Below are 115,343 nucleotides of genomic sequence, written 5' to 3' on the forward strand. Positions count from 1 at the left end.
ATACGCTTCCGGGCGGCACCGTCAAGCCCGACGGCGGGGAGACGCCGCGCCAGGGCGCTCGCCACGAGGCGGCCGAAGAGATCGGTCTCGACCGCGAGCCCGGGCGGCTGCTCGCGGTGGACCAGGTGCACGGCGTTGGGCGGCCGCCGCTGGTGGCGTACCTGTACGACGGTGGCGTCCTCGGCGACAGCGACTTCGCGGTGATCCACCTGTTGGAGAACGGCCACAGGGCAGGCTGACTTGCCGGGCGAGCACGCTCTCTTCGCGAAGTCAGTGTCAGACAGTCACCCTTCGCTGGATCCGGAAATCGCTCACACGAGTGAGATTTCCACGTCTGGGCGATCACAGCTCAGCTCGGCTGTCGATCAGGACCGGATGAGTATTTCTGCGTAAATCATGAAGCCACACGATATGCACGGCATATCGGCGTAGTTGATCTTTATTTACGCATATCCGACCTTACGCTGCCTCTGTCAATCAGCAACGTCGAAAGGAATACCGTGCCTCTCCAGCCCACTCATGGCCGTCGGTCGGCCGCGAAGTGCGTGCTCCCACGCTTGAAGCCCCGTGCCAGCAGACGCCTGGGACGGCTACGGGCCGCCGTCGTGGCCGGTGCCCTGCTCGCCGGACTGAGTCCGGTGGCGGCCGGTGCGCCACAGGCCGCCGCCGCGGCAGCGCACAAAAGCGATCCGACGCAGTACTGGAACAAGGTCCTGCTCCAGACGTTCCGCAATGCGCGGGGCTGGGACGCCTCGCCCGGCAAACTCTCCAGGTCCGGGGCGATGGTCTTCGCGGCGATCTACAACGCGGAGAGCGCTTATCAGAACACGTACGGAACCCTGAAGTACGAGCCATACCTCAACCGGCCGCTGAAGTATGCCGACAAACACTCGCGGCCGCGTTCGGACGAGGAGGAGCGGCTGATCGACCGCACGGCGTACCGGATGATCTCGCAGCTGTACCCGGGCGATCAGGCGTACATCGACGCCCAGTACAGGGCCCGGACCGGCCGCTCCCCCCACTCCTACGACCCCCTCGACCGCCGGGTGGTCGACCCCGTGGTGAGGCAAATCAACAAAGCCCGGGCGGGCGACGGTTCGAACAACACGGACGTCTACAGCGGTGACACCACCACACCTGGAGCCTGGCGGCCGACGGGTGAAGAGGACTGCAAGCAGCCGAGCGACGCGGTGACCCCGAACTGGGGCAAAGTCAGGCCGTTCGTGCTCCGTTCCGGCTCGCAGTTCCGGCCTCCCACCCTGCGAGGCTTCACTTCCTACGCCCATCTGGTGGCCAGCCCGGAGTACGCGATGCAGCTCGACGAGGTGCGACGGCTCGGTGCCGTCGACTCCACCGAGCGAACCTACGATCAGACCGTCGTCGGCTGGTTCTGGGACCATGACCTGGACGACACCTACCACCCCCGGGGCAACTGCTCGAACTGACCGGGATCGTCGCCAAGAGGTTCAAGCTCAACACGTACGAGACCACCCACTTGTTCGCGCTGTCGGCACTGTCGTTGGCGGATGCCGGGATCGCGGCCTGGGACAGCAAGTTTGATACTTCGATCAAGCTGTGGCGCCCGGTGTCCGCGATCCAGGCGACGGGCGGCGCGAACGCGACCTGGGAGCCTCTCAGCGCGGACCGCGCAGGGGCACCGTTCACCCCGTGCTTCTCCGCCTGGACCTCCGGGCACGCCAACTTCACGGCTGCGTGGGCAAGCGCGATGAAGCACTTCTTCGGTCGTGACGACGTCTCGTTCATCGCACACTCCGAGGACCCGCACACCATCGAGGCATACCGCAAGATGGCCAACTTCAGCCAGGTCGCCGAGGAGGGCAAGCTGAGCCGACTCTGGCTGGGCGTGCACTTCCGCTGGGACGCCGAGGACGGGAACGCGATCGGTACCAACGTTGGCGACTACGTGTCCGCCAACGCGCTGCTGCCGACACGACCGGGCCGTCCGCATCACCGGTGAAACGACACCGTGGCCCATGCCTGCGGAGGGGCTACTAGCTTGACTCTGTCCGGGATCTTGGAGTTTCCCGGTGCGGCAGCATGATCAACGGGCATGCTCGGGGCTGTTTCGAAGACCGAAGTGGTCACTGAGGTGTCCGTTGTCCATGCTTTCCCGTTCCGGTGAGCAAGTCCCGTCCCTGACCGCGCAGATCGCACGGGCGAGCAACCCGGACGGCCCGCCTCGCCCCACCCGCGTCACGGCCCGCCGACCCGCGTCCCGCCCGGTTCCGGACCGAGGATCAGCCGGTCGTCCCTCGTCCGGGGGCTGCCGATCACGACCAGGGACTTCGCGCTCGGCGCCGGTTCCTTCATGGCCTGGTCCGCCACCGACATCGTCTCGCCCTGGGCGCGGCTGAGCAGGATGACCCCGCGTACGGCTGCCGCCGACCCCAGCAGCGCCGGTACCAGGGCGATCGTCCCGCCCTGGAGGCGTTCGCCGAGGAGCGCCAGCCCTATGACCGCGGCGGCGACCGGGTTGGCGAGCGTCACGACGGCGAGCGGGGCGCCGAGGCCGTCCTGGTACGCGGTCTGGGAGAGGAGCAGGCCCCCCATCGCGAAGGCCGAGACGAGCAGGGCCACCGTCACCAGGCGCCAGTCGAGGATCGGTCCCGTGTGGTCGGTGACCGCCACCGTCAGTGTCTGGGTGAGCGCCGAGGCCACGCCGGAGGTGATGCCGGACGCCGCCGCGTGCCGCAGTCCGGGGCGGGCCCCGGGACGGCTGAGTCCGGCGACGACCGCCATGGTCGCCGCGCCGACGGCCAGCGCCTCGACCAGGCTCAGCGTCTCGTGCGGGGCCGTGCCGCCCGCCGTCAGGAGCAGGGCGGCCAGGCCGAGCAGGGTGAGGATCGTGCCGCGCCATTCGTTGCCGGTGACCCGGCGTCCGGCGGCGCGCGCGCCGAGCGGAACGGCGGCGACCAGGGTGAGCGCACCCAGCGGCTGGACGAGGGTGAGCGGGCCGTACTTCAGCGCGGCGACGTGCAGCAGCGCACCGCCGGCGTTCAGGCCGACCGCCGACCACCAGGCCGCGCGCCCGAGCAGCCGGATCACTCCGGAACCCGCCTCGGTGCGCCCGGCGAGCCGGGACTGCGCCACGGCGGCCGAGGCATAGGCGACGGCTGAGACCAGGGACAGCGCGACGGCTGTCAGCGTGGCGTTCACGGCCGTCCTCCGGACGACGACGAGGCGTATGCCTCGGAGTCAGCCGGATCGGGGATGCGCGACACCGGCAACGCGGCCCCTGCGACGGCGGGCGCGGCGACCCCGGCGCCGGACGGCCAGTGCGTGTGCAGGCGGACCGGCACCGGCCGCTCCAGCCGCAGCGCCGCGAACGCGACGGCGAGCAGGGCGCTGACCACGATCGAGTCGAGCCAGTAGTGGTTGGCGGTGCCGACTATGACCAGCAGCGTGACCAGAGGGTGCAGCAGCCACAGCCACCGCCACCGCGAGCGCGTGGCGACGATCAGCCCGACGGCGACCATCAGGGCCCAGCCGAAGTGCAGCGAGGGCATCGCGGCGAACTGGTTCGCCATCGAGTCCGTCGCCGGGGTGTCTCCGTACACCGTCGGCCCGTACACCTGCCCCGTGTCGACGAGCCCGGCGGCCGCCAGCATCCGCGGCGGGGCCAGCGGGAAGAGGAGGTGCAGGGCAAGTGCGGCACCGGTGAGCGCCGCGAGGATCCGGCGCGACCAGACGTAGTGGAGGGGCCGGCGCCAGTACAGGTAGGCGAGGAAGAGCACGGTGGCCGGAAAGTGCACGGTCGCGTAGTAGGTGTTCGCGATGTGGATCAGTGTCTCGCTGTGGAGCAGCACGCCCTGTACGGCGCCCTCGCCCGGCAGGAGCACGGACCGTTCGAAGTCCCAGACACGGTCGGCGTTGCGGTACGCCTCCTCGACGTGACCGTTTGCGGCCTGCCGGCCGAGCTTGTAGATCACGAAGAGTCCTACGACGAGAAGGAGCTCGCGGACGAGGGGCGGTCGGGCAGAAGTGTCCGGCTCCCGATCTGCAGGCTCACTACGGGCGTACATCACCCGGTGCCCCTTTGCTGACGAAGCGGTGTTACGACGGCATGGTCCAGTCCATGCCCCATCGATACGCCAGTGTACCGATACGCGAACGTATCGGAACACTCGCGTTTCGGTACACTGGCGTATCGATGGACCTCGTCGCTACGCCGCAGAGAGGGAAAGCAGATGTCGTCGCACGATCTCGTGCAGGAACCGGCCCAATCGCCACGCCGCTCGAAGATCACCCCGGAGCGGGCGCAAGAGTTCTACACGGCCGTGCTCGACCTGCTCAGAGAGAGCGGCTACGAGTCGCTCACCATGGAAGGAGTCGCTTCGCGCACCCGGTGCGGGAAGTCGACCCTCTACCGGCAGTGGGGCTCCAAGCCGGAACTGGTCGTCGCGGCACTGCACAGCACCCGGCAGATACTGCTGTCGCACATCGACACGGGCACGCTGGCCGGAGACCTGCTCGAGGCGGCGCGGGCCCTCGCCACGGACTCCGGTCGTGACACGCCCCTGATGCACGCCCTCAGCCATGCCGCGCTGCAGAGCCCCGAGCTGCTCTGCGCGCTGCGCGAGTCACTGATCGTGCCCTATCTCGCGGCGATCGACGCCATCGTCAAGCGCGCCGTGGAGCGGGGCGAGATCGCGGAGCAGAACCCGGCCGCGGAGTTCGTCTCCGCGCAACTGCTGGGCGCGATGCGCACCAGGCCCCTGCTGGAGGCGAAGACCGCGGATGAGGCATATCTCACCCGCTTCGTGAAGAGTGCCGTCCTTCCGGCCCTCCGACCGGGTCCGGCCACGACCGGGTCCGATTGACAGGGACTGGATCCGGCCACGGCCGGGTTACCGAGAACGTGGGCCGTCGTCCGAGCGGATGACGAGGGTCCGCCTGCGCCGCACCGTGGGGACGGGGGCGGCGCACCGTCCGGTCGGCCGGTGACTCCTTCGGGAGTCACCGGCCGCCCGCGTTTCCGCCCGCTGCCCGTGAACGTCCCGCCCTGGCAGCCATACCAAACAAACGCTTGGTGGATTACTCTCGGGCTCGGCGACCAGCACATACACGGGCGACATCGGGGGCGGACGATGGACATCGGCAATCCGATCGACTTCACGGGGCGCGCGGTCATCGTCACCGGCGGCACGAAGGGCATCGGCGCCGTGATCGCCGAGACGTTCCTCGCCGTCGGCGCGCGGGTGCTCGTCTGCGGGCGCAACGACCCGCCGGCACTACCGAGCGCGGGTGGACGCACCGCCCACTTCCGCGCCGCCGACGTCCGCGACCCGGCGGCTGCCGCCGGCCTCGTCGATGCCGCGGTGGCACGGTTCGGTCGGCTGGACGTACTGGTCAACAACGCAGGCGGCTCCCCCGACGCCGATGCCGCCACCGTGTCGCCGCGGTTCGTCGAGAAGGTCGTCGCCCTGAATCTGCTGGCCCCGTTCTATGCGGCGCAAGCGGCGAACCGGGTCATGCAGAGCCAGAACGACGGCGGCTCGGTCATCAACATCGGCAGCGTCTCCGCCCACACCCCGCAGCCGGGCACGGCCGCCTACACGGCGGCGAAGGCGGGGCTGCTGGGCCTGACCCGGGCGCTGGCCCTGGAGTGGGCGCCGAAGGTGCGCGTCAACCACATCACCGCGGGGCTGATCCGCACCGAGAGCGCAGCGTCGGCGTACGGAGAGGACGGCGGTGCGGCGATGGCGGACGTCATCCCGATGGGGCGCATGGCCGTACCGGACGACGTCGCGCGCGCCTGTCTGTTCCTGGCATGCGGTCTCGCTCCGTACGTCAGCGGCACCGATCTGGCGGTGCACGGCGGCGGCGAAGTCCCTGCCCGCTTCCTGGCGGCGAAGGGCGGCACGGGTCCCGCAGGCCGGTAGCCGCGCCGATCCGCGGCCGGGTCCGCACCGAGCATTCTCGTCCTCTTGACGATATCCGCCCCTCCTCTTATCGTCTTCATGACGAGAATCGAGGGGGATCCGATATGGCCGACATCACCAAGCGGTTCGGCTGGCGCCATCTGCGCTCCGCACCCACCGCCCACATCCGCCACCACAAGCGCGGCCGACTCGCCCACGACGGTCCGGGGCTGAGCTTCTGGTACCGGTCGCTGAGCGCCGCACTCTCCGAGGTCCCGGTCGACGACCGTGAGCTGGCGATGGCCTTCCATGCCCGTACGGCCGACTTCCAGGACGTCACCGTGCAGGCCACCGTGACGTACCGGATCAGTGACCCGGCCGAGGCAGCCGCCCGGCTCGACTTCTCCGTCGACCCGGACACCGGGGTCTGGCGCGCCGCGCCGCTGGAGCAGATCGCCACGCTCCTCACCGAGACCGCCCAGCAGCACACCCTCGATGTGCTGGCCCGCACCCCGTTGGCCGGGGCGCTCGTCGACGGAGTCGCATCGGTACGGAACCGGGTGGCCGAGGGTCTCGCCGCCGAGCCCCGGCTGCCCGCCACCGGCATCGACGTGGTCGCCGTACGGGTCGTCGCGATCCGCCCCGAGGCCGAGGTCGAGCGCGCACTGCGCACCCCCGCCCGTGAGCTGATCCAGCAGGAGGCCGACCGGGCCACGTACGAACGCCGGGCCGTGGCCGTCGAGCGTGAGCGGACCATCGCCGAGAACGAGCTCGCCAGCCAGATCGAACTCGCCCGCCGCGAGGAGCAGTTGGTCGAGCAGCGCGGCACCAACTCCCGGCGCGAGGCCGAGGAGAGTGCGGCGGCCGACGGGGTACGCGCCGAGGCCGAAGCGGCCCGCAAGGTGCGTCTCGCCCACGCGGAGGCCGAGGCGGCCCGCGAGGTCGGCGCGGCGCGGGCCGCGTCGCAGGCGGCCTGGCTGCGGGCGCACGCAGACGTGGACGCCGGGACGCTGCACGCCCTGGCCGCCACGCGGCTCGCGGAGAACCTGCCGCGCATCGACAGCCTCACCCTCTCCCCCGACGTCCTCACCGGCCTGCTGGCCAGGCTCGGCCGGCCCGGCCCGGAGGCGGGCGCGTGAGCCTCGCACCGCGCGCGGTGCTCGTGCACCGGACCACGGAGTACGAGGAACTGCTCGCCCGGCACGGCACACACGGCCAGGCGGCGTTCTTCCTGTCGTCCCGCGGCCGGTCCATCGAGGAGGTGGCGCGGCGGCACGGGCGGACCCGGCAGGCGCTCGCCGATGTGGCGGCGGCCGTACCGCTGCAGTGGCGCCGGTCCCGGGTGGAGCGCGCGGATCTCGACCGCTTCCTCTTCGGGCCCGAGGACGTGGTGGTGGTCGTCGGGCAGGACGGGCTGGTCGCCAACGTCGCCAAATACCTGTCCGGCCAGCCCGTCGTGGGCATCGACGCCGACCCCGGCCGCAACCCGGGCGTGCTGGTGCGCCACCGTCCTGCCGATGCGGCCGCCCTGTTCCGGGCGGCCGTGTCCCCCGGCGGTACGACGGACGACCTCACCATGGTGGAGGCCGTCGCCGACGACACCCAGCGCCTCCTCGCGCTCAACGAGGTCTATCTGGGCCCGCCCGGTCACCAGACGGCCCGCTACCGTCTCGGCCCGGACGGCGAGGGTTCCGCAGCCGAACCGCAGGCGTCCTCCGGTGTCCTGGTCGGCACCGGGACCGGCTCGACAGGCTGGCTGCGTTCGCTGTGGCAGGAGCGCGGCAGCACACTGACGCTGCCCGGTCCGACCGATCCCCGGCTGGTCTGGTTCGTACGCGAGGCCTGGCCGTCACCCACGACCGGCACCACACGCGTGGCCGGCGAGCTGGGGCGTGGACAGCGGCTGCGGCTGACGGTCGAATCCGACCGGGTGGTGGTCTTCGGTGACGGCATGGAGGGGGATGCACTGGAGTTGACGTGGGGTCAGACGGTACGGATCGGTGTCTCGTCGACCTCGTTGCGGCTGGCTGTCTGAGCGGTCGCCCGAAGGCGGTCCTCCGCGAGGAACGTCCGGACAGCCCGTGCACCTGCGGAGCGGCGGCACGTGCGCTGGCGCCGGCGGCGTTGCCGAGCGGCGGCGGTACGTGTGACTGCGCGCGCCGTCGTACCGTTCCTAACCAGTGTGCATAAGTGAGTCTTGGACCCACTGCTGTGTACTGGGCGCATCCCGAACGGTGTTGGATGCGCTGGGTTCCCGCTTTCGCGTCCCGCTCGGCGACGGCTCTCCGGGGGGTCGGTCCGTGGTGGGTGGGCGGGTTCCCTCACGCCCCCGGTCACCTGGTCCGGCCTGGGCGGTCCGATGCCCCGCACGATCACTCCGGTCGTGTGGAGGCGGTGCCGTCCGACGCCGGACCGGGTGTCCGAGGGCGCGTCTCCCGATCGCGATACCGGCGGCATCGTGGCGGGACATGGTGCGGTGCGGGGTGGTCAGTGGTTTCTGCCAGTGCTGGGCACCCCACAGGCTGGTGTAGGCCGGGTCGACCGCAACGATCGCGAGGCCATGTTCGGCGGCCATGGAGACCAGCCGGGCCTTCAGCTTCCCGGTGGGCATGCCGGAGATGAGCTGCCTGAACCGCTTGCGGCGGCCGTGCTTCTCGCGGGTCTTCTCAGCCGTGAAGTCCAGGTCTTCGATACCGATCGCCGCGACACCGACCCGCACCGCCCAGTTGATCAACCGGGTCAGCGCGTGGCGGATCTGCGCGTCCCGGTGGCCGGCGGTGCCGGACAGGTCGTAGCCGAAGCGGTGCGGGTCACCGACGGGGTTGCCGTGCCGGTCGAGCCGGTAGGCGGCGAAGTGGTTGGCGTTGGTGTCGACGCCGATCATGCCCCGGGCGCGGGCGGTCTCCAACGGGATGGTCTGGATGACGGGGCGTTGCCAGGATGCGGTGAGGTACCAGCGGCCGCGGTCCGTATCGAGGTGGATGCGGTAGGCGACGGCCCGGTCGGCTTCGATGCGGTCGGCCCACTCGGCACCCCGGTGCGCAAACGTGATAAGGGCGGTGAGGATGTACCGGCCGTGCCGGGCATTGGCCAGGTGCGCGAGCGGGGCAGGCAGTTTGATGGACACCTCGCCGTCCGGGGTGACGCGGATCGTCTCGTTTCCGAACCGCTTCCCCGACTCACCGTCGGCAGCGATGAACCAGCGTTCCGCCTCCCACCGTTGTCGCCACTCGTCCTCGGTGAGACGGGCCTCGGTGAGGTGGTGGCGGGTGTTCAGCAGACGCTTGCCACCCCGTACCACCCGCACCCGTCCGGCCTGCCAGTCGGCAACAGCAGCAGCATGCCGACCTTCCAGTGCCGCAAGCCGGCGGGACTTGCGGAACCACTCGTTCTTCGACCGGTAGCCACCCGCCGCGCGCTTCGTGCCCTTCTCCCCGATCGGGAGGGACAGCCGGTGCCGCAGCGTCTTGATCCCGGCAACCAGGTTCTGGATGTGCGCCGCCTGGCAACGGCGCGCCAGCGCCCACTGATCGTGCGTGGCCTTGGTGATCGCACCCGCGATCCGCGACGACGACACCCCGGTCAGCTCCCGCTTACGCGCCGCCCACCTGTCCGCACCGTGCTCCAGACCATCCGCACACCGGGCCTTGAGATCACCGGACGCCAGCGCACCCTGATGCACACCGACCGCACGCAACACCCTCTCGTCCCGGGCGCTCAGGTGCTTGAGGCGATCCCGGACCGCCACCCCGCAAGGCCCAGGCGCCACGAAGGACACGGCCAACTCCCGCACACCACCCACCACATCACCCCCACCCAGGCCGCACCCCTGCCACCCAGCCCAACGAGCCACAACCGCCAAGGTCACCCATTCGGCCCCAGAACCCCCGTTCCCACCCCCGCAAACCCACCCACAGGACTCACTCCCGCTCACCACCACTCACTTCAGCTCAGCAAACCGACAGCAGCTCGCAACCCCTCGGCGGCCGGTCCGGTGACATCGAAGAGCCGGTGGTCGAATCGGCCGGCGTCCGGCAGGCCGAAGGGCTCCGGTCCTCGGCCGAGGGCAGGGCGTGCACGCCCCCTCGGCACGGACTCCGGGCAGTCGACGCATGACTCCTCGATCACACGGCGATCGTTTTGAACATAGACGATCGATACGCTATTGGGCGTACAGTGACCTGCGAGGAGTCACTCTCCGCGTCCGTCCGTCCGGCCATCGCCCCAAGGGGAGCCCATGCGACTGCATGTCGACCAGCGCCATGACCGCGTGCTCGCACTCGTCAGGGAGCGCGGCAGTATCCGGGTCGCCGAGCTGGCGTCCGAACTCGGTGTTTCCGCAGTGACGTTGAGGCGTGACGTGGAGGCGCTGGCCGCCCAGGGAAGGGTGCAGCGGCTGCACGGGGCCGTGGTGTGGCCGGGGGGGCAGGCCGCGGAGGCACCGGCGCAGCCGACGGCCGCCGAGGGCGTCGTGATCGGGATGATCGTGCCGACCACCAACTTCATCTTCGCCGACATAGTGCGCGGGGCGCGCGAGGCCGTGGAGGCCCAGGGCGGCCGTCTGGTGCTCGGAATGTCCGGCTACGTCGACTCGGAGGACCCCGTCCAGGCGGAGCATCTGCTGGCGGGAGGGGCCGAGGGGCTGTTGATCGCGCCCAGCTGGTTCGGCGGGGTGCCCGCCGACGGTCAGGAGAAATGGCTCCTGGAATGCCCGGTTCCGGCCGTGCTCGTCGAGCGCTCGGCCCCGGCCGGCAACCCGGCCGCGGGGCTCGACCGGGTGCGCACGGACCGCGCGCACGGCGCCGCGGTGGCAGTCGGTCACTTCGCGAAGCTGGGGCATCGGGCAGTCGCGGCCGTGCTCCAGGAGGGGCCGCACGCCGCGCAGATCTCCGCGGGATATCTGGCAGCGGTGGAGTCGCTCGGACTGACGCCCGTGCCCGCATCGCCGGTGATCAGGGCGCACGGCGAGTACGACGAGACGGTGCAGTACCTGGTCGACGCGGTCGAGAAGCGGGGTGTCACGGCGGCACTCGTGCACAGCGACGAGGACGCGATCGTGCTGGTGCCCAGGCTGCAGGAGCGTGGCATCAACGTGCCCGCCGACCTGGCCCTCATCGCGTACGACGACGAGGTGGCGGGCCTGTCCGACGTGCCGCTCACGGCCGTCGCACCGCCGAAACGGGCGGTGGGCGAGCTGGCCGCGAAGCTGATGCTGCAGCGGCTGGCCGAGCGCGCCTCGGGCCGGACTCCGACGCCACGGCAGCACCTCGAGCTGCTGCCCGAGCTGCGGGTCCGGGCGTCGTGCGGGGCAGGCGAATTGAGCAACAACTGATCGCGTGTCGATCGTTTTGATTGTTGTGTGCGTTCGCTCTTGACTGTGATCGGCATCGCGCAAATGATGTCCCTCGTTCGCCTCTTTCCCGTACGAGGTCCCGTAGGAGCCGTGCAATGCCGCGCACTTCACGTTCGTTCCGTATAGCCGCCGTCGCTTCCGTCGCCGCTCTGGGGCTGCTCGCCACTGCCTGTGGCGGCGACGGCGGCTCGACCGACACCAAGTCGAACGGCAAGCCGGTCACCATCAACTACTGGACCTGGACGCTGGGCGCCAAGGCGACGGCCGACGAGTTCAACCGGACCCACAAGGACATCCAGGTCAAGTTCACCGAGATCCCGAGCTCGACCGAGGGGTACAGCAAGCTGGCCAACGCGGTGAAGGCGGGCAACGCCCCCGACGTCGCCACCATCGAGTACCAGATGGTCCCCGAGTTCGCGAGCCAGGGAAATCTGGTCGACCTCACCGACCTCGCCGGCGACACGGTCAAGGAGAAGTTCCCCGCACCCATCCAGAACCTGGTGACCTTCGGCGGCAAGACCTGGACGGTCCCGTTCGACGCCGCGCCGCAGCTGTACTACTACCGAACGGACCTGTTCAAGAAGTACGGCATCGAAGTCCCCAAGACCTGGGACGAGTTCAGGACCGCTGCCGCGAAGGTCAAGAAGAAGGACAAGAGCGTCCGCCTGGCCTCGATGCCCAAGTCGGACCCGGCACTGCTCGCCGCGCTGTCCTGGCAGGCCGGCGGCAAGTGGTTCTCCACCCAGGGTGACGCCTGGAAGCCCGCCGTCAACGACGCCGGCTCCAAGAAGGTCGCCGGCTACTGGGACGGCCTGATCAAGGACGACCTGGTGCAGACCTTCACCGGCTGGAGCCCGGAGGAGACCAAGGCCCGGGTCGAGGGCAAGACGCTCAGCTTCCTCGGCGCCTCCTGGTCCGCAGGTGGCATGAAGACCTCGCTGCCCGACCTCGCGGGCAAGTGGGCCGCCGCGCCCATGCCGAACTGGGGCACCGCCGCCATCGGCAACTACGGTGGCACTTCCTACGGCGTACTCAAGGGCAGCAAGCACACCGAGGCCGCTGCCGAGTTCATCAAGTGGGTCACCACCAACGGCGACGCCGTCAAGGCCCGCCTCGGCGACAAGAAGTCCCCCAGCAGCGCACTGCCGGCCAACCCGGAGATGCGTCAGGTCGCGGCCTCCCAGTTCGACACCGCGTACTTCAACGACCAGGACATCTACAAGCTCGCCTCCGAGCAGGTCGACACGATCGTGCCCGGATGGACCTGGGGTCCGAACCAGATGGACGTCTACACGGCGGTGCAGGACGCATCGGCCAAGGGCGGCTTCGCCGCCGGCGTCGAGGCCGGCCAGCAGAAGGCCGAGTCCGGCATCAAGGACCGCGGGCTCAAGCTCGCCGAGTGACCCGTCGGGGTCCGGCTGCGCCCGACCGCGGCCGGACCCCGACGCCCCTCCTCCCCGCAGCGTCCATCCGCCAAGGAGCCCACCGTGGCAGCACCACTCGCCAAGGCCGTGCGCCCATCACGAGCCGGCACCCCCCGCGCGAGCGCGTCCCGGCTGAAGCGCCATCAGCGCGGTGCCGCGGCCCTGTTCATCATTCCGTTCTTCGTGCTGTTCGCCGCCGTGATGGCGGCCCCGATCATCTATGCCGTGTGGATGAGCCTGTTCCAGGAACGCGCCTCCTCCGGGCTCGGATTCGGCGGCACCGAGCGGGCGTTCGCCGGCCTCGCCAACTTCACCAACGCCCTGTCCGACCAGGGCTTCCGCCAGTCCTTCCTGCACATCGCGGTCTACTGCGCGCTGTACATCCCGGTCATGATCGGCGCCGCGCTCGGACTGGCCCTGCTGGTCGACTCCGCGGTCGCCAGGGCCAGGAAGTTCTTCCAGCTGGCGCTCTTCCTGCCGCACGCCGTGCCGGGTCTGATCGCCTCGATCCTGTGGATCTACCTCTATACGCCCGGTCTCAGCCCGGTGCTCGACTGGATCGGTGCCCTCGGCGGTTCATGGAGCTTCTTCAGCGACGACCATGTGCTCTCCTCCATGGTGAACCTCACCGCGTGGCAGTGGATCGGCTACAACATGGTGATCTTCTACGCGGCGCTGCAGGCCGTACCGCGTGAACTCATCGAGGCCGCCGTCGTCGACGGCGCCGGAGCCGTGCGAACCGCCCTGCAGATCAAGGTGCCGATGATCGCTTCCGCGGTCGTCATGACCGTGCTGTTCACCTGCGTCGGCGCGATCCAGCTCTTCACCGAGCCCAAGCTCTTCAACCAGCGGGGCACCTCCTCGGTGGACACCGAGTGGTCGCCGACCCTCTTCATCTGGAAGGCCGGCTTCGTCCAGCACGACTACGGACTCGCCGCCGCCGCATCCCTCATGCTCGCCGCACTCGGCGTGCTGCTCTCGTACGTCGTCACCAAGCTCGGAAACCGGTGGAAGTCCGCATGAGCACTCACACGGTCACCAAGGAATCCGTCCCCGCCCGGGCGCCGGCCGCTCCGTCGGCGAACAGGCCAGCCGCCACCGGCCGGCGGCGCGGTCCGGGGCATGGGCTGCTCTCCAAGGGCGTCGTCAACGGAGTACTGCTCGTCGCCGCGTTCTACATGCTGATGCCGGTCAGCTGGCTGCTCTTCGCGGCCACCAAGAACCACCGTGATCTGTTCGCCACCGGTGGCTTCTCCTTCGGGGACTTCAACCTCTTCGCGAACATCCATGACGTCCTCACCTTCAACGACGGCATCTACCTTCGCTGGTTCGGCAACAGCCTGCTGTACTCGGTGGTCGGCTCGGCCGCCTCCGCGCTGCTGTGCACCGCCACCGGCTACGCCTTCGACAAGTACGACTTCCGGGGCAAGGGGAAGCTGTTCGGGCTGTTGCTCGGCGGCGTCCTGGTGCCCGCCACGGTGATCCAGCTGCCGATGTACCTGCTGGCCTCCAAGGTCGGCGTCGTCAACACCTACTGGGCGATCCTGCTGCCCGCCCTGGTCAACCCGTTCGGCGTGTATCTCGCCCGGGTCTTCTCCGAGGGGTATGTCCCCAACGAGGTCCTCGAGGCGGCGCGGGTCGACGGTGCCGGCGAGCTCCGCACGTTCAGCCGGATCTCGCTGCCCATGCTCGCCCCCGGCTTCATGACGATCTTCCTGTTCTCCTTCACCGGGAGCTGGAACAACTTCTTCGGTGCGCTGGTCATGCTCAACGACGACTCCCTCTACCCGGTCAACCTCGGCCTGTTCATGTGGAACACCAACACGGCCCAGCAGCCCGAGTTCTACTCCCTGGTCATCACGGGCTCACTCATCGCCGTCATCCCGCTGATCATCGCGTTCATCTGCCTGCAGCGCTTCTGGCGCTCCGGTCTGACCGCGGGCGCGGTGAAGTGACCATGCTCGTACCGGAAGGCACCGTCCTGAACGGCTCGCACCGCACCCCGGCCGGCCGGCGCCCGGTCACCCTGCTCTCCATGGGCGGCGACATCCACCGCACCCTGCTCGCCGACGGCACCCTCGACCGGCTCGGGCACATCGCGGACGTGGACACGTCGCTCCTGGTCACCGACTACGCCGCCGCCGATCCGGCCGTGCTCGCCTGCACCGAGGTCCTCTTCACCCACTGGGGCTCCCCGCAGCTCACCGGCGAGGCACTGCGGCTCATGCCGCGGCTGCGGGCGGTCGTCCATGCGGCGGGCTCCGTCAAGCACCACGTCACCGAGGCGGTGTGGGAGCGGAACATCGCCGTCTCGTCCGCGGCCGCCGCCAACGCGCTGCCCGTCGCCGAATTCACCCTGGCCTCCATTCTGTTCGCCAACAAGCGGGTCCTCGGCGCCGCGCGACGCTATCGCGAGGCACGGGGCGCCTTCGACCTCCTCCCGCACTTCGCCGGGCAGGGCAACTATCTGCGCACCATCGGCATCGTGGGCGCCTCACGGATCGGCCGCCGGGTGATCGAACTGCTGCGGCCGTTCGACCTGGAGGTCCTCCTGCACGATCCGTATGTGGACAAGGAGGACGCGGCCGCTCTCGGTGTGGAGTGCGTCGGGCTCGACGAGCTCGTACGGCGCAGCCACGTGGTCTCCATCCACGCGCCCCAACTCCCGGAGACCCGGCACATGTTCGACGCCCGGCTGCTCGCCCTGATGGCGGACGGGGCCACGCTCATCAACACCGCGCGCGGTTCGCTCGTCGACACCCGGGCCCTCACCGCGGAGCTCGTGTCGGGCCGGATCCACGGCGTCATCGATGTGACGGACCCGGACCACCTGCCCTCCGACTCCCCTCTCTACGACCTGCCCAACGTGCTGCTGACCCCGCACATCGCCGGCTCCCTCGGCAATGAACTCGGCCGCATGGCGCACTGGGCGATCGATGAAGTGGAGCGGTATGCGCAGGGTGCGCCCTTCGCGTACGGAGTCGGCCCCGACGAGCTGAACCGCTCGGCCTGAGGAGCATCCCGCATGACGAACATCCCCGCACCGGACACCGCCTACGTCGAGGACCGTTCGCCGGGCAGCGGTCGGCTCGATCCCCGGGCGGTGCCCCGCGGGCCGCGCCGTGCTGCGCTTCGAGGGCGTCGACTCCTGCTCCGCCGTGTGGCTCGACGGCGAACGGCTGGGTGACGGCGAAGGCAGGTGCGCCCCGCCGATTTCGATGCCCCACAGGCGCTGCACATCGTTCTTCGCAGCAACTGAACGCCGGGGGCGACCTGCCGTCAGCGGCGGCCGACCGACTGCAGCACCCCGTCGGCAAGAGGCCCGGCCGCATCCTGGACGGGCCACTGCCGACCGAACCTGGGAAGGACCCTCTTATGCCTGGTGATGCCCACCGCGTCCTCGTCGTCGGCATCGACGGCGTACGGCTCGACACCCTGCGCCGGCTGCCGACGCCGCATCTGGACGCCCTCGCACGGCAGGGCTTCCTCGCACCGGTCGAGGTCGACGACGGCACACCGACGATGTCGGGACCGTGCTGGGCCACTATCGTGACCGGTGTCACCGTCGCCAAACACGGCGTGTGGAGCAACGACTTCACCGGCCACCGCCTGTCCGTCTTCCCGGACTTCGCGACCCGGCTCGCGGAAGGGGACGGACGGCGCACCTTCGTCGCGGCAGGCTGGGAGCCCCTGATGCTCGCCCGCGGCGGGGGCCCGCTCTTCCAGGCCCCGGCGAGGACCGCGTACGTCTCGCCCGTCGCGGACACCCCCGAGGGCTGGGACGCGTGCGACGAGCAGATCACCGAGGAGGCCGTACGGGTCCTGGCCGGCGACGACCCGCAGGCCTCGTTCGTCTATCTCGGCGCACCCGACGAGACGGCGCACTTCCTGGGCTGCGGCAGCGAGTACGAGCGTGCCGTCCTGGCGGCGGACGAGCGGCTCGGACGGCTGCTCGACGCGGTGCGGTCCCGGCCCTCGTTCATGAGCGAGGAGTGGACGTATCTCGTCGTCACCGACCACGGCCATGCGGACGCGGGCGGGCACGGCGGCCGCACCGAGGAGGAGCGCACCGCCTGGCTCATCGCCGCGGGCCCCGGCATCACGGCAGGGGCTGCGCCCCGCGCCGTCCGCCATGTCGATGTCACCGCCCAGGTGTTCGCCTCGCTCGGCCGGCATGCGGACCGGCACTGGACGCTGGACGGCCGGCCCTTCGCCGCCGCCCCGCACGCCGTCCTGCTCGACATGGACGGCACGCTCGTCGACACCGAGACGCTGTGGCTGCGTACCGCGCGGGAGACCGCCGCGGGGCTCGGCCACGAGCTGGTCGATGGCGACCTGCCCTTCGTCCTGGGCCGCGCCGTCACCGACACGGCCGCCCATCTCCAGCAGGTCTCCGGCACCCGCCGCAGCGTGCGGTCCGTGGCCGGGGAACTCGACGCAGCCTTCCTGACCGCCGTGGAGGCCGAAACCACCGCGCTGCCCGGCGCGTCGGAATTCCTCGATCTGCTCGGGGACATGGGCATCCCCGTTGCGCTGGTCTCCGCGTCCCCGCGCCCCGTGGTGGACGCGGTGCTCAAGGTCCTCGGCGCGGACCGGTTCCGTACGACGGTCGCCGAAGGCGAGACGCCTCGTACCAAGCCCGCCTCCGATCCCTATCTCGCGGCGGCGCGGACGCTCGGCGTCGACCCTGCCGCATGCCTCGCGGTGGAGGACAGCCCGGCGGGTGTCGCGTCGGCCGAGGCCGCGGGGTGCAGGGTGCTCGCGGTGCCCTCCTTCGCGGAGATTCCACCCGCGCCGCGAAGGACGGTTCTGCGCAATCTGAGGGCGGTGGAGCCACAGACCGTGTGGACCGCGGGACTTCAGGCCTGACAGCCGCCCACTGCGGACGGCGTGGCGCGTGTCGGGTGCACCACGCCGTCCCCTGCTGCGACGGCCACGAGAGGCGAAAGCCCCTGCGGCCGCCGCGAGCAGGCATGACGGCACGGCTCAGCCTCCGGCAGCCATGGTGACTTCGCCATTGCTGAGGCCGTAGCGCGCGTTCGCTGTGCAGGGGCGACTCGGCTCACCGGTCAGCCGAGCTTGACGCCGATCTTCTGCGTGGCACCCGTGGTGCCGCTGAGGTCGCCGAAGGTGAGCTGCAGCGAAGCCCCGGTGGTGGCCGCGGTGACCGTGGCCGGCTTGGAGGTCACCGCAGCCACGGCCCTGTTCCAGGTGAGCGTCAGGGACGTCTGCATCCGCATCGGGTCGCTGACGCAGATCACCGCGGTGCCGTCGCTCTTCTCGCTGATCATCACCGCGCAGGGCGCGCTCGCGGTGAGGGTCCCGACGGTGCCGCCGAACCAGAAGTTGACCCCGGTGAAGCCGAGGGACGGGACTCTGATGCCCTGCTGGTCGTCGGTGTTGGCGAGGATCTGGAGCCAGCCCGTGTCGGCCGCTCTGGCGGACGTCTGGGCCGCCGTCGCGCCCGGCAGGAGTGTGTAGGCGTACGAGGCGTTGACCGGGTTCGTGCCGTGGTCGACCCACAGGGTCAGGTACTTGCGGTTCAGGGTGGTGGTGGAACTGCCCTTGTTGATGGTGCTCCACTTGCCGTCGCGGGCCTCGCGCAGCGCCTTGACGGTCGCGCCGCCCGGGAAGACATAGCCGCCGTGGCCCCCGATGTGTGCCCAGGTGGCCCCGGTGAGGGTCTCCGACCACGGGTAGGTCAGTGGCTTGGTGGTGCCGTCGACGGTGAAGGACGTACTGCCGGTGGGACCGAGATTGCGGTTTTCGACGGTGGACTCCACGGCCGTGCCGTCGCTGCACTTGATGCCCGCGCCCAGACAGACGATCGCGTCGTCGAGACAGAACCACGCCTTCTTCGCCAGCAGCGTGCTCTGCAGTCCCTTCAGGTACTGCCCGATGGCCGCCCGCTGTCCGTCGGTGGCGCCGCCCACCCAGTTGACGTCCGGAAGGAGGGGCTCAGGGGGCGACCTCGCGTAGTCGATCTCCGAGTTCGCGGGGCCGGCACGGTCGCGGGCGCCACTCCGCCGGTGGCCGGCGGGGTGGGGCCGGTTCGAGCGAGAGCGCGAGGGGCAGGACGTTCGCCGGGTGGGTGCCAAGGCGTTTGAGCGTGGGGGGAGTTGTTTCTGCCGCGACCTGTTCAGTCGGGTGGGGGCCGGGCCGGGCTCCTGCCCGCGGAGGTGGGCGGGAACCCGGCCCGCCGGGGTGGTGCCGTGCGTCAGGCCGTCCGGACCTTGACCTGGTGGGTCGTGCCGAAGCTGCCGCTGAGGTCGCCGAACGTGAGGGTGAGGGAGGAGCCCGTCCGCACGTCGGTGACCGAAGTCGCCTTGGAGAGCACCGACGTGACCGGTCGCTTCCAGGTGAGAGTCAGGCCCGTCACGGTGCGGGACGGGTCGGCGACCGAGATCGTCGCCGTGCCGTCCCGCTTCTCACGGATCTGCACGCTCACCGGTGCGCTCGCCGTGACCTTGCCGACCGTGCCCGCCTCCCAGAAGTTGATCCCGGTGAAGCCGAGGGAGGGGACGCGGATGCCGTGCTGCCGCGCCGTGTGGGCGAGGATCTGCAGCCAGAGCGGGTCGATGGCGCGGGCGGCGGTGCGGAGCTCGCTCGCACCGGGCATGAGGATGTAGGCGTACGAGGCGTCCAGCGGGTCGGTGCCGTGATCCTGCCACAGCGTCAGATAGCGCCCGGTGAACGGGGTGGGAGAGCTTCCGGTGTTGATGTCCTTCCAGGCGCCTGTGCGCTCCCCGCGCAACACACCGACCCGGCTGCCGCCCGCCTCGGGGAAGACGTAGCCCGCGTGCCCCGCGATGTGCGCCCACTTGGTGTGTGCCCTGGTGGTCTGCCATCCCTGGGTACCGGGCTGCGGGATTCCGTCGAGGCTGAGCCGGGCGGTGCCCGACGCACCGAGGTTGCGGTTGTCGATCACCGTCTCGACCGCGGTGCCGTCGGCCGAGGTGATGCCCGCGCCGAGGCAGACGATCGAGTCGTCGAGCCAGAACCAGGACTTCTTGGCGGTCATCGTGCTGTCGATGCCCCGCAGATGCTGCCCGGTGGTGCCGAACTCGCCGTCGGTGGTTCCGCCGACCCAGGCCGTGTCGGGTTTCGGGTTGCCCCAGTTGCCGCCGAAGCCGTCCGGCAGCAGCTTCTTCGACACGGTGATGCCGGGCAGCCGGTACGGGTCGACGGTCGGCCAGAAGGTGTCCGAGTACTGCTCCAGACCGTGGTCGTCGCCCCACCAGGACAGCCAGCCCGAGCCGGTGTGATAGCCGCGGGCGTGCTCGCCGTTGCCGAACTCGTAGTGCGCGATGCGCCGGGAGGCCATGCTGACCGAGGCGCACCAGGCGCGCCGGCGGTGGGTGGCGCGGTCCATGTTGGAGAAGACCCGGTGTTCGCTCGGTTCGGGCGACGCCTTGACCGTGTCGTCGTCGAACAGCGTCTGCAGCCGGGCCGTGTTGACCAGGCTCAGCTTCGGGTTCTTCAGGGCGGGAGCGTAGTAGTCGCGCTGCAGCCAGCCTTTGACCATGGACTTCCAGCGTGCCTGCTCCTCGGGGCTCGCGCCCTGGCCGACCAGAAGGACGGAGGCCATCACGCTGTGTGCGCGGGTGTGGTCGTCCTGGGGGAGCTGGAAGGGGTCGGACACCGTCAGGCCGCGGCTGATGCCGCGGCTGGAGACGTTGTCCATCATCAGGCCGTTGTGGATGAAGGGGGCGATGGCCTTCTCGACGGTGTCGAGGAAGAGTTGGCTGCCCGGGTCGTTCACCTGCCACGTCGAGTCCCGCAGCAGCGCGAACAGCCGGCCGAGACCGTCGTGGAGCACCGCGCCGTAGCCGCCGATGTAGGGCACGTCGGTGTGCTGGATGAACGAGCCGTCGGCGTAGAACCCGTCGCCTGTGGTCACGTACGGGAAGACGGGGGACAACGCGTCACGGCCGAGCTGGATCTTCGCCGCACTGCCGCCGACGACGCCGCGCAGGATGATCCCGCGGCACAGGTCGACACGGTTGGCGCCGGTGCTGGTGCCGGTGTACCGCGCCACGGCCGAGTCCGGCAGGAACGTGTCCACGGCCCGGCAGTAGGCGGCTATCTGCTCGGCCGACAGGTGGTCGTAGAGCAGCACGGCGGTGTCCATCAGGGCCTGCGGCGAGCCGATCTGGAAGTTCCACCAGTTGCCGAACCTGGCCTTGTTCTCGTTGTAGACGTCCGAGTAGAGGTGGTCCAGGCCTGCGATCACGGCATCCCTGAGGGCGGCGTCTCCGGTGAGCCCCGTTCCGGGCTGGGCATACGCCTGGGCCATGGTGCTCAGCCTCGTGAAGCTGTCGTTCATCCTGGCCGAGTAGCCGTACGACTCCTGGTCGGTGTCCGGCGACGGGTCGGCGTAGCTGATGCCGGGCCACAGTGAGCCGGCCGTCGGCGCCATGGTGGCCCGGAAGTCTGCTGCCTGGGTGCCGAGCGTGGCGAGTTTGGACTTGAAGGGCTCCGCGGTCGGGCTGAAGCCCTCGCCGAGTATGAGAGTGCGCCACTTGGCGCGCAGCACCGCGAATTCGTCGTCCGCCTGGGCGGCCGCCGATGCCTGGGTACGGGTGGTGGCCGCGGCGGCGCCGGGCTCGGTGAGGCCGACCGCGAGTGCGGTGCCACCGGTGGCCGCGAGGAAGGTGCGGCGGGACCAAGGAGGCGTGGGAGGAGGCGTCATCAGTGCTCCGGTGGCCGGGAGGTGTGCGGGATACCGCTGTGGAGTAGGCGGTTTCTAGCACGCAATCGCTCAACCGCTCAACAGAAGAAACAGAATTGATCATTTCGATCATTTCGCACGGAGATGTTTGACCCATTACGCCCCGGAATGCCCCCCATCAGCACTGTGCGCGACCATGCGATCACAGGGGCGGAATGGGGTGCGACGCCGGACGGGCGATCGCGTGCAACGCATCTCCTGGATGCCGCACGGAGCCCGTCGCTCCGGAGCCGGGCGGAAATATATGTGTAAGTTACACTGACATGGGAATGTCGGTCGGCCGAGGGCGCCGACGGGACCAGGGAGAGGGCCGGGTGCAAGAAGCGGTGACGGACGCCCAACAGATCAGCGTCGACCAGATCGGGCAGTCACGGAGAGCGACTGCGGCAAGGACCCTGGCCGAGGCCCTGTGGTTTCCGGCGGCCCTCTTCCTGGGCTTTCTGTTCTGCTTCGCCCCGGCGCTCCATGCGCCACAGCCACACCACGCGAAGGTGGTGGTCGCCGGCGTCGACCTGGCGCGCCAGGTCGACGCCGCTCTGCAGCGGCAGCATCCGGGCGGGTTCGACGTCGTCGCCGTGGGGGACGCCCAGGACGCCCGGCGGACGGTGCTGGACCGGGATGCCGTGGCGGGATTCACCGGCGGCCACCGGCCCGTGCTGTATGTGGCGAAGGCCAACGGCATGTCCCTCGAGCAGGCGCTGACCAAGGCCTTCACGTCAGTCACGGCCGAACGCGGACAGCAGCCGGTGGTGCGGGACGTAGCGCCCACCGTCAGCAAGGACCTGATGGGCACGACCCTCGTCTATTTCGGGATCGCCTGGAGCATTCCGGGCTACATCCTGGCGACGACCATGTTGCGTGCGGTGACCTTCGACCGCACGAGGAAACTGCTGACGATCATGGGCGTCGCAGCCCTGTTCAGCATCGTCGGCCACCTCGTCGGCACAGGGCTCGGATAAATACCTCCCCGACAACCCGTGGACCATGGCCATCGCCTTCCTGCTCACCACGGCGGTGGCCACCTTCGCCTCCGGCCTGGCGCCTTTCGCCAAGCAGTTCTTCCCCGCGGTGGGCATGGGCCTGTTCATCGTGCTGAGCATCCCCACCAGTGGAGGCGTGGCGCCCGCCGCGATGCTGCCGACGTTCTTCCAGTACGTGCACGCGGTCATGCCCCTCGCCAACGCCGTGGACGCCCTGCGCGGAGTGCTGTATTTCGACGGCGCAGGAGTGCTCAAGCCCGTCCTCGTGCTGTGTGCGTGGATCGCGGCGGGTGCCGGCCTGCTGGGGCTCGACGCATGGCGGCACCGCCGCACGGCCGCCCGCCGGGATGCGGCGAACGAGCAGGAGGACGTCGGGGAACCGCCGATCGACGACCCTTCTCTGGAGGTGCCCACACCCACCGCCCTCCCCGTCCACGCCCACCACTTCGGCGAGCCGGTTCCCGCTCTGGTCGGTACCGTCAGCGATGCCGAGCAGCGGCCCATCGGTCACGCCATGGTGACCGTCATGGACCCGAGGGGCCGCCGGCTGGTGTCGACAGCGACGAACACGAACGGCGAGTACGCCGTGACCGGGCTTCCCGAGGGGTTGTGAGCTGCTGTCGGTTTGCTGCATTGAAGTGAGTTGTAGCGAGCGGGAGTGAGTCCTGTGGGTGGGTTGGTGGGGGTGGGAACGGGGGTTCTGGGGCCGAATGGGTGACCTTGGCGGTTGTGGTTCGTTGGGCTGGGTGGCAGGGGTGCGGCCTGGGTGGGGGTGATGTGGTGGGTGGTGTGCGGGAGTTGGCCGCGTCCTTCGTGGCGCCCGGGCCGTGCGGGGTCGCGGTCCGGGATCGTCTCAAGCACCTGAGCGCCCGGGACGAGAGGGTGTTGCGTGCGGTCGGTGTGCATCAGGGTGCGCTGGCGTCCGGTGATCTCAAGGCCCGCTGTGCGGATGGTCTGGAGCACGGTGCGCAGACCTGGGCGGCGCGTAAACGGGAGCTGACCGGGGTGTCGTCGTCGCGGATCGCCGGGGCGATCACCAAGGCCACGCATGATCAGTGGGCGTTGGCCCGCCGTTGCCAGGCGGCGTACATCCAGAAGCTGGCGGCCGGTATCAGGACGTTGCGGCACCGGCTGTCCCTCCCGCTCGGGGAACCCGGGACGAAGCGCGCTGCGGGTGGCTACCGCTCGAAGAACGAGTGGTTCCGCAAGTCCCGCCGCCTCGCGGCACTGGAGGCGCAGCACACGGCGGCTTTCGCCGACCGGCAGGCGGGACGGGTGCGGGTGGTACGGGGCGGTAGACGCCTCCTGAACACCCGCCACCATCTCACCCAGGCCGAGCTCACCGAGGAACAGTGGCGGGAGCGGTGGGAGGCGGGGCGCTGGTTCATCGCTGCCGACGGTGAGTCGGGCAAGCGATTCGGGAACGAGACGATCCGTGTCACCCCGGACGGCGAGGTCAGCATCAGGCTGCCTGCCCCGCTCGCGCACCTGGCCAATGCCAAGCATGGCCGGTACGTCCTCGCCTCCACCGCAGCGTTCACGCACCGGGGTGCGGAGTGGGCCGACCGCATCACCGCGAACCGGGCCGTCGCCTACCGCATCCACCTCGATGTGGAGCGCGGACGCTGGTATCTGACCGCCTCCTGGCAGCGCCCGGTCGTGAAGACCATCCCGTTGGAGGCCGCCCGTGCCCGGGGCATGATCGGTGTCGACACCAACGCCGACCACTTCGCCGCCTACCGCCTCGACCGGCACGGCAACCCGGTCGGTGACCCGCACCGCTTCGGCTACGACCTGTCCGGGACCGCCGGCCACCGCGACGCGCAGATCCGCCACGCCCTGACCCGGTTGATCAACTGGGCGGTGCGGGTCGGTGTCGCCGCGATCGGCATCGAAGACCTCGATTTCACGGCTGAGAAGACCCGCGAGAAGCACGGCCGCCGCAAGCGGTTCAGGCAGCTCATCTCCGGCATGCCGACCGGGAGGCTGAAGGCCCGGCTGGTGTCGATGGCCGCCGAACAGGGGCTTGCGGTCGTTGCGGTGGATCCGGCCTACACCAGCCTGTGGGGTGCCCAGCACTGGCAGAAACCACTGACCACCCCACACCGCACCATGTCCCGCCACGATGCCGCCGGTATCGCAATCGGGAGACGCGCCCTCGGACACCCGATCCGGCGTCGGACGGCACCGCCCCCACACGACCGGAGTGATCGTGCGGGGCATCGGACCGCCCAGGCCGTACCAGGCACCCGGGGGCGTGAGGGAACCCGCCCACCCACCACGGACCGACCCCCCGGAGGACCGTCGCCGAGCGGGACGCGAACGCGGGAACCCAGCGCATCCAACACCGTTCGGGATGCGCCCAGTACGCAACAGTGGGTCCAGGACTCACTTATGCGCACTGGCTAGGAACGGTATCTGAGCATCGTCGTCTCGTCCTCGAGCCGGAATCCCGTGATCCACCAGAGGCTTCTGCGGTCCGGCAGCGTCATCCGTGCCGACTTCGCGCTGCACGACCGCCACACGGCGCCCCGGACGTCCGGCGCGTAGCCCCATGCCTTCAGGACCGCCTCGTGGACCCGCCGTCGAGTGAGCGGCGCCTTCGGCCGCGGCGAGCCGGGCCGTCTGCATCCCGACTTCCACAGGAGCACCGGCATGAACCGCACCTGAACCGGACCGACCGTGCCGACAGGCAGGAAGATCTTCCACGGCCGGGCCGGGCTGCTCTGCCGGCGCCACCAGGACGGCGTGGAGGACCGGATCGGCGCGCTCGGCCTGGTCCTCGCCCGCGTTCTGGCAGACCGAAGCCACTCAGCGCAGTACGGCCGCCAGCAGGTCGGCACCCAGCGCCGTCAGATCGGACAGATTGAGGGTGTAGCGAACGTAACGACCGTGCCGCCGGGCCGTGAGCAGGCCCGCGCGGCGCAGGACAGCGAGGTGGCGGGAGACCTCCGGGGGTGAAAGCTCCCAGGCGTGGGCCAGCTCACCGGTGGTGTGCGGGCCGCGGGCCAGGGTGCGCAGCAGCCGCAGCCGTACCGGATGTGCGAGTGCCTCCAGCCGTAGTGTGACCGTTTCCAGCGATACCGGCTCCGATGGACTCGGCCCGGCCACGGGGTACTGCACCACCGGCTGCCACCCGGGCGCGTGGACCACCACCAGGTGCGGACGGCCGAAGACGCTGGGGATGAAGGTGACCCCGGTACCGTGGGCGGCGGTCGCATTGTCCTGAAGCTTGTCCACGATGATGCAGTTGCCGTCCGGTGCCAGGGTGACTGCGCCGGAGACCGATGCGAGTGCCGCCCCGATGCCTTGGCGCTTCAGCAGGTCGTTCTTCAGGCGCAGGTCGGTGGCCAGTTGCACGGCGACGCCCGTCCAGGCGGCGTCGAAGAAGGCCTCGGCGCACTGTTCGAGGGTGTGGCGCACCCGTGCCCGCACCACGGCCGGGTCCGCGAGCAGCCGTTCCGCGAAGGCCTCTTGGAGCGCGCCGCGGGCCTGGGCCAGGTCCAGGGCCCGCTCGCGCGCCGTCGCGTCGGCGAGCGGCGACGGCGCGGCGAAGTGGACCCGGTTGCTGCCGCACGTCGTAATGAGCGCGGCGGTCACATAGGTTTCATCGTCGATCCGGTCCACATCGTCCAACTCCTCGGCAAGGGTCGGCCGGGGACGAGCGGGGACCAGGAAGTCGGCTCGTGAGGAACGCCAGAGGAACTCCGCCTCCCTGAGCCGCTCGGCCAGCTCCGGCCGCAGCCCGGCCCAGACGTCCCCGGCCCAGCCGGCGAGCTGCGGGTGATGGGCAGGTTCGGCCAGCACGTGCAGCATCGCGGTCAGCTCGGCCAGCGGGGAGGCAGCGAACCGCAGTCGCCCGGACGGCAGTCCGCCGATGTCGATCCTCAGCGTCATCCCCTCATCATCGCCGGGCAGACGGCCGACGACCGCGTCGATTGACGGTGCCCGTCAACCGACATGGTCGGCCCGGCGGCCGAACGCACCGTTGACACCATGGCAACCACCACCAGGATCCAGCCGAGCGCCCTCGTCCGTGCCTCCGGAGGCCCCCGCTATGCCGTCGCCCTGGCCGTGGACGCGCTCGGCACCGGCCTGCTGCGGCCCTTTCTGCTGCTCTACGGGGTGACGGTGCTGAGGCTGTCCCCGTCGGCCACCGGCATCGCCATGACGGTCGGCAACGTCGTGGGTCTGGCGTGCATGCCCGCGGTCGGCCGATGGCTTGACCGGGGCGCACGCAGCACGGTCGTGGCAGCGTCGATGCTGGTACGGGTGCTGGGCGTGGCGCTGCTGCTGGCCACCCCGGCGGGGCACGCCTGGCTGTTCGCGACGGCCGCGCTCTTCCTCGGCATCGGCAACCAGGCCTGGCCGGCCGCCCATGCGGCCCTCGTGTCCACGGTCGCCCACGGCCGCGAACGCGACGCCGCCCTCGCGGCAGGCCGCGCCCTGCGCAACGCCGGCCTGGGCGCGGGCGCCCTCCTCGCCACCGCATACCTGACGGGCGGCACCACAGCACTGCAGGTGCTGGCAGCCGTCACCGGGCTCGCCTATCTCGCTGCGGCAGCCTTGGCATGGTCGGTCCACGTGCACACGCATCCGGCCGCTACCCCGGTCAAGGACAGGGCCCATGGGCCCGTCCCCCGGATGCACGCGCTGCTGGCCGCCAACGTGGTCTACGTCTTCTGCCTCAACGTCCCCGAAATCGCGCTCCCCCTGGTCCTGGTGACACAGTTGCACGCATCCCGGGTGTGGCCGGGGGCCATCTTCGTGGCCAACACGGTGCTGGTGGTCACCCTGCAGGTGCCAGTCACCGTCCTGATGTCCCGCTTCTCCCGGCGGTCCGTGCTGGCTCTCGCCGGCGTGGTACTCACCGCGTCCTACCTCGGCTTCCTCGCTGCCACCTCACTGGGACACGGCTGGATTGCCCCGGCCGTCGCCACGGTGTCCGTGGTCTGCACCATCGGCGAGATCATCTATGCCGGCAGCGCCACCGCGCTCGTCACCGCCCTCGCCCCGGCCCATGTCCTGGGACGCTCCCTCGCCCGCTTCCAGCTCTCCACAGGCTTCGGCCTCGCCGTCTCCCCGGCGGTCATCACCACTCTCGCCTCCCACGGCCCGGCCGCCCTCTGGGGCAGCCTCTCCGCCGCGACGCTCCTCTCCGCCACCGCCGTTGCCACCGAGAAGGCTCAAAGAACGCAGCTCAGCGATTGTTGCCGCCGGGCGCGAGCAGGCTCCTGAACTCGGCGATCGCCTCGGGGGACGGCTTGAAACAGCGGCGGACGTTCTCCGGCTTCTTGTGGCGGAACTTTCCCCGCTGTCATGGGGTCTTCAGAACCGCCGGTGGACGGCAACTGCCGTCACTGGCCAGGTGCATCAAGGATCCGGGCATCGCCGAGCGGGATCACAGGACCTCGTCACTCCTCGAAGACAGGGGCGCCCAGGTGTACTGGACGCGCACGCCGTGGTCGTGGAGCCAGGCGGTCTCACGGTGCCGGAGTTCGTGCGCGGACTCCGGGGCAATGGCGCTGGGCCAGCGGACGAGTACCGCGGTGACATGGCCTGTCTGTGCCAGCTGTCTCACACGCCGCCACCCTCTGCGCTGGGCCGGGTCGGGCTCACCGTATGTGTCGGTGACGACCTCGGCGATCGCGAGTCCGCGCTCCCGGGCGAACGCGTGGCCTTCTGTCTGCGCGCGCTGCGTGGCTGCCCCGGGCGCGCCCCGGGCGCGGTCGGCGCATACGTACAGCACGACAGGAGGAGCGGTTTCGCTGTGGGGGGTCATGGGCGCCTTCTGTGGGTGGATCGAGGAGAAGGGTTTCCTTGCCGCGTGAAGAGGACGTGGCGTGGCCGTGCGGTGCCGATGGCGGTCTCTGCCGTTGGACGGGGGAACGGGTCCGGTGCGCAGCAGGCCGGGCCCGGCCACGCTGCATCCATGCTGTCGCTGCCGGGGCGGGCGCCACATTCGGCGCCGGCCGGTGCCCATGGCGTCATGGGTGAGCCGTCAACTCTGCCCAGACGACCTTGCCTTCGCCCCGCGTCGAGCGTGCGGAGCCCCAGCGGTCCGCGAGTTGCTGGACGAGGAACAGGCCTCGCCCACTCTCCTCGCCGATGCCGGCGTGGTGCTCGGGCGGGCGGACCGGGGTGCGGCCGTCGTCGTGGAGTTCGATACGCAGGCACCGCTCGTCGCCGGTCAGCGTGAGACCACACAGGACATGACCGCTGTCGGTGTGGAGTACAGCATTCGTGGTCAGCTCGGAGACCAGCAGCACCGCGTCGCACAATGCATCGCCGGGCACCTTCCAGGCACGGAGCCGCTCGCGCACGGTGTCGCGGGCGGATCTCGCGCTGGTGCGCAGGCCGGGCAGGCCGAACCAGTACTCCCGACGAGGCACGGTCGTGACCGAGGCGGGGGTCACGGCCGGGGCCGAGGGCGTGGGCAGAGTCACGGATGTCGCCTTCCAGTGCCTTCCGGGGGCGGGCGCGGTGTGGGCATGCGGGCTGCAGCTCGAACGGTGCGAGGCGTGTGCCGAGGCAGGCGTCCTGCGGTGGGGTGCCGACGACGGCATCGGCATCACGCCTCCCGTCCGGGCCGGATGCCGAGTCCGAGCTGTGACTTGACCGCTCACATGTCAACTATGCGCGTGATCACGCTCACGCTGCAACCGACTCGCTGATAATTTCAGCAGTCGTGTATCACCCTGGCGTCGTCATCAAGTCACTGCCAGAATGGCACCGTTGATGATCCCTCAGGAGGTTGGGCGTGAGCGAAGCCCGTTCCGGCACCAGCGCGCCGACAGTCCTGCGCATGATCCTCGGCCGCCGGCTGCAGGACATGCGGCTCGGCGCCGGCGCCTCGCTGGAGGACGCGGCAAAAGCTCTGCGCGTGAAGACCCTGACGATCCGCCGGCTGGAAAAGGCCGAGGTCGCGCTGAAGCCTCTCTACGTGGAGAAGCTCCTGGAGACCTACGGCGCGGACCGCCAGGAGATCGACGAGTTCGTCGACCTGGCCGAGCAGGCCAACGAGCCCGGCTGGTGGCACTCCTACCGCGACGTCGTCCCCAGTTGGTTCACCGCCTACGTCAGCCTGGAGACCGGCGCCAAGACCCTGCGCACCTATGAACCCCAGTACGTCACCGGCCTTCTGCAGACCGCCGACTACGCGCGCGCCGTGCTGCGCGGCGGGTTGCCGAACGGCAGCGAGGAGGAGCTCGCACGCCGAGTGGAGCTGCGGCTGCACCGCCAGAGCCTGCTGGAGAAGTCGGACGCCCCCACGTTGTGGGTGGTCATGGAGGAAGCCGTCCTGCACCGGACGGTGGGCAGCCCTGACGTGATGCGGGAGCAGATCGAGCGGCTCCTGGACGTGTCCGAGCTCGCGCATGTCAGCCTCGACATCGTGCCCTTCGCCGCGGGTGCGCATGTCGGTGCTTGCGCCCCGTTCACGTATTTCCGGTTCGAGGCACCCGAGCTGCCGGACATCGTCTACAGCGAACTCCTGTCCGCCTCCGTCTACTTGGACCAGCGCGCGGATGTAGTCGCCCATCTCGAGGCGCATTCCCGTATGGCGCTGCTGACGTCGTCCGAGGTCAGCAGGGCGCTCTTGAACCGCATGCGCAAGGAGTACTCGTGACGATCACCGACGAGGGCGTATACAACGGGATGCCGGCCCGCGACCTCGGGGAGCAGGGCTGGGAGCGTCCCTGGAGCGGGCCGAACGGCGGCCAGTGCGTCGAGGCGAAGCTGCTCGCCGACGGCCGCGTGGCCGTAAGGCAGTCGACCGACCCGGCCGGACCGGCGCTGATCTACACGCCGGAGGAGATCGCCGCGTTCGTCCGCGGGGTCAAGGAGGGCCTGGCCGATCACTTGGCCGCCGGGTGAACCGGCGGCGGGCAGCAGGAGGGACGACGACACCGGTCCCGTCCCTGGCCTGCGGGCCGACAGACACACATCTGAAGGGAAGAACATGACCACCAGTCAGGCCGGCCGGGATCTCGACACGAGCAAGGCGCACTCGGCCCGGATGTACGACTACTTCCTCGGCGGCAAGGACCACTTCGAGATCGACAAGGAGGCGGCTCTGGTCGCCGCCCAGGCCCACCCCGGCATCTACGTGACCGCCCGCGAGAACCGGGCGTTCATGCACCGGGCCACCCATGTGCTGGCGCAGGAGCACGGCATCCGCCAGTGGCTGGACATCGGCACGGGCATCCCGACGGAACCCAACCTGCACCAGGTCGCCCAGTCCGTCGCGCTCGATGCCCGCGTCGTGTACGCCGACAACGACCCCCTCGTCCTCAAGTACGCCGAACGCCTCATGCGCAGCACGACGCAGGGACGCACGGCCTACATCGAGGCCGATGTCACCGACCCCGATGCGCTGATGAGCGCCGTGGAAGATTCGAAGGTCCTGGACTTCGACCAGCCCATCGCGCTCTCCCTCAATGCGCTCATGCACTTCATCACCGACCCGCACGACCCGTACGCCATCATCCGCCGGCTGCTCGACCCGCTTCCGGCGGGCAGCGCCCTCGCCATGAACCACTGCACGCCCGACTTCGACCCCGTCACCTGGAACAAGGTCGCGGAGGTCTACACCAAGTCCGGGTCTCCGGTGCAGTTCCGTTCGCACAACGACGTCCGCCGTTTCTTCGACGGGCTCGACCTGATCGAACCCGGCATCGTCTGCTGCCACCGCTGGCGGCCCGCCGGTCCCGCCGACGGGACGGAGCCCGCGGACGCCCAGATCAGCCTGTTGGCGGGCGTAGGCATCAAACGCTGACCGGGGTCAGGCCGACAGTCCGGTCGGCCGGGCACCTGCGTCCGCAGTGCAGTTGACCGCCGTTGACCAAGGGGATATGGGACCTCGAGACACACAAGGTTGTCCTCGAGAGCAGCGCGCAGTTCCTCGGGCCGCCGGGCGAGCCGTGTCGGGTGCGGCCCTGTGCGTGCCGAGAATCATGTCCATGCAGGTCAAGCGGCGTGCTGGTACGCGTGGATCGCTCCGCCGAGGCGGTCGTGTCGGCCCATGCCGAACAAACGATCTCCCTGGCCGGCTCACCGGGCGCCGGTCGTCACCAGCAGGGGGAACCACAGTGAACGCACCCACTTCGTCCGCGGACTGGTCGACCGGTCAGACCGTCGACGGCCGGTACCGCGTGATCGGCGAACTCGGCCGCGGCGGGATGGGCGTCGTGCACCGGGTCCGGCATCTTGCCTGGGGCGTCGACATGGCAGTGAAGAGCTCGCGCCCTGAGCTGTTCCGCGGCCCTGGCGATCAGGAGATGTTCGTGAGGGAAGCCGAGGCATGGGTGTCCCTCGGGCTGCATCCGAACGTCTGCGCCTGCCACTACGTGCGGGTCATCGACGGTGTCCCCCGCGTCTTCGCCGAGTACGTCGACGGCGGCAGCCTGGCGGAGTGGATCTCCGACGGCCGGCTCTACACCGGGGACGCCCGGCAGGTCCTCGCCCGCGTTCTCGACACGGCGGTCCAAGCGGCCCGCGGGCTCGAACACGCCCATGGCAGAGGCCTGGTGCACCAGGACGTGAAGCCGGCCAACATCCTGCTCGACAACGCGGGCGCCGCGAAGATCACCGACTTCGGCCTCGCCCGGTCCAAGGCCTCCGTGGCCCCAGCGGGGCTCGAAACGGCGCCGGGGGCCAGCGTTCTGGTGCCGTCGGGCGGCATGACGGTCGGCTATGCCTCTCCGGAGCAGCTCGCGGGTCAGCCCGTCGGGCGGCGCAGTGACGTCTACAGTTTCGCGGTCTCGGTCCTCGAGATGTTCACCGGTGGCGCGCACTGGTCGTCCGGTGCGGTCGCCGGTATGGCGCTGGAGCAGTACCTGGCCGACCCCCCGAATCCGGTCGCTGTGCCGGAGCGGGTCGCCGATCTGCTCCGGCACTGCTTGCGGCAGGACCCGGCCGACCGGTTGTCCTCGATGGCTCGGATCGCGGACGAGCTGGCCAAAATATACGAGCACGAGACGGGCACGACATATCCGCGTCGGGCACCGCAGGAGGCCGATCTACGCGCCGACGAGCTCAACAACCGTGGCCTCTCACTCCTGGACCTGGGCCGGGTCGCCGACGCCGAGCAGGCTTTCGCCCAGGCGCTCGCGGTCGATCCGCACCACGCCGGGGCCGTGTACAACGGCGGCCTGCTGCGGTGGCGGACAGGTGCGATCACCGATGTCGAACTCGTCGCCCGGCTGGAGGCGATCCCGCAGGAATCCGACTCCTCCGGCTCCCCCGGCTCCTACTGGCAGGTGCGGCTGCACCTGGCCCGTGTCCACCTCGAACGCGGTGATCTCGAAGCGGCCCATGTCCTCCACAGCCTCGCGCGCGAACGGCCCGACCATGCAGAAGTGCAGGCGGCGCTGGAGGCCGCGTCTTCGGGGAGCGTGGCCGATGCCCGCCTCACGAAGATCCGCGCGCTGAGCGAGCCGTACGAGGTGCCGGGCGCACCGGTGCGGCTTCTCGCTCGGCACGAGGTGGGCGGCTACTTCCCGGTCCGGTTCACTCCCGACGGGCGCCTCGCGATGACCGGTCACTGGGACGGCGCGCTCCGGCTGTGGGACACGGCGACCGGCGAGCTGCGGCGGACGCTCCGGGGACACCGCAGACAGGTGCAGGGCGTCGACCTCACCCCCGACGGGGCGTACGCGCTGTCCACGAGCCGCGACGGCACGGTTCGGTTCTGGGATCTGACCACCGGCCGGTGTTCCCGCGTCATGCGGGCGGGCTCCGGCACCACACGGCATCCGATCAGGTTGAGCGCCGACGGACGCGTGGGCGTGTGGGTCGGCGAGGACGGGCGCGTCCAGGTCTGGGACCCGTGGACCGGAACCTGCCGCTGGTCACTCCGGAAGCCGCTCAGGGCCGTGCTGGACGACTCACTGTACGAGGTGAGCGCCGACGGGCGTCACGTGCTCACTGCCGAGGAGGGCGGCGCGCGGCTGTGGAGGCTGGCCGATGGCCGGTCGCGTGCGATGGCCGCGGGCTCGCCGGCGCATTCGATGTGCTTCAGTCCCGACGGACGCCTTGCCGCGGTCGGTGACAGGGACCGGGTGATCCGGCTGTGGGACGTGGTGGACGGCCGGCAGCTGCGCACCTTGACCGGGCACACCGGGGCGCCCCACCACCTGGCGCTGAGCAACAGCGGGCGCCTGCTGCTCTCCGGGTCGACCGCGGACAACACCGTCCGGGTCTGGGAGCTGGACAGTGGCCGGTGCCTGCGGACCTTCGGCGTCGGCCGGGGAGGAGTGCGTCACGTCGGGTTCCCGGACGCCGACGACCGGTTCGGCTTCTCCGTCGATCAGCAGCTCAGCCCGCCCATGCGCCGCTGGCGGCTGCCCGGCGCCGGGTACGCCGCCGAGCCACAGGTGATCAAGCCGCGCGAGTACGCCGAGGTCAGCCGGCTCGGCGGCCTGGCCGAAAAACTGCTCGCCCAAGCACATCAGGCGATGTCGAGCGGGCAACACCGGTCCGCCTTGGGCCTGTTGATCAGCGCCCGGGCGATACCCGGATACGAGCGCGCGCCACAGCTCCTGGCCGCCTGGCACGAACTGGGCCGCTCGGCCCGCCATGTGGAGCTCCGCGCGGCCTGGTCGCGGCCACTGGACGCCGGCCACCTCTCCTACGGCGCCATCACCGCGATCGGTGTCGCCGCCGGTGCCCGACTCGCCGTCAGCGGCCAGGGCGACGGCACCATCCGGGTCTGGGATCTGGACCGCGGCGCGTGCACGCGGATCCTCGACGACCATCGGGGCAGGGTGGGCGAGGTGGCGTTGAGCGACGACGGCCGACACGTCCTGTGCTACGCCACCAATCCGCTCGCGATCACCCGATGGCGGCTGGAAGACGGCGAGCGCCGTCAACTGACTCCGGACCGGGACATGACGCGGACCGTCATGTTCACCGGCGACCGGAGGCACGCCTGGTTCGGCAGCGGAGACGGTGCCGTCCGCCGGTGGGATCTGGATGACGACCGCTGCGTCGGGGCCACCGGACCCAGCGGCCCGGTCAACGTGATCTCCACCTCCGCGGACGCACGGCTCGCGGCTGTCGGCGACACCCGAGGTGTGGTCCGCCTGTGGGACCTCGGCGCCGGAACGTGCCTGAGAACCTGGGCAGGACCCGCACACCCGATCCTGGCGGCGTGCCTGAGCGCCGATGGCCGCCTGGCCATGTCCACGTGCATGGACGACGCGCGGATCCGGTTGTGGGACGCCGGGACCGAGCGATGCCTGCGCGAGTTCGAGGGGCACGAGGGCTGGGTCTCGGCCGTGCGCTTCACTCCCGACGCCCGGTTCGCGTTCTCGGCGGGCCACGACAAGACCGTACGGATGTGGGAGGTCGCGAGCGGACGCTGCCTGCACGTCCTCGAGGGACACCAGGAGCGCATCAGATACCTCGAACTCACCGCCGACCTGCGCAACCTGGTGTCGGCGGGCGACGACGGCATCCGGCTCTGGCAACTCGACTGGGAGCTGACGGCCGACTGAGCCCGAGCAGGCCGTCGGCGCCATGACTTCGTGGTACCGGACGCAGGAGGGAACGCATGGCAGGACGCCATGACCGCGATGGAGGCGGCGCTCACCTCGGCCCGCACCGACCGGGCCTCCGCGCAGCAGCTTCTCGGCCCGCTCACCGGCGGCTGCCGCACCCTCGACGGCTTCGAGCAGAGACGCTCCTATCTGTCCAGGCCCTGTGCTCGTATGGCTACGACGAACGGACATGTAGCGCTGTGTGACAGCTGTGTCGCACAGCGCCAGTCCGCCCTGGGCCGGGAGGACGAGGCGACGGCCAGTCGCGAACAGGCGACGGAGATCTGGCGGCGGCTCGCGCGAATGAATCCGTCACGCTACCTCTCCCAGCTGGAACGGGAACTGTTCCTCACCGCCACCGCATCGGGCACCAAGGCACCCTCGCCCGCGGCGCTGGCTCGCCTGGAGGAGGCCGTGGAGGTCTGTCGCCAACTGTTTGCCGTGGAGCCCGAATGCGGTCTGCGGCCGGCCGACTCCGAGATCCTGCTCAGCAAGTGGTACGCCGAGAGTGGCGGAGCGGAGGATTCGCTGAAGGTCCTGCGCAGTGGCATGGTCACGCGCCGGAGCGTGGCCGCCGGAAAGCCGTCGACTTTTCTGGACACCCTCGCGCCGCAGCTGGTGATGCCGGCGCGTCAGGAGGCCGCGCTGGGGCACGTCGGCGAAGCGCTTCAGACGTACCAGGACGCCTGTGCGATCTTCGCCCGGACGGAGGCGCCCTCGCGGGAACCGGAGCTGGTGGCGCGGGCGCAGACCCTGGAGTCGGAGGCGAAGGATCACGCCGGTGTGGGCCGGGAGACTCGTCCGTCACCCAAGCGGGCCGAGCGCTCATCGTCGCAGGGCTGGGGGCGCGGGGATCGGGCCTGGCTCCGTGCTCATGCGGGCGCCTCGGTCGTACGGGACTGGTGCGAGTCGGACGCCGTGGCCCTGCGTCCAGCTCCCTGGGGGCGTATCGGCGGGCCGATGACCGAGTCGGTTGCGGCTCCTCGGTCACATCGATGCCCTTGTCGACGCAGACGCACCTCGCTACGTTAATCAGAAATCACATCCGAGGATAATATCTGAAACGGGGTGGTGACCCCAACACCAAGCGACACAAGGCCTGTTGCACCGCCTGACCTACCAGGAAAGCGAGTAAGTCAATGCACAATCTCAGCCGCAGGAGAGTCCTGTTCCTCGGTGCCGCGCTGGGCCTCGTGTGGCACCACCAATGCGTGGGCGTGGTCGCCGACAGGCTCGATCGCCGGAACCGGCGCGGGCACCGACCCGGAATACGTGTGGGACGACGAGGTGGACCAGCTGGTGGCCTCACTCCTCGCCAACGGCCAGGTTCCGGCGGCCAACACCGCGATGGCGTCGTGGGTGAACAACAACGACCCGCTGCCCAGCGGCCTGCCCGCCGACCTCACCGCATACCTGCAGAAGGTCAACAGGCTTCCCTCCTGGGCGGATTCCGGCAAGCTGGCTCGCGCCGCCGACTTCAACCGGCGCAGAGACACCTACCTCTTCATGCTCTACGGGCTCGGCAGCGGGATCATGAGCACCGTGATCCCGCGCGAGGCCAGGAGCGTGTACTGGTCCGCAGGTGGCGCCAACATGAAGGACCGCGCGGCCAAGACGTTCACGTTCGGCTACGACCTGGCCCAGCTGAAGGGCTTCGAGCCGACGGGCCAGTTCGTGGTCACCGCCAACAAGACGCGTCTGGTGCAGGCCGCGGTTCGACACCTGCTGCCGCAGTCGCCGCATTGGGCGGCGGTCTCGAACCAGGAAATCCCGATCAGCAACGCCGACATCCTGGTCACCTTCCACAGCCTGGGCACCTTCGTGCGCAGGAAGCTGCTCGACTGGAAGGTCCCGTTCCCGGCCGAGGACCAGGAAGCCTTCCTGCACAGTTGGCAGGTCGCCCTTCACCTGCTCGGCGTGCGGGACGAGTACATCCCCAGGACGTGGGCCGCCGCGGAAGCGCAATCGGGTCAGGTGCTCACGCCGATCCTCACCCCGACGACCGAGGGCATCGAACTGGCTGAGGACCTGCTGGGGTTGACCGCCCAGGTCGACCTGGGCGTCACGCGCGGATTCCTCAACGAGTTCGTACGCTACGTCCTCAGCAACGAGATCGGCGACTGGCTGGGGCTGAAGCGCGACTACGCCTCGGCGGCCCTGATCCGCACCGGATGGCCGGCCTTCATCCTGTTCCGCGAAGGGCTGTCACCCGTCGTGCCCGGCGCTTTCTACATGTTCGACCAGTTCGTGCGCGCCTTGGCGATGCTGTTCCTCAACAACGGCACGTCCGGGACGACCACCCCCATCGTGATCCCGACGGGGAACAGGCCGACTTCCTGAGTCACCGGACCGATCACACAGGGGGCCGTCTCGCGCGGCGCACCGCCGCGGGACGGGCCTCTGCGCGCTCTGCGCTCAAAGACCCAGGGCACCCACGACCAGACCGGTCACGGCGGCACGGTGACCGGGGCTGTCCTGCCACCGCAGTCTCCGCCCGGCCTCGACCACCACGCCGAACCCGGCGTGCACGAGCACCCGGGCCTGACGCGGGTCCAGCTCCGGGCGGGCCAGTCGCAACTGCTCCTCCCAGACGGCGATGTGCTCACCCTGCGCAAGGACCAAGGGGCGCTGCAGCGCTGCCGGCAGGCCGATCAGCTCGGCTTCGGCAACGCTCGTGAGTGCGGTGTGCTCAAAGCTGTAGGCCACGTACGTCGCCGCCAGCGCGACGACGGCGTCATGCGGATCGGCCACCTCGTGCAGACTCTGGTCCACCGCCTGCTCCAGCAGCCCCGCCGCCTGCAGGCACGCCGCCGCCAGGATGTCGACCTTGCCCGGGTAGTGACGGTAGAGCGCGGACGGGGTCAGCCCCACCGCCTCCGCGATCTGGCCGTTCGTGACGTTGGCGAACCCGTCCCGGGCGAACAGCGGGACGGCGGCCGCGAGGATCTCCGCGCGCCGCGAGCGCGGAACCGGCAGGGCCGGCAGCGCGACGGAGCGCTTGCTCCCGTTGACCAGTACCGGGTCGGTCGCCGCCACGCGCAGGGCACATGTCAACAGCAGTTCCTCGAGCCGGCGTTGCGCGATGGATGTGTGGTGCATCGTGATGGACCCGATCGCGCCGAGAGCCGCCGCGACCCGCAGTTGCTCGTCAGGCAGCGGACACTCGCGCCGTACCGCCTCGGTCACCCGCCCGACGACGTGCGCGAACTTCGCCCTGAGCAGCCGGCGATCCTCGCGGCTGAGGTACCTGGCCTCCCACCGGTACACGCCGCCCGACGCGCGGTGCGCGACGGTGACACGGATGAGGGCGGTGAGTACGTCCGCCGAGGGCGCCTCCGGTGGCATCTCGTCGAGCGCGGCGACGAGTCGGTCCACCACGGCATGCGCGCACTCCGCGAACAGTGCGTACTTGTTCGGGAAGTGCCGGTACACCGCCGCGGCGGTGATGCCCACGCCGACGGCGATCTCCTCCATGGACGCCGCGTGGTACCCGCGCTCACTGAAGCGCCTTCCGGCCGCATCGACGATGAGCTGCCTGCGGTTGCGGGGGCGAGTGGCCGAGGCCGGCTCGGCGGTCATGAACGCACCGGCGAGTGCGGAGACGGAGCCATACGGCCCAGTCAATCACACGTCGAGCCGAGCCCGGGGGCACCTGAGTGCGGACCGCGCGACGGGCGGGCCCCGAGACACGACGCACGTGATTTTTCATTAACAAAACGCTTCTCGACCCGCAGCATGGAGCGGCATAATGCCGCAGCGACCGCCGATCGATACGACACCCGAGGAGTCGCTCATGTCGACAGGTACGGCGCCCGCCTGGTCCTTCCGGCACCACTGGATGTCCCAGGCGGCCACCCACGCGATGATGCGACCCGACAGGCCCGCGCTGCGCCATCTCGGGGAGACCACGACCTGGGCGCAGTTGTCGCGGCGGTCGCTGCAACTGGCCGCCGCGCTCGCCGACCGGGGCGTCGCTGCGGGTGACCGCGTGGCCATGCTCACGCTGAACCATCCATGGTTCGTGGAAAGCGTGTTCGCGGCGAACAGCCTGGGGGCCATGGCCGTCCCGCTCAGCTTCCGGCTCGCACCGCTGGAACTCGACTACATCCTGAGCGACTGCACTCCTTCGGCGATCGTCGTCGACGCACAGCTCCTGCCGCTGCTCAAGGCCGTGCCGAACGCCGCGTCGATCGGCACGGTCGTCGTCATCGGCGAATCGGGCGAGGCCGAGACCGAAGGCCGGAGCGCGTACGAGGAGTTCCTGTCGGCATATGAGCCGATGGAACTGCCGGACGTCAGCGAGGAGTCGACCGCGCTGATCATGTACACCTCGGGCACCACCGGCCGGCCGAAGGGGGTGATGCTGTCCCACCGCAACATGCAGGTGCAGGCGACCACGTGCATCCGCGCGATGGAGATGTTCGACGACTCCGACGTCGGCTTCCTGACGGCGCCCTTCTTCCACATCGCGGGCCTGGGTTCGGTCGCGGCGAACTTCGCGGTCGGCAGCACGGTCGTGATCCATCCCCTGGGGGCCTTCGACCCGCGAGCGGTGCTCGACGCCTATGAACGCGAAGGTGCCACCGTCGTGTTCAACGTTCCGCAGCAGTGGGACCTGATCTGCGCCCAGCCCGGCATCGACAAGCGTGACCTGAAGCTGCGGATCATCAGCTGGGGGGCCGCCCCCGCGAGCGATGCGACCCTGCGCGCCATGAGCGAGAAGTTCCCCGGCGCGCTCAACGTGGCGGTGTTCGGCCAGACCGAGACCTCACCGGTCACCTGCGTGCTCCGTGGGGAGGACTCCCTGCGCAAGCTCGGCTCGGTCGGCCGGCCGATCCCCAGCATCCAGTGCCGCATCGTCGACGAGGACATGAACGACGTCGCCGTGGGCGAGGTCGGTGAGATCGTCTATCGCGGGCCCACACTGATGCAGGGGTACTGGAAGAAGCCGCAGGAGACCGCGGAGGCCTTTCACGGAGGTTGGTTCCACTCCGGTGACCTGGTCAAGCGGGACGACGAGGGCTTCGTCTGGGTGGTCGACCGCAAGAAGGACATGATCATCAGCGGCGGCGAGAACATCTACTGCGCCGAGCTGGAGAACGCCGTGGCCGCGCACCCTTGCGTACGGGAGGTCGCGGTGATCGGCAGGCCCGACGAGCGCTGGGGCCAGGTGCCGGTCGCCTACGTCACCGTCACCCCGGGAGCCGAACTGTCACTGCACGAGCTGACGGAGTTCCTGGAAGGAAAGCTCGCCTCTTTCAAGCGGCCCAAGGACCTCGTGCTGGTCACCGAGCTTCCCCGGAACGCAGGCGGCAAGGTGGTCAAGCCGATGCTCCGCAGCCAGGACGCAGCACACGTGCAAGGACAGGACGAGGGGTGATTCCGCGCCGCAGCCACCCGGCACCGCTCGCCTGCACCTGCTGGACGGGGCAGCCGCTCACCGGCCGCTGACCGGCCCCGTGCCCGGAACGACGGCTGCCCCGGTCCCGGCACGGGGCCGGGCCCGGGGCAGCCGGGGCGGTGCGGCTCAGCCGCGCAGTACCGCGACCGGGCCGTTGTACGCCTCGGCCGTGAGCACCGGGTGCCGGGAGTCGCACGCCCCGGCCGGCCAGGACACCTGGACCGTGCGGGACTCGCCCGGCAGCAACCACAGGTAGTTGTCGCTGTACAGCGTCGGCAGGACGCGCGGGCCGTGCCTGTCCGCCAGCAGCGACAGCCGGACCATCGCCGCCACCGCCGAGCCGGTGTTGCGGATGACCGCCGACATCTCCCGCCGTTCGCCTGACCGCTTCACCCACGTGGTCAGCCCGGTCAGCCGCACCTGCTTCGCCTTGTTCAGCCCCTGGAGGTCGGCCGTCTCCCGGTAGCGCCAGTAGGTGTTCCGCGACACCTCACGGCCCCGGGCGTCCTCCAGCGTCAGCCGCAGCAGGTGCAGGGCGGGCAAGTCCGCGCCGAACTCGGCGGTGAACGCCTTCGTGGTGCCCGCCCGCGCCACGTCCACCCGCGTCGACCGGCCCTTGCCGAGCTGCCGGCCGGACAGGTCGTACAGCCGGGCCGTGACGGTGGCGCCGCGCAGGTCGGCGGCCGTGTGGTTGACCGCGATCACCTGCCACTTCACCGGGTCGGCCTGCACGTGCAGCGGCTCGCAGGCCGAACGGGCGCCGTAGTAGGTACCGTTCACGTCGAAGTCGTAGTCGTACGTCTGCCAGACCGTGCTGTGCCAGGCCGGGTGGGACATCCACAGCATCAGGCCGGAGGCGTTGTCCCACAGGTTGGCGTTCCACGCCTCGAACATGGCGCGGGTGTTCTCGTAGTTGACGAACTGCGCCTTGCGGGCGAAGTCGTCCAGGCCTGCGGCGCCGCCCAGCCGGGCCTCGATGGCCGCCTTGTAGTTCTGCGGAGCCTGGTTCCCGCGCTCGCTCCAGTCGTGGTAGTACCAGGCGCCCTTGATGGGCCACTCCGGCTCGTCGCCCGTCATGTTCCGGGTGCTCGCCGCGGTGGAGACCACCGGCATGCCGATCTCGGTATGGAAGCCGAAGTCCCGGCTGCCGTACGTCATCGGGTCGAAGTACTTCTCCGGCTCCACCCAGCCGTAGGGACCGCCGCCGGTGATGGTGCCGCCCGCCGAGTTGTTCTGGTAGAGCAGGCCCGGCACCTGCTGCTCCACCGCCTCGCGCATCCCCTTGTCGATGGCGGCCGGCGGATTGCCCTCGTTCGCGCCGCACCACACCACCACGCTCGGGTGGATGCGGTAGCGCAGCACGGTGTCGCGCGCGAGGGAGTTGAACGCCTCGTGGTCCGGCGGATCCATCCCCCACGCGTTCGGGAAGTCGTTCCACACCAGGATGCCGTGCCGGTCGCAGGCCGCGAAGAACTCCTCACGGTCGCTGGAGCCGACCCAGTTGCGGATCATGGTGAAGTTCATGTCGCGGTGCATGCGCACCGCCGCGTCCATCCGCTCGGCCGGCATCCGGCGCAGCAGCTCGTCCCAGCCCCAGTTGCCGCCGCGGGCCAGCACGCGCACGCCGTTGACGGAGATGATCAACGGGTCCGGCGTGTTGGTGACCGTCTTGACGTCGGTCCACTGCTCGCCGTCGACCGAGACCTGGATGACGTACGTCTTCGGGTAGGCCGACTCCCAGACCACGGCCACGCGGTCGAACGTCCGCGCGGAGCCGAGGTCGACCTGGATCCACTGGTGGTCCTCGTAGGCGGAGGACCAGCGGGTGTTCGGGTCGCCGTCGGTGGCGTGCGCGGCCGGGTGGTCCGACTCCTCGGTGGAGGCGGTGGCCTTCTGCCGCAGCGCCAGGTCGGTGCCCGGGTCACTGCGGTCCACGACCCCGAACGCCCACAGCGAGTTGCCCCAGCTGGTGTTGCGCAGACCGCAGTTCAGCCGGACATAGCGGGCGGTACGCCGGTCGAAGTCCTCCACCTGGAGGCTCGCGTTGCCGTTGTTGAACGGCAGCGGCACCGCGCCGTTGTCCACCGCCTTCACGTCGGTCCAGTCCGAGCCGTCCTGTGAGACCTGCACGGTGAACGACTTCGCGTACGCCTGCTCCCAGGTCAGGTCGACCCGGTCGAAGGACTGGGAGGTGCCGAGGTCGACCCGGATCCACTGGTCGTCCTCGTAGGCCGAGGACCAGCGGGTGCCGGCGTCGCCGTCGGTGGCGTTGCCCGCGCCGTTCCCGTCGTCGCTGGACGCCGTGGCCGGCGCGTGCAGAGCGAGGTCGGTGCCCGCCCGCGTGCTGTCCATCACCGACAGCGTCCACAGCGAGCTGCCCCAGGAGGTGGCCCGGGTCAGGCAGCGGATCCGGACGTGGCGCGCCTGCTGCCGGTCGAAGGTCACGGTCTGCGTGTAGGCGTCGCCGGACGAGGTGAACGCGAGCGGCACCTTGTACTCGTAGCCGAACTGGCGGATGCCGAAGCGGGTGACGCGCCGGTCGCTCTCCTGGCCGCCGACGGTGGCGGTGAGCGTCAGCTCGTGCAGGTCGGCCGCGCCGAGGCCGTTGGGCCACCACAGCTTGGGATTCCGCAGCTTCAGCTCGTGGAACGCGTCCGGGGCGAACACCACGTCGAGGCTCTCACCGGCCTTCACGGTGACGGTCCTCGAGACCCGCACCCCGTCGAACGCGGCGGTGACCGTCGCGCTCCGGTCGGCGGAGTCGGCGTTGCGGACCGGCACGACCACGGTCACCTCGGCCACCGACACGTCCGGCAGCGAGGGCAGCGAGGTGTCCACGCGCGGGTCGCCGATGACGACGTGCCCGGTGGATCTCAGCCGCACGTGGTTCCAGATGCCCGCGCCGCGGTCGCGCACGGCCGGCATCCAGTCCCAGCCCGAGGAGGCCAGGTAGGTCGGGGAGTTGAGGTTCATCTGGTTCGCGCCGGCGTCCACCCAGGCCTCGCCGAGCGGGCCCTTGTCACCCGGGCTGCCGGGCACCGGCATCGGCGTGATCCGCACCGCGAGGGCGTTCTCGCCGCCTGCCGAGAGCAGCTCGGTGACGTCGAAGGCGGCCCGCGCGAACGGGTAGGTCAGATCGCCGGCCTTCTTGCCGTTCAGCCACACGTCGGCCTCGTGGTTGACGCCGTCGAATTCCAGCCACACGTGCCGGCCGGCCCCGGTGCGCAGGTCGCGGGGCAGCGCGAAGTCCCGCTTGTACCACCAGGAGTGGCGCGACAGCGCCTCCGGGACGTGCAGGTTGTTCAGGCCCGCCACCGGGTCCGGCAGCCTGCCCCGCTCCACGAGCGAGCCGAGCACGGTGCCGGGCACGACCGCCGGGAGCCAGGTGCTGGTGTCGACGTTCGTCCGGGACAGCGCGGCGCCGTCCGCGCCGGCCCAGTCGTCCATGGTCAGCCGCCAGCCCGACTCCACCGGCACGGTGCCGTCGCCGGCCACGGTCAGCTTCGGCGCCTCGCGGCGGTCGACGCCCCAGTCGGTCCAGCCGGTGGCGGCGGGACGGCCGCCCTCGGCGGTGCCGTACACCTCGAAGCCGTTGAGGCCGAGCGGCAGCGGGCTGGAGCGCTTCTGGGAGGTCATGCGCACCCAGCGGGCCGGCACCGGGCGCGGGAGCTGAATGTTCACCACGCCGCCGGTGCCCGCCGTGGTGCGGTACACGGTGGTCCAGGACTCCTTGTCCAGGGACGTCTCGACGACGAAGACCAGCGAGTAGCTGGACTGGATCTCCTTGCCGGTGGTGCCGCTGTGCACGTTGCCGGTGGTCGGCGGCGTGTAGACCGGGTCGGAGGCGTCCGCCTCGAAGGTCAGCCGGACCTCCGAGACCTCGCACACCGACTGGAGGTCGACGGATATCCACTGCGGGTCGCCGTCCTCGGCCCGCCAGCCGCTGCCGCGCACGCCGGGCGAGGAGAGGCGGTCAGTGACGAACGAGCCGGGGGTCGCGGCGTAGGCGGTCGAGGAGACCTGGACCGGCCGGTGGAGGGCCAGTTCACCGGGCGTGGTGGCTGAGATGACTGGTGCGCCGGTGGGGGCGGCAGCGGCGGTCGACACGGGCAGCGCGGAGTTGAGGCCGAATCCGGCCAGCAGGGTGGTACCCGTGGTGACGATGGTCCGTCGTGACGGGTGGCGCGACGGACCTGACTGTTCGGTCATGAGTGTGACGTCCCATCAAAATGCGGCGCAAGCCGAACTGACTCCGCACGTCCCGCGGCAGAGCGAATGACAACGTTGCCAAAGGCTGTGCCGCGCGACGCCGCATGTCAAGCCCCGCAGCCCGGAGCGGGATGTGATCGCGCCCGGCGTCCAGCCAGCGTTCCGGTCCCGTCACGGGGCCCGTCGTGGCCGTAGCGAACGAGGGAACAGCGGTGGGCGAACGCCTCCCCATCCGTATGGATATGGCCGCCCCGCGGCGTTCCACGCGGTAATCGGAGCGAATGTGGCCGCTTGTCCGTCGTGCCCTGGCGTCGACTTTCCGCCATGCCGATTTCCGGCACCAGCAGGCGCCGCGACGGCACGCACCCTCCGTGAAGAGTCTGGCCACCGCGAACTCACGGCCTCAGTAGGGATGTTATGAAGAGATCCGTGACACTGCGTGGTGTGGCCGCCTCCCTTGTGATGTTCGCCGGACCGCCGGCACTGCCCGCCCAGGCGCAGGCCGGCGATGCGGACGGCCTCTCGCTCGCGCAGGCGCGCAGTCGGTGCTCGACGGCCCCGGATCGATACCGGATCCCGACGCCGGCCCGGCGGCCCGTTGCAGAAGCGACCGGCCGGGGACGGCGACCTGGCCGACGTGATCGACCCGGCGGGCTACCGGCGTGAAGGGCAGGCAGCCGACCCCCGTGTAGAAGGTGGCCGTCATCGCCACCGTGCGGGACCAGCCGCTTGTCGGTGGCGGCCAGTCCGCCGGCCACACCGGACGTCGTGCCGAGCAGACCGCCGAACACAATCGGCGACTTGGCGTTGTTCAGACCGATCAGGCAGGCGGCCAGCGGCGTACCCACCCTCACCGACCGGCGCCCACATCTCCGCACCGCTGCCGGCGACGCAATCGCTTCCGAATGCCGTCACCCCCGCTGCTCCGCCCGACACACCCTCTCCGACCTGCGAAGCATCTCCCTACTGCGTTCAACGCCTCAATGCCCGACACAGGGAGCCAGGCATATATCCGACATTTGAGGTATGCGAATCGGACAAGAGGTCGAGTCTCCTCGTGCCCCCATCACCGGATCCCAGTCATGGGGGCCGCGTTCCCGCGCCACCCACCCACGGGAGCGAGTTCGGGAGCCTGCGAGGCCCGCAACCCCAACGTGGCACGCCACCCGATCCGGCGGATGTCCCGCCCACCCGCCGCCCACCCAAATCGCACATACCTGCACGAAATCGCATATGGGGCCACCCCTGAGGATGGGAGCGAGTGGTCAAGGGGAAACAGTGGGAGCTCGCTCACTCCCACCGCTCTCAAAGCAACTCAAAGAGGCCACCCTCGCGGATGGCCTCTGAGCTGCGGTATTACCGACATCACTGTCGGGACGACAGGATTTGAACCTGCGACCCCTTGACCCCCAGTCAAGTGCGCTACCAAGCTGCGCCACGTCCCGATGCGATTCCCCCCGGTATTCCCGGGTGGCCGCGCAGGACAAACATTACCTCACTCCGAGGACCGGATCGACGCCCGTGCCTGGTGGGCGCGGTTCGCGAGTCCTTCGGCGCCGCATGCCGTGGCCAGCTTCTGCGCCCGGGCGAGCTCTCGCGGGGAGCGGATCGCGACCCCGTACTCGAAGCGGGCCAGTGCGTGTTCGTACCCGGACGGGGACGCCTCCAGGTGCCGGACCGCCTCGGCCAGCAGATGGCGGGCGTCCTCGGGGCGGGCGAACAGGGAGACGCAGCGCAGCGCCTCGCCGATCGCTGTCTCCGTACCGAACCGCTCCGCGTGCACCCGGGCCGAGGTGGCGAGTTGGGAGGCGCGGGCCGGATCGTCGTCGGCCAGGGCGCGGGCGAGATCGCCGGCCCAGGGGGCCCAGATTCCGTTGAACCTGCCGCGCGGCTCGAGCGCCTGGCCGGCCGCTTCGAGTTCGGTGACGGCCTCCTTCGTGCGGCCTTCGGCCAGCAGAAGCCGACCGCGGATGCACGGGGCGTCGGGCAGGACCATGGCACTGGGGTAGGGCAGCCCGAATTCGTACCGGTCCGCTATCGTGCGGGCCTCGGTGACGCGGCCACGGGCCAGCAGCGTGTCGATGAGCAGGCAGGCGGCGTCCCAGTGGACGGGCAGACCGCTGCCGACACGGTCGGCGAGCCGCAGTCCTTCGCGCAGGAACCCCTCTGCCTCGGCCAGGCGTCCGCGACGACGGTGGACCAGGCCGAGAAGGGTGTGTGCGAACGCGAGATGGGCGCCGCTCCAGCCGGAGATCTCGAAGGCGCGGACCGCCTCGCCGAACAGTTCCTCGGCCCGGTCGAGCTGGTCGGTGAAGGCATAGGTGATGCCGACCAGGGTGGGGAACTCGAAGCCCCATTCGGTGTCGGTCCAGCCGAGACCGCGGGCCGGATGGCCGTCGACGAGGGCGCGTTCGCAGAGGTCGATGGCGAGTTGGGAGTTCTCGCCGCGCAGCATCGCGTCGAACGCACGGATGGTGAGCAGGGCGCGTTCGGCGTTGTCGCGGCCGGCGAGATGGTCGGCGTTGCGGGCAAGCCGGCGCGAGCGGGCCGGGCCGTCCTCCTCGGCGGCCTGCATGCCCTCCCACAGGAAGTGCGCCGCCTGGAGCCGCATCCGGCCGGGGCCCGGGGCGGTGCGTCCGGCCTCGTCGGCGAGGGCGAGCGCCGCCTCCTTCAGCTGGTTGTTGTGGGAGAGGGCCGCGGCGAGCCGGAAGGTGGCGTCGACACGTACCTCGTCGTCGAGGCCGGGCAGGTCGAGGGCGGCCCGCAGATGCTGGACGGTGGTGGGCGGGGAGCTGAGCAGGGTGGCGCAGCCGAGCTCGTACAGCAGCGTGGCGCGCACCTGGTGGCGTGGAGGCTCACGCAGGGCACGTTCCAGGCAGCGGCGGGCGGCCTCGGGGGCGCCGACGGCGAGGTGCTGGCCGGCCGCTTCGCGAAGTTGCGCGACCAGTTCCTGATCGTCGTCCGGGTGGACTTCGAGGAGGTGGCGGGAGGCCGCTGCGGCGCCGAGTCCGGCCCGTGTGATCGCCCAGGCGGCCCGGCCGTGCATGGCGGTGCGGGTGGCCGGCGGGATGGAGCGGTAGACGGCGGTGGCGATGAGCGGGTGGACGAACTCCAGCGGATCGAAACCACTGACGATACGGGCGTCGCGCAGCCGTGCCGTGCAGTCGGCGGCCTCGGCGGGGCTCATCCCGGCGAGGGTGGCGGCCAGGTCCTGGGAGATGTCGGTGCCGAGGACGGCGGCGGCCCAGGCGAACCGGTTGGCGTTGGTGCCGAGCCGTTCGAGGCGGGCGACGAGTCCGCTGCCGCGGGCCGAGGCACCGAGTTCGCGCAGCAGCCCGGCCGACTCCTCCAGGGGCGGCAGTTCGCGGTCCTGCACCTTGGCGACGAGTTCGACCGCCTCGTACGGGTTGCCGCCGGTCACGGCCCACACCTCGCGGCAGAAGGGGTCGTCGGCGTGCTCGCCGAGCGCGGCCCTGACCAGTTCGGAAGTGGCGTCCGGGGTGAGGGCGCGCAGCGCGACCCGGACCTGATCCGGATGGCCGCTGCCGCCCTGGGACGTGCGCGCCGCCAGCTCGTCGGGCCGGTGTGCCTGGATGACGAGGACGGGCAGTTCGCCCAGGCGCGAGGTGAACGACGCCAGCCAGGCGAGGGATTCGCCGTCCGCCCAGTGCGCGTCGTCGATGATCAGCAGCAGCGGACGGTGGCTGAGCCGGGAGGCGAGCCGCGAGACGACCCAGTCGATGCCGTCCCGCACACCTTGCGGATCCGGCTGCGGGCCCCTGGGTTCGGCGAGTCCGAGTGCGGGCGCGGCGATCTCGTACCAGGCGCCGAACAGGCTGCGCACCTCGTCGGGCGGCAACTGGTCGAGGGCGGGCTGGAGCAGTTGGCGTACGACGTGGAACGGCACGGACGTGACCGTCTCACCGCCGCGCGCGGACCAGACCGTGCATCGGTCCGTCGCGATGGTCTCGATCTCGGCGAGCAGTGCGGTCTTGCCGATGCCCGCCTCGCCACTGAATATCAGCAGCCCGCCGACGGCCTGGGCGCCGCACAGGGCATCCACGGCCTGTTCGGCGGCGGCGAGTTCCGGTTCGCGCTCGTACAGCGGCCGGGACGGCTTCATGCCTACCCTCCCCATAGTGGTACCGATGACTGCCGAGACTAGTCGTGCGCGAGGGCCCACCGACAGTGGTTCGGACAGTTCGTCGCAGGTGCGGGGCACAATCGAGGAGTGGACGAGACTCGCAGGGATCGCGACGCCGAGGGCCGGGCGCGCAATGCGCGCCCGCGTGACGGGCTGGGGCGCCCGCTGCCGTACGGATCACCGGGGGTGGAGCGGCAGCCCGAGGGGGTGGTCCGGACCCCCCAGGAGACGCTGCGGGAGGGCCAGCGTCTGCTGGACGCGGGGATGCCGTTCCATGCGCACGAAGTGTTCGAGGATGCGTGGAAGTCGGGCCCGGCGGCGGAGCGGGAGTTGTGGCGGGGTCTGGCCCAGCTGGCGGTGGGGCTGACGCATGTGGCGCGGGGTAATTCGACGGGCGGGGCGCGGCTGTTGCGACGGGGGGCGTCGGCGCTCGCGAAGTTCGCGGACCCGTCGCCGTACGGGATCGGGATCGGTGCGCTCACCGGCTGGGCGGAGGATCTCGCCGGACGGGCGGAGGCATCGGACGGGCAGCCGGTGGACGCGGCCGCGGAGGCGCCCCGGCTGCGACGTGGAGGCTGCTGAGCCGGATGATTGTGGTCGTTTTCGGCTCCCGTGGCCGGGACCGGTCAACACGGCGCCGCGGAGCCATTACGATCGCGCGTCATGAGCACTTCTGACCAGGACCAGGCCGTCGACGCCCCGATATCCGCCGAGCCCGCCGACGACCACGACGACACCGAGGACACCGAGGACACCGAGGACACCGAAGGCACGGATGCGACCGCGGAGCGCAGACTGACACCGCGTCAGGCCAGACGGCTGCGGATCGCTCTCTCCTCGGTCGGCATGGTGGCGATGGCGGTCGTGCTCGGACTGCGGATCGCGAGCCGGTCGTCCGTGCTGGTGGTCGGGGTGTACGGGCTCGCGCTGATCCTGTGCGGGGTCGTGATCGAGCTCAGCCGCAACGGCCGGACCCGTCTCGGCAGCTGGCTGCTGGCCGTCGGGCTGGTGGCGGCGATCGGTTCGGACTGGCTGCTGATCCCCTGAACCTCCGTCCGAGGTCCGCGGAACGGAAGGCCGTGAGCGTTGCGGCCGCGCCGCGCTGTTCCTGCCGCAGTCGTTCCCGGTGACCGTCAACGCGATGAACCCTGCGTCGTTCGCACCGGTGGGTGCCGGTCCCGGCCACAGTGCGGTGGTTCGTCGCGCGCCGTCCGCACAGCACGCCGTCCGCGCACGGGAACGTCCGTGAGCAGACGGAGACCACGGCAGACATCGTCCGGTGCGACGGCTGCGGCGGCCGCTTCAGGGCCTTCCCGAACCCTCCGGTCCGGGAGGGCCCTGCCGTGCGGTCAGCGCAGGAGCAGTTGGATTCCGCCGAGCACGGTCGCGCCGATCACCAGCCGTTCGAAGAGCTTCTGGTTGATCCGGTCCACGGATTTCCGGCCGATCCAGGCACCGGGAACGACGAACAGCAGCATCGCGGCGTCCAGCAGCAGTGAGCGGGCGTCGATGAGGCCGAGGCCCACGCTGAACGGCACCTTGGACGTGTTGACGATCAGGAAGAACCACGCCGACGTACCGAGGAAGCCGAGCTTCCGGAAACCGGCCGAGAGCAGATAGAGCGACATCACGGGGCCGCCCGCGTTGGCGACCATGGTGGTGAAGCCGCCGAGCACTCCGTACGAACGGGCCTTGAGCCGGCCGGTGCGGGACGAGCGGCCGGAATCCTGCTGAGGATCCTCGGCCTCGGCGCCGGAACGGCGCCGCCAGACGGTGACGCCTGCCATGAAGAGCAGAATCGCGCCGATCGATGTTCTTACGGCGTCGTCGTCGGCCCACACCATGAAGAGCGTGCCGGCCACCACGCCCACGGCGACGGCGGGGAACAGCCGCAGCAGCGTCGGCCAGTGCGCGTGCCTGCGGTAGGTGAGGACGGCGAGCACGTCGCCTGCGATGAGGATCGGGAGCAGCACTCCGGTGGACTCGCGGGCCGGGAGCACGGCCGCGAAGACCGCGAGACTGATCGTGTTGGCACCACTGACGGCCGTCTTGGAGAAGCCGACGAGAGCGGATGCCGCGGCCAGCGCCGCCAGTTGCCAGAGTGTGAGGGTGTCCATGCCAGGAACAGATGGTAGTCGCACGCATTTCGGGCCTGGTTCGAGCCCTCGCCCGACGCCCGACTTTGCACCGGCTCATCCGATGTGTTGTCACACGAACCCCTCCCTCCCCCTCACAATTTCCGGACGCTATAAGGGTGTTGCACGTCAGAACTCTTGACCCCAGGTTGACCTCGTTGCAAGCATCGGATGTCTCAGTGGGCAGCTCGGTTGACTCCACCCACATCGGCCCCGGGCGAGAGGGCGACGGCCATGGCATCCGTACCGCACAGCCGCACATCTCCGGCACATCGATCGGCGGGCAGACCACACACCTCACCGGCGGGCCGCAGAGGGACCCTGTTCTGTCTCTCACTGGCCCTGGCGATGGCAGCGGCACTCCTCGGCGCACCTGCCGCCACCGCCGAGGTCCAGCATCCTCGCCAGCAGTGGATGCGCGAGTCCACGGCCGGTCTGTTCCTCCACTGGGGCATGTTCACCGCGCCCCGTCACGTCGACTGCCAGGCGTGGGAGCACGACGTCACCGCGGGCGGCTGGTCCGCCGACTACTGGGTCGACGAGGCCCGCAAGGTCGGCGCCTCGTACATCGTCCTGGCCACCTTCCACAGCAGGCTGGGCTACGCGCGGCCGTGGCCCTCGAAGATCCCCGGCAGCTGCTCCACGGAGCGCGACTTCCTCGGTGAGCTCGTGAACGCGGGCAAGGCCAAGGGCATCAAGGTCGAGCTGTACATGACCGATGATCCGCAGTGGCACAACGAGGTGCCGGGAGTGCAGACGCTCGACTCGGACGCGTACTCCGCGTACAAGGGCGAAAAGGTCGATCTGACGACACGCGAGGGGTTCGGCCGGTTCAGCTACGACCAGTTCTTCGAAGTGATTGAGAACTACCCGGATCTTGCGGGGTTCTGGATCGACAACGACAACGAGTACTGGGAGAGCCATCACCTCTACGAGCAGATCCGGGCGAGGCGTCCGTCCTGGTTGTTGACCAACAACAATGAGGACACACCGATCATGGACACGGTCAGCAATGAGCAGAAGACCGGCACGACCCCGGCGTACGACTATCCGTCGGCCGCGTTCACGCCGATGCCCCGCGTCTCCGAGGGTGACTACAAGCTGCCGACCAGCGGCGACTGGTGGTACGACGGCAAAGACCACCCGGTGGACTTCCGGCTGAGTACGGGCAGGTACATCACCAACGCGGGCTCGTCCATGAAGTCGCTGATGGCGGAGACCGCGATGGTGAACGGCAGGTTCCCGCCGAGCCAGCAGGCGTACAACGACTTCATGGCCGAGTGGACCGCACCGATCCGGTCCGCGCTGCAGGGCACCGAGGGCGGCGGCTACATGTACGGCGGGATGCAGCCCGGCTTCTGGAACGACGGCGCACACGGTGTCATCACCGTCGGGCCCGGGGCGCGGACCCAGTACGTGCATGTGGTGACCCGGCCCAGAACGGATCTGGTGCGGCTGCGGGACAACGGGTACCGGGCGACCGAGGTGACCGACGTACGCACCGGGAAGGCAATGGCGTTCAGCCAGTCCGGGGGCTACCTGACGATCCTCGGGATCGCCGACTGGGACCCGTACGACACGGTGTTCCAGGTCGAGACGGACGGCCTGCAGCAGTCCTACTACCCACAGAACTCCCTGCGGGCCACGGCCTCGTCCTCGGCCGACGGGCACCCGGCCGCGGACGTGGTCGACGGAAGCCACGAGAACTACTGGGACAGTGACGGGAAGCTTCCTGCGTCCGTGACGGTCGACCTCGGCAGCCCCCGGAAGGCGACCTCGCTCGCGGTCAGTCAGCGCGAGTGGTCACCGACGCACGCCCGGTCGACATTCGGCCGACCGGAGGACTCCGCGCGGATCAAGGACTACACGGTCTCGACGAGCGACGACGGCAGGCGCTGGAGGACGGTCCGTACCGGGGCACTGCCGAGCGCCCGAGGAGTGCAGTTCATCGACATCGGTGAACAAAGGGCCCGCTATCTGAAGCTGGACGTACGGAACACCTGGGCCGGTCCTCAGGCGCCGGACTTCTTCGGCCGGCTCAGGATCGACGAGATCAAGGTGGCCCACGGGGCACCGGTGTCGGGCTCCGCGCAGGTGCCGCTGGAGGCGGAGTCGCGGAGCAACGCCCGGGACGGCGGTGTACGAGCGTCCGCGTGCGGGGCCTGTTCGGGTTCGTCCCGCCTCGTCGGGTTCGGCGGCGGAGCACGTAACTCCGTGACGTTCCGCGACGTGACGGCCGCCGAAGCCGGGAACCACCGGCTCCAGTTCGACCACACCGCCGGGTCCGCGACCTCGTTGTCGGTACGGGTCAACGGCGCCGCGGCCATCGATGTGGCGGTGCCCGCGGGCAACCCGGACGTACCGGGGTCCACAGCTGTCTCCGTGCCGCTGGTCGCGGGCGCCAATACGGTCGAGGTGTTCAGCAGGGCGGCCCGGGGGCCGGGCCTCGACCGGATCGCCGTCGGACCGCTGCCGCCGACGTCGTACGTGCCCAAGACGACAATGACGGTCGATCCGCACGGGCTGCAGTGGGTCGGCGCCGGGCAGCAGTCGGTCAAGGTGACGGCGAAGCTGCGGCTGGACGCCGACGACATTCTCGACGGTGTCCAGCTCGCCCCGAAGGTTCCTGCGGGCTGGTCGGTCGACGGCGGTCCGGCGACGGCGTCGTCGATGCGGCTGGGCGAGACGATCGAGGCCGGCTGGACGCTGACCTCGCCGCCCGGCGCGGATATCGGGTCGACGACGGTTCCCGTCACCGCGGCCTTCCTGACGCTCGGAACACCGCACGAGGTGACGCAGAGCGTCGGCGTCCGGCCGCGCCCGGCGGACCGGGTCTTCATGCGCGAGGCCGAGGACTCGCGGAACACGCTCGGCACCGCGGGTCCGACCGGCTGCTCGCCCTGCTCCGGCGGCGAGAAGGTGCGCAACATCGGGGGCGGCGCGGGTGCCGATGTCCGGTTCCCCGATATCACCGTGGACCGGGCCGGCACCTACCCGCTGTTCATCGACTACACGGTGAACGGGGATCGTTCGTTCCTGGTGAGCGTCAACGGCGGAGCGCCGGTCGAGGCGGCGGTGAGCGGCATCGGGAACAGCACCCCGGAGACGACCACCGTTCCGGTGACGCTCGCCGCGGGCGCCAACACGATCAGGATCTACAACGACGAGGAGTCCGCGCCCGATCTCGACCGGCTGTCGCTGGGACAGCCGTAGGCTCGTCGGCGGATGCATATCAGGGGCCGTTCCTCAACGGCCCCTGAGGCATGCCCGGCGGCCGCCGGGCCGGGGACCACAGGCGGACGGCGGCGGGCAGTGCCGCCGCCGTCCGAGACCCCGATCGGCACCGTCCGATGAGAACGGCCTGCCGGCCCCCGGACGCAGGCCCCGGCCCCGCCGCCGTGAACGCCGTGGACGACGCGCGGGTGATCGCTATGCTGCGACCCAAGCGCTCACACGAAGCGTTCAAACGAACAGTGCGCAGCGGTACGGCGAGGGGGCAACAGCATGCGGGAGCCGGTTGAACTCAGGCGTCAGCGAATCCTGTCGGTGGTGCAGTCGAGGGGCGCCGTCAAGGTCAGCGTGCTCGCCGCCGAGCTGGATGTCTCGGTGGTCACGATCCGCCGCGACGTCGAGGAGCTGGCCCGGGTGGGGCGGCTGCGGCGCGGGCACGGCGTGGCCCGTCCGGTGATCGACGCGCCGGAACCCGCCACGGTGCCGGCGGCGCGGGCGCAGGAACCGGCCGGGGACGGCGCTGCGGTGGCCCTCGTCGTACCGGAGCGGCACTCGTACCTGTACGAGACGCTGCACGGCGCCCGCACGGTGCTGGAGGAGGCCGGGATGCGGATCGCCCTGCACATCGCGCCGCAGTCGGCGGGCGCCGAACGGCCGCTGGTGGAGCGGGCGCTGGCGGACGGGGCGCGCGGGCTGCTGATCGCCCCGCGCTGGCGTCATGCGCGTTCGGAGGAGCTGGAGTACGGCTGGCTGGCGGAGGTGGGGGTGCCGACCGTACTGATGGAGCGGCGGCCCCGGCCGGGCAGTGCACTGCACGCCCTGGACTCCGTCTGTTCCGACCACTGGTACGGGACGCATCTGGCCGTCGACCACCTCGTGTCGCTGGGCCACCGCCGTATCGTCCTGGCCGCCCGGGACGACAGTCCGACGGCACGCACCATCCGGACGGCGTTCGCCGAGATCGCGGCGGCGAGGCCGGAGGTCGAGGACTGGTCGGTGGTGCTGAGTTCGCCGGAGGCGGTGCCCGGCCCGGGTCCCGAATCGCCGGGCTCCGAGGCGCCCGTACCCGGAGACGACGGCGCGGCAGTCGATCTGGCCGCGCTGCTGCGCGAACGGGGCGCGACGGCCGCCGTGCTGCACGGTGATGTCGACGCACTGATGCTGGTGCAGCGGCTCGCGGAATGCGGGGTGCAGGTGCCGCGCGACTGTTCGGTGGTGGCGTACGACGACGTGGTCGCCGCCCTGGGCAGCACGCCGCTGACCGCGGTGGCACCGCCGAAGGCGGAGATCGGGCGCGCGGCGGCCGAGCTGCTGCTGCACCGGCTCGCCGGGTCCGCCGACTCCACCGGTCCGGTGCGCAGGACGGAGCTGCTGCCCTCGCTGAAGATCCGTGGATCGGCGCAGCGGCTCACCCCTCTCGGGAAATGAGCGTTTGACCGCTTTCATTTTCTTCTGAGCGATCTATTGACCCGTACCGATCAGCCGATCAGGATTCCCCGTGTCTCGAATCAGGAGCCGCGGGAGGCACCCATGCCTGATCGACAGAGCCGTCGATCCGTGCTCGCCACGATCGCCGCCCTGCCGCTGACCGGCGCGCTCAGCGCCTGCAGCAGCAGTGACGGAGCATCACAGTCGGGCAGCACGAGCAACACCAGCACCATCAGCAACAAGGGCGCGCAGCGCGCCACGCACATCACCTTCTGGTCGGCGCTGCGCGGCAGCCAGGAGGTCGTGGACGCGTTCAACCGCACCCACGACCTCATACAGGTCGACTTCCAGCAGATCCCCACCGGGGGCCAGGGCGGTTACGCCAAGCTCAGCAACGCGTTCCGGGCGGGCAACGCCCCGGACGTCGCCACCATCGAGTACCCCCAGGTCCCCGGCTTCGCCATCGACGGTGTCGCCCGCGAACTGACCGATCTGATGGGTGACGGGCTGCGCGCCAAACTGCTGCCGCAGGCGCTCGGACTGACCACGTTCGAAAAGCGTGTCTTCAGCGTGCCGTTGGACATCGAGCCGATGATGATGCACTACCGCACCGACCTGTTCCAGCAATTCGGACTCGAAGTCCCGCGCACCTGGGACGAGTTCGAGGAGACGGCCCGGACCGTCCGCCGCAAGGCCCCGGACCGTCGGCTGGCGACCTTCGCCACCGACGGTGCCATGCAGTTCGCTGCGCTCGCCTGGCAGGCCGGCGCCCAGTGGTTCGACACCTCGGGCGGCGCCTGGAACGTGTCGCTCACCGATGAGCCGACCCGCCGCGTCGCGTCGTACTGGCAACGGCTGATCGACCAGGACCTGGTCTTCATGAACGCCGTGGACAGCCGCCAGAGCGACGCCCAGATCAGCAACGGCCAGGTCCTCGTCCGGCTCAGCGGCGCCTGGGACGCCGGCGCGCAGATGAACGCCCGTCCCGCCCAGAAGGGCAAGTGGGCCGTGGCCCCGCTCCCCCAGTGGGATCCGGCGAAGCCGGCCGTCGGCACGCACGGCGGCTCCACGTTCGCGGTCACCAAGGACAGCCGGCACCCGGAGGCCGCTCTGGAGTTCATCGAGTGGCAGGTGTCGCACCCCGACGCACTGCGCGCCCGGCTCTCCAGCGGCAGCAGCAGCCAGTACCCGGCCGCCCCCGGTCTCGTCGCTGTCGGCCGCAAAGCCTTCGACCGCAGCTACTACGCGGGCCAGGACATCTACACGGTCTTCGAGGCGGAGGCGCACAAGATCCGCGACGGCTGGATCTGGGGGCCGCGGATGACCGCCACCGGAAAGGTGATGCAGGACGGCTTCGCACGCGCGGGCGGCGGCCAGGGCTCTCTGGTCGACGCGGTGCGCGCCGCCCAGCAGGGCACCATGCCGGACCTCAGGGCGCTGGGCCTCGCCACCACCGAGCGCAGCAGCTGACCCCGTTCGCCGTTCCTTCCCCCGTTCCCAGCAGCAGAGAGGCAGGTGACACGCATGACCACCCCCGCTTCCACGCCCACGATCGCCCCCGTGCGCCCGGCGGACGCCCGGTCGGCGGCCGCGCCCGCGCGCTCCACCCTCAGGTCGGCCCGGCGCCGTGAACTCGGCGCCTGTGGCGCCCTGATGACTCCGTTCTTCGTCCTCCTCGTGACGGTCTTCCTGATCCCCGTCGGGACGGCCGTCTGGCTCAGCTTCTTCAGCGCCGACCAGCCGGGACTCGGCTTCGGTCCGGAACGCACGGTCTTCGTCGGACTGCGCAGCTACACGGCCGTGCTCACCGACCCGACGTTCCTCAGCAGCCTGGGCACCGTCTTCCTGTACTGCGTCTTCTACATTCCGGTGCTGGTGATCGCCGCGCTCGCGCTGGCGCTGCTGCTGGACTCCGGGGTGGTGCGGCTGCGTTCATGGGCCCAGCTCGGGCTGTTCCTGCCGCATGCCGTGCCCGGCATCATCGCCGCCGTGATCTGGCTGTACCTGTACACGCCCGGGCTCAGCCCGGTGATCGACCTGCTCGGCAAGGCCGACATCACCATCGACTTCCTCGGCGTGCACACCGTTGTGCCGTCCATGGTGAACATCGCTCTGTGGAGCAATCTCGGCTACAACATGGTGGTCTTCTACGCCGCTCTGCAGGCCGTGCCCCGCGAGGTCATCGAGGCCTCGGTCGTCGACGGCGCCGGACCGGTCCGTACCGCGCTCCAGGTCAAGGCGCCCTTGGTGCGTTCGTCCATCGTCATGGTGGCGATGTTCACCCTGATCTTCGCTCTCCAGCTGTTCACCGAGCCGATGCTGCTCAGCCAGTCCACCCCGGTGATCAACTCGCGGTTCTCCCCCAGCATGTACATCTACGACGCGGCCTTCACCCGTAACAACTACGGCCTGGCCGCCGCCGCCTCGGTCGTCCTGCTGATCTGCACGATCGCCCTCTCCTACGGTGTCACCCGCTGGACCAACCGCGCCAACACCCCCGAGGAGGACGCCCGATGAGCACCACTACCCGTACGGCCGCCACGCTGCGGCCCCGGCTTCTCGGCCGCTCCGTCGTCCAGGTCGTGGTGGGCATCTCGGTGCTGTACACGGTGCTGCCGGTGCTGTGGCTGGTGCTGGCGGCGTCGAAGGGCCGGGACGCCCTGTTCGGCAGCGATGTGCTGTCGCTGAACCACTTCGCCTTCGTGCAGAACCTCAAGGACCTGTTCGCGATGGACGGCGGACTGTACGGGCGGTGGTACGGGAACAGCCTGCTCTACGCGGTGCTCGGCGCCGCGGTCGGCGCCCTGGTGAGCATCGCCTGCGGCTACGCCTTCGACAAGTACCGCTTCCCGCACAAGGAGAAGCTGTTCGGGCTGGTTCTCGCCGCCGTCATGGTGCCGCAGACCGTGCTCGCCCTACCGCTGTATCTGATGGCGTCCGGCACCGGCCTGGTCAACACCTTCTGGTCGGTGTTCATCCCGGTGCTCTTCAATCCGTTCGGTGTGTATCTCGGCCGGATCTTCAGCCAGGGGTACGTGCCGAACGAGGTACTCGAAGCGGCGCGGGTGGACGGCGCCGGCGAGCTGACCACCTACTTCCGCGTCGCGCTGCGGATGCTCGGGCCCGGTCTGGTCACCGTGTTCCTCTTCCAGCTCACCGCCATCTGGAACAACTTCTTCCTGCCGATGGTGATGCTTTCCGACCAGGACCTGTATCCGGTCAGTCTGGGGCTCTACACCTGGAACAGTTCCGCCACCGTGTCACCCGAGTACTACCCCGTCGTGATCATGGGCTCGCTGCTCGCCGTTCTGCCGCTGATCCTCGCCTTCGCACTGCTCCAGCGGTTCTGGAAGTCGGGGCTCACCGCGGGCTCCGTCAAGTAGCCGGGCCGCCCGGACCACTTCCGCACCAGGAGAGAGATGCCCAGCACGACCCCCACCGCACCCCGTCGGCCGCGCGCCGCCGTCGCCATGAAGCCGGAGGCCGCGACCGCCGTCCTCACGCCCCGGGCCCTGGCCGCACTCGCCGAGGTGTGCTCCCTCGCCCCGCTGCCCGTCCTCGACGACCTCACCACCGAACGGGCCCGCGCCGCACTCGCGGACGCCGAACTCCTGATCACCGGCTGGGGCTGCCCGCCCATCGACGAGGCGGTGCTGGCCGCGGCGCCCTGGCTGCGCGCCGTCGTGCACACGGCGGGCTCCGTCCGCGGACATGTCACCGAGGCCTGCTGGCAGCGGGGCATCGAGGTGTCGTCGGCCGCCGCCGCCAACGCACTGCCGGTCGCCGAGTACACGGTCGCGATGATCCTGCTGTCCGGCAAGCGGGTCCTGGAGCGGGCCCGCGACTACCGGACCGAGCGCCGCCGCGACGACTGGCTGCGCACCTCACCCGAGGTCGGCAACTACGGCCGTACCGTGGGCATTCTGTCCGCCTCGCTGATCGGCCGGCGCGTCATCGAGCTGCTGCGCCCGTACGACCTGCGGGTGCTGCTGCACGATCCGTACGTCTCCGAGGAGGACGCCGCCGAGCTGGGCGTCCGGCAGGTCGGGCTCGCGGAACTGTTCGCGCAGAGCGACGTGGTGAGTGTCCACACCCCGCTGCTGCCCGCCACCCACGGACTCGTCAGCCGTGAACTGCTCACCTCGATGCGCCCGGACGGGGTGCTCATCAACACCTCGCGGGGCGCCGTCGTCGACCAGGACGCGCTCACCGACGTACTCCGGCAGCACCGGATCCGCGCGATTCTCGACGTCACCGACCCCGACGCGCTGCCGTCCGCGCATCCCTTGTGGGAGTGCGACAACGCCCTGATCACCCCGCATCTCGCGGGCTCGCAGGGCAACGAGTGGCAGCGGCTGGCCGACCTGGCGGTCCACGAGATCGGCCGCTGGGCCGCGGGCGACGGCTTCGCCCATCCCGTACGACGCGAAAGGCTGGCATTCCTCGCATGACCTCCTCCCTTGAACTCCCCTCCGACGACCGCGACCTGAGCCCGTACACCGGCTACACCCGGGCGCACTGGGAGGCGGCGGCGGACGGTCTGCTGCGGGCGGCCTGGCAGTGGTCGACCCCCGGCCGCGCCCTGCTCGACCTGCCGGGGCGGCCGTCCGGATCCGGGGTACGGTCCGACGGGCTCGAGGGCTATGCCCGTACGTTCCTCGCGGCGGCGTTCCGGGTCGCGGGCTCAGACGGGAAGGATCCGCACGGCTGGCTCGACCGGTACGCCGACGGACTCGCCGCCGGTACGCGGACGCCCGGCCGCGACGACCTGGAGTCCTGGCCGCTGATCCTCGACCACCACGTACAGGGCCAGCCCATGGTCGAGTCCGCCTCGGTCGCGATCGGGCTGCGGCTGACCCGCCCCTGGCTGTGGGACCGGCTGGACCCCCGCGTCCAGGACCGTGCCGAGGAGTGGCTGCGCGGCGCCCTGCGGCACACCCCCGCACCGAACAACTGGTACCTGTTCCCCTACTCCGTTGCCGCGTTCCTGGAGTCGGTGGGCCGCGGTGACGCGGAGACCGTCCGGGCGAAGGAGCGGGCGCTCGGCCTGCTGGAGGGCTGGTACTGCGGACAGGGGTGGTACTCCGACGGGGACCACCGCGCCTTCGACCACTACAACGGCTGGGCGCTGCATCTGTACCCGGTACTGGACGCACATCTGTCGGGCGACACCGAACTGTCGGCGCACTTCGGCTCCCGGCTGCGCGAACACCTGGACAGCTTCTCGCTGCTGTTCGGCGGCGACGGCGCGCCGATCCACTTCGGCCGCTCGCTGACGTACCGGTTCGCGGCCGGTGCGGCGGTCGCGCTGGGCGCCGTCACCGGGCACACCCCGCTCTCTCCCGGCGCCTCGCGGCGGGTGATCAGCGGAGCGCTGCGTTACTTCCTGGACCGCGGCGCGACAGGCACGGACGGGCTGCTCAGCCTGGGCTGGCACGGCCCGCACGAGGCGACGCTGCAGCACTACTCGGGCCCCGCGTCCCCGTACTGGGCGTCCAAGGCGTTCGTCTCGCTGCTCGCCCCGGACGGCCATCCGCTGTGGACGGCGACCGAGGAACCCGCTCCCAGCGAGGGTCCCGACCGGGTGGTGGCGCTGCCCGCCCCCGGCCTGCTGATCCAGTCCACCCGCGCGGATGGCATCGTGCGGCTGCACAACCACGGCAGCGACCATGTCCGGCCGCACGAGGGCGAGTCGGGCGTGGAGGACGATCCGCTGTACAGCCGCCAGTCGTACTCCACGGTGTCGGGCCCGACGTCGAAGGCGAACGCGGCGGACAACCATCTGGCCGTCGTCGTCGCGGGGGTGCGCAGCAGCCGCCGCAGCATACGTCCGCTGGGTGCCGGACAGGGTGACGACTGGGGCTGGGCAGCATCCTGGCACCGCCCCGTCTTCACCTCGGGTCCGCCGATGGTGCCGGGGCTGCGGGTGGAGAGCGTCACGGTGGTCCACGGCCGGTACGAGCTGCGGGTGCACCGGGTGCTGGGTGCGCCCGCCGCGACACGGGTGGAGCAGACGGGCTGGGCGACCGGTCCGGACGACTCCGTACGGTCCGAACTGCACGGCCTGCACGGCTGGGAGACCCGGGACGAGGTGCGGGCGCCGCAGGGCACGGCGCACACACGCTGGGCGGTGGTACCCCGGCTGTCCTGCGACGCGGAGGGGACGCTCCTGCTGGTGTCCCTCGCATCGCTGACGGCGGAGCCGGACGCGACGGCGCTCGCGGCAGCGGTCAGCGGTGTGAACGTGGACGGCGACACGGTCGAGGTCGGCTGGGCGGAGGACGGGGCGACGACCCGAATCGACTTCGAACCGTTGACGGTCCAGCACGGCTGACCATCCGTCCGCCGGACGGCCTCATGGCCGTCCGGCGGACGATCCCGCACTACGCGTCGACGCGGATCACCACCACCAGCGTGCGCGGGCCGTGCACGCCCTCGACCCGTTCCAGCTCGATGTCCGAGGTGGCGGACGGCCCGCTGATCAGGGTCGTCGGCCGCTCCGGCACCAGCCGGCGCACCGCCTCCGGCACCCCCACCTCGACCGCCGACAGATCCACCACGCACACATGCAGGTCGGGGACGAGCGACAGCGCCCGCCGCCCCTGGTCGGGCGAGCCGTCGAGGAAGATGGTGCCCGTCTCGGCGCAGCCGACGGCCGCCCCGGTGACGACGCCGTCCAGCGCGTCGAGACGGGGCGCAGGAATGTCGGCGTGGTCCTGCTGGATCTCCCCGTCGTACGCGTCGAGCCACCGCTCGTCGAGCCCGGCGGGCACCCCGACCTTCCGGGCACCGTGTTCCCGCAGCACCTGCGCGATCACTTCGGCGGTGCGGTCGGCGGTGCAGGCGTGCACATGTGCCTTGTAGTCGACGAGCCGGCCGGTGAAGAGCGCGAGCCGCTCGTCGTCGGGGAGTGTGCGGCCGGTCCGGTAGTCGCGCGGGACGGCCGTGCCGGGGGTGGGTGCGAGAGCGAGTGCGTCCCGGATCCGGCCGAGCACCGTGGCGCGTGCGGTCGTCACTTCTCCTCCTCCTGCTGCTGGTTCCTGCCGTCCTCGGCCGCGGCCCGCAGGGTCGCGGCGCCCTCGTCCGACGCCAGCCAGGCGCGGAAGGACTGCCTCGGCGGCGCCGCGGTGTCCCGGCTGTCGCTCCACCCGTTGAACGGGGGCGGCAGATGCGAGATCTTCCCGTCCCGCCCGCCGAGGATCCGGCCGAGCCCCGCGGCCTTCTGCGCGGCCGTGAACAGCTTCGGCCGCTTCATCACGCCGGCCGCCGCCTTCATGGCCAGCTTCTCCGCCGTCGCGCCGGTCTGTTCGGTGTGCTGGTGGCGAAGCTCGACCAGCAGCGACGGGATGTCGATCTTGACCGGGCAGGCGTCGAAGCAGGCGCCGCAGAGACTGGAGGCGTACGGCAGGGAGCTGTTGGGGTCGTCCTTGGCAGCGTGCATCCCGGCGAGCTGCGGGGTGAGGACCGCACCGATCGGTCCGGGGTACGTCGATCCGTACGCATGGCCGCCGGCCCGCTCGTACACCGGACAGACGTTCAGACAGGCCGAGCAGCGGATGCAGTTGAGCGCCTCGCGCCCGATCCGGTCGGCGAGGGCGGCGGTGCGGCCGTTGTCGAGAAGGACCAGATGGAAGTCCTGCGGTCCGTCGCCGGGCGTGACCCCCGTCCACATCGAGGTGTACGGGTTCATGCGCTCCCCGGTCGAGGAGCGCGGCAGCAACTGCAGGAAGACTTCCAGGTCCTGATAGCGCGGCAGCACCTTCTCGATGCCCATGACGGTGATCAGGGTGTCGGGCAGCGTCAGGCACATCCGGCCGTTGCCCTCGGACTCGACGACGGACAGGGTGCCGGTCTCGGCGATGCCGAAGTTGGCGCCGGAGACGGCCACCTTCGTCGTCATGAACTTCTCGCGCAGATAGGCGCGGGCCGCGGCGGCGAGATGGGCGGGTACGTTGTCGAGCCGCGGGTCGACGCCGGGGATCTCCTTGAGGAAGATCTGGCGGATCTCGTCGCGGTTGCGGTGGATGGCGGGCACCAGGATGTGCGACGGCTTGTCGTGGGCGAGCTGCACGATGAGCTCGGCGAGGTCCGTCTCGTACGGGGTGATGCCGATCGATTCGAGGTGCTCGTTGAGGCCGATCTCCTGGGTGGCCATCGACTTGACCTTGATGACCTCCTTCGATCCGGTCGCCCTGACGAGCCGGGCGACGATCTCGTTGGCCTCGACGCCGTCGCGCGCCCAGTGGACGGTACCGCCGCGCTCGGTGACCTTGCGCTCCAGCTGCTCCAGGAGTTCGGGGAGCCGGTTCATGGTGTCGGTCTTGATCGCCGAGCCGGCGTCGCGGAGCTGTTCCCAGTCGGGCAGTTCACCGGTGACGTTGAGCCGCTTGGCACGGATCGTGCGGGTGGCCTTGCCGAGGTTGCGGCGCAGTTGCTCGTTGCGCAGCTCGTCGTGGGCGGCCGCGGGGAACTTCCGGTCGCCGCGCAGATGGCCCGTCCCGTACGGGGAGCGGGGTGGGGTGGCGGGCATGCCGAGGAAGGTGCTGCTCATCGGACGGCCTCCGTCAGGACGTACGGCGAGGTGCGGGTGGAGGAGAGGATCTGCGCCAGGTGCAGGGTGCGGGTGCCCGACTTGATGCGGGAGAGTCCGCCGCCGATGTGCATCAGACAGGACGAGTCGTTCGCGGTGCACACGGCGGACCCGGTGGTGGTGATGTTGCGCATCTTGTCCTGGAGCATCGCGGTCGAAGTCTCTGCGTTCTTCACGGCGAAGGTGCCGCCGAACCCGCAGCAGGAGTCCGCCTCGGGAAGTTCGACTAGGTCGATGCCGTCGACCGCGCGCAGCAGTTTCAGGGGCTTCTCACCGAGGCGCAGCATCCGCAGGGAGTGACACGTCGGGTGGTAGGTGACGCGGTGCGGGAAGTACGCGCCGACTGCCGTGACGCCCAGGACGTCGACGAGGAACTCCGACAGCTCGTACGTCCGGGCCTTGACCGTGGCGACGCCCGCGCGGAGCGCCGCGTCCCCGTACCGTTCGGCGATGATCTCGTGCTGGTGGCGGACCGATCCGGCGCAGGAACCCGAGGGCATGACGACGGCGTCGATCGACGCGTCGCCGAACTGCTCGGCGAAGTTCCGTACGAGCGGGACGGATTCACGCTGGTAGCCGGTGTTGACGTGCATCTGGCCGCAGCAGGTCTGCTCGGGCGGGAACACCACCTCATGACCCAGGCGGGCGAGCAGGACCGCGGTGGATTTCACCGCCTCGGGGAAGAGCGTGTCTCCCAGACAGGTGGCGAAGAGTCCGATGCGCATGGAGGCTCTCCCATCGTTTCTCTGGCCTTTGTATGGTCGGACCATACTAGCCTCGGTCCGGTACCTGAAGAGGCGGGAAGATGCGAGAGGGGCGGTGCGCGTGCGCACCGCCCCTCGTTCGGCCGACGTCCTGCGGGCTATTCGTTCTCGTCCACCAGCGTGCCGTGCAGGCTGCGGATGTGCCGCTCGACCAGATCGGCCGCCTTCGCCCCCTTGCCCGCGCGCACCAGCCGCAGCAGTTCGGTGTGCTGGGCGTTGAGCCCGGCTGCCGTGGCCGGCCAGTCCTCGGCCTGTTCCAGCGCCCGCAGGATCAGCGAACGCACGGACTCGCGCACGGCGGAGGTGAGGGTGGAGGTCAGTTCGTTGCCGGAGCTACGGGCGATCTGGACGTGGAACCGGGTGTCCAGGTCGTTGAACTCGGCCACGCCGACGCCCGGCTCCCCCATCCGTTCGAGCAGCTGCTGCGCTTCGTCGAGGTCCTCCGCGGAAGCGTGTGTGGCCGCCGCCTCGAAGCTGGACCGCTCCAGCACGACGCGCGCTTCCAGGACGTCCTCCAGGCTGTAGCTGCCGAGCGCGAAGTGCAGCCGCAGCAGCCGGCCCAGGGCGTCGTCGGGGTTGCGAACGATCCGCGCCCCGGCGTCCGGACCACGGCCGGGCTGTGCGACGAGCACCCCGATCGTCTCCAGCACCCGCAGCGCCTCACGCAACGCGGACCGGCTGACTCCGAGGACGGGCGCGAGTTCACGCTCGGGCGGCAGCCGGTCGCCCGCCTTCAGTTCTCCGGCGAACACCCGCTCCTCGATGCTCTGGAGCACGAGCTCATGCGTACGGGACTGCCGTACGGGTTGCCACTCGACGGGCATCGTTCACCCCCTGCCTCGACCTTTCTCCCACTATGTCACACACGCCATGTGGTCGGACCAAACGTTTGGCGCACCGTGGCCACCTCCGTCGCCTGCCGCCGCCCGCGAGGCTCCGGGCGGCAGCGCGACCACGATCAGTGCGTTCACGGCGATGTTCCGCCGAGCACCGGGCCCTGCCCCGTCGGCGTACTTCGCCGACGGGGCAGGGCCGACGTGAGGCGGGTTCAGTCGGCGAAGGAGCCGTGCCGGCCGGCGCCGTTGCCGAACCGGTCCGCGCCGGTCTGTGTCTCCCCCGCGGTCAGCGGGACCATTCCGTGCCGGTACTCGGCCGCCAGGGCGTCCGGTTCGGAGAGGCCGTGCTGTTCGCGAACGGAAAGCCTGTCGTGACGCACGCACAGCTGGGGGAACGCGGCAATCTCCCGGGCGAGTTGTTCCGCCGCGCGACGCGCCTCCCCCCTCGGCACGAGCCGGTTGGCGAGCCCGATGTCGTACGCCTCCGTCGCCGGGACCGGCCGGCCGGTGAGGATCAGGTCCATCGCGCGGCTCTCCCCGATCAGGCGCGGCAGCCGCACCGTGCCGCCGTCCACGAGGGGCACCCCCCAGCGCCGGCAGAAGACACCGAAGACCGCGTCCTCCTCGGCGACGCGCAGGTCGCACCAGACGGCGAGCTCCAGGCCGCCGGCCACCGCATGTCCGGAGACCGCGGCGATGACGGGTTTGCTCAGCCGCATCCGGGTGGGACCCATGGGTCCGTCGCCCTCGGCGAGGACCTTGTTGCCGCGTTCCGTGCCGATGCCCTTGAGGTCCGCTCCGGCGCAGAAGGTGCCACCCTCGCCCCACAGCACGGCCACGGACGCATCCGGGTCGGACTCGAATTCCCGGAAGGCGTCCGCGAGTCGGCCGGCGGTCGGGCCGTCGACGGCATTGCGGACCTCGGGACGGCTGAGGACCACCGTGAAGACGGGGCCGTCGCGCTCGATCCGTACGGCGGGGTGTCCGGTCGTCATTCGCCCTCCCACAGGGGGTCGCGCAGGGCTCGCCGGAGGATCTTTCCGACCGGCGAGTACGGGATGGTCTCGACGAAGTGCACGGTCTTGGGCACCTTGTAGCCGGCCAGCCGTGCGCGCACATGGTCGCGCAGGGCCGCTTCGGAGACCTCCGCCCGCGGGCGAAGGGTGACGAACGCGGTGACCGCCTCGACCCAGGTGGGGTCGGGGGCGCCGACGACGGCGCACTGCGCGACCGCGGGGTGGCTCGCGAGGGCATCCTCGACCTCGCGCGGGTAGACGTTGTAGCCGCCCGTGATGATCATGTCGCTGCTGCGGTCGACGAGATGGAGGTAGCCGCGGTCGTCGAAGCGTGCGAGATCGCGGGTGCGGATCCAGCCGTCGCCGGTGAGGCTCGCGGCGGTCAGCTCCGGCGCGTTGTAGTACCCGGCCATCGTGAACGGGGCCCTGACGCGGACCTCGCCGATGGCGCCGGGGGCCACCGGGGCGCCGTCCTCGTCGGTGAGGACGAGCTGCGCGTCGACCGCCGGGTGCCCGGCGGCGCCGAGCAGTTCACCGCCCGCGGCGTGGTCGTCCTTGTCGAGCACGGTCAGGCACAGCGGTGCCTCGGTCTGCCCGAAGTACTGGACGAACCTGGGGCCCCAGGCATCCAGTGCATGCTCGATGAGCGGGCGCGGCATCGGGCTGGCCCCGTAGACGACGGTCCGCAGCCGGGCGAGGTCGGCGCTCTCGGCCTTTCCTCCGGCGAAGAGCATGCCGAGCATGGTGGGGACGAGGTTGACGGCGGTCACCCCGTAGCGGGAAATGGCCGACAGGTACTCGTCCGGGTCGAACCCGCCCAGGACGACGGAGGCGCCTCCGCGCACCCAGTACGGCAGCACGAAGGTGCCGCTGGCGTGGATGAGCGATGCGGCGTGAAGCATCACGTCGTCCCGGCCGGGTGAGACGAGGTTGGACAGGATGTTCGCGGTGATCGCGGCATAGCCGGCCTGGGTGTGCTGGGCGGCCTTGAGGGTGCCGGTGGTGCCGGACGTGTAGAGGATCAGGATCACGTCGTCCGGCGCCGCGGGCAGCATCGGGTCGGCGGGGCTCGCCTCGCGCATGGCGGCCATCAGGTCGAGATGGTCGGCCCGGGCGGACCCGCCGAGCCGGGCGAGCGTCAACCCCGGTACGGCGGCGCCGAGTCCGAGAGCGCGCTCGGCGAGTTCCGGCCCGTACACCAGGAGGGTCACTCCGGTGTCCTGGACCATCCGGATGTGTTCGGCGGCGGAGAGGCGGCCGTTGAGCGGAACGCGGGCGGCGCCGGCCTTCAGGCAGGCGAAGTCGACCGAGACGGACCACAGCCCGTTGCCGAGCAGCAGCCCGACCCGGTCGCCACGGCCGACGCCCAGTCCTGCGAGGACATGGGCCAGGCGGTTGGCGGCCTCGTCGACCTCCGCGTAGGTGAGGGAACGGTTTTCGAAATGCACGGCGGTACGTCCTGCGAAACGCGCGGCACCGCGGCGAACCAGGTCTACGGCAAGCATGCGCCGGACGATAGACCCGTCACATACAGTCCGTCCAGACTGTTTGTTCATTCCCTGGGGTGTCGTACGCTCGCTGCCATGCCCGCTCCACGCCGCACCCAGCAGCAACGCCGGGAGGAGACCCGCCGGCGACTCCTCGATGCCACCATCGACTGCCTGGTCGAGCACGGCTTCGCGGGCACCACGACCCAGCGGGTGCAGGAGCGGGCGGGCGTCTCCCGCGGCGCGCTGCTCCACCACTTCGCTTCGAAGGCCGATCTGCTGGCGGCCGCCACCCACCATGTCGCGGAGCTGCGTCTCGCCCACATCCGTACCGAGACGGGCAACGGCGCACCGAACCGCGAGAAGGGGCTTGCACTGCTGCGCACGGCGATGTCGGGCCCGTACTTCCTCGCGGGCCTGGAACTGTGGCTGGCGGCCCGCACCGACGCTGACCTCAGGGCGGCGCTGCTTCCGGCCGAACGCGAAGTCGGTGCGGCCCAGCGTGCGGTGATGGCCGATGTCTTCGGTCCGGAGACGGCCGCGCGCGAGGACTTCGCCCTGCTCTGCGAATCGCTGCTGGTCCTGCACCGCGGCCTCGCCCTCACCAGTGTGCTGCGCGAGGACCCGACCTTCGGCGACGAACTGCTGCGGCTGTGGACGGACCGGTTTCTGGGGGCTCAGCCCTGAGGCCCCCGCAGATCGTGGACATACCAGTTGAACAGGGCGCCGTCCGCTTCCGCGACCTGCTTGAGGTACGTGAAGCCGGCCCGCCGCGCGACCGCCACCGACGCCGCGTTCTCCGGGTCCGCCTTGATCACTCCCTGCCTGGCACCCGCGGCCGCCGCGTATCCACGGACCAGGGCGACGGCGCGCGTCGCAAGTCCCTTCCCGCGCCAGGCGGGATAGAGGCCGTAGGCGATGCTGACCTGCCCGGAGGTCAGGTGCGCCGTGTCGAACCGCAGGTCGATGGTGCCTGCCAGCACCCTCCGGTCCCCCGCCCGTATCCCGAAGGCACGCAACGGTCCGTCGGCAGCCCACTGTTCCATGCAGAGCGCGACGTACTTCTCGACACCGGCCCGGGTGCCGGGACCGCCGGAACGGGACGCGATGGACGCCACGATCTCTCCGTAGTGGACGGGGGTGACCGCGTTGACCGCCGCGACGACGGGGATGGTGGCCTGTCCGCCACAGGTGACCATGTTGACGTTGGAGGCACCGAGGTGCTCCGTCAGGTTGACCGCCGGCACTCTCCAGGCGCATCCGACGTTTCCGCTCTTCCCTCCGGAGGGAGGCTCGGGCGGGTGCGGCACGGCCCCCGTCACCGGCCGACGCCCCGGACATCACCGCATTGCTCGCCTCCCTGATCGCCGCCCTCTTCACCGCCGATCCGTCCTGCCGTCGCATCATGACCGCCCCCGCCGTGGAGGACACCGCGGCTCAGGAGCGGTACGCCGCCGGAGGCTTCCGCCCGGTGGCCGAAGCCGATCTGCACGAAGGAACCGTCGTCCTGATGGTGGTCGAGCCCGTGCAGGTCACCACCATCGCCACGGCTCTGGACGAGATGCCGCACTGACGCGCCACGGCCGCTTCGGATCAGCAGCTGTCCGACGAGGTGCGGCTCCCCCGCACTCAGGCGCCGGCCCGGGAGTCGCCCCCGTGCCGGCCGTCGGTGCATCCTCACCGGTCGCGGCACCCGTTCAGCTCCGTCGGCCGGTCGCTGCCCGGCCCGCGCTCAAGGAGTCGAGCACCGTCCCGGTCCTTATCATGGGCAGCAAGAAGCCTGGGACGAGGTGGTGCCGGTGCGCACGCTCAAGGTCGCCGGGGGCCCGGAAGCAGGGTCGGGAGACCCGCTGCGAGGGGCGTGCACGGCCCTCGCGTACGTGGAGGCCGACGGCACGGTCTCCCTGTGGAGCCGACAGGCGGAAACACTTCTCGGATACCCCGCGGAAGACGTCTGTGGGATGCCGGCGGTGGATCTGCTGACCACCCGGGAGCACCGGGAAGCGGCGGTGGCCGCCCAGGAACGGCATTCGGCCGGGCAGAGCTGGAACGGCGTACTGGGCATGCGGCACCGCGACGGGCACGAGGTGTCGGTGGCGGTGCGCGTACGGCCGCTGCTCAGCAGGGCCGGCCAGGCCGGCTGGTTCGTCCGTGCCGCCGACGCCCGAGAGGTGGAACGGGAGGAGGTCGATCGCGCGATCCTGGAGGCGCTCTTCAGCCAGTCCCCGATTCCGGTGACCGTCATGGACACCGAGCTGCGGTACCTGTGGGTGAACGCGGCGACGGAGCGCGCAACGACCCTGCCCGCCGAGCGGCTCATCGGCCGCCGCATCGGCGATCACTCACCGGAGTCGGCCCCGACGATCGACCAGGCCCTGAGCAGGGTGCGGGACACCGGCGAACCGGTGATCGACTTCCAGGTGCACAGCTGCCTGGCGTCCGATCCGGACTACGAGCACGTGTTTTCCGCCTCCTCGTTCCGGCTGACCGACCCGGCCGGCCGGGTCCTGGGGATGTGCCAGACGTACGTCGACGTCAGCGACGGCTATCAGGCCCAGCAGCGGCTGGCGCTGCTGACCGAGTCCGCCGTGCGCATCGGCACCACGCTGGACGTGATGCGCACGGCGCAGGAACTGGCCGACGCGGCCGTTCCCGGACTCGCGGACTTCGTCACCGTCGACCTGCTCGAGGCAACGGTGCGGGGCGAGGAACCGCTCCCCGGGCCGGTGGCCGCACAGATGCCGGTCCGCCGGTCGGGACTCCGTTCCATACACGAGCACGCCCCGGAGGCCGTGTTCACGGTGGGCGAGACAGTGGCGTTCCACCCGGGCACGCCACAGGTGCGGAGTCTGGCCACCGGGCAGTCGGTTCTGGTGCAGAAACTCGACGCAGACGAGTGGTTCGCCCACGACGCCCAGCGGGCCGGGAAGATCCGCGAGTTCCATTTCCATTCGTACATGGCGGTGCCGCTGCGAGCCCGCGGGATCACGCTGGGTGTCGCCACCCTCGGCCGCCACCAGGATCCTCGGCCGTACGACGAAGGAGACCTGTGCCTCGCCGAGGACTTCTCGTCCCGCGCCGCCGTATGCATCGACAACGCCCGCCGCTACACCCGCGAGCACAACACCGCCCTGGCCTTGCAGCACAGCCTTCTGCCGCGCGATCTGCCCGACTACCCCGCCGTCGAGACCGGCCACCGGTATCTGCCCGCCGCCGCCCACGCCGGAGCGGGCGGGGACTGGTTCGACGTCCTGCCCCTGTCGGGAGCCCGCCTCGCCCTGGTCGTCGGAGACGTCACCGGCCACGGCCTGCACGCGGCGGCCCTCATGGGACGGCTGCGCACCGCTGTCCACACACTCACCGACCTCGACCTCCCTCCCGACGAGGTCCTGACCCAGCTGGACGATCTCGTGATCCGTCTCGCCCAGGAGGATCCCGACTGCGAGGGCGCCACCTGCCTGTACGCCGTCTACGACCCCATCTCCCGCATCTGCACCGCTGCGCGCGCCGGGCATCCCCCACCCGTCCTGTTGCAGGCCGATGGCGCGGTGGAGGTCCTCGACGACATCCCGCCCGGCCCGCCGCTGGGGAAGGGCGGGCTGCCCTTCGAAACCGCTGAACGCCGCGTCGCGGAGGGCTCTGTCCTGGCGCTCTACACGGACGGCCTCATCGAAGCACCGGGCTGGGGCGTCGACGCCGGGCTCGACAGACTGTCCCGCGCCATGACCGGCCCCACCCGACCGCTCGAGGAGCTCTGCGATGCCGTGGTGGCCGCCCTGGTCACGGAGCACCGATCCGATGACGCTGTCCTGCTCCTCGCCCGCACCCGCGTCCTGGGTGCAGACCGGGTCGTCTCCTGGGAGCTTCCGGGCGACCCCGCACAGGTCGCCCACGCCCGCGCCCTCACCACCCGTCAGCTTGCCACCTGGGGCTTGGAGCCGCTCGCCTTCACCACCGAACTGATGGTCAGCGAACTGGTCACCAACGCCATCCGGTACGCGCACGGCCCCATTTCCCTGCGTCTCATCCACGCCGCAGCCCTCATCTGCGAAGTCTCCGACGGCAGCCTCAGCGCCCCGCATCTGCGCCGCGCGCGCTCCAGCGACGAGGGCGGCCGCGGCCTGTTCCTGGTGGCCCAGCTCGCCTCCCGTTGGGGCGCCCGCTACGACCGCGCCGGCAAGACCATATGGGCCGAGCAGCATCTCCCTCCTGCCGGAGCGCCGGATCCGGCGATGTGACGCGCGAACAGAGGCCCCCGTAACGCGGACCGCGCCTCCACACCACGGACCGACCGACCGAGTGGGTGCCCCGCGGCCCTCCGTGCAGGTGTTCCACGGGATCGGGTTAGTCTGTCCGTCGTACCGGACACGGGGTGCCCTATGCGAGGGCTGAGATCACACCCGTCGAACCTGAACCAGTTCGCACTGGCGGAGGGATGTCTTCCATGCCATTGACGCATGTTTCCGGCGGGTCGGCCGCCGACGGCCGGCAGACCGTCTTCGACGGACGGATGCCCGCCGCCCCCGGCGACCTCCGCGTCGAGGCGCACGGCATCGAGCCGGTCCCCGAGAGCAACCGTTACGGCGGTCCCGGGCGCCTGTTCACCGTATGGTTCGCGCCCAATCTGACCATGACCGGCTTGTTCACCGGCACCGTCGGCATCGCCCTCGGCCTGGACTTCGCCACCGCGCTCGCCGCCGTCGTGCTGGGCACCGTGCTCGGCGCGGTGCCCACCGCCTACCTGGGTACCTGGGGAAGCCGGACCGGTGCCGGGCAACTGCCGCTGGCCCGGCTCGCGTTCGGCCGGGCCGTGGCCGTGCCGGGCATCCTGCAGTGGCTGTCCTCGGTCGCCTGGGACGCGCTGATCGGACTGTTCGGCGGGGACGCGCTGGCCCGGTTGTGCGGCTGGCCGTTCTGGCTGGGTGTCCTGGTCATGATGGTGGCCCAGGGTGCCCTCGGCGTTCTCGGCTACGAGGCCATCCACCGGCTGCAGATCGTCATGACCTTCGTGCTCGCCGCCGCGTTCGCCCTGATCGCCTGGCGGCTGCTCGACGGTGTCCACCCAGCCGGCACCGGCACCGCGCACGGCGCCGACCAGGTCGGCGCGTTCGTTCTGACCAGCACCATCGCGCTGAGCCTGGCCCTCTCCTGGGCTCCGTACGCCAGCGACTTCAGCCGCTACCTGCCCCGCACCACCTCGCGCCCGCGCATGTTCTGGTACACGCTGCTCGGTCTCGTGGTGTCCTTCGTGGCGGTCCAGACCCTCGGCCTGTGGGGGGCGTCGGTGCTGACCGACCAGACCGCCGCGGGCGTGGACGAGCTGCTGGGGGGTGGGGTGCTGGGCGCGTTCGGGCTGCTCGCCGTGGCGCTGGCGGCCCTCTGCAGCAACGCCATGAACGATTACAGCGGTTCCCTGGCACTGCAGACCGTCGGAGTGCGTCTGCCGCGCCCGGCGGCCGCCGCGCTCGCCGCCGCGCTCGGCTTTCCTCTGGTGCTGTGGATGCACGCGGCCGACACGACCGCCCGCTTCCAGAACGTGCTGCTGTTCGTCGGTTACTGGATCCCCGGTTTCGTGGCGATCGTCGTCGTCGACTGGCACGCACGGGCCCGGGCGCGGGACGGCGCCGCGATCGACCTGGCTGCCGAGACCGCCCGGCCGCAGTCCGGTTGGCCGCCCTTGCTGGCGTTCGTCGCCGCCTTCGCCGCGGCCGTGCCGTTCATGGACACGACCCTGTACGTGGGACCGGTGGCCGCCGCCCTGCACGGCGCCGACCTCTCGTACTACGTGGCGTTCCTCGTGGCGCTCGCCGTGTACGCGCCGCTGCGGCTGCGCCACCGCCCGCGGGACTGACACGCCCCGGCCGTCGGCCCTCGGCGCCCGAACGACATCCCCTTCTCCCCACGGAGCCACCTCGCATGCCCCCGATACCCCCGCCATTCGCCGATCCCACCGGTTTCGCGCAGCAGTCCCTCGCCCGCGTGCGGTCGACATCCCCCCTGGTGCAGTGCCTGACCAACTCGGTGGTCACCGGGTTCACCGCCAACGTCCTGCTGGCGCTGGGCGCTTCACCCGCCATGGTCGACATTCCGGAAGAAGCCGGCCCGTTCGCGCGGATCGCCTCTGGTGTCCTGGTCAATCTCGGAACCCCGCACGCGGAGCAGCGCTCCGCCATGGTCGAGGCCGCGGGGGCGGCGAGGTCGGCGGATACTCCGTGGGTGCTCGACCCGGTCGCCGTCGGCGCGCTCCCGGTGCGTACCGCGCTCGCACGAGAACTCCTGGAGCTGCGGCCGACGGTGATCAGGGGCAACGCGTCCGAGATCCTCGCGCTCGCGGGTGCGGGCGGCGGCGGCCGTGGCGTGGACTCCTCCGACGGCGTCGAGACCGCCGGGGAATCAGCACGCGAGCTGGCCCGTACGACCGGCTGCGTGGTCGCCGTCTCCGGACCCGTCGACTTCGTCACCGACGGGGTGCGCAGCGCCCGGATCGCCAACGGGGATGCCCTGTTGACCCGGGTGACGGGCGGCGGCTGCGCACTGGGGGCGGCGATAACGGCCTTCGCGGCGGTCGACGAGGACCGGTTCGCCGCGACGGTGGCCGCCGTCACCGTCTACACGGTCGCCGCCGAGCTAGCCGCCAAGGAGGCGTCGGGGCCCGGCAGTTTCGCTGTCGCGTTCCTGGACGCACTCGCCGCCCTGGAGCCGGCGGACCTCGCCGAGCGGGCGGCTCTCTCATGACCGCGGCGCCGGTGGATCTGTCGGTCTATCTGGTCACGGACGCGGCCCAGTGCGCGTCCCGCGGCCGGAGCGTGGCCGAGACCGTCGCCCAGGCAGTGGCCGGTGGTGTCACCGCCGTGCAGATCCGGGAGAAGCACGCCGCCGGGAGGGAGTTCCTGCGTACGGTCCTGGAGGTGGCCGCCGTCCTCCCCGAACGAGTGGCGCTCATCGTCAACGACCGGGTGGACGTGTTCCTGGCGGCCCGGGCAGCCGGCGCACGCGTCACCGGGGTCCACGTCGGCCAGTCGGATCTGCCGCCGGCCGCGGTACGCGAACTGATCGGTGAGCACGCGGTCCTCGGCCTGAGCGCCGCGACCCCCGGGCAGCTGCGCGCCGCCGCCGAGGATCCGGCACGCGTCCACCACGTCGGCATCGGCGCGCTGCACGCGACCCGGACCAAGGCGGACGCCCCGGACCCACTCGGCCATGACGGCTTCGCCCGCCTCGCCCGGCTCAGCGCACTCCCCGCCGTGGCCATCGGCGGCATCACCCCGGCCGACCTGCCCCGACTGCGCGATGCCGGGGCGGTGGGCGCCGCCGTCGTCTCCGGTGTCTGCGCCGCCGAGGATCCCCGGGCATCAGCCGTCGCCTATGCCCGGGCATGGACCCGCACCCGAGAGGAGAGCCGCGCATGACCGCGCTGCCCCGCGTCCTGACGATCGCCGGATCCGACTCCGGCGGAGGAGCCGGAATCCAGGCCGACCTCAAGACCATGCTGGCGCTCGGCGCCCACGGAATGAGCGTGCTCACGGCTGTCACGGCACAGAACTCCCTGGGCGTGCAGGGTGCATGGGAACTCCCCGTGGAGGCGGTGCGCGCGCAGTACCGCAGTGTCGTGGACGACATCGGGGTCCAGGCGGTGAAGACGGGGATGCTCGCCTCGCCCAGCCTGGTCGCGGCGGTCGCCGGCCTGTTGTCGGACGCGACGGCCCCGGTCGTCGTGGACCCGGTGAGCGTGTCCAAGCACGGGGACAAGCTGCTGGCCGACGACGCGCTGGATGCCGTACGGAACACGCTGCTGCCGGTCGCGACGGTGGCCACGCCGAATCTCGACGAGGTCGCGCAGCTCACCGGCATCGAGGTGACGGACGAATCGGGTATGCGCCGCGCCGCCGCGCGGCTGCTCGGGTACGGGCCCCGCTGGGTGCTGGTGAAGGGCGGCCATCTCCCGGGCGAGGCGGTGGACCTGCTGACGGACGGCGGGGAGGAGCACTGGCTGCGCGCCCCGCGGCACGACAACCGTCATACCCACGGCACGGGCTGCACCCTCGCGTCGGCCATCGCGGTGGGACTGGCGCACGGCCTCCCGGTGCCGGACGCCGTACGGCAGGCCAAGGACTATGTCACCGCGGCGATTGCTGCGGGGTTCGCGCTGGGGGCCGGCATCGGGCCGGTGGACCACGGCTGGCGGATGCGCGCGCAGACCTGACACAGGTGCAGGTGCCGGCGATCGCCCTCTCGTACCGGACCCGGATCATCACCGTCCCATGACGTGCGCCGCCGGCGTGCAGCACTCAGGATGCTGACTCATGTGACCGCCGGTAGCCGTCGCCCATCAGGGCTGGGACGCGAAGAAGGTCCTGCTGTGCGCGTACTCCGTCGCGTCACGTCGGACACCCCGCCCCATGCCTCCTGGCTCCGCTGGGAGTTCGCCCGATCAGGCACCGGACGGCAGCAACGCAGCTGATCGGGGCGTCGTGCTCGGCGACCCGCCGCGTTACGTTGAACAGATCCCGGTCCGCCGTACCGGCGGCCGGCAGCGGCTGCACACTCTCCGGATTTACGTACAGATCGCCACCGGTGGCGGTCTCGGTACGGAACTGGGCGCCGGCCCCCGGGGTGGGGGCGCGGTGACGGACCGGCGCCCGGCGGCATCGGTGATCAGGTTGGCGGTGTCGCCGGTGACGAGCGTGACGGCCACCCCCTGGACACCGGGCCGCGGCAGGAGCCGGGGCCCGCATCTCCGAGGCGGCCGCGACCGGGGCCGGGGTGCTTCCCGTGACCCCCTGGGCAACATGGCGGCCGGAATCGCTCCTCAACACCGTTGCGCCGGCCCGACTCCCCAGGTCTGCGGCCGAGAAGACGGACGCAATCTTCCGAGCCGACCTGCTCAGCTTCGACGCCGACGGCTCGGCGACATGCGCGTTCACCCTGCCGAGTTGCATGGGCGGCGTCCCGGCTACCGGGCCGATCCACTGGCGAATGACCAGGAGTGGATCCTCACACTCTGGCTGCGGACCGGGGCCGAAGAACAGAGAAGGGTGCCGACGTCCACTTGACGCCACATATTGGTCTGGACCATCTTGTGGGGGTCGCGGCCGCGCACCCCCACACCAACCCCGGGCAGTACGTTGCTCAGTGCTGCCCCATTCCGAGAGGACTCGCCCATGAGGCGTGTCACCTTGTCCCTCGGCGCGGCTGCGGCCCTGCTGACCGTCTACCTCCCCACTTCCGATGCGCAGGCCGCGACCGATCTCACCGGACTCATGGCGAACTTCGCGGTGACCTCGACCTGGCAGGGCGGTTTCGAGGGCGGCTACACCATCACCAACAACACCAACTCAACTGTCTCCACCTGGTCGTTGGGCTTCGACCTCCCGACGGGCGAGACGGTGACCAGCGCCTGGAACGGCGACCTGACGCACAGCAACAACCACTACACGATCACCTCCCCGAGTTGGGCAACCCCCCTGGGGCCCGGTGAAACGGCTCCGGTGGTCGGGCTGGACTTCTCCAGCGGTGCGACGCAGACACCCCCGACGAACTGCGCCATCAACAACGCACCGTGCGAGGGGCTGCCGCCGGACACTGCTGCGCCCACCGCCCCCGGGGGGCTGCGCGTCACCAGCAGCGGCCCGGGCAGTATCGCGCTGTCCTGGACGGCGTCGACCGACAACGTCGCCGTCACCGGCTACCACCTGCGCGAGGGAACCTCGGTCGTCGCGACCGTCTCCGCCACGACGGCCAACCTGACCGGGCTGCTCCAGGGCAGCAGCCACACCGTGACCGTGACCGCATTCGACGCAGCCGGCAACGAGTCCCCCGCCTCGGCGCCGGTCACCGCCACGGCCGGCAGCGGCACTGTCCCCGGCACCGCGGCCCCCTACGTGGACCTCGGCGCCTGGCCCACCCCGAGCCTGCCCCAACTCGCGTCCGCGAGCGGGCTCAAGCAGTTCTCACTCGGCTTCCTCATCAACGGCAGCAGCCCGTGCACGGCGAGCTGGTTCGGTGCGTACGACCCCGCCACCGGCTGGGACAAGGCGGACTTCGACGCGATCCGGGCGGCGGGCGGCGACATCCGCCCGTCCTTCGGAGGCGCCAACGGGACCGAACTGGCCCAGTCCTGCACGACCGTGGCCTCACTCGCCGCGCAGTACCAGAAGGTCGTCGACGCCTACTCCCTGGACCGCATCGACTTCGACATCGAAGGTGGCGCGGTCGCCGACCACGCGTCCGTCGACCGCCGCTCGGCGGCCATCGCCCAGGTCCAGGCGACGCAGCGGGCCAAGGGGCGCGATCTCAAGGTGACGCTGACCCTCCCGGTGCTGCCCAGCGGGCTGACCGCCGACGGCGTGTACGTCCTGAACTCCGCCAGGACCGCCGGCGCGAACATCGACGCCGTCAATGTCATGGCGATGGACTTCGGCGATTCGGCCGCACCCGCCCCGGCCGGGAAGATGGGCACCTACGCCATCCAGTCGGCGCAGGCCACCAAGGCGCAGATCCTGCAGGTGTGGCCGGCCCTGACGTCGGCGCAGGCCTGGGCCAAGGTCGGCGTCACCCCGATGCTCGGTCAGAACGACGTGTCGACGGAGGTCTTCGGCATCGCCGACGCCCAACAGCTGATCACCTTCGCACAGCAGAACCACCTCGGCGAGCTGGCCTTCTGGGAAATGACCCGGGACGCCCACGCATGCCAGGGCGGCCTGTCACAGTGCACCAACATCACCCAGACGCCCTACCAGTTCTCCAAGATGTTCGCCGCCTACACCGGCTGACATCGATCGCACCAGAGGTGCCGGCGGGCCCACAAGCACCACGGGCCCGCCGGCGCCTCCCGTTCGTCGGCGTCAGCTGCCGGCCGACGCGACAACGGCGCCCCTGGGCTCGAGCCGGGGGGCGGCATCGGGCCGGTGGACCACGGCCGGCGGATACGCGCGCAGACCTGACACAGGTGCAGGTGCCGGCGACCGCTCCCTCTCGCACCGGACCGGGATCACCTCCGTCCCATGACTTGCGCCGACGGCCTGCAGCACTCAAGATGCTGACTGCATGTGACCGCCGGTAACCGTCGCCCATCAGGGCTGGGACGTGAAGAAGGTCCTGCTGTGCCCGTACTCCGTCGCACGACGAATGCCCTCCCCGCCCTGCCCACGGGCGTCCGCCTCACCGTCTTCGGCGCCGTGGCGGCGGCAGCCGCCACGCTGCTCCCCGTCGCTTCCGCCTCGGCCGCGGAACCTGGCGTCGGCGGCTACACCGACCCCGGGTACGCCTCCGCGTGTACCTTCCACCGTTACGGGGAGGGCGAGACGCCGCCACTGTCCCTGTTCAGCGCCGACCCGCTGTGTGTGGAGTACGCCAAGCGGGACATCACCATGACCAACGGCGGGGCGGCGCGCTTTCTGCTGGCCGAGCCGGCGCGCTTCGCGATCGCCGTACCGGCCTGCCGTTACTGGCAGTTGGACCATTGGAGCGTGCAGGCCACGCCCGGCGGAACCGAACTGGTCGGCTGGGACGGCAGTTACTGGTTCGACAAGGCGGAGGGCAGCGCCGCGGCAAGGGTGCGCAACATCACCGTCGCAGGGCAGCCCGCGCAGGCCGAGGACGCCGCGCAGGTGCTCCGGCCGTACGACGCCCGGCTCGCCGACGCACTCGTGCGCGACGCCGAGGGCGTGAAGGTGCGGCTGCCGGTGAGCGGACTGTGCTGAGCGGGCCGAGCTCGCGTCCCACGCGCCGCCGGCTGCTCGTCGGACTGACCGCCGCCGTCGCCGCCCTGCGTGCGGGCGAGCTGACCGCCGGGGCCACGTCCTCAGCGGGGCGCGCCGGGCTCCTGCCCGCCTCCCTCACGCTCCCCGACCCGACGACCGCCACGCTGGAGGCGTTCGCCGACACCATGGTCCCGGGCGAGAAGCGCCACGGCGGCGATGTGGCGATCGCCGGAGCGGCTCCCGGCCCCGGTGCCGTCCAGGCGGGGGCCGTCGAGCTGCTCACCCTTCCCGAGCTGGGCATCGGCGTGCTGCTGCCCGAGCTGGCACTGCTCGTCAACACCCGCGCCCTCGCCTATGCAGCCACCCACGGCCGGGTACTGCTGCCCACTCAACCTCCTTTCGTTGCCCTCCGGTTCACCGACCGTACGGCGCTCGCCGGAGAACTGCTCACGCCCGGCGTCCCGGACCGGCAGCTCTATGTGCTGCTCGCGCTCTTCGCCGCCGCAGCCTTCGACACCGCGGCCCATCTGCACACCACCGACGCCCTACGGCAACGCCACCCGGGCCTGGCATGGATCGGCTTTCCTGCGCCCGACGCCGACGGACTGTGGCGCTTCCCCGACTACTCGTACGGCAGAAGGCTCGCCCCCGAGCACCCGCTCACCACCCCCGGAGGGCACCCCGCATGAGCGCCATCGAGCGCACCGACGTGCTGGTCATCGGCAGCGGCTTCGGAGGTGCCATCCCCGCCTACCACCTGGCCGCGGGCGGCGCCGACGTGGTGATCCTGGAACGCGGACCGCACCTCACCGCACCCGACTTCACCCATGACCTGCGCCTGGGCAGCTACACCCGGATCGTCGACCTCGTGCAGGGCGACGGCATCACCGTCGTCGCCGGTAACTGTGTCGGCGGGTCCAGCGTGGTCTACTTCGCCGCTTCGCTGCGGGCTCCGGGCTTCGTCTTCGACCGCCGCGGCAGTCTGGGCCACCGCCTGTGGCCTTCGACCCTGACGCGCGCCGCACTCGACCCGTGGTACGACCGGGTCGAGGAGGCTCTGCCCGTCGCCCGGCAGAGCTGGGACCAAGTCCCCTACCCCGGAGGGCTGTTCGCGGCAGCGTGCGCCCGTGCGGGCCGCACCTGCAATCCTGTGCCCGTCGCCGTCGACCTGGCTCGCTGCACCAACTGCAACTGGATGCTGGGTGGCTGCCACTTCGACGCCAAGCGCTCCATGCTGTTGAACTACCTTCCCGCCGCGACCGCGCACGGCGCAGAGATACGACCGCTCCACGAGGTGCAGACGATCGGTCCTGCCACCACACCCGGTTATCGCTACCGTGTCTCGTACACGCGGCTCGACGCCGGCGACTACCGGCTGCCGGTCGGCGTGGGCACGATCGAGGCCAGGACCGTGGTGCTGGCCGCAGGCGCCATGGCCACCCCCGTGCTGCTGCAGCGCTCGGCTCCGCTGCTCGGCGGTGTCCCGCAAGCCGTCGGGCGCTACTTCTCGGGCAACGGCGACCGCGTGTCCATCGCCGACGTCGACGAAGGCAAGGTGCGCGACCTGCTCGGTCTCGAACGCGCCCCGGGCATCCCGTACCAGGGCTTCCCCATCGGGAAGCCCATCGGCTCCATGTCGTACGACCGGCTCGACCCGGCAATGGCGGAGTTCACCCGTTTCTCCCTTCAGCAGATCTACTTCCCCGGCATCACCGACCTGCTGGCCCAGGCCACCGACACCCCGGCGACGAGCTGGTTCGGCGTCCGCAAGAAGGAGATGCGGGCACGCTGGCCGTCGTGGCTCTCCGTGCTCGCCATGACCGAGGACGACAACGAGGGCGTCTTCGGCGCGCCGCCGCCCACCGGCAGCTCGACGCGCGTGGCCACGTCGCTCTGCCTGTCCACGCTCGCGTACCGGCCGACCGCGAACACGCTGCGCGGCTGGGCCGCCGCGGATGCCGAGGCCCGCGCGGTGCTGGAGCGCGACGGCCTCGCGCGGGTGCGGCCCTGGAGCGAGAACGCCGCCGGGTCCGTGAGCGCGCACCCCCTCGCCTCGTGCCGGATGGGCGACGACCCCGCCACCTCGGCACTCGACGAACGCGGCGAACTACGGGGCCACCCCGGCCTGTTCGTCACCGACGGTTCGGCTGTGCCGACCTCGCTCTGCGCCAACCCCTCACTGACCATCGCGGCACTGGCGGAACGCGCCTGTCCCGGCATCGTGGAGAGCACCGCCCAGGCAGGCGTGCGCGTACGGTACGGGGCCCCCGCGCCCCGCTGAAAGGACTCGCTGGTGAACTCGCTCTACCCGCCGCGGATGACCGGCCGTCCCGGGCGGCTCGAAGTCTGGTACGCGACGCTGACCGATCCACGTACCGGTACCGGCGTGTGGATCCACCACGAAGTGGTGGCACCCAGGCGCGGCGGGCCGGCCCGGGCGCACGGCTGGATATCCGTCTTCCCGCCGGACGGGCCACCGGTCACCGAGCGGTTCGGAGCGCCGGACTCCCCGCCGCCCCGGGGCAAGGCGTACTTCGAGGTGCCCGACGTGCGTGCCACACCCCGGCTGCTGGAAGGCACTGCGGGCGCGATCACCTGGCACCTGGCTGTCATCGGGACCGGAGAACCCCTCTATACCTTCCCCCGCTGGTCGTGGCGGCGCGAGCTGCTGCCCGCCGCCCAGATCGTGCCTGCCCCCGACGCGTTGTTCGACGGCGAACTCGTCGTCGGGGGGCGGCGGTTCACCCTTTCCGGTGCGGTGGGAGGCGTTGCCCGGATCGCCGGGCACGGCAATGCCCAGCGCTGGGCGTGGCTCCATGCGGGCCTGGGCGGCGGGGACGTACTGGAAGTGGTGGCCGCCGTCGCCCGCCGGCCCACGATGCGGTGGCTGCCACCACTGCCCATGCTGCAGCTGCGGTTCGGCGGCCGCGACTGGCCGCGCGACCCGTTGCTGACCGCTCCACTGCTGCACGCACGGATCGGGCTGCCCGACTGGTCGGTCGAAGGAGGCACCGCGCTGCGCAGGCTACGGATCGATGTGACCCAGGATCCGGCCGACTGCGTGTCGCTCTCCTACACCGATCCCGACGGAGCAACGGCCACGTGCACCAACACGGAACGCGCGACGGTCGACGTGATCGTCGAACGCCGCGCCGGACTCCGCTTCGAGGTGGAACACCGCTGGCACCTGGATCACACGGGCCACGCGGAGGTGGGGACACGGCCGTGAGCACGGCGCGCCGGGATCGGCCGTGCGTTGCTGCGAACGCACCCAGGGGCCGGCCGCTGGTCATGAGTCCCCGGGCGGGGTCCCCGCCCGGGGCCGCCCTTGGCGATCGGGCGTCACCGGGTCGCGTACTCCGGCGGGCGCCCGTCACCGGGGCAGGACTCTCACGTATCCGGCCTCCCTCGGGTGGGACGTGCGAGTGCTGTTCGTCGGCTGCCGGACAGGATGTGAGCGGTTGCTGTGATGAGACAAGAACCCTATCGAAGTTTCTGTCATTTTCTATGGCAGGTCGGGGTATCGATGGGCGTGATGAGCAGTAAGCGCTCACACCCGATCCCTGCGCGTGGGCCGCCGGGTCCTGGACCGGAGCACCGGCCGTATACCTGCACCGGGCCGCGACGCGGTCCCGCCGTTCTTCCGACTCGCCTCATCAGAAGCAGTGTTGACGTGCGTGGAAGGATGAGGCCATGTGGTCACGACTGCCGTTCGGGGAGATGCTGCGGGCCGAACTGGGTTCGCCTCGTCACGCTCGCAGACTGGGCAGCAGCCCGCGATCACGGGTGTGGCGGGCCGAGCTGTCCGGCACGCAGGTGGTGGTCAAGCAGCTCATCGACGGCCCGGAGGCCGCAGAGAGGTACGCCCGCGAGGTGGCTGCGCTGCGGCTCGCGTCGCAGGCCGATCCGCCCGTAGTGCCCATGCTCCTCGGCACCGACCCCGCCGAACGCGTACTGGTCCTGGAGCACCTGGAGCACCGGCAGCCGGCGGACGACTGGGTAGTCGGGTACGCCGATGCGCTGGCCCGACTCCATGCAGCCACCGGCACCGACGCCGCAGGTGCTCTTCCCGCCTGGTCCGGCCCCAGCCATGACGACATCGACTCCTTCCTCGGGCTTGCCCGGACGCTCGGCTGCGCGGTGTCGTCCGGAGTGCGGACCGAGCTGGGCGCCCTCATGGACCGCCTGACCCGGTTGCCGGGCCATGCCCTGCTTCACGGCGATCCCTGCCCCGGCAACGACATGCACACCAGCAGTGGCGTCAGGTTCATCGACTTCGAGCAGGCAGCGCTGGGCAGCGGGCTCGTGGAACTCGCCTACCTGCGCATCGGCTTCCCGACGTGCTGGTGCGCCACCGCCCCGGCTCGGACACTGCTGGACGAGGCGGAGGCCGCTTACCGCACGGCCTGGCGCAGTGCGACGGGCACCGATGTCGACGACGATCTCACCGATGCGTGTGCGAGCTGGCTGCTTCGAGGCGACGCGCTGGTTCAGCGGGCGCACCGCGGGACCGCCGACCATCTGGCCAAGATCCCTGAACGGGACTGGCGATGGGGCACTGCGACGGCCCGGCAGCGGCTCGTCCATCGTCTGGGAATCACCGGCCGGATGACCCCTGCCGGCAGTGAACTGGAGGAACTGGGACAGCTCGCCACAGTCATGCGCGACACCATGCTCACCCGGTGGCCCGCGCTTCGACCCCTGCCCGCACTACGGCCGTGAGGAAACCCTCGGCCCGCCACCCCGGCTGAGGGCACGAACTCCCGGACCACAGGTTGTGACCCTCGTCGACGGCGATGCCGTCAGCGCCCGGCCCCGTGGCACTGCGCTCCCGGTACGGTGCTCTCTCGCGATCATGCGTACTCGTGCGCGACCACATGGGGGGACCATGCGCCCACATGGGGATCGTACGGACGGACTGATCCGTTCGATGCCGACGGATCTCGACGACAGGACCGAGCTCGTGCCGGCTGCTGCGCAAGCCGTACGCACCCGGTGGCTGCAGCCTAAATTCCACCGTCACCGCGGTACCTGACCAAGCGCATCGACGCGACATTCGACCGGCCCTTCGGCTTTCTGACGGTCCACCGCACCTCGCGGCTCGTCCTCGCAGCGGGCTGGGTCGCCGAACCCGTGCCGTGGCGTGAGTACGAGAGCGAAGAGTACAGCGAGGGCGACGAGTGACCGCAGCGCTCGAAGGACGCGCAGTCAGCTCGGCCGCACCCGTCGGCCTGCTTCTGCGCCTGCTGTAACCGGAGTACGCGCAAGCGTGGTCCACGTCGTGCCGGGCGCGTCGCGGCTTTCCGCACGATGCAATCGAAGAGATCCTCACCTGACGACGCCACACACCACGGAACCCTGGGCGAGAACTGGCCACGGGGAGGCGGAGTGTGTGGCGACCTCTGCCACGAGAAGCGGCCCGTGGAATCAGGGGGAAACCCCGGAATCGTAGAGTAGGTGTGGAGATGGGAGCGGGTGACCCTGCGGCGTCTGCGGGTACAGACACTGTTCGTGAGCCGATCGACGTACTGGCCCTGATCGGTGGCGACCTGACCGTGGTCAGGTGGACCGGAGCCGCCGAGCGCCTGTGGGGCTACTCGGCTGCCGACGTGGTGCACCGTCCCGCAAGGGGCCTACTGGCGTCTCCCGGAGCGTCGGTTGCCACCGACGTCCTGACACCTTCACGGCCCTGGTCCGGACTGGTGGGGATCAGGCGCAGCGACGGCAGCGAGGCAGAGGTGGAGATCCGGGTCACTCCCCTGCCCGGTGGCGACGGGGAGGAGGACTGGTTCGCCTGGTCGGGCGAGCCGGCGGTCTGGCCCGGTATGAAACCCTCGGTACTGAACGCGCTGTTCGAGCGTTCGCCGATCGGTATCGCCGTCTGGGACGAAGAGCTGCGCTGCACCTGGGTCAACGGCGGCGAGACCGACAGGGGCCTTTGTCCGTCCGGCGCCGAGCTGGGACGCCCCGTCACGGAACTGTTCGCGACAGAACATCCCGCATTCCTGGAGACCGCCCTGCGGCAGGTCCTGGAGGACGGCGTACCGCTGCTCGACCAGGAACTGGGTCCGCACACGGCGACTGGCCACGACGCCCCCTGTTTCTCCGTCTCCTTCTTCCGCCTGGACGACGCGCAGGGCCGAGCGGTGGGTGTGTGCTCGATGGCCGTGGACGTCAGGGACAGCCAGTCGCGCGAGCGGCTCAGCCTGCTCAGCGCGGCGGGTACACGCATCGGGACCACGCTGGACCCCATGGACACCGCTCAGGAGTTGACGGACACCGCGGTGCCGGTCCTGGCGGACTACGTCACGGTCGATCTGGCCGAGGTGGTCCGGCCCGGCGAGGAGCCGCTGGAACACCTGGATTCCACCGACGTCAGCATCCCCGTCTTCTACCGTGCCGCCGCCGCATCCCTCCATGCGGACATGCGTGAGTCCCTCTGGCGCCGTGGGACACCGGTTTTCGTCCCCCCGTCATCTCCCTTCACCACCGTTCTCGGTTCACGGAGATCTCACTTCGAACCGACCCTCGACACCTCCCCGGGCTCCTGGCTCGACACCGACCCGGACCGGGCCCGCGTCATTCGTGCGACGGGGATGCATTCTCTGATGGTGGTCCCGCTCCAGGCTCGCGGGGCAATGCTCGGCGTCGCCGTCTTCGTACGCACCGAGAACCCGGCCCCCTTCACCCAGGCCGACCTTGCCCTCGCAGAGGGACTGTGCGACCGAGCCGCGCTGAGCCTGGACAGCGCTCTTCGGTACACCCGGGAGCGGGAGACCGCTCTCGCGCTGCAGCGCGATCTGCTGCCGCATCATTTGTGGGGCGGAAATTCGGTCGAGGTGGCCTCCCGGTACCGGCCCTCGGACACGCGCGGCGGTGTCGGCGGTGACTGGTTCGACGTCATCCTTTTGCCCGATGCCCGAGTCGTCCTGGTGGTCGGAGACGTCGTCGGCCACGGAATCAACGCGGCAGCGGCCATGGGGCGACTTCGTACCGTCGTCCGGACGCTCACCAACTTGAGTATCCCTCCGGCCGAACTGCTCGCACGGCTGGACGAACTCGTCATCAAATTGGCCCAGGAGCAACCCGACGACACCGCTGCCACCATGATCGCCGTGGCTGCCACCTGTCTCTATGTGATCTACGATCCCGCCACCCGGCTCTGCACCATGGCGAGCGCGGGGCATCCCCCGCCCGCGATCATCTCCCCCGACGGAACCGTCACGTTCGCAGATGTGCCACCGGGGCCGCCCATCGGAGTCGGAATGATGGAGTTCGAGTCGGTCGAGACGGAGCTGGCAGAGGGAAGCGTGATCGCGCTGTACACCGACGGCCTGATCGAGACCCGCAGAGGGACCATCGACGAAGGGCTGGACCGGCTGCGTGAAGCTCTCGCCCAAGCGCCACCGGCCCTGGACGAGCTCTGCGCGGCAGTCGTGGCGACCATGCTGGCCGCAGCGCCGCCCGAGGACGATGTCACGCTTCTCCTTGCTCGGACCCGTGCCACGAACCGGGATTCCCGCGCCTGAGGTCCCGTTCCCTGGCCCCACCGGCCCCACCGGCCCCACCGGTCTGACGTCGGCCGAGGCCGATCTCCGCGAAAAAGCCGAGGGTGTGCTGCAACTCGCGGAACAGCGACCCCACCGACGACCTGCGGCCGGAGGCGGCGGCCGACTTCGCCCGCGACGGTGGGACGGCCTTCGCCTCCGCCGGCGACCTTGCGGCCACGGTGGATGTCCTGGTCGCCGTCGTGGTCAACGCCGCCCAGGTGGAGTCGGTGCTCTTCGGCCCGGGCGGAGCGGCCGACCGGCTCCGCCCGGGCTCGGTCTTCGTGATGTGCTCCACGGTCGACCCCGACTGGTCCGCCGCGCTCGAAGGACACCTGGCCGAGAAGGGTGTGCTCTGTCTGGACGCTCCCGTCTCCGGCGGCGCCGCACGTGCCGCGACCGGCGAACTGACGATGATGACGTCGGGCTCGGCTGCGGCATACGCGGTCGCCGACCCGGTGCTCGAGGCCATGAGCAGCACGGTCTACCGCCTGGGGGACCGCGCCGGGCTCGGCTCCAAGGTCAAGATCGTCAACCAGCTGCTCGCGGGTGTGCACATCGCCGCGGCGGCGGAGGCCATGGCCCTGGGCGTCAAGGCCGGCGTTCCGGCCGAGGCGCTCTACGAGGTCATCACGCACAGCGCCGGGAACTCGTGGGATGTTCGAGAACCGCATGGCGCACGTCCTGGCCGGTGACTACACGCCCCTGTCCGCGGTCGACATCTTCGTCAAGGACCTGGGACTCGTGCTCGACTCCGCCAGGTCGGACAGGTTCCCGCTCCCCCTGGCCGCCACGGCCCACCAGATGTTCCTGCAGGCGTCGGCCTCCGGCCTGGGAGCCGAGGACGACAGCGCAGTCATCAAAATCTTCCCGGGCGTCGACCTGCCCGAGCCGACGGAGGTCTGACATGGGAATCCGACTCGGGTGCATCGCCGACGACTTCACCGGCGCCACGGACCTGGCCAACAACCTGGTGCGCGCGGGCATGCGCGTGGTCCAGCTGATCGACGTACCGGCGGCCGACGACGAGCGGGACGTGGACGCGGACGCCGTGGTCATCGCGCTGAAGTCGCGGACCGTCCCGGCCGCCGAGGCCGTGGACGCCTCGCTGCGGGCCCTGGACCGGCTGCGGTCCGCGGGCGCCGAGCAGATCTACTTCAAGTACTGCTCCACCTTCGACTCGACACCGGTGGGCAACATCGGACCGGTCACCGAAGCCCTGATGGACGCGCTGGGCACCGACTTCACGGTCGCGACCCCGGCCTTCCCCGACAACCGGCGGACGGTCTTCCAGGGGCACCTCTTCGTCGGCGACGTACTGCTCAGCGAGAGCGGCATGCGCGACCACCCGCTGACGCCGATGACCGACTCCAACCTGGTCTCCGTCCTCGGCGCGCAGACGGGAAGGCCGGTCGGCCTCATCGACCACACGGTGGTCGCCGACGGCGCCGAAGCGATCGGGGCCCGTATCCAGGACCTGCGCGAGGACGGTATCGCCATCGCCGACGCCGTCTCCAACGACGACCTGGTACGCCTGGGCGCAGCCGTGCAGGGGCTGCCCCTGGTGACCGCCGGCTCGGGACTCGCGATCGGTCTCCCCGCGAACTGGGGAATCAAGCCCTCGCGCGCCGCCGCGCAGCTGCCGCCCGCCGGCGGCCATGCGGCCATCGTCTCCGGGTCGGTCTCCGTCGCCACGAACCGCCAGGTCCAGGAGTTCCTGCGCACCGGCCGGCCCGCGTTCAGCGTGGATCCGTTGCGGATCGCGGCGGGCGAGGACGTGTCCGGCCAGGCCCTGGCGTTCGCCGAGTCGCATACCACCGGCCGGGCGACCCGCGCGTGGCCGATCTGGTGGCCGACCGCATCGCCGACCGCGCTGCGAGCGGCACACCGATCAGGGCCGTCCTGCTCGACCGCCTCGGACCTGTCGTCTGGGGCCCCGACGCGGCCACCGCCCTCGCTGTCCTCGAAAGCGGCCAGTCGCTGCCGGACATCCGGGCCACGAGAAGCAGGGGCAACACGAAGAGGAGGAGCACGAGGACAGCGGTGGGTGTGGCGTACCCGAGTCCCTTGGCGCGTCGGGTGCGCCACCACGGGGTGCGGCGGCGCGGACGGCTCTCCGTGCCGGGTGGGCTCTGGGCGGCGACACGTCGGGTGGGCGGGTTGAAGGCTCGGGTGGGCATGCATCCTCCGAATCAAGGGGTCCGGGGCGCGGCCCCGTGCGGTGCGGCGTCAGCCGTCGCCCCACACGGGGCCCGACCGACTCCCTCAGTCCGTCAGGGACTTGGTGACGGCCGCGTTGTCCTCGCCGACCTTCCCGGCATCCCCGAACACCGCGTCCCGCATGAGCCTCAGCCACGGCCCGTTCGGGTCGTTGAAGGTCTGCCCGAACTTGCCGGAGTACGGGGTCTGCCCCTTGGCGACGAGCTGGTTGATGGTGACCATGCGCGGGTCGGCCGCGGCGTACTTGTTGTCGGCGAGGTCGGTCCGGGCGACCACGTCGCCGTTCTTCGCCAGGATGTCCACCTGCGCCTTGTCGCTCAGAGACCAGCTCAGGAAGTCCCAGGCCTGGTCCGCCTTGTCGCTGGTGGCGGCGATGCCGATGGCGTCGCCGCCGACGAACGTCGACTCCCCGCCGTCGGGACCCGGGATCGGGGCGACCCCGAAGTCGAGCTTCTTGGGCATGAGGCCCAGCGTGGTCGACGGCATCGGCATCACGCCGATGTTCCCCTTGGGGAAGAGGCCCGTCCAGGTCGCGCCGGTCTCGTCCTTGGCGCCGGGGGCGGTGATGCCGTCCTTCGCCCAGCCGCGGTAGACCTGGTAGACCTGCTTGGCAGTCGGCGAGTCGAGACTCGCCGCGGTCCCCTCGTCGTTCATGACCTGCTCACCGGCCGCCCAGATCGAGGGCCACCAGGTGAACACGCCGCAGCCACCGCAGTTCCCGCCGAAGAACGTGCCGTCGACGCCGCCGCCGAGCGCGTCCACCTTCCGTGCCTGCCGGTCCCATTCGGCGAGCGTCGTCGGCGGCTTGTCGGGGTCGAGACCCGCCTTCTTGTAGAGCGCCTTGTTGTAGAAGAGGACGGACAGATCGAGGGTGTGCGGAACAACGTACTTCTTGCCGTCGTGCGTGCCCGCCTTGAGGTGCGAGGGCGCGAGGTCGCCGGCGTACGGGAGCGCTGCGATGCGCTTCGTGAGGTCGGCGAACAGACCACTGGAGACGTAGTTCGGGGCGAAAACGACGTCCGCGGCGAACAGGTCGGGCAGGTCCTTGGAGCCCGCGGCCGTGCCGACCTTGGCCTGGTAGTCGTCGGTCGGGATGACGGTCAGTTTCACGTTGTTCTTGTGGCTCGCGTTGTAGGCCTTCACCAGTTCCTGGCTCTGCGCCTGCGTGGCGGCGCGGGTCCACATGGTCAGCGTCGTCCCGTCGTCGACGCCCTTGACGTTCCCGGACCCCTTGCTCTTGCCGTCGCTGTCGGTGGCCCCCATGCCCTTGCCGCATCCGCCGGCCAAGACGGCCACGACGGCAGTGGCGAGGGCTGCGGCGGCGATACGACGGACCGGTGTGAGCGCTGAGGCGGCTCTCCTCATGCTGGCACTCCCCTGCTACGGCCGCGCACAACGGCGGCGCCGAAAGAGTCAGAAATGCTTTTCTGTTGGAACGTAGGGGCGTGCACCCTTGCAGTCAATGGGCTTGTAGCGAATAGAAGTTGAGGAGTCGGCAAGCATTCGAACGTTCACCGAAAACCTTTTAGGTCGTCCGAAATCTCGACTACACTCACACCCATGACACCGCCCCGCCCACGCGAACCGAACCGCACCCGGGCCCGCGCCACCACCCTCACCGACGTGGCGCGCCTGGCCGGGGTCTCGGTGGCCACTGCCTCCAAGGCGCTCAACGGCCGCACGCAGGTTCGCGCCGAGACCCGGGCGCGGGTGCAGGAGGCCGCCGAGCAGTTGTCCTTTCGGCACAATTCCCTGGCGCGCAGCCTGCTGGCCGGCAGGACGGGCACGGTGGGGCTGCTGACCAGCGATCTCGACGGCCGATTCTCCATCCCGATCCTGATGGGCGCCGAGGACGCGTTCGGGGCGGGCCGCGCCGCGGTGTTCCTGTGTGACGCGCGCGGCGACGCGATCCGTGAACAGCACCATGTGCAGGCGCTGTTGGAGCGCCGCGTGGACGGCCTGATCGTGGTGGGCTCCCGCACCGACCCGCGCCCCTCGCTCGGCCGGGAACTGCCCGTCCCGGTCGTGTACGCCTATGCACCGTCGGCGGACACCCAGGAGGATCTGTCCATCGTGCCGGACAGTGTCGGCGCCGGACAGATGGCCGTCGGCCACCTGCTGTCCTGCGGGCGCAGCCGGATCGCGCACATCACGGGCGAGCCGGGCTATCTGGCTGCGCGGGAGCGGGCCGACGGCGCGGTAGAGGCGATGGAGCAGGCGGGTCTGCGGCTGCTGGAGGAGCCGCTGTTCGGGAACTGGTCGGAGGGCTGGGGCCGGGCCGCGGCCACGATGCTGCTCGACCGGCATCCGGACCTCGACGCGCTGCTGTGCGGCAACGACCAGATCGCCCGCGGCGCGCTCGACACCCTGCGCGAGCGTGGCCGCAGCGTGCCCCAGGAGGTGGCGGTGATGGGCTTCGACAACTGGCACACCGTCACCGACGGCGCCCGCCCGCCGCTGACCAGCGTCGACCACAACCTCCAGGAGATCGGCCGGCTTGCGGCCCAGGCGCTGTTCGAAGCCATCGACGGGCACACCAGGTGCGGGGTCGAACTGCAGCCAGGACGTGTGGTCATCCGCGGGTCGACGGCGGCACTCGGCTGAGTCCGGGGCGCCCGCTCGCGACAGCTCTTCGTCGAGGCGGTCCGCTCCGCGGGGCGCCGACGTACGGGCCGGGCGGGACGGGCCCCGGCCCGAAGCGGGAGGAGAGGGCGGAGCCGAGTGATGTTCCCGACAGCGACAGACCGCCCGTCATCGGTCGGGGCGACAGGGGCCGGGATCGCGGCGACGCCGGCCGGAGGCCGGCATCAGTGATCTCACCGCGTTCCTTCCGCGCGGGTCGAGCGTTCCCGCCGCCTGTGAGCGGCGCGCAAGGCCCGGCCGTCAGATTCGCCGTAGATGGCCCGAGCGCCCTCCGACGCCCTCGTGCGTAGCCCGGCTTCCGGGAGTACGGCCGCCCACCCGCCCGCTGTGGGAAGCCCGTCGTCGTCACATGGGCGAGGGGCCCGGTGTCAGCGCCGTAGCAGACGGAGGTCGACGGACTCGGACATGGCCTTCATGCCCGCGTCGTTCGGGTGGATGTGGTCGCCGGAGTCGTAGGCGGGGTTGAGGGCAGAGGGGTCCGCAGGGTCGCGCATGGCGGCGTCGAAGTCGATGACGCCGTCGTAGGCACCGCCGGTGCGGATCCAGTCGTTGACGCTCTGGCGGATCGCCTCGGCGGCGGGTGTGTAGTAGCCGTTGCCCTTGTCCGGCATCAGGGTCGCGCCGATGACGCGGACGCCGGCGGCGTGCGCCGCGTCGATCAGGGTGCGATAGCCGTCGATCAGGTGCTGGGCGGTCAGCGGCCCGCCGTCGGGCCCGGCATCGTTCCCGATGTCGTTGATGCCCTCGAAGAGGATCACGTCCGTGACGCCGGGCCGGCCGAGGGCATCGTGGCCGAACCGCTTCAGGGCGCTGACGCCCTGCCACAGATTGGGGACATCGGTGAGTACGCGGTTGCCGCCGATGCCGGCGTCGACGACGCTCAGCCGCTGCGGGCCGGGGGCGGCGGCGAGGCGGCGGCCAAGGAAGTCGGGCCACCGGGTGTAGGTGCCGGTCGAGGAGTGATAGCCGTCGGTGATCGAGTCGCCGAAGGCGACGACGGTGCCGTTCGCCGTGGAGGCCAGGACGTCGAGACCCGCCAGGTAGTACCAGGAGGTCGTGGTGGCCGTGAACGCGGTGGCGCTGTCATCACCGCTGTGGTCGCCCAGAGCCGTGTAGGTCGTGTCGAAGGCGTCCGAGTGCCAGGTCGACATGCCCGTGGCTCCGGGTATGTAGAGGCTGACGAGCAGGTTCTGTTCGGCCTCGACCGGGATCGGGACGATGTCGCTGATCGCTTCTTCGCCGGCCGGAATCGTGACGTGGTCGGACCCGCCGAAGGTGATGTGCCGCGTGCTGCCGGGCTTTGCCGTGCCGCCGCTCGCCTGGAGAGCCACGTCCGCGGCTCCTACGTCGAGCGGCTCGGGGCTGTAGCGGTTCGAGAGGGTGATCCGGGCGTCCGAGCCCGCGACGCTGCTGTGCACGACCATCCGAATGGTCCGGTTGTCGAAGGACGGGCCGCCGGTCGTCATGCTGGGCGCCCACGCACTCACCCGGGTGCCCGTCCCGTGCGACGTCGCAGTGGCCGCACTCGTGGTGCCCACGGACACCGTCGTGAGTGCCAGCGCGATCAGCGCCGCGGCCGTGGATCGCACGGATCTGCTGCGGGCTGGGCGACAACTCACCGCTACATGTTGCTTGTTGGATGACATCGGCACTGTCTCCGTTCCTCTCGTCGTTCGGAAGACACACTCGGCCTCGGAAGAGACACGGCACGGAGCGGGGCGCCCGATGAGGGCGGAGGCCCCGCGTCCGACATCCGTATACGGCTGCTCAGTCCACGAGCTCCGTCAGCGCCACCGACTCACCGGGCTCGAGGGTCACGGTCGTGCTGCGGCCGCCCGCGGTGACGGTGACCTCTCGGCCGCCGACGCTGTGCAGCGTGGCCCGGCGTACCCGGCCCCGCTCCCAGGCCACGTCCACGGTGAAGCCACCGCGCGCTCCCGCGCCCGCGATCGAACCGGACGCCGCCCATGCGTCGGGAAGTGCCGGGAGCAGTTCGATGTGGCCGGGGCGGGAGTAGACGAGCATTTCCAGCATGGCTGCGGGAGTGCCCAGGTTGGCGTCGATCTGGAAGATCGCGCGGGTGTCGGAGACCCGGTACATGTCGAAGAAGTTCATGGCGGTGCCGGTGTTGCCGCCCGCCCACGGCCGCAGATTCGTCAGGAGCAGCCGGTAGGCCTTGTCGGCGTCCTTGAGCCGTGCCCAGCACGCCGCACGCCAGGCGCACGCCCAGCCGTAGCTCTCCATGCCGCGGGCGGTGAGGAGCGCGGTCGCGCCCTTCAGTGTGTCCGGGTCGTCGGCGTCCGGGCGGATGCGATCGCCGGGGAACAGGTTGATGAGCGGGGAGAGATGCCGGTGGGTGGTCTCACCCAGGTTGTCCTCGCTCATCCACTCCTCCAGCCAGCCGGTCTTGGCGCTGACCCGAGGCAGGTGGAGGCGCTCGCGCAGATCCGCGACGGTCGCGGCGTGGCCGGTGTCGCGGCCGAGGGTGCGGCACGCCTGCTCGTAGTGGCCGAAGAGGGACCACAGGAGTTCCTGGGTGTACGTGATGCCGCGGGCGTCCTGTGGGCCGTGCTCGGGCGACCAGTCGTGGTCGTCGATCAGCACCTCGCGACCGTCCACCGTCGTGGTGACCAGACGTGCCTGCCAGAACTCGCAGGCGCCCTTCAGGAGGGGGTGGATGCGGGCAAGGTACGCGGAATCCTGCGTGAACTCGTAGTGCTCGTAGAGGGATTCGCACAGCCAGGCATTGCCCGCCGGGTGCCACCACCAGCCCAGGCCACCGTACGGATTCGTGGAGAACGCGACGGTCCAGCCGGCGACCTTGCCCGAGGTGTTGCGGTAACGGTTCCGGGAGTCCTGGAACTGCTCCTGGGTGACCTTGTTCCAGGCAGGCAGCTGGGCGAGGCAGTACTCGGCGAACGCGGTGAAGGTCTCGCCGAGTCCGGCCCGGTCGGGGAACCAGTAGTTCATCTGAAGGTTGACGTCGGTGTGGTAGTCGCCCATCCAGTCCGGCGTGTTGCCCTCCAGCCACAGCCCTTGCAGGCCCATGGGGAGCCCGTCACGTGAGCCGCAGATGGTCAGGTAGCGCCCGAACTGCAGGTAGCTGGCCTCGAGTTCGGGATCGGGGGCGGACCCGTCGGCGGCGCGCGCCGTGAGCCGGGACCAGGTGTCGAGCCTGCGCTGCCGTGCGGTGGACGAACCGAGGTCGAGTGTGAGCCGGTCGTAACGGAACCGGTAGTCGCCGACGTGGGTGTCACGCAGCGCTTCACCCGAACTGGCCGCCGCCGCAAGAACCTTGGACTGGGCGAGGCGCAGCGGGTCGGCGTCCAGGTCGCGGTAGCCGGTGGCGTGGTCGGGGGCGTAGTCGGTACCGCCGCTGATCACGACCACGACCTCGGTGCAGTCGGTGAAGGTGACCCGGGATCCGGTGGCGGTCACGGTTCCGCCGCCCGCGCCCGCGGTGGCGGTGACGCTGGCCGCGTACCGCAGACCGTTGGCGAAGGCGGCAGTGAAGGAGGCGAGGCGGCGGGCGGTGTCCGGGGTGGTTGTCTCGCCGTGGGTGCCGGACAGGACGAGGCTTCCGGTGAGGGTACCGCCGCCGCTCTGGCTGAGTCGGATGACGAGGGCGTCGTCCGGGGCGGAGACGAACATCTCCCGGAGGTAGCGCACCTTGCCCTTGGTGTACGCCGTGGTGACCAGGCCGTTGCTGAGGTCGAGGGTGCGCCGGTAATCGCGTACGGCGGCGCGGTCGTGTCCCGGCAGGGTCAGGACGGCCCGGGCGAGGAGAGTGAAGCTGCCGAAGTCATCGCGACCGTAGGGGAATTGGCCGTCGCTGTCGAGGGTCGTATTGGCTCCGCCGGTCCACAGGGAGGCGTCGGTCACGTGGAGCAGTTCGCGGGCGGGGTCGCCGCCGACGAGGGCGCCGATGCGGCCGTTGCCCAGCGGCAGGCCCTGCTCGATGAGGAGGTCCTCGTCGGCGGGCTCGGGGTACCAGAGGGTGGTGGCATCGTCGGCGGGGACGAGCGGGGAGGTGGTGGGGCGGTTCGGCGCGGCGTGGGCGGTGAAGGCGGGCAGGGCGTTCAGCGCGAGGGCGGCGCCGAAGCCGGTTCCGAGGCCGAGAAAGGTACGACGGGACGGTGCGTTGCTCATGTGCGGGTCCTTCCGTGGACCGGCGAGGTCCGACGCACGCAGCGGGACCTCGCCGGGAGACGACTGAGGGGCCTACGACAGCTTGATCAGCCGGGAGCCGTGGGCGGGCACGGACGAGGCGGTCCATGTCTGCTTTACGGTGCCGAGGTCCTGGCGCGCGACGACGTCACGCAGGTGCTGCGGGCCGCGCAGGCCGAGGTCCTTGAAGTTCACGGTGATGTCGGTGGCCGAGGAGCCGAGGTTGTAGACCGCGAGGTACGTGTCGTCGCCGACGCGCTTCGTCCACACCTGGGTGTCACCGGAGGCGAGCTGCCGGGGCAGGACGGAGGCCTGGTCGACCGCGATGACCTCAGGGTTGGTGAGGATGGCCTTGGCCTTGTCGTCGAGGAACCAGATGTCACCGCCGACGTACAGCGGGGACGACGCCATCGACCAGAAGGTCATGACGCTCTGCCGTTCGGTGTCGTCGATGCCGTCCTGGAGGCCGCTGCCGGTGTTGTTGTTGATCGGCATGGAGTCGAGGTCGGCCAGGTAATGCGGGGCGTCCACCTTGCCGAGCCATTTGGGCAGGTCGCTCCAGCGGTCGTCGACGGAGCTGGTCCAGCTGCTGGTGGTCTCGCAGTAACACTCGACGTCGGTGTCGACCCGCACACCGTTCGCATACGGCTTCAGGCCGTCGGCCGCGGCGATGTCGACGGGCCAGGCGCTCGCGGTCAGCCACATCTTGCGGCCGCTGTGGTCGATGGCGGTGGACCAGGCCTTCATGTCGGCGACGTTGTCGACTGTCACGCCGTCGATCTTGATGAAGTCGACGCCCCAGGAGGCGTAGCGGGCGACGATGGAGTCGATGTAGTCCTGGGCACACGGGTTGCTGTAGTCGATCTTCCAGTTGCCGCCCCACTTGTTGGTCGGCGTCAGCGGCTTCACCGCGATGTCCTGCGCATGACAGTCTGTGCCGAGGATCGGCGCGTTCTTGTCGTACACCTCCTTCTCCAGACCGGCGGCGCCGTACAGGCCGAGGTTGAGACCCTTGCCGTGGACGTAGTCGGAGAGGGTCGGCATGCCGCTGGGGAAGCGGTCCTTGTCGGCGTCGGGGATGCCGTTGGCGTCGGTGTGGAAGTTCCAGTCGTAGTCGAAGTTCCAGCCGGCGTCGATGTTCAGGTTCTTGTAGCCGGCCGAGGAGAGCTTGCTGCTGAGGGAGTCGGCGGCGTTCTTGATGTTGCCCTCGTTCAGCCAGTGCGTGCCGTAGCCGTCACGCGAGGATGACTCCACGCTCCAACTGCTCCAGCCCATGAACGGCTTGACGTAAGGGGTCTTGGCCTCGGCGGTGGCGGACGGCAGGGCGAGGGTGAGGGGCAGTGCGCAGGCGGCGGTGAGCGCCGCACGCCGGAACGATCTGGTCACGGGCAATACCTCCAGAAGGAAGGGAGTTCAGGACTTGAGACCGGACATCGCGATGCCCTGGACGATGTGGCGCTGGGCGACCAGGAACATGATCACGAGCGGGAGGATCGCCACGGCCGTGCCCGCGAACAGCTCGGGCAGGTTGACGGTCTGGGAGGTGAGGAAGCTGGAGAGGGCGATCTGCACGGTCCAGCTGTTCGGGTCCTGGCCGATCATCAGCGGCCACAGGAAGGAGTTCCACGCCTCGATGAAGGACAGCGCCCCGAGCGAGGCGATCATCGTGACGGAGTTGGGCAGGATGATCCGCCCGTAGACACCGAGATGGCTCAGGCCGTCCAGGCGGCCCGCCTCCTCGATCTCGGCGGGGAAGGACAGGTAGAAGCTGCGGAAGAGGACGACCGCGAACGCGTTGAACAGGCCCGGCGCGATCAGTCCCCACATCGTGTTGACGCCGCCCATGGAACCGACCACGACGAACGTCGGCAGGAACGTGACGGCCTGCGGGATCATCAGCGTGCCGACGATGAGCGAGAGGACGACCGCGCGCCCCGGCACGTCGATGCGGGCCAGCGCATACCCGGCCATCGAAGCGAGCAGCGTCGACACCGGCGCCGAAATCAGGGCGATCAGCAGCGAGTTGACCAGCGACCGGCCGAACGGCCGCTCCGGGTTGTCGAACAGGGCGGTGAAATTGTCCCAGCTCAGCGAGGACGGCAGCCAGTGCCAGTCGGTGGCGGTGACCTCCGGCGTCGTCATGAACGCGTTGCGCAGCAGGACGTAGAACGGGATCAGGAAGACGACAGCCAGCAGGCACAGCACCAGGTACGTGGCGACGGAGCCCAGCACGCTCCCTCGGTAACGGTTCATGGGTTCAGTCCTTGTCGCGGGCGAACCCGAGGATCCGGCCCTGGAGGAGCGTGACCAGTACGATCAGAAGGGTGAGCAGGAAGGCTCCGGCGGAGCCGACGCCGTAGTCCTGGTCCTGGAGGGCGACGCCGTACAGGTGCATGAGTGGGGTGCGTACGGGTTCGCTGCCGAGCGACGCGCCCGTGGAGAAGATCGCGTAGAACTCGTCGAAGGCCTGGAGCGCGGCGATGAGCATCAGCAGCAGGATCGCGACCGACGTGTTGCGCAGCATGGGGAAGGTGATGCTGCGGAAGGTGCGCCAGGCGCCGGCGCCGTCGAGGGCTGCGGCTTCGTAAAGGTGCTGCGGGATGGACTGGAGCCCGGCGATGAACAGGATCATGTACAGGCCGACTTGGAGCCACAGCCGCAGCGTGACCAGCACGATCCAGTACAGAGGCGGGCTCTGCGTCTGGATCCAGGGAGTCGGGTCGGCGCCGAACAGCGCGCCGAGAGTGTTCGCGAGGCCCGACGGTACGCCGCTGAACAGGGCCATCTTCCAGATCATCGCGGCGGCGACGTAACTGACAGCGGCGGGCAGCAGGAAGGCCGTGCGGAAGAAGGCCCGGCCGCGCCGCACCCGGTTGACCAGGACGGCGAGGCCCAGCGACGCGGCGAAGGTGAGCGGCACGATGAGCGCCGTGAACAGCACGATCATCGTGAGCGAGTCGCGGAACCGCTCGTCGCCCAGGAGCTCCTGGTAGTTGTCGAGACCCACCCAGTTCCCGAGGGAGATGGTGCGGCGGGCCTCGCTGAAGCTGAGCAGAAAGCTCCAGCCGATGGCGACGTAGCGGAAGACGCCGAGCCCGATCAGCATCGGCGCGGTGAGGACGACGAAGGCGAGGGCCTTCGAGCGTCGCTCGGTCAGCCGCCGGCGGCGAGGCGCCGTGGCGGGCGCCGGCCGGGCGGCACTCTTGCGCAGGGGCGCGGTGCCGGTGGCGGTCATGACGGTCAGCCCATCTGCTTGTCGAGGTCTGACTGCGCCTTGGACTGGGCCTTCTTCAGGGTCTTCTCCGGCGCGGATCCCTTGGCGATGTCGGCAGCCGCGGCGATGAACCCGGCCTGCATGGCCTGCGTCCACTCGGCGGGGAAGGAGATGCCGTTCGTCGCTGCGATCGTGGCGGCGTCCTTGGCGGCACCCTTGCTCAACTCTGGTGTCCTCGCCGCGACTTCGGTCTGCGGCGGAACATGGAAGCCGTACTTGACAGCCCAGTCGATCTGGATGTCGGCCTGCTTGATCCACAGCCAGTGAAGGTACTTCTTGGCCTCGGCGATGTGCTTGCTCTTGGAGTGGACGGCCTGCGTCCAGCCGCCGAGCCGGGCGACGGGCTTGCCTGTGGAGTCGTACGCGGGCCAGGGCACCACGCCGAAGTCGTCACCGAGGGCCTTCTCGACGGCGGGCAGCGCCCACAGGCCGCACCACTGCATGGCGGTGGCGCCTTGGTTGATCGCCCCCGGGTCGTACCAGTCGGTGGTGAAGCCCAGCAGCACCGACTTGTCTGAGTGCAGGTCGCGCAGGCCGCCGATGGACTTGGCGGCGTCGGCGTAGACGACCTTGTTCCCGTCGATGAGGTCGACGCCCTGGGACCAGGCGAGCAGGTAGGGGCTGTCGCCGATGCCGTCGTTGCCAATGAAGAGGCCCTTCACTCCGCCGGACGTCAACTTCTTCGCGGCGTCGGCAAGTTCGGCGAAGGTGGTGGGCGGGGTGACGCCGGCCTTCTTCAGCATCGACTTGCGGTAGTACAGCACCATGATGTCGTCGATGGTCTTGATGCCGTACAGCTTGCCGTCGACGGTGAGGTAGTCGAGGTCCGCCTTGCTGAAGCCGTCCTTGGCGGATCCGTACACGTCGTCGAGGGGTTCGAGCTGTCCCTTGCGGGCCATCTCGGCGCGGAAGTCGCCGAGTTCGAAGATGTCGGGAGCGTCGGCGCCGAGGAGTGCGGCGTTCAGTTTGGTCTCGTACTGGGAGACATCGGCGCCCCACACCACGTTGATCGCGATGTCCGGGTTGGCCTTGGTGAACTCCTCGGCGTACCGCTTCACCGCGGCCTGCGTGCCCTCCTCTCCGTACTGGTGGTACCACTGCGTGAGCGTGACCTTGGCACCCTTCGCGGACGCCGTCTCCTGCGGGTTGCTGGAGCACGCGACGGCGGCACCCGCGACGAACAGCAGGGACGTGCCGAGGAAACCCCGGCGGGACAGGGCTGAGCTGGCGGTCATGACAGGGTCCTTCTCGGGGAGGGAGATGTACACGGGTTGGGGCGCTCAGGCGGCGAAGAGTGACTGGATGCTGACGGCGGCGGCCCCGCGCGCCCATTCCTCCCAAGGGAGGGGGCGCACGACGAGCGGGCAGCGGGCGGCGGCCCCGAAGGCCTGGGTGGTGAAGGCGGCGCGGATCTGCTCCTCGAAGAGGTCGTACGCGGCCACGCCCTCGCCGGAGACGACGACCCGCTCGGGGCCGACCAGGTTGACCATGGCGGCGAGGCCGAGTCCGATGGCCTTGCCCGCCTCGTCGAACACGGCGCGCACGGCGGCGTCCCCGCCGTGGGCGCGGTCGATCGCCGCGGCCATGTCAAGGTCCGGCTCACCCGTCGCGCGGCGGGCCCGGGCGACGATGGCCTCCTCGCAGGCGATCGCCTCAACGCAGCCGCGGGAGCCGCAGTGACACGCGGGTCCGTCCCCGGCGGCCACCGGGATGTGGCCGATCTCGCCCGCCACGCCGTAACCCCCGGCCACCAGACGGCCATTGACGACGAGCGCGCAGCCGATGCCGACGCCGACCGTGGCAAGGGCGAAGGAGTCGGCGCCCACCCCCTCGCCGAACCACTGCTCGGCGACGGTCAGCGCCTTGACATCGTTCTCGACGGTGACCGTCAACCCCGTGGCCGCGCCGACCAGTTCGGCCAGCGGGACATCGCGCCAGCCGAGGAACGGTGAGTAGCGCACGGCGCCGCCCGGCCGGTCCACGTCACCGGACACGGACACCCCGATGTGATGGGTCCGCTCGGCGTGGGCGGGGGTCAACTCCGCGACGAGCGCGGCGATCCCCCGGACGACCTGCTCGACGGACCGGTCGGTCACCGGTATGCGGTGGGCGGCCAGGACCTGTGCCCTCAGGTCGGTGACGACACCGATGAGTTCGTCGGCCGTGGCTTTGACACCCAGGAAGAACTCCCGGTCGGCACGGACCGCGAGGGGGTGTGCGGGACGGCCCGCGCCCTCGACGACCCGGGGGCCTTGCGGCAGTTCTTCCAGATATCCGGCTTCGATCATCGGTTTGACCGCTTTGGTGACGGCGGCGGAGGAGAGACCGGTGATCCGGGCGATCTCCGGGCGGACGACCGGGCCACGTGTGAGCACTGTCGTGAACACCGTGTTGGCCGCCGGAGACGCGAGCAGCTTCGCTCGGTTCAGCAACATGAGGGAAACGTAGGGGCAATAATTTCCTTCGTCAATATTTAAATTCGAGCAGTTCGGATCTAGGCTCCGGCTCATGTCTCAGGTGTCCTTCGACGAGCCCACTCGCACGTTCCTGCTCACAACCCCTGCCTCCTCGTACGCGCTGCGCATCGACGCGGACGACAACCCACGGCATGTGCACTGGGGCGCGCCACTCACGCTCGGCCAGGCCGCAGCCCTGCCCACGCACGACGGAGTGACCAGCAGCTTCGCCTCGACAGGCGGTGAGGAACTTGCGGTTGAGGGCGGCGCCCGTTTCGGGGTGCCGGCACTGCTCGTGCGGTACGCGGACGGGGCGCGCGGCGTCGAGTGGGCCTACGAGGGCCATGACATAGCCGAGGGCCGCCTCCACGTACGACTCCGCGACCACCATCACCCGCTCGGCTGCACGCTGCACTACGCGGTCCACGAGGACAGCGACGTCGTCGAACGCTCCCTGACGTTGCGGCACCTGGGCACCGCCGAATCGGCCGACGCGCCCATCGAGATCCTGCGCTGCGACGCCGCCAGCTGGTCCGTGCCCGCCGTGTCGGGCGTGCGGCTGAGCCACACGGTCGGCGAGTGGTCGGGCGAGACACAGCTGCGGCGCACCGAAGCCCCGTACGCCGAGACGGTGTTCACCAGCCGGCGTGGTGTCTCGGGGCACTACGGGAACCCCTGGCTGATGGTCGACGCGGGCGGCGCGGACGAGAGCCACGGGGAGGTGTGGAGCATGGTGCTCGCCTGGTCGGGCAGTTGGCGGATCACCGCACAGCGCGACCACACCGGCGGCCCGTTCACCGTCACCGGCGGCGCCGGGCACGACGGCCTGACGTGGCGGCTTCTGCCCGGCGAGAGTCACGAAACCCCGGTGTTCGCCGGCCAGTTCAGCCGTGGCGGATTCGGCGCGACGAGCCGCGGCTGGCACCGGTACGTCGCCGCGCACGTGCTGCCGTGCCCCGACGAGGTGCGCCCCGTGATCTACAACAGCTGGGAAGCGACCGGCTGGGACGTCACCCCGGAGGGCCAGCGTGCCCTGGCAGTGCGCGCCGCAGATCTCGGTGCCGAGCTCTTCGTCGTGGACGACGGCTGGTTCGGGCAGCGCACCAGCGACCGGGCCGGACTCGGCGACTGGCACCCGAACCCCGAGCGGTTCCCGCACGGGCTCGGCCCACTGGTCGAGGAGATCCGGCAGCTCGGGATGGGCTTCGGCCTGTGGGTGGAGCCGGAGATGACCAACCCGGACAGTGACCTGTACCGCGAGCACCCCGACTGGGTGCTGCACATGCCGCACCGCCGCCGCACCGAACTCCGCCACCAGCTCGTCCTGAATTTCGCGCGCACCGATGTCACCGAGTGGGCCTTCAAGTGGCTCGATGGGCTCGTCAGTACATACGCGATCGACTACCTCAAGTGGGACATGAACCGGGCGTTCACGGAGGCGGGCTGGCCCGGTCACCCCGACGCCGAACGCCTGTGGACCGACCACACACGGGGTGTCTACTCGGTGCTCGACCGGCTGCGCCGCGCCCACCCGGACCTGCGCATCGAGGGCTGCGCGGGCGGCGGCGGCCGTGCCGACCTCGGCATGCTGGCCCGCACCGACCAGACCTGGATCTCCGACAACACCGACGCCGATGACCGGATCGCCATCCAGCACGGCTACAGCCAGATCTACCCGGCTCGCACCATGTCCGCCTGGGTCACCGACAGCCCCAACCCGCACACCGCACGCATCACGCCCCTCTCCCACCGCTTCCACATCGCGATGGCCGGAGCCCTCGGCATCGGCGGCGACCTCTCCCGCTGGACCGAGGCCGAACTCACCGAGGCCCGCGAAATGGTGGGCGTCTACAAGGAGATACGTCCGGTAGTTCAGTTCGGCGAGCAGTTCCGGCTCGACGACGCCGTGCAGTACCACGCGGGCGACCGGGTCGTGGTGATCGCCTGGGGCCGGGACCGCGATCTGCGCCTGGCCGGCCTCTCCCCCACGGACGTCTACGTCGACGACGCCACCGGCACCGAACACCACGCGGCGACCCTGCTCACGCATGGTCTGCCGCTGCGGCTGCCGGCGGGGGAACGGCCGAGTGCGGTGCTCCGGCTGACGCGGCGGTGACGGCGGGCGGGGGACGGGACGCGGCAGACCGTGGCGGCAAAGCGCGGGCCGGACAGCTCGAGGAGGTGTCCGACCTGCGCGGCGGGGGTTCCGGTCATGCGGACGCCGCTCCCACCGCCCGAGCAGCATCACCGGATAGTTCGCGCGACGGCGGACAGGAGGTTGCCGATGACGAACAAGGCGACCAGGATCCCCTTGCGCGGCAGCCGCGCTGTCGCCGCGGTCAGGGCGATCGCCCCGACCGCGACACTGAGCGCGTACCCGGAGATCAGCCGGCCCGCCGCCGCCTCGGACACCGCGAAACTCGCCGCCACCTGCGGCAGCAGCCCGGCGATCAGGAACTCGGTCAGACGATACCGAATCCACCGAGTGCCGGCGCGACAAGCCCGCTCGGCATTCGTTGCCGTTCGCTCACCCATCCACCCTCGCCGCCTGGCGGCGGATGCGTCGATGGACAAAGACCGACGACGCTCGGACAGGAAGGTTCAGGACGCGGTCCGCCTGGTCTTCGTTCTGCTCGACGTACTCGCCCTGATCGCGCGGCCCTCGCCCCTTCATCGGCGAGTACCGAGAGATCGTCGCCCTGATCCGTAGATTGTATTCAGTATGCTAGCCTCCGGGTCGTACACCACCCGCACCGCGCCACCCGGAGGAGCCATGACCGTCACGCAGACCGAATTGCTCGCGAACATGACCGTCCACGCACCCGACGGCATCATCATCGTGGACGGCGAGGGACGCATCCGGTTCTGGAACAGCGGATCGGAGCGGATCTTCGGGTGGAAGGAGAGCGAGGTGGCCGGGGAGAGCCTGGACGTGATCATCCCCGAGCGGAACCGGCGCCCGCACTGGGACGGCTTCCACGCGGCAGTGGCTCGGGGCACCACCCGCTACGGCGCGAGCGATCTGCTGAATGTGCCCGCGCTCAAGGCCGACGGGACGAAGCTGTCGATCGAGTTCAGCGTGTGCCTGCTGCCGGATCCGGACGGCGGCGCCGGGTACGTCGGCGCGGTCGTGCGTGATGTGACCGCGCGCCGCGCCGAGCAGAGGGAGCTGCACCGTCGGCTCGCCGAGGCGACCGCCGGCGTCTGAAGCACGCACCCGACACAGCGAGGAGGGCAGGCAACCCCAAGTTGCCTGCCCTCCTGGGTGGTTGTCAGGCGACGATCGAGCCCTCGTGCAGCTTGCGGATGGCGTCCGCGTCGTAGCCCAGGTCCGCGAGGACCTCGTCGGTGTGCTCACCGAGGAGCGGCGCACCCTTGATGTCCGGCTGGAACGCGGAGAACTTCACCGGGCTGCCCACCGTCAGGTAGGTGCCGCGCTCCTTCTGCTCCACCTCGACGATGGTGCCGCTCTTGCGCATGTCGGGGTCCTCGGCGAGCTCCTTCATCGAAAGGACCGGGGCGCACGGCACCTCCCACTCGCGCAGGATGTCGACGGCTTCGTACTTGGTCTTGTCGGCGAGCCACTTCTCTATTTCGCCGAAGATGTCCATGATGTGCGGCTGGCGGGCCCGGGTGGTGCTGTACGCCGGGTCGTCGGCCCACTCCGGGTGGCCGATGGCCTCGGCCGTGCGCTTCCAGTTCTGCTCCTGGACCGTGAAGTAGATGTAGGCGTTGGGGTCGGTCTCCCAGCCCTTGCACTTCAGGATCCAGCCGGGCTGGCCGCCGCCGCCCGCGTTGCCGCCGCGCGGCACGGCGTCGCCGAACTCGCCGTGCGGGTACTGCGGGTACTCCTCCAGGTAGCCGACCTTCTCCAGGCGCTGCTGGTCGCGCAGCTTGACGCGGGTGAGGTTGAGGCAGGCGTCCTGCATGGAGACGGAGACCTTCTGGCCGAACCCCGTCTGGTTGCGCTGGATGATCGCCGTGAGCAGGCCGATCATCAGGTGCATCCCGGTGTTGGAGTCGCCGAGGGCGGCGCCGGAGATGGTGGGCGGGCCGTCCCAGAAGCCGGTGGTGGAGGCGGCGCCGCCGGCGGCCTGGGCGACGTTCTCGTAGGTCTTCAGGTCACTCCACTTGGAGGCCTCGTTGAAGCCCTTGACCGAACCGAAGATGAGGCGCGGGTTCAACGCGTGGATGTAGTCCCAGCCGAGGCCCATCCGGTCCATCGCGCCGGGTGCGAAGTTCTCGACGAGGATGTCGGACTCGCGGATCAGCTTCTCCATGACCTCCTTGCCCTCGGCCGTCTTGGTGTTGATGGCCAGGGAACGCTTGTTGGAGTTGAGCATGGTGAAGTACAGGGCGTCGAGGTCCGGGATGTCGCGCAGCTGCTGGCGGGTCACGTCGCCGCCGTTGATGCGCTCGACCTTGATGACATCGGCGCCGAACCAGGCGAGCATCTGCGTACAGGCAGGGCCCGCCTGGACCCCGGTGAAGTCGATCACTTTAATGCCTGCGAGCGGCTGGTCACTCATGTCTGCATCCTTCGCGTGAGAGGAGGCGCGGCGAACGCCGCGCCTCCATGAGGGTGTTGAGAGGCGATGCGAGGGTGGCTTGACGGGCAGGTCACTTCTTCGACGGCGCGATGTTGCCGCCGGTGATGCCCTTGGGGTTGAGGTGCGCGATGTGGCCGCTCTCCGTGCCCGCGCCCGGGTCGATGGCGCAGTCGATCAGGGCGGGGCCGCCCGCGGCGAGCGACTCGGTGAGCGCCGAGGTGACCTCGGCGGGGGTGGTGGCGCGATAGCCCTTGCCGCCGAACGCCTCGATCATCAGGTCGTGCCGGGCGGCCGCCATCAAGGTGGTGGGAGCCGGGGCGTCACCCGAGGGGTTGGCGTCGTTGCCGCGGTACACACCGCCGTTGTTCATGATCACGGTGGTGACGGGGAGTTGGTAGCGGCAGATCGTCTCCAGCTCCATGCCGCTGAACCCGAAGGCGCTGTCGCCCTCGACGGCGATCACCGGCTGCCCGGTCTCCACGGCGGCGGCGATGGCGTAGCCCATGCCGATGCCCATCACGCCCCAGGTGCCGACGTCCAGGCGATGGCGCGGTACGTGCATGTCGATGACGTTGCGTGCGATGTCGAGGGCATTGGCGCCTTCGTTGACGAGGTAGGCGTGCTGGTTGTCGCGGAGCACGTCGCGCACGGCACGCAGGGCACCCATGAACTGCATCGGGTGCGGGTCTGCCGCGAGACGTCCCGCCATCTTCTCGACGTTCTGCGCGGACCGCGCCGCGAGCTCCTCGCGCCAGGCGGTGGGCGCGGAGATCTGGCCCGGCTTGGCCCGCTCGGCGAGCGCTTCGAGCACGGACTCGACGTCGCCGACGAGGGGCGCCGCGATCGGCTGGTTGCTGTCCAGCTCCCTCGGCTCGATGTCGACCTGGATGAACTTCGCATCGGGGTTCCACTGCGGCGCCTGCCCGTGCCCGAGCAGCCAGTTGAGGCGGGCGCCGACGAGCATCACGACGTCGGCCTTCTTCAGCGCCAGCGAACGGGCGGTCGCCACCGACTGCGGGTGGTCGTCGGGCAGCAGGCCCTTGGCCATCGACATCGGTACGTAGGGAATGCCGGTCGACTCGACGAACTCCCGGATGCGCTCGTCGCATTGCGCGTAGGCGGCGCCCTTGCCGAGAACCACCAGCGGCCGCTCGGCGCCGGCGAGGAGTTCGATGGCGCGGTCCACCGCTTCGGGCCCGGGAAGCTGGCGCGGGGAGGGGTCGACGAGCCGACTGAGGGTCTTGTCGCCCTCCGCCTTGTCCATGATGGAGCCGAGCACGGCAGCCGGGATGTCCAGATAGACACCTCCCGGCCGGCCGGAGACGGCGGTGCGCAGCGCGCGGGCGATACCCCGGCCGATGTCCTCCACGCGGCTGATGCGGTATGCGGCCTTGCAGAACTGCTGGGCCGCGGCCAGCTGGTCCATCTCCTCGTAGTCGCCCTGCTTGAGGTCGACGAGGTGGCGCTCGCTGGATCCGGAGATCTGCACCATGGGGAAGCAGTTGGTGGTGGCGTTGGCCAGACCGACAAGTCCGTTGAGGAACCCCGGCGCGGACACCGTGAGGCAGATGCCGGGCTTCTTGGTGAGGTAGCCGGCCGCCGCGGCGGCGTGCGCCGCGTTGCTCTCGTGACGGAAGCCGATGTAGCGGATGCCCTCGGCCTGGGCGAGCCGGGCCAGGTCCGTGATCGGGATGCCGACCACGCCGTAGATGGTCTCGACGTCGTTCAGCTTCAGGGCGTCGACGACCAGGTGGTACCCGTCGGTGAGCTCGGCCGGTGCGTCGGCGTTCGCCGCTGTCTCCTGTGATGAGGGGGCGGTCATGGTCCGAGGTCCTCCTTGGGCAAGTGATGCTGTGCGGCTGGTGGATCCACCTTCCGCAAGCCCCCCGCGCCCCGTCCAAGACCTGACAGCGACCAGCTGATAACCAGCGTCTATCAGGGGCGGGAACGGCCCGTGACACCTGCGGTGATAACCAGCCGCTATAAGTTGTTCGCCGGTGCGTATTGGACGCTCATGGAGCGCGCCCCGCACGCTCGCTGTCGACCGCTTCGAGTGCTTCGCCTCGGAATTTCGAGTGCTTCGCCTCAGGAACAGGCTCTCCACCGGCGTGAGGAGGTGCGGTGATGGCCACGGCGACCCCAGCAGCCACGGCGTCCGTGCATGCGGCGGACCGCTTCCGTCCTCCCGCGCTCACCGGTCTCGTCGATCTGCTGTCCCGCCCGCTGCGGGCCCGTCCGCACGCACGGGCCCTGGTCGTCGGCGCGGAGCGGGCCGAACTGTCCTACGCGCATCTCGCCACGCTCGCCGACGACCTCGCCCGCCGGCTGACGGCCGCCGGGGTGCGGCGCGGCGACATGGTGGCCCTGGTCGGCGCCAATACTGCCGAGTTCGTCGTGGCCCTCCTGGGCACGGCCCGGGCCGGCGCGGTCGTCGCGCCGTTGGACCCGACGCTGCCGTCCGGTCAACTGGCGGCGCGAATCGCTGCGTTCGGGGCGCGGGTGGTGCTGAGCGGGCCCGAGTCGGTCGCGGGGACCGCGGCCTGGCCCACACGGGTACGGGTCGTGCCCGGCGGCGTCCCGTCGGTCACGCTCGACACGACGCGCGCACCACTCCGTCCGTACGGGGTGCAGGGGGCGCCCCCGCCGCACCTGGACCCGGACGACGCCCTGGTCCTGTGCACTGCGGGCACCACGGACCGGCCCCGCATGGTGCCGCTGACGCACGGGAACGTCGCTGCATCGGTACGCATCCTGTGCGCGACGTACGAACTGGGGCCGCGGGACGCCACGGTGGCAGTCATGCCGTTCTTCCACACACACGGCCTGTTCGCGGCACTGCTCGCCACACTCGCCGGCGGCGGCTGCGTCCTGCTCCCGGCCTCGGGGCGCTTCTCGGCCGACACGTTCTGGGACGACATGCGGGCGGCGCGGGCCACCTGGTTCACCGCGGTGCCCGCCATCCATGAGGTCCTGCTCGATCGCTCGGCCATCGAACATCCCGCGCCACTCGTGCCCCCGCTGCGCTTCGCCCGCAGTTCCAGCGCTCTGCTGAACACCGCCACCCAGCGGGCCCTGGAGCGCACTTTCGGGGTGCCGCTGCTGTCGGCGTACGGCATGACGGAGGCCGCGCATCAGGCGAGCAGTGAACCGCTGTCGCTGCCGGGAGGGTCCAAGCATGGCTCGGTGGGACGGCCGACGGGGACACGGATCCAGGTCGTCGACGCGGCGGGGCGGGTCTGCCCGCCCGGGATGCAGGGCGAGGTATGGGTGCGCGGCCCCGGCGTGGCCCGGGGCTATCTCGCCGACCCGGTGGCGACGGCGCACGGTTTCGGCGGGGGCTGGCTGCGCACCGGGGATCTGGGACATCTGGACGCCGACGGTGACCTGTTCCTGCGCGGCCGGATCGGGAACCTGATCAGCCGGGCGGGCCGTCAGGTCTGCCCCGAGTACATCGAGGACGTGCTGTGCGGCTGTCCGGCCGTCGCCGAGGCCGCCGTGTTCGGGGTGCCGGACGAGCGGTACGGGCACCGGGTGGGTGCGGCGGTGGTGCTGCGCGAGGGGGAGGACGCGGAACCCGCGGAGATCGTCAGGTACTGCCGGGACCGGCTGGCCCCGGGCGAGGTGCCCGACCGCATCCGGATCACCGCGGCACTGCCGTACACGGCGAAGGGGGCGCTGGACCGGCGGGCGGTCCGGTGGCGGTACGCCGGGTGACCTGGGCCTGACTCGCGGCGCACCGGCCGGCCGGACCCGACTCGGCTCAGCGGCCCAGCGGTTCGGGCACCGGCAGCGGCCGGTCGAAGAACGCGTCCAGCGACAACGAGGACGCCGCCGTCATGAACGCGCGGGCCGCGAGCGAACCCGGTGTCGCGTCGTGGATGGCGACCGAGATGAGCGCCCTCGCGTCCGGTTCGACCAGCCGCAGCGCCCGCATCCGTCCGGTGACCGGCAGGGCCCGCAGCCAGGTGTGCGGGACGATGCTGGTGCAGGCGCCCGCGCCCACGTTCGCATATAGGGTGGCCACCGAGTCGGTCTCCACCTGCGGCGTGACGGTGACGCCGCTGCGGGAGAACGCGGCGTCGATGACCTGGCGGATCCGCATGTCCGGGGTGAGCAGCGCGAGCGGCAGCTGGGACGCCTCCGCCCAGGTCAGGCTGGCGGCCTGGGGCAGCGGCTGGTCGGCCGGGGCGAGCAGCATGTACCGCTCCTCGTACAGCGGCGTCACCTGCAGTCCGTCCCGGTCCTCGGGACCGAAGTGGGCGATGGCGGCGTCGAGTTCGAAGGCACGCAGTTGCCGGATGAGCTCCGTGGTGGACAACCGGGAGCGCACCTGTACCTTGGCCAGCGGGTGTTCGGCGCAGAACGCCGTCACCGGCAGCGCGAGCGTCGTCGACGACGTCGGCTCCGCGCCGAGCCGCAGCGTCCCGGTGATGCCCGACTGAACCGCGGCCACCTCCGCCTTGAACGCCTCCTGCTCGGCGAGGATCCGCTTGGCCCAGACGACCAGCCGCTCCCCTTCGGGCGTCAGCCCTTGGTACTTGTGGCCGCGGTTGATCAGCGTGACGTTGAGTTCCCGCTCCAGTTTGGCGATCGACGCCGACAGTGCGGGCTGCGAGACGAAGCAGGCCTCGGCAGCCCGCGCGAAGTGCCTCTCCCGGGCCACCGCCACGAAGTACTCCAGTTGACGGAAGAGCATGCTCGCCTCCTGCTTCGTCACCGGCACGATGCCCCGCGTCCCCGCCCGGACCAGGCCCACCTCACCTGCGGTGACGCGGTCGCCCGACCCTACCCCGGCGGTCCGGTCCGAGCCCCGCCGGGGAGTGGCCCGCACAACAGATCGCACCTCCACCAAGGAAAGGCCCGGCCCCCACTCGTGATTGCGGGGGCCGGGCCGGTCCTCACCCCGTGCCGGTGCTGCGCGCCAGCAGGCCGGTGGCCGCGTGCACGGCGCGCAGAGCAGGTGCTTCGGCGCCCGTGATGTCGGCCATCTCCACCACCGCGGTCACGATGGCGTCGAGTTCCAACTGCTTGCCCGCTTCCAGGTCCTGGAGCATCGACGTCTTGTGGTCGCCGACACCCTCCGCGCCCCGCAGCCGCTTCTCGATGGAGATGTCCGGCGTGCTGCCGACCCGGGCCGCGATGTCCAGTGTCTCCTCCATGAGCCGTGCCACCAGGCGTCGCGTCGGCGGGTTCCGGCAGATCTCCACCATGGTGGCGCGGGTGAGCGCGCTGATCGGGTTGAAGGCCACATTGCCCATCAGCTTGATCCAGATGTCGTCCCGGAGGTTCGGCTCCACGGGGCACTTGAGACCGCCCGCGACCATCGCCTCGCTCAGCGCGGTGCAGCGCTCGGAAATCCCGCCGCCGGGTTCGCCGATGGAGAAGCGGGTGCCTTCGATGTGGCGGATCACGCCGGGTGCCTCGATGACGGTGGCGGGGTAGACCACGCAGCCCACGGCCCGCTCCGGCGCGAGGACCTTGCTGGTCGCACCGCCCGGGTCCACCGCCTCGATCCGTCGCCCCTCGTAAGGGCCGCCGAGCCGGTGGAAGTACCACCACGGGATGCCGTTCTGTCCGGCGACGACGGCGGTGTGCTCGCCCAACAGCGGCTCGATCAGGGGGCCGCTGCCGGGGTAGGAGTGCGCTTTCAGTCCGAGGAACACATAGTCCACGGGTCCGATCTCGGTGGGGTCGTCGGTGGCGTGCGGGTAGGCGACGAAGTCTCCGCGCGGGCTGTTGATCCGGACCCCGCGCTCGCGGATGGCCTGCAGATGCGGGCCGCGGGCGATCAGGTGGACATCGGCACCACCCCGGTGCAGGGCCGCTCCGACGAAGGCTCCGATCGCGCCGGCTCCCAGGACGGCAATCTTCACGGCGTCTCCTCTCGGGAGGAAGCTGACTGATTGCATACTGTATGCAGATCGTCGGCCTCCTGTACACCCATCACGCCCGAATCCGTACGGTCGCGACCATTCAGCCCAGTCCGATCCGCCCCCAGTCGGACCCGCCCCGGCAAGCCCCGCCCTCTGGCGCCGCAAAAACTGCATGCAATATGCTGCGCGACACTCACGCGGCGTCCCCTCCCTCCCCTCCCCTGCGCGCCCACCCCTTCGCGCCCACCACTCAGGCACGTCACGGCCGAGTCCGACCGGCGGCGGCATCCCACGCATCGCCAGTGGGCAGACCACACCACGACACCCGTCACGGCCGTCTCCACCGCCCCACCCCATACAGGCACCCCGCCCCGCCGGACCCGCACCCGCAGGGCCCCCTCAAGAAGGAGAGCTATGTCCGCGTCACCACCACAACGCATCGGGGTGGTCGCCGAATCGACCGCCGGAGAGACCAGAGTGGCGGCCACCCCGGACAGCGTCCGACGGCTGATCAGGCTCGGCTACGAGATCGTCGTCGAGGCCGGGGCCGGAACCGCCTCGGGATTCTCCGACGCGGCGTACACCGAGGCGGGCGCCTGCCTCGGCGACGCCTGGCGGACCGATGTCGTCCTCAAGGTCAACGCACCCTCACCCGACGAGATTCGACGGCTGCGCGACGGGTCGACAGTCATCGGTCTGCTCGCCCCCGCGCAGCACCCGGAACTCCTCGACCAACTGGCGGACAGGCAGCTGACCGCCCTGTCCCTGGACGCCGCGCCCCGTATCTCGCGGGCCCAGCCCCTGGACGTACTCAGTTCGATGGCCAACATCGCCGGCTACCGTGCGGTGATCGAGGCGGCCCACGCCTTCGGACGGTTCTTCACCGGCCAGGTCACCGCAGCCGGCAAGGTGCCGCCCGCCAAGGTCCTGGTGGCCGGCGCCGGAGTGGCGGGCCTCGCGGCCATCGGCGCCGCGGGCAGCCTCGGCGCGGTGGTGCGGGCCACCGACCCGCGCGGCGAGGTCGCCGACCAAGTACGGTCCCTGGGAGGCGAGTTCCTGCCCGTCGAGGTCGAGCAGGAGTCGGCCGGAGACGGTTACGCGCGGGCCACATCCGAGGCATACGACCGGCGGGCCGCCGAGATCTACACCGAGCAGGCCAAGGACGTCGACATCATCATCACGACGGCCCTGATCCCCGGGCGCCCCGCACCGCGGCTGATCACGGCCGAGCAGGTGGCGTCGATGAAGCCGGGCAGCGTCATCGTCGACATGGCGGCGGCGCAGGGCGGCAACGTCGAGGGCACGGTGAACGGCCGGGCGATCGTGACCGAGAACGGTGTCACCATCATCGGCTACACCGACCTGGCCGGCCGGCTGCCCGCCCAGGCGTCGCAGCTGTACGGCACGAATCTGGTGAACCTGCTGAAGCTGCTCACCCCGGACAAGGACGGGCGGTTGACCCTCGATCTGGAGGACGTCGTGCAGCGGGCGGTCACCGTGGTGCGCGACGGCGAGACGCTGTGGCCGCCACCGCCCGTCGCGGTCTCGGCCATGCCCAAGCAGGCCGCTGACGCGCAGGCCGCGTCGATGTCACCGGTGGAACCGAAGCCGGCGCGCAGCCTGTCGCCCGCCGGCCGCTACGGGCTGATCGGCTTCGGGATGCTCGCACTGTTCGCGCTCATCGCCGTTTCTCCCACCCAACTCGCGGCCAATTTTACGGTGTTCGCACTCGCCGTGGTCATCGGCTACTACGTTATCGGCAAGGTCCACCACGCCCTGCACACTCCGCTGATGTCGGTGACCAACGCGATCTCCGGGATCGTGGTGGTCGGGGCACTCCTTCAGATCGGCCACCGGCCTCTCGCCATCAGCGTGTTGGCGTTCCTGGCCATCCTGCTCACCACAGTGAACATCTTCGGTGGGTTCGCCGTCACCCGTCGCATGCTCGGCATGTTCTCGAAAGGCTGAGGTTCGATGAACGCATCCACGGCGGCCCAGGCCGCTGACATCGTCGCCGCTCTGCTGTTCGTCTTCAGCCTGGCGGGACTCTCGCAGCATCACACCGCGCGAGCGGGTGTCGCCTACGGCGTCGCGGGAATGGGGTTGGCGCTCGTCGCCACCGTCGTCGTCGCCGGACGCTCCGTCTCCGGGCTTTCGATCGCACTGATCGCTGTCGCGGGCGCGATCGGCGGCACGATCGGCCTCTGGCGGGCCCGCCGGGTCGAGATGACCCAGATGCCCGAGCTGATCGCCGTCCTGCACAGCCTCGTCGGGCTCGCCGCCGTACTGATCGGCTGGAACAGTTACTTGGAGGTCGAGGCGCGCGGCTCGGGACCCGCCGGGCTGACCGGCTCGCTCCTGGCCATTCATCACGCTGAGGTGTTCATCGGCATCTTCATCGGTGCGGTCACCTTCACCGGTTCCGTGATCGCGTTCCTGAAGCTGTCGGCGCGGATCAAGTCCCGGCCGCTGACGCTGCCCGGAAAGAACCTGCTCAACGTCGGCGCCCTGGTCGCGTTCGTGGCGCTGACCGTTTGGTTCACCGCCAGCCCGGGCCTCGGCCTGATGATCGCCGTCACCGTCCTCGCGCTCGCCCTCGGCTGGCATCTCGTCGCCTCCATCGGCGGCGGCGACATGCCCGTCGTGGTCTCGATGCTCAACAGCTACTCGGGCTGGGCCGCCGCCGCGGCCGGCTTCCTGCTCGACAACAACCTGCTCATCGTGGTCGGAGCACTGGTCGGATCCTCCGGCGCCTACCTCT

General features: G+C 70.4%; 85 protein-coding genes, 1 tRNA gene, 6 pseudogenes and 1 riboswitch (1 of these 93 running past the window's edge). Of the genes and pseudogenes, 56 read left to right on the forward strand and 36 right to left on the reverse strand.

The genetic code is table 11. From position 1 onward, the window contains the following. Positions 1-5: 5 nt before the first annotated feature. The 3 genes and pseudogenes from OG878_RS05260 to OG878_RS05270 form a co-directional block, all read left to right on the forward strand. Positions 6-218: pseudogene (locus OG878_RS05260) on the forward strand (NUDIX domain-containing protein); the annotation flags it as partial. 339 nt (positions 219-557) lie between these two features. Continuing rightward, positions 558-1,445: a hypothetical protein gene (locus tag OG878_RS05265; RefSeq protein ID WP_328885667.1), complete on the forward strand. Its 888-nt coding sequence runs from the start codon at positions 558-560 to the stop codon at positions 1,443-1,445. Positions 1,446-1,495: 50 nt separating this feature from the next. Continuing rightward, positions 1,496-1,978, forward strand: coding sequence for a hypothetical protein (locus OG878_RS05270; RefSeq protein ID WP_328885668.1), 483 nt, complete (start codon positions 1,496-1,498; stop codon positions 1,976-1,978). A gap of 236 nt (positions 1,979-2,214) precedes the next feature. Here the strand turns inward: OG878_RS05270 and OG878_RS05275 are convergent, their stop codons facing one another. Next, positions 2,215-3,177, reverse strand: coding sequence for a hypothetical protein (locus OG878_RS05275; protein ID WP_328885669.1), 963 nt, complete (start codon positions 3,175-3,177; stop codon positions 2,215-2,217). Then, positions 3,174-4,043, reverse strand: a complete 870-nt coding sequence (locus OG878_RS05280; RefSeq protein ID WP_443049062.1) for a phosphatase PAP2 family protein — start codon at positions 4,041-4,043, stop codon at positions 3,174-3,176. The genes OG878_RS05275 and OG878_RS05280 overlap by 4 nt, the downstream gene beginning before the upstream one ends. A 165-nt stretch (positions 4,044-4,208) precedes the next feature. Between OG878_RS05280 and OG878_RS05285 the strand changes: the two genes are divergently transcribed. From OG878_RS05285 to OG878_RS05300, 4 genes are all read left to right on the forward strand, one after another. Continuing rightward, entirely contained in the window at positions 4,209-4,841 is a 633-nt protein-coding gene (locus OG878_RS05285) for a TetR/AcrR family transcriptional regulator (protein ID WP_328885671.1), read from the forward strand. Positions 4,842-5,108: 267 nt separating this feature from the next. Beyond that, complete coding sequence (locus OG878_RS05290; protein WP_328885672.1) at positions 5,109-5,903, forward strand: SDR family oxidoreductase; 795 nt, start codon at positions 5,109-5,111, stop codon at positions 5,901-5,903. A 104-nt stretch (positions 5,904-6,007) separates the two neighbouring features. Further along, entirely contained in the window at positions 6,008-7,021 is a 1,014-nt protein-coding gene (locus OG878_RS05295; RefSeq protein ID WP_328885673.1) for an SPFH domain-containing protein, read from the forward strand. Next, on the forward strand, positions 7,018-7,917 hold the full coding sequence (locus tag OG878_RS05300; protein WP_328885674.1) for a hypothetical protein: 900 nt from the start codon (positions 7,018-7,020) through the stop codon (positions 7,915-7,917). Before OG878_RS05295 ends, OG878_RS05300 begins: the two co-directional genes overlap by 4 nt. A gap of 138 nt (positions 7,918-8,055) precedes the next feature. On the opposite strand, the gene OG878_RS05305 is transcribed toward OG878_RS05300, so the two are convergent. Then, positions 8,056-9,684, reverse strand: coding sequence for a transposase (locus OG878_RS05305; protein ID WP_328885675.1), 1,629 nt, complete (start codon positions 9,682-9,684; stop codon positions 8,056-8,058). 435 nt (positions 9,685-10,119) lie between these two features. Here OG878_RS05305 and OG878_RS05310 point away from each other — a divergent pair, with 435 nt between their 5' ends. The 6 genes from OG878_RS05310 (at position 10,120) to OG878_RS05335 (ending at position 17,528) form a co-directional block, all read left to right on the forward strand. After that, on the forward strand, positions 10,120-11,214 hold the full coding sequence (locus tag OG878_RS05310; protein WP_328885676.1) for a substrate-binding domain-containing protein: 1,095 nt from the start codon (positions 10,120-10,122) through the stop codon (positions 11,212-11,214). Between the two features lie 116 nt (positions 11,215-11,330). Next, a complete protein-coding gene (locus OG878_RS05315; RefSeq protein ID WP_328885677.1) occupies positions 11,331-12,638 on the forward strand; it encodes an ABC transporter substrate-binding protein in 1,308 nt (435 codons plus the stop codon). Between the two features lie 84 nt (positions 12,639-12,722). Next, a complete protein-coding gene (locus OG878_RS05320; protein ID WP_328885678.1) occupies positions 12,723-13,682 on the forward strand; it encodes a carbohydrate ABC transporter permease in 960 nt (319 codons plus the stop codon). Beyond that, the gene (locus tag OG878_RS05325) at positions 13,679-14,614 is read left to right on the forward strand and encodes a carbohydrate ABC transporter permease (protein WP_328885679.1); all 936 of its coding nucleotides are present in this window, start codon (positions 13,679-13,681) and stop codon (positions 14,612-14,614) included. The genes OG878_RS05320 and OG878_RS05325 overlap by 4 nt, the downstream gene beginning before the upstream one ends. 2 nt (positions 14,615-14,616) lie before the next feature. Then, positions 14,617-15,672: a hydroxyacid dehydrogenase gene (locus OG878_RS05330; RefSeq protein WP_328885680.1), complete on the forward strand. Its 1,056-nt coding sequence runs from the start codon at positions 14,617-14,619 to the stop codon at positions 15,670-15,672. Between the two features lie 362 nt (positions 15,673-16,034). Further along, the gene (locus tag OG878_RS05335) at positions 16,035-17,528 is read left to right on the forward strand and encodes an HAD-IA family hydrolase (protein ID WP_328885681.1); all 1,494 of its coding nucleotides are present in this window, start codon (positions 16,035-16,037) and stop codon (positions 17,526-17,528) included. 200 nt (positions 17,529-17,728) lie between these two features. On the opposite strand, the pseudogene OG878_RS05340 reads toward OG878_RS05335, so the two are convergent. Further along, positions 17,729-18,610, reverse strand: a pseudogene (locus OG878_RS05340) (polysaccharide lyase family 8 super-sandwich domain-containing protein); the annotation flags it as partial. Positions 18,611-18,876: 266 nt separating this feature from the next. Further along, positions 18,877-21,351, reverse strand: a complete 2,475-nt coding sequence (locus tag OG878_RS05345) for a polysaccharide lyase 8 family protein (protein WP_328885682.1) — start codon at positions 21,349-21,351, stop codon at positions 18,877-18,879. A 353-nt stretch (positions 21,352-21,704) separates the two neighbouring features. Between OG878_RS05345 and OG878_RS05350 the strand changes: the two genes are divergently transcribed. From OG878_RS05350 to OG878_RS05360, 3 genes are all read left to right on the forward strand, one after another. Next, positions 21,705-22,349, forward strand: a complete 645-nt coding sequence (locus OG878_RS05350; RefSeq protein ID WP_328885683.1) for a hypothetical protein — start codon at positions 21,705-21,707, stop codon at positions 22,347-22,349. A 25-nt stretch (positions 22,350-22,374) separates the two neighbouring features. Continuing rightward, positions 22,375-22,983, forward strand: a complete 609-nt coding sequence (locus OG878_RS05355) for a carboxypeptidase regulatory-like domain-containing protein (protein ID WP_328885684.1) — start codon at positions 22,375-22,377, stop codon at positions 22,981-22,983. Positions 22,984-23,150: 167 nt separating this feature from the next. Continuing rightward, complete coding sequence (locus OG878_RS05360; protein WP_328885685.1) at positions 23,151-24,779, forward strand: transposase; 1,629 nt, start codon at positions 23,151-23,153, stop codon at positions 24,777-24,779. Positions 24,780-25,181: 402 nt separating this feature from the next. Here the strand turns inward: OG878_RS05360 and OG878_RS05365 are convergent, their stop codons facing one another. After that, positions 25,182-26,267 (reverse strand): helix-turn-helix domain-containing protein, encoded by a 1,086-nt coding sequence (locus tag OG878_RS05365; protein WP_328885686.1) that lies wholly within the window; start codon positions 26,265-26,267, stop codon positions 25,182-25,184. 99 nt (positions 26,268-26,366) lie between these two features. Between OG878_RS05365 and OG878_RS05370 the strand changes: the two genes are divergently transcribed. After that, positions 26,367-27,608, forward strand: coding sequence for an MFS transporter (locus OG878_RS05370; RefSeq protein ID WP_328885687.1), 1,242 nt, complete (start codon positions 26,367-26,369; stop codon positions 27,606-27,608). On the opposite strand, the pseudogene OG878_RS05375 reads toward OG878_RS05370, so the two are convergent. From OG878_RS05375 to OG878_RS05385, 3 genes and pseudogenes are all read right to left on the reverse strand, one after another. Then, positions 27,571-27,678 (reverse strand): annotated as a pseudogene (locus OG878_RS05375) (site-specific integrase); the annotation flags it as partial. The gene OG878_RS05370 and the pseudogene OG878_RS05375 sit on opposite strands and share 38 nt — an antisense overlap. Positions 27,679-27,771: 93 nt before the next feature. Beyond that, complete coding sequence (locus OG878_RS05380; protein ID WP_328885688.1) at positions 27,772-28,152, reverse strand: hypothetical protein; 381 nt, start codon at positions 28,150-28,152, stop codon at positions 27,772-27,774. 205 nt (positions 28,153-28,357) lie between these two features. Beyond that, positions 28,358-28,816, reverse strand: coding sequence for an ATP-binding protein (locus OG878_RS05385; RefSeq protein ID WP_328885689.1), 459 nt, complete (start codon positions 28,814-28,816; stop codon positions 28,358-28,360). 314 nt (positions 28,817-29,130) lie between these two features. Between OG878_RS05385 and OG878_RS05390 the strand changes: the two genes are divergently transcribed. The 6 genes and pseudogenes from OG878_RS05390 (at position 29,131) to OG878_RS05415 (ending at position 37,249) form a co-directional block, all read left to right on the forward strand. Further along, the gene (locus OG878_RS05390) at positions 29,131-29,997 is read left to right on the forward strand and encodes a helix-turn-helix domain-containing protein (protein WP_328885690.1); all 867 of its coding nucleotides are present in this window, start codon (positions 29,131-29,133) and stop codon (positions 29,995-29,997) included. Between the two features lie 29 nt (positions 29,998-30,026). Beyond that, entirely contained in the window at positions 30,027-30,245 is a 219-nt protein-coding gene (locus tag OG878_RS05395) for a DUF397 domain-containing protein (RefSeq protein ID WP_443049235.1), read from the forward strand. Positions 30,246-30,330: 85 nt separating this feature from the next. Next, positions 30,331-31,146, forward strand: a complete 816-nt coding sequence (locus OG878_RS05400; protein ID WP_328885692.1) for an SAM-dependent methyltransferase — start codon at positions 30,331-30,333, stop codon at positions 31,144-31,146. A gap of 313 nt (positions 31,147-31,459) precedes the next feature. Then, the gene (locus OG878_RS05405; protein ID WP_328885693.1) at positions 31,460-34,867 is read left to right on the forward strand and encodes a protein kinase domain-containing protein; all 3,408 of its coding nucleotides are present in this window, start codon (positions 31,460-31,462) and stop codon (positions 34,865-34,867) included. A 69-nt stretch (positions 34,868-34,936) separates the two neighbouring features. Continuing rightward, positions 34,937-35,941, forward strand: a complete 1,005-nt coding sequence (locus OG878_RS05410) for a hypothetical protein (protein WP_328885694.1) — start codon at positions 34,937-34,939, stop codon at positions 35,939-35,941. A gap of 107 nt (positions 35,942-36,048) precedes the next feature. Beyond that, positions 36,049-37,249: pseudogene (locus OG878_RS05415) on the forward strand (oxygenase MpaB family protein). A gap of 75 nt (positions 37,250-37,324) precedes the next feature. On the opposite strand, the gene OG878_RS05420 reads toward OG878_RS05415, so the two are convergent. Further along, a complete protein-coding gene (locus OG878_RS05420) occupies positions 37,325-38,488 on the reverse strand; it encodes a TetR/AcrR family transcriptional regulator (protein ID WP_328885695.1) in 1,164 nt (387 codons plus the stop codon). Between the two features lie 214 nt (positions 38,489-38,702). On the opposite strand from OG878_RS05420, the gene OG878_RS05425 reads away from it, so the two are divergent. Next, positions 38,703-40,289 carry a long-chain-fatty-acid--CoA ligase gene (locus OG878_RS05425; RefSeq protein WP_328885696.1) on the forward strand — a complete coding sequence of 529 codons (1,587 nt, stop codon included), beginning with the start codon at positions 38,703-38,705 and terminating at the stop codon, positions 40,287-40,289. Between the two features lie 147 nt (positions 40,290-40,436). Here the strand turns inward: OG878_RS05425 and OG878_RS05430 are convergent, their stop codons facing one another. The 4 genes from OG878_RS05430 to OG878_RS05445 form a co-directional block, all read right to left on the reverse strand. Next, entirely contained in the window at positions 40,437-44,519 is a 4,083-nt protein-coding gene (locus OG878_RS05430) for a discoidin domain-containing protein (protein ID WP_328885697.1), read from the reverse strand. A gap of 395 nt (positions 44,520-44,914) precedes the next feature. Next, entirely contained in the window at positions 44,915-45,397 is a 483-nt protein-coding gene (locus OG878_RS05435) for a hypothetical protein (protein WP_328885698.1), read from the reverse strand. Between the two features lie 493 nt (positions 45,398-45,890). Next, positions 45,891-45,964 (reverse strand) — tRNA-Pro (locus OG878_RS05440). Positions 45,965-46,014: 50 nt separating this feature from the next. Further along, positions 46,015-48,642 carry an ATP-binding protein gene (locus OG878_RS05445; RefSeq protein WP_328885699.1) on the reverse strand — a complete coding sequence of 876 codons (2,628 nt, stop codon included), beginning with the start codon at positions 48,640-48,642 and terminating at the stop codon, positions 46,015-46,017. Between the two features lie 108 nt (positions 48,643-48,750). On the opposite strand from OG878_RS05445, the gene OG878_RS05450 reads away from it, so the two are divergent. Both OG878_RS05450 and OG878_RS05455 read left to right on the forward strand, forming a co-directional pair. After that, positions 48,751-49,245 (forward strand): DUF309 domain-containing protein, encoded by a 495-nt coding sequence (locus OG878_RS05450; RefSeq protein WP_328885700.1) that lies wholly within the window; start codon positions 48,751-48,753, stop codon positions 49,243-49,245. Between the two features lie 81 nt (positions 49,246-49,326). Continuing rightward, positions 49,327-49,710, forward strand: a complete 384-nt coding sequence (locus tag OG878_RS05455) for a hypothetical protein (RefSeq protein WP_328885701.1) — start codon at positions 49,327-49,329, stop codon at positions 49,708-49,710. Between the two features lie 302 nt (positions 49,711-50,012). Here OG878_RS05455 and OG878_RS05460 read toward each other — a convergent pair whose 3' ends face one another. Then, on the reverse strand, positions 50,013-50,780 hold the full coding sequence (locus OG878_RS05460; protein WP_328885702.1) for a sulfite exporter TauE/SafE family protein: 768 nt from the start codon (positions 50,778-50,780) through the stop codon (positions 50,013-50,015). Positions 50,781-51,146: 366 nt separating this feature from the next. On the opposite strand from OG878_RS05460, the gene OG878_RS05465 reads away from it, so the two are divergent. The 7 genes from OG878_RS05465 (at position 51,147) to OG878_RS05495 (ending at position 61,791) form a co-directional block, all read left to right on the forward strand. Then, entirely contained in the window at positions 51,147-54,011 is a 2,865-nt protein-coding gene (locus tag OG878_RS05465) for an alpha-L-fucosidase (RefSeq protein WP_328885703.1), read from the forward strand. A gap of 291 nt (positions 54,012-54,302) precedes the next feature. Continuing rightward, complete coding sequence (locus OG878_RS05470) at positions 54,303-55,457, forward strand: substrate-binding domain-containing protein (protein WP_328885704.1); 1,155 nt, start codon at positions 54,303-54,305, stop codon at positions 55,455-55,457. Between the two features lie 102 nt (positions 55,458-55,559). Then, a complete protein-coding gene (locus tag OG878_RS05475) occupies positions 55,560-56,927 on the forward strand; it encodes an ABC transporter substrate-binding protein (RefSeq protein WP_328885705.1) in 1,368 nt (455 codons plus the stop codon). Positions 56,928-56,981: 54 nt separating this feature from the next. Continuing rightward, entirely contained in the window at positions 56,982-57,974 is a 993-nt protein-coding gene (locus OG878_RS05480; protein ID WP_328885706.1) for a carbohydrate ABC transporter permease, read from the forward strand. Continuing rightward, positions 57,971-58,840 (forward strand): carbohydrate ABC transporter permease, encoded by an 870-nt coding sequence (locus tag OG878_RS05485; protein WP_328885707.1) that lies wholly within the window; start codon positions 57,971-57,973, stop codon positions 58,838-58,840. Before OG878_RS05480 ends, OG878_RS05485 begins: the two co-directional genes overlap by 4 nt. Before the next feature lie 36 nt (positions 58,841-58,876). Then, entirely contained in the window at positions 58,877-59,908 is a 1,032-nt protein-coding gene (locus OG878_RS05490) for a hydroxyacid dehydrogenase (protein ID WP_328885708.1), read from the forward strand. Then, positions 59,905-61,791 (forward strand): DUF2264 domain-containing protein, encoded by a 1,887-nt coding sequence (locus tag OG878_RS05495; RefSeq protein WP_328885709.1) that lies wholly within the window; start codon positions 59,905-59,907, stop codon positions 61,789-61,791. Before OG878_RS05490 ends, OG878_RS05495 begins: the two co-directional genes overlap by 4 nt. A gap of 49 nt (positions 61,792-61,840) precedes the next feature. On the opposite strand, the gene OG878_RS05500 is transcribed toward OG878_RS05495, so the two are convergent. From OG878_RS05500 to OG878_RS05525, 6 genes are all read right to left on the reverse strand, one after another. Then, on the reverse strand, positions 61,841-62,473 hold the full coding sequence (locus tag OG878_RS05500) for a LutC/YkgG family protein (protein WP_328885710.1): 633 nt from the start codon (positions 62,471-62,473) through the stop codon (positions 61,841-61,843). Then, complete coding sequence (locus tag OG878_RS05505; RefSeq protein WP_328885711.1) at positions 62,470-64,008, reverse strand: LutB/LldF family L-lactate oxidation iron-sulfur protein; 1,539 nt, start codon at positions 64,006-64,008, stop codon at positions 62,470-62,472. The genes OG878_RS05500 and OG878_RS05505 overlap by 4 nt, the downstream gene beginning before the upstream one ends. Further along, on the reverse strand, positions 64,005-64,772 hold the full coding sequence (locus OG878_RS05510) for a (Fe-S)-binding protein (RefSeq protein ID WP_328885712.1): 768 nt from the start codon (positions 64,770-64,772) through the stop codon (positions 64,005-64,007). The genes OG878_RS05505 and OG878_RS05510 overlap by 4 nt, the downstream gene beginning before the upstream one ends. Positions 64,773-64,909: 137 nt before the next feature. Further along, positions 64,910-65,635 carry a FadR/GntR family transcriptional regulator gene (locus OG878_RS05515; RefSeq protein WP_328885713.1) on the reverse strand — a complete coding sequence of 242 codons (726 nt, stop codon included), beginning with the start codon at positions 65,633-65,635 and terminating at the stop codon, positions 64,910-64,912. A 224-nt stretch (positions 65,636-65,859) separates the two neighbouring features. Further along, positions 65,860-66,642 carry a crotonase/enoyl-CoA hydratase family protein gene (locus tag OG878_RS05520; RefSeq protein ID WP_328885714.1) on the reverse strand — a complete coding sequence of 261 codons (783 nt, stop codon included), beginning with the start codon at positions 66,640-66,642 and terminating at the stop codon, positions 65,860-65,862. Next, the gene (locus OG878_RS05525; protein WP_328885715.1) at positions 66,639-68,168 is read right to left on the reverse strand and encodes a class I adenylate-forming enzyme family protein; all 1,530 of its coding nucleotides are present in this window, start codon (positions 68,166-68,168) and stop codon (positions 66,639-66,641) included. The genes OG878_RS05520 and OG878_RS05525 overlap by 4 nt, the downstream gene beginning before the upstream one ends. Before the next feature lie 78 nt (positions 68,169-68,246). Between OG878_RS05525 and OG878_RS05530 the strand changes: the two genes are divergently transcribed. Beyond that, positions 68,247-68,837, forward strand: coding sequence for a TetR/AcrR family transcriptional regulator (locus OG878_RS05530; protein ID WP_328885716.1), 591 nt, complete (start codon positions 68,247-68,249; stop codon positions 68,835-68,837). Here the strand turns inward: OG878_RS05530 and OG878_RS42195 are convergent. Together OG878_RS42195 and OG878_RS42200 are read right to left on the reverse strand one after the other, a co-directional pair. Next, a complete protein-coding gene (locus OG878_RS42195; protein WP_443049236.1) occupies positions 68,828-69,196 on the reverse strand; it encodes a GNAT family N-acetyltransferase in 369 nt (122 codons plus the stop codon). The two genes, OG878_RS05530 and OG878_RS42195, sit on opposite strands and share 10 nt — an antisense overlap. A gap of 12 nt (positions 69,197-69,208) precedes the next feature. Further along, positions 69,209-69,397, reverse strand: a pseudogene (locus tag OG878_RS42200) (acetaldehyde dehydrogenase (acetylating)); the annotation flags it as partial. A gap of 101 nt (positions 69,398-69,498) precedes the next feature. Between OG878_RS42200 and OG878_RS05540 the strand changes: the two are divergent. The 16 genes from OG878_RS05540 (at position 69,499) to otnK (ending at position 89,563) form a co-directional block, all read left to right on the forward strand. After that, positions 69,499-69,723, forward strand: coding sequence for a hypothetical protein (locus tag OG878_RS05540; protein ID WP_328885717.1), 225 nt, complete (start codon positions 69,499-69,501; stop codon positions 69,721-69,723). Positions 69,724-69,949: 226 nt separating this feature from the next. Continuing rightward, the gene (locus OG878_RS05545) at positions 69,950-72,388 is read left to right on the forward strand and encodes a SpoIIE family protein phosphatase (protein ID WP_328885718.1); all 2,439 of its coding nucleotides are present in this window, start codon (positions 69,950-69,952) and stop codon (positions 72,386-72,388) included. 120 nt (positions 72,389-72,508) lie between these two features. Continuing rightward, positions 72,509-72,603, forward strand: a riboswitch (TPP riboswitch). Next, entirely contained in the window at positions 72,595-74,001 is a 1,407-nt protein-coding gene (locus tag OG878_RS05550; protein ID WP_328885719.1) for a purine-cytosine permease family protein, read from the forward strand. Its footprint overlaps the riboswitch before it by 9 nt. A 65-nt stretch (positions 74,002-74,066) precedes the next feature. Next, complete coding sequence (gene thiM / locus OG878_RS05555; RefSeq protein ID WP_328885720.1) at positions 74,067-74,885, forward strand: hydroxyethylthiazole kinase; 819 nt, start codon at positions 74,067-74,069, stop codon at positions 74,883-74,885. Beyond that, entirely contained in the window at positions 74,882-75,559 is a 678-nt protein-coding gene (gene thiE / locus OG878_RS05560; RefSeq protein WP_328885721.1) for a thiamine phosphate synthase, read from the forward strand. Before thiM ends, thiE begins: the two co-directional genes overlap by 4 nt. After that, complete coding sequence (thiD, locus tag OG878_RS05565) at positions 75,556-76,353, forward strand: bifunctional hydroxymethylpyrimidine kinase/phosphomethylpyrimidine kinase (protein ID WP_328885722.1); 798 nt, start codon at positions 75,556-75,558, stop codon at positions 76,351-76,353. Before thiE ends, thiD begins: the two co-directional genes overlap by 4 nt. A 958-nt stretch (positions 76,354-77,311) precedes the next feature. Beyond that, entirely contained in the window at positions 77,312-78,922 is a 1,611-nt protein-coding gene (locus OG878_RS05570) for a cellulose binding domain-containing protein (RefSeq protein ID WP_328885723.1), read from the forward strand. Positions 78,923-79,252: 330 nt separating this feature from the next. Beyond that, entirely contained in the window at positions 79,253-79,852 is a 600-nt protein-coding gene (locus tag OG878_RS05575; protein WP_328885724.1) for a hypothetical protein, read from the forward strand. Between the two features lie 185 nt (positions 79,853-80,037). Next, positions 80,038-80,541 (forward strand): DUF5987 family protein, encoded by a 504-nt coding sequence (locus OG878_RS05580; protein WP_443049237.1) that lies wholly within the window; start codon positions 80,038-80,040, stop codon positions 80,539-80,541. Then, on the forward strand, positions 80,538-82,133 hold the full coding sequence (locus tag OG878_RS05585) for a GMC family oxidoreductase (RefSeq protein ID WP_328885726.1): 1,596 nt from the start codon (positions 80,538-80,540) through the stop codon (positions 82,131-82,133). Before OG878_RS05580 ends, OG878_RS05585 begins: the two co-directional genes overlap by 4 nt. 12 nt (positions 82,134-82,145) lie before the next feature. After that, complete coding sequence (locus OG878_RS05590) at positions 82,146-83,081, forward strand: hypothetical protein (protein ID WP_328885727.1); 936 nt, start codon at positions 82,146-82,148, stop codon at positions 83,079-83,081. 464 nt (positions 83,082-83,545) lie between these two features. Beyond that, complete coding sequence (locus tag OG878_RS05595) at positions 83,546-84,574, forward strand: aminoglycoside phosphotransferase family protein (RefSeq protein ID WP_328885728.1); 1,029 nt, start codon at positions 83,546-83,548, stop codon at positions 84,572-84,574. Between the two features lie 743 nt (positions 84,575-85,317). After that, on the forward strand, positions 85,318-87,381 hold the full coding sequence (locus OG878_RS05605) for a SpoIIE family protein phosphatase (RefSeq protein WP_328885729.1): 2,064 nt from the start codon (positions 85,318-85,320) through the stop codon (positions 87,379-87,381). 83 nt (positions 87,382-87,464) lie between these two features. Further along, the gene (locus tag OG878_RS05610) at positions 87,465-88,094 is read left to right on the forward strand and encodes an NAD(P)-dependent oxidoreductase (RefSeq protein ID WP_328885730.1); all 630 of its coding nucleotides are present in this window, start codon (positions 87,465-87,467) and stop codon (positions 88,092-88,094) included. After that, on the forward strand, positions 88,057-88,305 hold the full coding sequence (locus OG878_RS05615) for an NAD-binding protein (RefSeq protein WP_328885731.1): 249 nt from the start codon (positions 88,057-88,059) through the stop codon (positions 88,303-88,305). The genes OG878_RS05610 and OG878_RS05615 overlap by 38 nt, the downstream gene beginning before the upstream one ends. 1 nt (position 88,306) lies before the next feature. Next, positions 88,307-89,563, forward strand: coding sequence for a 3-oxo-tetronate kinase (gene otnK / locus OG878_RS05620; protein WP_328885732.1), 1,257 nt, complete (start codon positions 88,307-88,309; stop codon positions 89,561-89,563). A gap of 101 nt (positions 89,564-89,664) precedes the next feature. Here the strand turns inward: otnK and OG878_RS05625 are convergent, their stop codons facing one another. Continuing rightward, the gene (locus OG878_RS05625) at positions 89,665-90,984 is read right to left on the reverse strand and encodes an ABC transporter substrate-binding protein (RefSeq protein WP_443049063.1); all 1,320 of its coding nucleotides are present in this window, start codon (positions 90,982-90,984) and stop codon (positions 89,665-89,667) included. 195 nt (positions 90,985-91,179) lie between these two features. Here OG878_RS05625 and OG878_RS05630 point away from each other — a divergent pair, with 195 nt between their 5' ends. Beyond that, the gene (locus OG878_RS05630) at positions 91,180-92,223 is read left to right on the forward strand and encodes a LacI family DNA-binding transcriptional regulator (protein ID WP_328885733.1); all 1,044 of its coding nucleotides are present in this window, start codon (positions 91,180-91,182) and stop codon (positions 92,221-92,223) included. Positions 92,224-92,630: 407 nt separating this feature from the next. On the opposite strand, the gene OG878_RS05635 is transcribed toward OG878_RS05630, so the two are convergent. The 7 genes from OG878_RS05635 to OG878_RS05665 form a co-directional block, all read right to left on the reverse strand. After that, a complete protein-coding gene (locus OG878_RS05635) occupies positions 92,631-93,851 on the reverse strand; it encodes an SGNH/GDSL hydrolase family protein (RefSeq protein WP_328885734.1) in 1,221 nt (406 codons plus the stop codon). A gap of 178 nt (positions 93,852-94,029) precedes the next feature. Beyond that, a complete protein-coding gene (locus OG878_RS05640) occupies positions 94,030-96,411 on the reverse strand; it encodes a glycosyl hydrolase family 95 catalytic domain-containing protein (protein WP_328885735.1) in 2,382 nt (793 codons plus the stop codon). 72 nt (positions 96,412-96,483) lie between these two features. After that, on the reverse strand, positions 96,484-97,815 hold the full coding sequence (locus tag OG878_RS05645; protein WP_328885736.1) for a glycoside hydrolase family 27 protein: 1,332 nt from the start codon (positions 97,813-97,815) through the stop codon (positions 96,484-96,486). Positions 97,816-97,842: 27 nt separating this feature from the next. Continuing rightward, on the reverse strand, positions 97,843-98,682 hold the full coding sequence (locus tag OG878_RS05650; protein ID WP_328885737.1) for a carbohydrate ABC transporter permease: 840 nt from the start codon (positions 98,680-98,682) through the stop codon (positions 97,843-97,845). Positions 98,683-98,686: 4 nt separating this feature from the next. Beyond that, positions 98,687-99,664 carry a carbohydrate ABC transporter permease gene (locus tag OG878_RS05655; protein WP_328885738.1) on the reverse strand — a complete coding sequence of 326 codons (978 nt, stop codon included), beginning with the start codon at positions 99,662-99,664 and terminating at the stop codon, positions 98,687-98,689. A gap of 5 nt (positions 99,665-99,669) precedes the next feature. Beyond that, positions 99,670-100,938, reverse strand: coding sequence for an ABC transporter substrate-binding protein (locus OG878_RS05660; RefSeq protein WP_328885739.1), 1,269 nt, complete (start codon positions 100,936-100,938; stop codon positions 99,670-99,672). 45 nt (positions 100,939-100,983) lie between these two features. Then, entirely contained in the window at positions 100,984-102,138 is a 1,155-nt protein-coding gene (locus OG878_RS05665) for an ROK family transcriptional regulator (RefSeq protein WP_328885740.1), read from the reverse strand. 73 nt (positions 102,139-102,211) lie between these two features. On the opposite strand from OG878_RS05665, the gene OG878_RS05670 reads away from it, so the two are divergent. After that, positions 102,212-104,275, forward strand: coding sequence for an alpha-galactosidase (locus OG878_RS05670; RefSeq protein ID WP_328885741.1), 2,064 nt, complete (start codon positions 102,212-102,214; stop codon positions 104,273-104,275). 114 nt (positions 104,276-104,389) lie between these two features. On the opposite strand, the pseudogene OG878_RS05675 reads toward OG878_RS05670, so the two are convergent. Beyond that, positions 104,390-104,672: pseudogene (locus tag OG878_RS05675) on the reverse strand (MFS transporter); the annotation flags it as partial. A 260-nt stretch (positions 104,673-104,932) separates the two neighbouring features. On the opposite strand from OG878_RS05675, the gene OG878_RS05680 reads away from it, so the two are divergent. Beyond that, entirely contained in the window at positions 104,933-105,367 is a 435-nt protein-coding gene (locus tag OG878_RS05680) for a PAS domain S-box protein (RefSeq protein ID WP_328885742.1), read from the forward strand. A 64-nt stretch (positions 105,368-105,431) separates the two neighbouring features. Here the strand turns inward: OG878_RS05680 and frc are convergent, their stop codons facing one another. Both frc and oxc read right to left on the reverse strand, forming a co-directional pair. Next, positions 105,432-106,688 (reverse strand): formyl-CoA transferase, encoded by a 1,257-nt coding sequence (frc, locus tag OG878_RS05685; RefSeq protein ID WP_328885743.1) that lies wholly within the window; start codon positions 106,686-106,688, stop codon positions 105,432-105,434. A gap of 91 nt (positions 106,689-106,779) precedes the next feature. Continuing rightward, a complete protein-coding gene (gene oxc / locus OG878_RS05690; RefSeq protein ID WP_328885744.1) occupies positions 106,780-108,531 on the reverse strand; it encodes an oxalyl-CoA decarboxylase in 1,752 nt (583 codons plus the stop codon). Positions 108,532-108,833: 302 nt separating this feature from the next. On the opposite strand from oxc, the gene OG878_RS05695 reads away from it, so the two are divergent. Next, positions 108,834-110,423 carry a FadD7 family fatty acid--CoA ligase gene (locus OG878_RS05695; RefSeq protein ID WP_328885745.1) on the forward strand — a complete coding sequence of 530 codons (1,590 nt, stop codon included), beginning with the start codon at positions 108,834-108,836 and terminating at the stop codon, positions 110,421-110,423. Positions 110,424-110,469: 46 nt separating this feature from the next. On the opposite strand, the gene OG878_RS05700 is transcribed toward OG878_RS05695, so the two are convergent. Further along, positions 110,470-111,405, reverse strand: a complete 936-nt coding sequence (locus tag OG878_RS05700; protein WP_328885746.1) for a LysR family transcriptional regulator — start codon at positions 111,403-111,405, stop codon at positions 110,470-110,472. 202 nt (positions 111,406-111,607) lie between these two features. Beyond that, the gene (locus OG878_RS05705) at positions 111,608-112,582 is read right to left on the reverse strand and encodes a 2-dehydropantoate 2-reductase (protein WP_328885747.1); all 975 of its coding nucleotides are present in this window, start codon (positions 112,580-112,582) and stop codon (positions 111,608-111,610) included. A gap of 414 nt (positions 112,583-112,996) precedes the next feature. On the opposite strand from OG878_RS05705, the gene OG878_RS05710 reads away from it, so the two are divergent. Together OG878_RS05710 and pntB are read left to right on the forward strand one after the other, a co-directional pair. Beyond that, entirely contained in the window at positions 112,997-114,550 is a 1,554-nt protein-coding gene (locus OG878_RS05710; protein ID WP_328885748.1) for a Re/Si-specific NAD(P)(+) transhydrogenase subunit alpha, read from the forward strand. A 6-nt stretch (positions 114,551-114,556) separates the two neighbouring features. Next, positions 114,557-115,343 carry the 5' portion of a Re/Si-specific NAD(P)(+) transhydrogenase subunit beta gene (gene pntB / locus OG878_RS05715; RefSeq protein WP_328885749.1) on the forward strand. The gene runs 686 nt beyond the window's last position, so the window shows 787 of its 1,473 coding nt (coding positions 1-787); it begins with the start codon at positions 114,557-114,559; the stop codon falls past the right edge of the window.

The organism is Streptomyces sp. NBC_00316 (assembly GCF_036158715.1).
Taxonomy (GTDB): domain Bacteria; phylum Actinomycetota; class Actinomycetes; order Streptomycetales; family Streptomycetaceae; genus Streptomyces.

Coding starts and splice junctions, on each gene's coding strand:
- OG878_RS05280 (WP_443049062.1), bottom strand. CDS start 4,043: ATGTACGCCCGTAGTGAGCCTGCAGATCGGGAGCCGGACACTTCTGCC.
- OG878_RS05285 (WP_328885671.1), top strand. CDS start 4,209: ATGTCGTCGCACGATCTCGTGCAGGAACCGGCCCAATCGCCACGCCGC.
- OG878_RS05290 (WP_328885672.1), top strand. CDS start 5,109: ATGGACATCGGCAATCCGATCGACTTCACGGGGCGCGCGGTCATCGTC.
- OG878_RS05295 (WP_328885673.1), top strand. CDS start 6,008: ATGGCCGACATCACCAAGCGGTTCGGCTGGCGCCATCTGCGCTCCGCA.
- OG878_RS05310 (WP_328885676.1), top strand. CDS start 10,120: ATGCGACTGCATGTCGACCAGCGCCATGACCGCGTGCTCGCACTCGTC.
- OG878_RS05315 (WP_328885677.1), top strand. CDS start 11,331: ATGCCGCGCACTTCACGTTCGTTCCGTATAGCCGCCGTCGCTTCCGTC.
- OG878_RS05325 (WP_328885679.1), top strand. CDS start 13,679: ATGAGCACTCACACGGTCACCAAGGAATCCGTCCCCGCCCGGGCGCCG.
- OG878_RS05330 (WP_328885680.1), top strand. CDS start 14,617: ATGCTCGTACCGGAAGGCACCGTCCTGAACGGCTCGCACCGCACCCCG.
- OG878_RS05335 (WP_328885681.1), top strand. CDS start 16,035: ATGCCTGGTGATGCCCACCGCGTCCTCGTCGTCGGCATCGACGGCGTA.
- OG878_RS05345 (WP_328885682.1), bottom strand. CDS start 21,351: ATGACGCCTCCTCCCACGCCTCCTTGGTCCCGCCGCACCTTCCTCGCG.
- OG878_RS05355 (WP_328885684.1), top strand. CDS start 22,375: ATGGCCATCGCCTTCCTGCTCACCACGGCGGTGGCCACCTTCGCCTCC.
- OG878_RS05365 (WP_328885686.1), bottom strand. CDS start 26,267: ATGACGCTGAGGATCGACATCGGCGGACTGCCGTCCGGGCGACTGCGG.
- OG878_RS05370 (WP_328885687.1), top strand. CDS start 26,367: ATGGCAACCACCACCAGGATCCAGCCGAGCGCCCTCGTCCGTGCCTCC.
- OG878_RS05380 (WP_328885688.1), bottom strand. CDS start 28,152: ATGACCCCCCACAGCGAAACCGCTCCTCCTGTCGTGCTGTACGTATGC.
- OG878_RS05395 (WP_443049235.1), top strand. CDS start 30,027: ATGCCGGCCCGCGACCTCGGGGAGCAGGGCTGGGAGCGTCCCTGGAGC.
- OG878_RS05400 (WP_328885692.1), top strand. CDS start 30,331: ATGACCACCAGTCAGGCCGGCCGGGATCTCGACACGAGCAAGGCGCAC.
- OG878_RS05410 (WP_328885694.1), top strand. CDS start 34,937: ATGACCGCGATGGAGGCGGCGCTCACCTCGGCCCGCACCGACCGGGCC.
- OG878_RS05420 (WP_328885695.1), bottom strand. CDS start 38,488: ATGACCGCCGAGCCGGCCTCGGCCACTCGCCCCCGCAACCGCAGGCAG.
- OG878_RS05425 (WP_328885696.1), top strand. CDS start 38,703: ATGTCGACAGGTACGGCGCCCGCCTGGTCCTTCCGGCACCACTGGATG.
- OG878_RS05430 (WP_328885697.1), bottom strand. CDS start 44,519: ATGACCGAACAGTCAGGTCCGTCGCGCCACCCGTCACGACGGACCATC.
- OG878_RS05445 (WP_328885699.1), bottom strand. CDS start 48,642: ATGAAGCCGTCCCGGCCGCTGTACGAGCGCGAACCGGAACTCGCCGCC.
- OG878_RS05455 (WP_328885701.1), top strand. CDS start 49,327: ATGAGCACTTCTGACCAGGACCAGGCCGTCGACGCCCCGATATCCGCC.
- OG878_RS05460 (WP_328885702.1), bottom strand. CDS start 50,780: ATGGACACCCTCACACTCTGGCAACTGGCGGCGCTGGCCGCGGCATCC.
- OG878_RS05465 (WP_328885703.1), top strand. CDS start 51,147: ATGGCAGCGGCACTCCTCGGCGCACCTGCCGCCACCGCCGAGGTCCAG.
- OG878_RS05470 (WP_328885704.1), top strand. CDS start 54,303: ATGCGGGAGCCGGTTGAACTCAGGCGTCAGCGAATCCTGTCGGTGGTG.
- OG878_RS05475 (WP_328885705.1), top strand. CDS start 55,560: ATGCCTGATCGACAGAGCCGTCGATCCGTGCTCGCCACGATCGCCGCC.
- OG878_RS05480 (WP_328885706.1), top strand. CDS start 56,982: ATGACCACCCCCGCTTCCACGCCCACGATCGCCCCCGTGCGCCCGGCG.
- OG878_RS05485 (WP_328885707.1), top strand. CDS start 57,971: ATGAGCACCACTACCCGTACGGCCGCCACGCTGCGGCCCCGGCTTCTC.
- OG878_RS05490 (WP_328885708.1), top strand. CDS start 58,877: ATGCCCAGCACGACCCCCACCGCACCCCGTCGGCCGCGCGCCGCCGTC.
- OG878_RS05495 (WP_328885709.1), top strand. CDS start 59,905: ATGACCTCCTCCCTTGAACTCCCCTCCGACGACCGCGACCTGAGCCCG.
- OG878_RS05505 (WP_328885711.1), bottom strand. CDS start 64,008: ATGAGCAGCACCTTCCTCGGCATGCCCGCCACCCCACCCCGCTCCCCG.
- OG878_RS05510 (WP_328885712.1), bottom strand. CDS start 64,772: ATGCGCATCGGACTCTTCGCCACCTGTCTGGGAGACACGCTCTTCCCC.
- OG878_RS05515 (WP_328885713.1), bottom strand. CDS start 65,635: ATGCCCGTCGAGTGGCAACCCGTACGGCAGTCCCGTACGCATGAGCTC.
- OG878_RS05520 (WP_328885714.1), bottom strand. CDS start 66,642: ATGACGACCGGACACCCCGCCGTACGGATCGAGCGCGACGGCCCCGTC.
- OG878_RS05525 (WP_328885715.1), bottom strand. CDS start 68,168: ATGCTTGCCGTAGACCTGGTTCGCCGCGGTGCCGCGCGTTTCGCAGGA.
- OG878_RS05530 (WP_328885716.1), top strand. CDS start 68,247: ATGCCCGCTCCACGCCGCACCCAGCAGCAACGCCGGGAGGAGACCCGC.
- OG878_RS42195 (WP_443049236.1), bottom strand. CDS start 69,196: ATGGAACAGTGGGCTGCCGACGGACCGTTGCGTGCCTTCGGGATACGG.
- OG878_RS05550 (WP_328885719.1), top strand. CDS start 72,595: ATGCCATTGACGCATGTTTCCGGCGGGTCGGCCGCCGACGGCCGGCAG.
- thiM (WP_328885720.1), top strand. CDS start 74,067: ATGCCCCCGATACCCCCGCCATTCGCCGATCCCACCGGTTTCGCGCAG.
- thiE (WP_328885721.1), top strand. CDS start 74,882: ATGACCGCGGCGCCGGTGGATCTGTCGGTCTATCTGGTCACGGACGCG.
- thiD (WP_328885722.1), top strand. CDS start 75,556: ATGACCGCGCTGCCCCGCGTCCTGACGATCGCCGGATCCGACTCCGGC.
- OG878_RS05570 (WP_328885723.1), top strand. CDS start 77,312: ATGAGGCGTGTCACCTTGTCCCTCGGCGCGGCTGCGGCCCTGCTGACC.
- OG878_RS05580 (WP_443049237.1), top strand. CDS start 80,038: ATGGTCCCGGGCGAGAAGCGCCACGGCGGCGATGTGGCGATCGCCGGA.
- OG878_RS05585 (WP_328885726.1), top strand. CDS start 80,538: ATGAGCGCCATCGAGCGCACCGACGTGCTGGTCATCGGCAGCGGCTTC.
- OG878_RS05595 (WP_328885728.1), top strand. CDS start 83,546: ATGTGGTCACGACTGCCGTTCGGGGAGATGCTGCGGGCCGAACTGGGT.
- OG878_RS05605 (WP_328885729.1), top strand. CDS start 85,318: ATGGGAGCGGGTGACCCTGCGGCGTCTGCGGGTACAGACACTGTTCGT.
- OG878_RS05615 (WP_328885731.1), top strand. CDS start 88,057: ATGTTCGAGAACCGCATGGCGCACGTCCTGGCCGGTGACTACACGCCC.
- otnK (WP_328885732.1), top strand. CDS start 88,307: ATGGGAATCCGACTCGGGTGCATCGCCGACGACTTCACCGGCGCCACG.
- OG878_RS05625 (WP_443049063.1), bottom strand. CDS start 90,984: ATGAGGAGAGCCGCCTCAGCGCTCACACCGGTCCGTCGTATCGCCGCC.
- OG878_RS05630 (WP_328885733.1), top strand. CDS start 91,180: ATGACACCGCCCCGCCCACGCGAACCGAACCGCACCCGGGCCCGCGCC.
- OG878_RS05640 (WP_328885735.1), bottom strand. CDS start 96,411: ATGAGCAACGCACCGTCCCGTCGTACCTTTCTCGGCCTCGGAACCGGC.
- OG878_RS05650 (WP_328885737.1), bottom strand. CDS start 98,682: ATGAACCGTTACCGAGGGAGCGTGCTGGGCTCCGTCGCCACGTACCTG.
- OG878_RS05655 (WP_328885738.1), bottom strand. CDS start 99,664: ATGACCGCCACCGGCACCGCGCCCCTGCGCAAGAGTGCCGCCCGGCCG.
- OG878_RS05660 (WP_328885739.1), bottom strand. CDS start 100,938: ATGACCGCCAGCTCAGCCCTGTCCCGCCGGGGTTTCCTCGGCACGTCC.
- OG878_RS05665 (WP_328885740.1), bottom strand. CDS start 102,138: ATGTTGCTGAACCGAGCGAAGCTGCTCGCGTCTCCGGCGGCCAACACG.
- OG878_RS05670 (WP_328885741.1), top strand. CDS start 102,212: ATGTCTCAGGTGTCCTTCGACGAGCCCACTCGCACGTTCCTGCTCACA.
- OG878_RS05680 (WP_328885742.1), top strand. CDS start 104,933: ATGACCGTCACGCAGACCGAATTGCTCGCGAACATGACCGTCCACGCA.
- frc (WP_328885743.1), bottom strand. CDS start 106,688: ATGAGTGACCAGCCGCTCGCAGGCATTAAAGTGATCGACTTCACCGGG.
- oxc (WP_328885744.1), bottom strand. CDS start 108,531: ATGACCGCCCCCTCATCACAGGAGACAGCGGCGAACGCCGACGCACCG.
- OG878_RS05695 (WP_328885745.1), top strand. CDS start 108,834: ATGGCCACGGCGACCCCAGCAGCCACGGCGTCCGTGCATGCGGCGGAC.
- OG878_RS05700 (WP_328885746.1), bottom strand. CDS start 111,405: ATGCTCTTCCGTCAACTGGAGTACTTCGTGGCGGTGGCCCGGGAGAGG.
- OG878_RS05710 (WP_328885748.1), top strand. CDS start 112,997: ATGTCCGCGTCACCACCACAACGCATCGGGGTGGTCGCCGAATCGACC.